The organism is Xanthomonas protegens, from assembly GCF_038442435.1.
Lineage (GTDB): Bacteria > Pseudomonadota > Gammaproteobacteria > Xanthomonadales > Xanthomonadaceae > Xanthomonas_A > Xanthomonas_A sontii.
The window spans coordinates 54928-167936 of record NZ_JAQJCQ010000011.1; the positions used below are offsets into that span (position 1 = coordinate 54928).

General features: G+C 67.9%; 108 protein-coding genes and 5 tRNA genes (2 of these 113 only partly in view). 87 read left to right on the forward strand and 26 right to left on the reverse strand.

Annotated elements, in window-relative coordinates; all coding sequences use genetic code 11:
- Positions 1–438, reverse strand: partial view of a glutamyl-tRNA reductase gene (hemA, locus tag PIQ37_RS13460; protein ID WP_342073865.1) — the 5' portion only. It extends 846 nt beyond the left edge of the window; only the first 438 of its 1284 coding nucleotides appear in the window; it begins with the start codon at positions 436–438; the stop codon falls past the left edge of the window.
- Positions 439–504: 66 nt separating this feature from the next.
- Here hemA and PIQ37_RS13465 point away from each other — a divergent pair, with 66 nt between their 5' ends.
- The 53 genes from PIQ37_RS13465 to PIQ37_RS13725 all read left to right on the forward strand — a co-directional run bounded on the left by PIQ37_RS13465 (position 505) and on the right by PIQ37_RS13725 (position 42257).
- Complete coding sequence (locus tag PIQ37_RS13465) at positions 505–2175, forward strand: tetratricopeptide repeat protein (RefSeq protein ID WP_342073866.1); 1671 nt, start codon at positions 505–507, stop codon at positions 2173–2175.
- The gene (gene lolB, locus PIQ37_RS13470; RefSeq protein WP_342073867.1) at positions 2172–2825 is read left to right on the forward strand and encodes a lipoprotein insertase outer membrane protein LolB; all 654 of its coding nucleotides are present in this window, start codon (positions 2172–2174) and stop codon (positions 2823–2825) included. The genes PIQ37_RS13465 and lolB overlap by 4 nt, the downstream gene beginning before the upstream one ends.
- Positions 2822–3685 carry a 4-(cytidine 5'-diphospho)-2-C-methyl-D-erythritol kinase gene (gene ispE / locus PIQ37_RS13475; protein ID WP_342073868.1) on the forward strand — a complete coding sequence of 288 codons (864 nt, stop codon included), beginning with the start codon at positions 2822–2824 and terminating at the stop codon, positions 3683–3685. Before lolB ends, ispE begins: the two co-directional genes overlap by 4 nt.
- 13 nt (positions 3686–3698) lie before the next feature.
- A tRNA-Gln gene (locus tag PIQ37_RS13480) sits at positions 3699–3775 on the forward strand.
- A 140-nt stretch (positions 3776–3915) separates the two neighbouring features.
- Positions 3916–4875: a ribose-phosphate diphosphokinase gene (locus PIQ37_RS13485; protein WP_017911658.1), complete on the forward strand. Its 960-nt coding sequence runs from the start codon at positions 3916–3918 to the stop codon at positions 4873–4875.
- A gap of 167 nt (positions 4876–5042) precedes the next feature.
- On the forward strand, positions 5043–5690 hold the full coding sequence (locus PIQ37_RS13490; RefSeq protein ID WP_017907366.1) for a 50S ribosomal protein L25/general stress protein Ctc: 648 nt from the start codon (positions 5043–5045) through the stop codon (positions 5688–5690).
- A 54-nt stretch (positions 5691–5744) separates the two neighbouring features.
- Positions 5745–6329 (forward strand): aminoacyl-tRNA hydrolase, encoded by a 585-nt coding sequence (gene pth, locus PIQ37_RS13495; RefSeq protein WP_342073869.1) that lies wholly within the window; start codon positions 5745–5747, stop codon positions 6327–6329.
- Between the two features lie 75 nt (positions 6330–6404).
- Complete coding sequence (ychF, locus tag PIQ37_RS13500) at positions 6405–7496, forward strand: redox-regulated ATPase YchF (protein WP_010341267.1); 1092 nt, start codon at positions 6405–6407, stop codon at positions 7494–7496.
- Positions 7497–7655: 159 nt separating this feature from the next.
- A tRNA-Tyr gene (locus tag PIQ37_RS13505) sits at positions 7656–7741 on the forward strand.
- A gap of 32 nt (positions 7742–7773) precedes the next feature.
- Positions 7774–7847: transfer RNA gene (locus tag PIQ37_RS13510), tRNA-Gly, on the forward strand.
- A gap of 30 nt (positions 7848–7877) precedes the next feature.
- Positions 7878–7953 (forward strand) — tRNA-Thr (locus PIQ37_RS13515).
- A gap of 45 nt (positions 7954–7998) precedes the next feature.
- On the forward strand, positions 7999–9189 hold the full coding sequence (gene tuf, locus PIQ37_RS13520) for an elongation factor Tu (RefSeq protein WP_342073870.1): 1191 nt from the start codon (positions 7999–8001) through the stop codon (positions 9187–9189).
- A 165-nt stretch (positions 9190–9354) separates the two neighbouring features.
- Positions 9355–9430 (forward strand) — tRNA-Trp (locus PIQ37_RS13525).
- A 50-nt stretch (positions 9431–9480) separates the two neighbouring features.
- Positions 9481–9894, forward strand: a complete 414-nt coding sequence (gene secE, locus PIQ37_RS13530; protein ID WP_017908390.1) for a preprotein translocase subunit SecE — start codon at positions 9481–9483, stop codon at positions 9892–9894.
- A 13-nt stretch (positions 9895–9907) separates the two neighbouring features.
- Entirely contained in the window at positions 9908–10465 is a 558-nt protein-coding gene (gene nusG / locus PIQ37_RS13535) for a transcription termination/antitermination protein NusG (RefSeq protein ID WP_267095795.1), read from the forward strand.
- A gap of 200 nt (positions 10466–10665) precedes the next feature.
- Complete coding sequence (gene rplK / locus PIQ37_RS13540) at positions 10666–11094, forward strand: 50S ribosomal protein L11 (protein WP_010341342.1); 429 nt, start codon at positions 10666–10668, stop codon at positions 11092–11094.
- A gap of 3 nt (positions 11095–11097) precedes the next feature.
- Entirely contained in the window at positions 11098–11796 is a 699-nt protein-coding gene (rplA, locus tag PIQ37_RS13545; protein ID WP_048490044.1) for a 50S ribosomal protein L1, read from the forward strand.
- 484 nt (positions 11797–12280) lie between these two features.
- Positions 12281–12823 carry a 50S ribosomal protein L10 gene (rplJ, locus tag PIQ37_RS13550; protein WP_010341340.1) on the forward strand — a complete coding sequence of 181 codons (543 nt, stop codon included), beginning with the start codon at positions 12281–12283 and terminating at the stop codon, positions 12821–12823.
- A gap of 63 nt (positions 12824–12886) precedes the next feature.
- Positions 12887–13255 carry a 50S ribosomal protein L7/L12 gene (rplL, locus tag PIQ37_RS13555; RefSeq protein ID WP_010341338.1) on the forward strand — a complete coding sequence of 123 codons (369 nt, stop codon included), beginning with the start codon at positions 12887–12889 and terminating at the stop codon, positions 13253–13255.
- 296 nt (positions 13256–13551) lie between these two features.
- Entirely contained in the window at positions 13552–17703 is a 4152-nt protein-coding gene (rpoB, locus tag PIQ37_RS13560) for a DNA-directed RNA polymerase subunit beta (protein ID WP_017908393.1), read from the forward strand.
- A 154-nt stretch (positions 17704–17857) separates the two neighbouring features.
- Entirely contained in the window at positions 17858–22075 is a 4218-nt protein-coding gene (rpoC, locus tag PIQ37_RS13565) for a DNA-directed RNA polymerase subunit beta' (RefSeq protein WP_342073871.1), read from the forward strand.
- Between the two features lie 230 nt (positions 22076–22305).
- On the forward strand, positions 22306–22683 hold the full coding sequence (rpsL, locus tag PIQ37_RS13570; protein ID WP_160967003.1) for a 30S ribosomal protein S12: 378 nt from the start codon (positions 22306–22308) through the stop codon (positions 22681–22683).
- A gap of 11 nt (positions 22684–22694) precedes the next feature.
- Entirely contained in the window at positions 22695–23162 is a 468-nt protein-coding gene (gene rpsG, locus PIQ37_RS13575) for a 30S ribosomal protein S7 (protein ID WP_048490049.1), read from the forward strand.
- A 140-nt stretch (positions 23163–23302) separates the two neighbouring features.
- A complete protein-coding gene (gene fusA, locus PIQ37_RS13580; protein ID WP_209249504.1) occupies positions 23303–25393 on the forward strand; it encodes an elongation factor G in 2091 nt (696 codons plus the stop codon).
- 90 nt (positions 25394–25483) lie between these two features.
- Positions 25484–26674: an elongation factor Tu gene (tuf, locus tag PIQ37_RS13585; protein WP_342073872.1), complete on the forward strand. Its 1191-nt coding sequence runs from the start codon at positions 25484–25486 to the stop codon at positions 26672–26674.
- A 475-nt stretch (positions 26675–27149) separates the two neighbouring features.
- Entirely contained in the window at positions 27150–27461 is a 312-nt protein-coding gene (rpsJ, locus tag PIQ37_RS13590; protein WP_010341589.1) for a 30S ribosomal protein S10, read from the forward strand.
- An 11-nt stretch (positions 27462–27472) separates the two neighbouring features.
- Positions 27473–28123 carry a 50S ribosomal protein L3 gene (rplC, locus tag PIQ37_RS13595; protein ID WP_010341590.1) on the forward strand — a complete coding sequence of 217 codons (651 nt, stop codon included), beginning with the start codon at positions 27473–27475 and terminating at the stop codon, positions 28121–28123.
- 12 nt (positions 28124–28135) lie between these two features.
- Positions 28136–28741, forward strand: a complete 606-nt coding sequence (rplD, locus tag PIQ37_RS13600) for a 50S ribosomal protein L4 (RefSeq protein ID WP_010341591.1) — start codon at positions 28136–28138, stop codon at positions 28739–28741.
- Positions 28738–29037, forward strand: coding sequence for a 50S ribosomal protein L23 (gene rplW, locus PIQ37_RS13605; RefSeq protein ID WP_010341592.1), 300 nt, complete (start codon positions 28738–28740; stop codon positions 29035–29037). Before rplD ends, rplW begins: the two co-directional genes overlap by 4 nt.
- 10 nt (positions 29038–29047) lie before the next feature.
- A complete protein-coding gene (gene rplB, locus PIQ37_RS13610) occupies positions 29048–29875 on the forward strand; it encodes a 50S ribosomal protein L2 (protein WP_010341593.1) in 828 nt (275 codons plus the stop codon).
- Between the two features lie 6 nt (positions 29876–29881).
- The gene (rpsS, locus tag PIQ37_RS13615) at positions 29882–30151 is read left to right on the forward strand and encodes a 30S ribosomal protein S19 (protein ID WP_010341594.1); all 270 of its coding nucleotides are present in this window, start codon (positions 29882–29884) and stop codon (positions 30149–30151) included.
- 12 nt (positions 30152–30163) lie between these two features.
- Positions 30164–30499, forward strand: coding sequence for a 50S ribosomal protein L22 (rplV, locus tag PIQ37_RS13620; protein ID WP_003470663.1), 336 nt, complete (start codon positions 30164–30166; stop codon positions 30497–30499).
- 17 nt (positions 30500–30516) lie between these two features.
- Complete coding sequence (gene rpsC / locus PIQ37_RS13625) at positions 30517–31251, forward strand: 30S ribosomal protein S3 (protein ID WP_010341595.1); 735 nt, start codon at positions 30517–30519, stop codon at positions 31249–31251.
- A 5-nt stretch (positions 31252–31256) separates the two neighbouring features.
- The gene (gene rplP, locus PIQ37_RS13630) at positions 31257–31670 is read left to right on the forward strand and encodes a 50S ribosomal protein L16 (RefSeq protein WP_003470657.1); all 414 of its coding nucleotides are present in this window, start codon (positions 31257–31259) and stop codon (positions 31668–31670) included.
- Positions 31670–31855 carry a 50S ribosomal protein L29 gene (gene rpmC / locus PIQ37_RS13635; protein WP_010341597.1) on the forward strand — a complete coding sequence of 62 codons (186 nt, stop codon included), beginning with the start codon at positions 31670–31672 and terminating at the stop codon, positions 31853–31855. The genes rplP and rpmC overlap by 1 nt, the downstream gene beginning before the upstream one ends.
- An 11-nt stretch (positions 31856–31866) precedes the next feature.
- Entirely contained in the window at positions 31867–32136 is a 270-nt protein-coding gene (gene rpsQ, locus PIQ37_RS13640; RefSeq protein ID WP_010341599.1) for a 30S ribosomal protein S17, read from the forward strand.
- 14 nt (positions 32137–32150) lie between these two features.
- Positions 32151–32519 (forward strand): 50S ribosomal protein L14, encoded by a 369-nt coding sequence (gene rplN, locus PIQ37_RS13645; protein WP_003486699.1) that lies wholly within the window; start codon positions 32151–32153, stop codon positions 32517–32519.
- Positions 32520–32534: 15 nt separating this feature from the next.
- On the forward strand, positions 32535–32852 hold the full coding sequence (gene rplX, locus PIQ37_RS13650; protein ID WP_043093029.1) for a 50S ribosomal protein L24: 318 nt from the start codon (positions 32535–32537) through the stop codon (positions 32850–32852).
- 11 nt (positions 32853–32863) lie between these two features.
- Positions 32864–33406 (forward strand): 50S ribosomal protein L5, encoded by a 543-nt coding sequence (gene rplE, locus PIQ37_RS13655; protein WP_010341606.1) that lies wholly within the window; start codon positions 32864–32866, stop codon positions 33404–33406.
- Positions 33407–33517: 111 nt separating this feature from the next.
- On the forward strand, positions 33518–33823 hold the full coding sequence (gene rpsN / locus PIQ37_RS13660) for a 30S ribosomal protein S14 (protein ID WP_010341607.1): 306 nt from the start codon (positions 33518–33520) through the stop codon (positions 33821–33823).
- A 252-nt stretch (positions 33824–34075) separates the two neighbouring features.
- Positions 34076–34474 (forward strand): 30S ribosomal protein S8, encoded by a 399-nt coding sequence (rpsH, locus tag PIQ37_RS13665; RefSeq protein ID WP_010340446.1) that lies wholly within the window; start codon positions 34076–34078, stop codon positions 34472–34474.
- 16 nt (positions 34475–34490) lie between these two features.
- On the forward strand, positions 34491–35018 hold the full coding sequence (gene rplF / locus PIQ37_RS13670; RefSeq protein WP_295935123.1) for a 50S ribosomal protein L6: 528 nt from the start codon (positions 34491–34493) through the stop codon (positions 35016–35018).
- An 88-nt stretch (positions 35019–35106) separates the two neighbouring features.
- Positions 35107–35466, forward strand: a complete 360-nt coding sequence (gene rplR, locus PIQ37_RS13675) for a 50S ribosomal protein L18 (protein ID WP_160967017.1) — start codon at positions 35107–35109, stop codon at positions 35464–35466.
- 155 nt (positions 35467–35621) lie between these two features.
- A complete protein-coding gene (gene rpsE / locus PIQ37_RS13680; protein WP_010340449.1) occupies positions 35622–36167 on the forward strand; it encodes a 30S ribosomal protein S5 in 546 nt (181 codons plus the stop codon).
- Entirely contained in the window at positions 36160–36351 is a 192-nt protein-coding gene (rpmD, locus tag PIQ37_RS13685; RefSeq protein WP_010340450.1) for a 50S ribosomal protein L30, read from the forward strand. Before rpsE ends, rpmD begins: the two co-directional genes overlap by 8 nt.
- Positions 36352–36357: 6 nt before the next feature.
- Entirely contained in the window at positions 36358–36801 is a 444-nt protein-coding gene (gene rplO, locus PIQ37_RS13690) for a 50S ribosomal protein L15 (protein WP_010340451.1), read from the forward strand.
- A gap of 7 nt (positions 36802–36808) precedes the next feature.
- Positions 36809–38179, forward strand: a complete 1371-nt coding sequence (gene secY / locus PIQ37_RS13695) for a preprotein translocase subunit SecY (protein WP_295935124.1) — start codon at positions 36809–36811, stop codon at positions 38177–38179.
- A gap of 340 nt (positions 38180–38519) precedes the next feature.
- Positions 38520–38876, forward strand: a complete 357-nt coding sequence (rpsM, locus tag PIQ37_RS13700; protein WP_010340453.1) for a 30S ribosomal protein S13 — start codon at positions 38520–38522, stop codon at positions 38874–38876.
- Between the two features lie 9 nt (positions 38877–38885).
- On the forward strand, positions 38886–39278 hold the full coding sequence (rpsK, locus tag PIQ37_RS13705) for a 30S ribosomal protein S11 (RefSeq protein ID WP_003470632.1): 393 nt from the start codon (positions 38886–38888) through the stop codon (positions 39276–39278).
- Positions 39279–39292: 14 nt separating this feature from the next.
- On the forward strand, positions 39293–39922 hold the full coding sequence (gene rpsD, locus PIQ37_RS13710) for a 30S ribosomal protein S4 (protein ID WP_010340454.1): 630 nt from the start codon (positions 39293–39295) through the stop codon (positions 39920–39922).
- Between the two features lie 51 nt (positions 39923–39973).
- Positions 39974–40972, forward strand: a complete 999-nt coding sequence (locus tag PIQ37_RS13715; RefSeq protein WP_010340455.1) for a DNA-directed RNA polymerase subunit alpha — start codon at positions 39974–39976, stop codon at positions 40970–40972.
- A 200-nt stretch (positions 40973–41172) separates the two neighbouring features.
- Positions 41173–41556, forward strand: a complete 384-nt coding sequence (rplQ, locus tag PIQ37_RS13720) for a 50S ribosomal protein L17 (protein WP_010340456.1) — start codon at positions 41173–41175, stop codon at positions 41554–41556.
- 188 nt (positions 41557–41744) lie between these two features.
- Positions 41745–42257, forward strand: coding sequence for a disulfide bond formation protein B (locus PIQ37_RS13725; RefSeq protein ID WP_342073873.1), 513 nt, complete (start codon positions 41745–41747; stop codon positions 42255–42257).
- A 192-nt stretch (positions 42258–42449) separates the two neighbouring features.
- Here PIQ37_RS13725 and PIQ37_RS13730 read toward each other — a convergent pair whose 3' ends face one another.
- Together PIQ37_RS13730 and PIQ37_RS13735 are read right to left on the reverse strand one after the other, a co-directional pair.
- Entirely contained in the window at positions 42450–43340 is an 891-nt protein-coding gene (locus PIQ37_RS13730; protein ID WP_342073874.1) for an alpha/beta hydrolase family protein, read from the reverse strand.
- Positions 43341–43568: 228 nt separating this feature from the next.
- The gene (locus PIQ37_RS13735; RefSeq protein WP_342073875.1) at positions 43569–45710 is read right to left on the reverse strand and encodes a TonB-dependent receptor; all 2142 of its coding nucleotides are present in this window, start codon (positions 45708–45710) and stop codon (positions 43569–43571) included.
- A 200-nt stretch (positions 45711–45910) separates the two neighbouring features.
- On the opposite strand from PIQ37_RS13735, the gene PIQ37_RS13740 reads away from it, so the two are divergent.
- Both PIQ37_RS13740 and PIQ37_RS13745 read left to right on the forward strand, forming a co-directional pair.
- Complete coding sequence (locus PIQ37_RS13740; RefSeq protein ID WP_342073876.1) at positions 45911–47305, forward strand: class II 3-deoxy-7-phosphoheptulonate synthase; 1395 nt, start codon at positions 45911–45913, stop codon at positions 47303–47305.
- A gap of 271 nt (positions 47306–47576) precedes the next feature.
- A complete protein-coding gene (locus PIQ37_RS13745; protein ID WP_342073877.1) occupies positions 47577–48734 on the forward strand; it encodes a mechanosensitive ion channel family protein in 1158 nt (385 codons plus the stop codon).
- A gap of 78 nt (positions 48735–48812) precedes the next feature.
- Here PIQ37_RS13745 and PIQ37_RS13750 read toward each other — a convergent pair whose 3' ends face one another.
- The 3 genes from PIQ37_RS13750 to typA form a co-directional block, all read right to left on the reverse strand.
- On the reverse strand, positions 48813–51008 hold the full coding sequence (locus tag PIQ37_RS13750) for a ricin-type beta-trefoil lectin domain protein (protein ID WP_342073878.1): 2196 nt from the start codon (positions 51006–51008) through the stop codon (positions 48813–48815).
- 309 nt (positions 51009–51317) lie between these two features.
- A complete protein-coding gene (locus tag PIQ37_RS13755) occupies positions 51318–51800 on the reverse strand; it encodes a DUF2127 domain-containing protein (protein ID WP_295935130.1) in 483 nt (160 codons plus the stop codon).
- 16 nt (positions 51801–51816) lie between these two features.
- Positions 51817–53646: a translational GTPase TypA gene (gene typA, locus PIQ37_RS13760; protein ID WP_160959243.1), complete on the reverse strand. Its 1830-nt coding sequence runs from the start codon at positions 53644–53646 to the stop codon at positions 51817–51819.
- Between the two features lie 199 nt (positions 53647–53845).
- Between typA and PIQ37_RS13765 the strand changes: the two genes are divergently transcribed.
- The 10 genes from PIQ37_RS13765 to prpE all read left to right on the forward strand — a co-directional run bounded on the left by PIQ37_RS13765 (position 53846) and on the right by prpE (position 63635).
- Positions 53846–54340: a peptidylprolyl isomerase gene (locus tag PIQ37_RS13765; protein WP_048490063.1), complete on the forward strand. Its 495-nt coding sequence runs from the start codon at positions 53846–53848 to the stop codon at positions 54338–54340.
- A gap of 91 nt (positions 54341–54431) precedes the next feature.
- The gene (locus PIQ37_RS13770; RefSeq protein WP_342073879.1) at positions 54432–54809 is read left to right on the forward strand and encodes a glutaredoxin family protein; all 378 of its coding nucleotides are present in this window, start codon (positions 54432–54434) and stop codon (positions 54807–54809) included.
- Positions 54810–54845: 36 nt separating this feature from the next.
- The gene (locus tag PIQ37_RS13775; protein ID WP_152182218.1) at positions 54846–55832 is read left to right on the forward strand and encodes a malate dehydrogenase; all 987 of its coding nucleotides are present in this window, start codon (positions 54846–54848) and stop codon (positions 55830–55832) included.
- Between the two features lie 70 nt (positions 55833–55902).
- Complete coding sequence (locus tag PIQ37_RS13780; RefSeq protein ID WP_342073880.1) at positions 55903–56781, forward strand: LysR family transcriptional regulator; 879 nt, start codon at positions 55903–55905, stop codon at positions 56779–56781.
- Positions 56782–56860: 79 nt separating this feature from the next.
- Positions 56861–57481, forward strand: coding sequence for a glutathione transferase GstA (gstA, locus tag PIQ37_RS13785; protein ID WP_342073881.1), 621 nt, complete (start codon positions 56861–56863; stop codon positions 57479–57481).
- A gap of 98 nt (positions 57482–57579) precedes the next feature.
- On the forward strand, positions 57580–60090 hold the full coding sequence (locus PIQ37_RS13790) for a S9 family peptidase (protein WP_342073882.1): 2511 nt from the start codon (positions 57580–57582) through the stop codon (positions 60088–60090).
- Between the two features lie 21 nt (positions 60091–60111).
- Positions 60112–60420, forward strand: coding sequence for a hypothetical protein (locus PIQ37_RS13795; protein WP_342073883.1), 309 nt, complete (start codon positions 60112–60114; stop codon positions 60418–60420).
- A 366-nt stretch (positions 60421–60786) separates the two neighbouring features.
- Entirely contained in the window at positions 60787–61320 is a 534-nt protein-coding gene (locus PIQ37_RS13800; protein ID WP_342073884.1) for a hypothetical protein, read from the forward strand.
- A gap of 49 nt (positions 61321–61369) precedes the next feature.
- The gene (locus PIQ37_RS13805; protein ID WP_152182212.1) at positions 61370–61636 is read left to right on the forward strand and encodes a hypothetical protein; all 267 of its coding nucleotides are present in this window, start codon (positions 61370–61372) and stop codon (positions 61634–61636) included.
- 127 nt (positions 61637–61763) lie between these two features.
- Positions 61764–63635 carry a propionate--CoA ligase gene (prpE, locus tag PIQ37_RS13810; RefSeq protein ID WP_342073885.1) on the forward strand — a complete coding sequence of 624 codons (1872 nt, stop codon included), beginning with the start codon at positions 61764–61766 and terminating at the stop codon, positions 63633–63635.
- 49 nt (positions 63636–63684) lie between these two features.
- Here prpE and PIQ37_RS13815 read toward each other — a convergent pair whose 3' ends face one another.
- From PIQ37_RS13815 to PIQ37_RS13840, 6 genes are all read right to left on the reverse strand, one after another.
- Positions 63685–64293 carry a glutathione S-transferase N-terminal domain-containing protein gene (locus PIQ37_RS13815; protein WP_342073886.1) on the reverse strand — a complete coding sequence of 203 codons (609 nt, stop codon included), beginning with the start codon at positions 64291–64293 and terminating at the stop codon, positions 63685–63687.
- A gap of 125 nt (positions 64294–64418) precedes the next feature.
- Positions 64419–64880: a cell wall hydrolase gene (locus PIQ37_RS13820; protein ID WP_019797714.1), complete on the reverse strand. Its 462-nt coding sequence runs from the start codon at positions 64878–64880 to the stop codon at positions 64419–64421.
- Between the two features lie 298 nt (positions 64881–65178).
- A complete protein-coding gene (locus PIQ37_RS13825) occupies positions 65179–66669 on the reverse strand; it encodes a hypothetical protein (RefSeq protein WP_342073887.1) in 1491 nt (496 codons plus the stop codon).
- Between the two features lie 90 nt (positions 66670–66759).
- Positions 66760–67914, reverse strand: a complete 1155-nt coding sequence (locus PIQ37_RS13830) for a glycerophosphodiester phosphodiesterase family protein (protein WP_342073888.1) — start codon at positions 67912–67914, stop codon at positions 66760–66762.
- Positions 67915–68123: 209 nt separating this feature from the next.
- Positions 68124–69020 carry a glycerophosphodiester phosphodiesterase family protein gene (locus PIQ37_RS13835; RefSeq protein WP_342073889.1) on the reverse strand — a complete coding sequence of 299 codons (897 nt, stop codon included), beginning with the start codon at positions 69018–69020 and terminating at the stop codon, positions 68124–68126.
- 23 nt (positions 69021–69043) lie between these two features.
- Positions 69044–71542 carry a TonB-dependent receptor gene (locus tag PIQ37_RS13840; RefSeq protein WP_342073890.1) on the reverse strand — a complete coding sequence of 833 codons (2499 nt, stop codon included), beginning with the start codon at positions 71540–71542 and terminating at the stop codon, positions 69044–69046.
- A 113-nt stretch (positions 71543–71655) separates the two neighbouring features.
- Between PIQ37_RS13840 and PIQ37_RS13845 the strand changes: the two genes are divergently transcribed.
- Positions 71656–72777, forward strand: coding sequence for an ROK family protein (locus PIQ37_RS13845; protein WP_342073891.1), 1122 nt, complete (start codon positions 71656–71658; stop codon positions 72775–72777).
- A gap of 104 nt (positions 72778–72881) precedes the next feature.
- On the opposite strand, the gene PIQ37_RS13850 is transcribed toward PIQ37_RS13845, so the two are convergent.
- Complete coding sequence (locus PIQ37_RS13850; protein ID WP_342073892.1) at positions 72882–74213, reverse strand: MFS transporter; 1332 nt, start codon at positions 74211–74213, stop codon at positions 72882–72884.
- 98 nt (positions 74214–74311) lie between these two features.
- Here PIQ37_RS13850 and PIQ37_RS13855 point away from each other — a divergent pair, with 98 nt between their 5' ends.
- Positions 74312–74722: a Rap1a/Tai family immunity protein gene (locus PIQ37_RS13855; RefSeq protein WP_342073893.1), complete on the forward strand. Its 411-nt coding sequence runs from the start codon at positions 74312–74314 to the stop codon at positions 74720–74722.
- Between the two features lie 169 nt (positions 74723–74891).
- Here the strand turns inward: PIQ37_RS13855 and PIQ37_RS13860 are convergent, their stop codons facing one another.
- The 5 genes from PIQ37_RS13860 to PIQ37_RS13880 all read right to left on the reverse strand — a co-directional run bounded on the left by PIQ37_RS13860 (position 74892) and on the right by PIQ37_RS13880 (position 82149).
- Positions 74892–76940, reverse strand: a complete 2049-nt coding sequence (locus PIQ37_RS13860) for an NADPH-dependent 2,4-dienoyl-CoA reductase (protein WP_342073894.1) — start codon at positions 76938–76940, stop codon at positions 74892–74894.
- A 520-nt stretch (positions 76941–77460) separates the two neighbouring features.
- On the reverse strand, positions 77461–78483 hold the full coding sequence (locus PIQ37_RS13865; protein ID WP_342073895.1) for a zinc-binding alcohol dehydrogenase family protein: 1023 nt from the start codon (positions 78481–78483) through the stop codon (positions 77461–77463).
- Positions 78484–78525: 42 nt separating this feature from the next.
- Positions 78526–79560: an aldo/keto reductase gene (locus tag PIQ37_RS13870; protein ID WP_342073896.1), complete on the reverse strand. Its 1035-nt coding sequence runs from the start codon at positions 79558–79560 to the stop codon at positions 78526–78528.
- 37 nt (positions 79561–79597) lie between these two features.
- Positions 79598–80902: an SGNH/GDSL hydrolase family protein gene (locus tag PIQ37_RS13875; protein ID WP_342073897.1), complete on the reverse strand. Its 1305-nt coding sequence runs from the start codon at positions 80900–80902 to the stop codon at positions 79598–79600.
- Positions 80899–82149, reverse strand: coding sequence for an MFS transporter (locus PIQ37_RS13880; protein WP_342073898.1), 1251 nt, complete (start codon positions 82147–82149; stop codon positions 80899–80901). The genes PIQ37_RS13875 and PIQ37_RS13880 overlap by 4 nt, the downstream gene beginning before the upstream one ends.
- A gap of 99 nt (positions 82150–82248) precedes the next feature.
- Between PIQ37_RS13880 and PIQ37_RS13885 the strand changes: the two genes are divergently transcribed.
- The 4 genes from PIQ37_RS13885 to PIQ37_RS13900 all read left to right on the forward strand — a co-directional run bounded on the left by PIQ37_RS13885 (position 82249) and on the right by PIQ37_RS13900 (position 86381).
- Positions 82249–83160 (forward strand): LysR family transcriptional regulator, encoded by a 912-nt coding sequence (locus tag PIQ37_RS13885; protein ID WP_152240253.1) that lies wholly within the window; start codon positions 82249–82251, stop codon positions 83158–83160.
- Positions 83161–83437: 277 nt separating this feature from the next.
- Positions 83438–84535, forward strand: coding sequence for an OmpA family protein (locus PIQ37_RS13890; RefSeq protein ID WP_160966123.1), 1098 nt, complete (start codon positions 83438–83440; stop codon positions 84533–84535).
- Between the two features lie 468 nt (positions 84536–85003).
- Positions 85004–85498, forward strand: a complete 495-nt coding sequence (locus tag PIQ37_RS13895; RefSeq protein ID WP_342073899.1) for a hypothetical protein — start codon at positions 85004–85006, stop codon at positions 85496–85498.
- Positions 85499–85541: 43 nt separating this feature from the next.
- Positions 85542–86381, forward strand: coding sequence for a pseudouridine synthase (locus PIQ37_RS13900; RefSeq protein ID WP_407136699.1), 840 nt, complete (start codon positions 85542–85544; stop codon positions 86379–86381).
- Here the strand turns inward: PIQ37_RS13900 and PIQ37_RS13905 are convergent.
- Complete coding sequence (locus PIQ37_RS13905) at positions 86332–86724, reverse strand: HNH endonuclease (protein ID WP_342073901.1); 393 nt, start codon at positions 86722–86724, stop codon at positions 86332–86334. The genes PIQ37_RS13900 and PIQ37_RS13905 overlap by 50 nt on opposite strands.
- 1 nt (position 86725) lies before the next feature.
- Positions 86726–87928 (reverse strand): glycine C-acetyltransferase, encoded by a 1203-nt coding sequence (gene kbl, locus PIQ37_RS13910; RefSeq protein WP_342073902.1) that lies wholly within the window; start codon positions 87926–87928, stop codon positions 86726–86728.
- A gap of 193 nt (positions 87929–88121) precedes the next feature.
- Between kbl and PIQ37_RS13915 the strand changes: the two genes are divergently transcribed.
- From PIQ37_RS13915 to PIQ37_RS13935, 5 genes are all read left to right on the forward strand, one after another.
- Positions 88122–89144 carry a sulfate ABC transporter substrate-binding protein gene (locus PIQ37_RS13915; protein ID WP_017917609.1) on the forward strand — a complete coding sequence of 341 codons (1023 nt, stop codon included), beginning with the start codon at positions 88122–88124 and terminating at the stop codon, positions 89142–89144.
- 4 nt (positions 89145–89148) lie between these two features.
- Complete coding sequence (locus tag PIQ37_RS13920) at positions 89149–90249, forward strand: ABC transporter permease subunit (RefSeq protein WP_342073903.1); 1101 nt, start codon at positions 89149–89151, stop codon at positions 90247–90249.
- On the forward strand, positions 90249–91205 hold the full coding sequence (gene cysW, locus PIQ37_RS13925; RefSeq protein ID WP_342073904.1) for a sulfate ABC transporter permease subunit CysW: 957 nt from the start codon (positions 90249–90251) through the stop codon (positions 91203–91205). Before PIQ37_RS13920 ends, cysW begins: the two co-directional genes overlap by 1 nt.
- Before the next feature lie 7 nt (positions 91206–91212).
- Positions 91213–92253 carry a sulfate/molybdate ABC transporter ATP-binding protein gene (locus tag PIQ37_RS13930; protein WP_342073905.1) on the forward strand — a complete coding sequence of 347 codons (1041 nt, stop codon included), beginning with the start codon at positions 91213–91215 and terminating at the stop codon, positions 92251–92253.
- A 305-nt stretch (positions 92254–92558) separates the two neighbouring features.
- A complete protein-coding gene (locus tag PIQ37_RS13935) occupies positions 92559–93257 on the forward strand; it encodes a TorF family putative porin (RefSeq protein WP_184502530.1) in 699 nt (232 codons plus the stop codon).
- An 84-nt stretch (positions 93258–93341) separates the two neighbouring features.
- On the opposite strand, the gene tdh is transcribed toward PIQ37_RS13935, so the two are convergent.
- Positions 93342–94373, reverse strand: coding sequence for an L-threonine 3-dehydrogenase (gene tdh, locus PIQ37_RS13940; RefSeq protein WP_026144006.1), 1032 nt, complete (start codon positions 94371–94373; stop codon positions 93342–93344).
- A gap of 151 nt (positions 94374–94524) precedes the next feature.
- Between tdh and PIQ37_RS13945 the strand changes: the two genes are divergently transcribed.
- The 11 genes from PIQ37_RS13945 to PIQ37_RS13995 all read left to right on the forward strand — a co-directional run bounded on the left by PIQ37_RS13945 (position 94525) and on the right by PIQ37_RS13995 (position 106235).
- On the forward strand, positions 94525–96684 hold the full coding sequence (locus PIQ37_RS13945) for a S46 family peptidase (protein WP_342073906.1): 2160 nt from the start codon (positions 94525–94527) through the stop codon (positions 96682–96684).
- A gap of 194 nt (positions 96685–96878) precedes the next feature.
- Positions 96879–97523 carry a histidine phosphatase family protein gene (locus PIQ37_RS13950; RefSeq protein WP_342073907.1) on the forward strand — a complete coding sequence of 215 codons (645 nt, stop codon included), beginning with the start codon at positions 96879–96881 and terminating at the stop codon, positions 97521–97523.
- Positions 97524–97556: 33 nt separating this feature from the next.
- Complete coding sequence (locus PIQ37_RS13955) at positions 97557–97967, forward strand: hypothetical protein (RefSeq protein ID WP_342073908.1); 411 nt, start codon at positions 97557–97559, stop codon at positions 97965–97967.
- Positions 97964–99223 (forward strand): bifunctional tetrahydrofolate synthase/dihydrofolate synthase, encoded by a 1260-nt coding sequence (gene folC, locus PIQ37_RS13960; RefSeq protein WP_407136705.1) that lies wholly within the window; start codon positions 97964–97966, stop codon positions 99221–99223. Before PIQ37_RS13955 ends, folC begins: the two co-directional genes overlap by 4 nt.
- A gap of 69 nt (positions 99224–99292) precedes the next feature.
- Positions 99293–100390: an SPOR domain-containing protein gene (locus tag PIQ37_RS13965; protein ID WP_342073909.1), complete on the forward strand. Its 1098-nt coding sequence runs from the start codon at positions 99293–99295 to the stop codon at positions 100388–100390.
- Positions 100391–100485: 95 nt separating this feature from the next.
- Entirely contained in the window at positions 100486–101247 is a 762-nt protein-coding gene (locus PIQ37_RS13970) for a CvpA family protein (protein ID WP_017915234.1), read from the forward strand.
- 28 nt (positions 101248–101275) lie between these two features.
- Entirely contained in the window at positions 101276–102742 is a 1467-nt protein-coding gene (gene purF, locus PIQ37_RS13975) for an amidophosphoribosyltransferase (protein WP_017913998.1), read from the forward strand.
- A gap of 28 nt (positions 102743–102770) precedes the next feature.
- Positions 102771–103319: a hypothetical protein gene (locus PIQ37_RS13980; RefSeq protein WP_342073910.1), complete on the forward strand. Its 549-nt coding sequence runs from the start codon at positions 102771–102773 to the stop codon at positions 103317–103319.
- Positions 103316–104122 (forward strand): ferritin-like domain-containing protein, encoded by an 807-nt coding sequence (locus PIQ37_RS13985; RefSeq protein WP_407136708.1) that lies wholly within the window; start codon positions 103316–103318, stop codon positions 104120–104122. The genes PIQ37_RS13980 and PIQ37_RS13985 overlap by 4 nt, the downstream gene beginning before the upstream one ends.
- Positions 104123–104351: 229 nt before the next feature.
- A complete protein-coding gene (locus tag PIQ37_RS13990) occupies positions 104352–105596 on the forward strand; it encodes a zinc-dependent metalloprotease (RefSeq protein WP_342073911.1) in 1245 nt (414 codons plus the stop codon).
- Positions 105597–105710: 114 nt separating this feature from the next.
- Positions 105711–106235, forward strand: coding sequence for a hypothetical protein (locus tag PIQ37_RS13995; protein WP_407136710.1), 525 nt, complete (start codon positions 105711–105713; stop codon positions 106233–106235).
- 311 nt (positions 106236–106546) lie between these two features.
- Here the strand turns inward: PIQ37_RS13995 and lpxH are convergent, their stop codons facing one another.
- The 5 genes from lpxH to ppk1 form a co-directional block, all read right to left on the reverse strand.
- Positions 106547–107284 (reverse strand): UDP-2,3-diacylglucosamine diphosphatase, encoded by a 738-nt coding sequence (gene lpxH / locus PIQ37_RS14000; protein WP_342073912.1) that lies wholly within the window; start codon positions 107282–107284, stop codon positions 106547–106549.
- Positions 107285–107500: 216 nt separating this feature from the next.
- Positions 107501–108025: a phosphatase PAP2 family protein gene (locus PIQ37_RS14005; RefSeq protein ID WP_342073913.1), complete on the reverse strand. Its 525-nt coding sequence runs from the start codon at positions 108023–108025 to the stop codon at positions 107501–107503.
- Positions 108009–109142 (reverse strand): glycosyltransferase family 4 protein, encoded by a 1134-nt coding sequence (locus PIQ37_RS14010; protein ID WP_342073914.1) that lies wholly within the window; start codon positions 109140–109142, stop codon positions 108009–108011. The genes PIQ37_RS14005 and PIQ37_RS14010 overlap by 17 nt, the downstream gene beginning before the upstream one ends.
- A gap of 393 nt (positions 109143–109535) precedes the next feature.
- Complete coding sequence (ppx, locus tag PIQ37_RS14015; protein WP_342073915.1) at positions 109536–111062, reverse strand: exopolyphosphatase; 1527 nt, start codon at positions 111060–111062, stop codon at positions 109536–109538.
- 55 nt (positions 111063–111117) lie between these two features.
- Positions 111118–113009, reverse strand: partial view of a polyphosphate kinase 1 gene (ppk1, locus tag PIQ37_RS14020; protein WP_342073916.1) — the 3' portion only. It continues 208 nt past the right edge of the window; the window shows 1892 of its 2100 coding nt (coding positions 209–2100); its start codon lies beyond the right edge, outside the window — the gene reads right to left on this strand; its stop codon occupies positions 111118–111120.

Sequence of the window (113009 nt, forward strand, 5' to 3'; positions counted from 1 at the left end):
GGTGCGCGCGCGCTTGGCGACCGAGAAGGTCTGCTGGAACAGCCGGTCCAGACGGCTGCCCATCGCCCCATGCTCGCGCGCCAGCGACCAGGCGTCCTTCACCTGGCCGAGGATCTGCGGTTCGCCCAGCACCATCGAGTCCAGCCCGGTGGCGACCCGGAACAGGTGCCGCACCGCGTCGGCGTCCTGGTGCTGGTACAGATAGCCGTGCAGGCCGGCGGCATGCGAGTCCAGCCAGTCGGCCAGGTGCTGCGCATCGCCGGCGATGGCGTACAGCTCGGTGCGGTTGCAGGTGGACAGCAGCGCCGCCTCGGCGACGTCGGGCAGCCCGCGCAGCGATTGCAGCGCGCGCGGCAATGCGTCGCCGGCGAATGCCACCCGTTCGCGCAGGTCGACCGGCGCGGTCTGGTGGTTCAATCCGAGCACCCACAACGTCATCTGTTCAGTTGCTTGCGATAAGCTGCTGGCCATTCAGGGCCCCATTTTACGGCCCGGCCGCTTCCGATGCCCGCATTGATTCGCATCCGTACCATTCTGCTGCTGTCCGCAATCGCCGCCGTGGCCGCACCGGCCGCGGCCAAGGCGCCGAGTCCCGCCCAGGACGTGATGACCCCGGTGCTGGCCGGCGAGTTCGCGTTGCAGGCCGGGCAACTGGCCGACGCCTCGCGCTGGTACCTGCAGGCCGCCAACGACAGCCCTGGCGATGCCGGCCTGGCCGAGCGCGCCACCCGCATCGCGATGCTGGCCAACGACACCGCGGCCGCCGCCCAGGCGCTGGCGCTGTGGCGGCAGCGCGCGCCCGAGTCGTTGGCCATGCGCAGCGCCGAGGCCTCGCTGGCCCTGCGCAACGGCAACCTGCGCCAGGCGCGCAGCCTGCTGGTAGCCTTGCTGCGCGACAAGGACCCGCGCGGCTGGCGCTTCGCCCTGATCGCCCTGGTCAGCGGCAACCGCGATCCGGAGGTCGCCGCCAAGGCCCTCGACCAGTTGCTCGACGCCAATGCCATCCCCGACCAGCTCGAGGCCTGGCAGGAATTCGGGCGCCTGGCGCTGCGCCTGGACCAGCCCAAGCTGGCCGAGCGTATCGTCGACCAGTTGGTCAGGCGCTTCCCGCAGGAGCCGCGCGTGGCGCTGCTGCATGCCACGCAGTTGCAGCAGGCGGGCAAGACCGAACAGGCGCGCGCGTTGCTGCAGGGCGTGGAGCCCAAGGTGTCCGGCGACCCGGAACTGCGCACCGCGCTGGCCTATGCCTACGACGCCATCGGCGACACCGCCGCCGCGGCGCGGGTGCTGGCGCTGGGGCCGCAGACCACGCAGAACTACGGCCTGCGCGCCTCGATGCTGGCCAAGCTGCAGGACAATGCGGCGTTGACTGCGCTGTACGACGAGCTGCGCAAGGGCGCCGACCGGCCGGATCCGGAGCGGCGCCTGCTGCTCGGCAAGATCGCAGAGTTCCTCAAGCGCAATCAGGAAGCAGTGGACTGGTACCGCGGCGTGCCGGGCGGCCCGCTGCGTAGCGAGGCGCGGCTGCGCGCCGCCGGCGCGCTGTACGCGCTCGGCCAGAAGGACGCGGCCTTCGCCGAGGCGCGCGCGCTGCAGGACGATGCCGAGGCCGACGATGCCGCGCGCCGCGACGCCTACGTGCTGGAGGCGGAACTGCGCCAGCGCAGCGGCGACGACGCCGGCGAGCTGCAGGTGTTCGAACGCGGCCTGGCTGCGTATCCGGACGACAACGCGCTGCTGTACGCGCGCGGGCTGTCCTGGGAGCGTCGCGACCGCATCGACCGCGCCGAGGCCGACCTGCGCAAGATCCTGGTCACCGACCCGGAGAACGTGGCGGCGCTGAACGCGCTCGGCTACACCCTGGCCGACCGCACCAAGCGCTATCGCGAGGCGCTGCAACTGATCGACCGCGCCCGCACCGCCGATCCCGACAATGCCGCGATCATTGACAGCTACGGCTGGGTGCTGTACCGGCTCGGCAAGACCCAGGAGGCGCTGGTGCAACTGCGCCGTGCCTGGAGTCTGGTGAAGGATCCGGAGATCGCCGCGCACATCGGCCAGGTGCTGTGGGAGCAGGGCAAGCACGAGGAGGCAAACAAGTACTTCGACGAGGCGCGCAAGCTCGATCCGGACAATCGCGCGCTGCGCCGCGCCCTGGACAAGGTGGCGCCGTGACGGCCGGCCTGCGCACCGCCTGGGCGCTGGCTGCCGGGCTGTTGCTGGCCGGTTGCAGCGCGCTGCCGACCCGCGCCCCATCGCCGGTCGCCGTTGCCGCCCCCGACGCCGCTGCGCAGCAGGCCGAGGCCGCGCGTGCGCAGTGGCTTCAAGCGCATCCGGACTGGTCGTTCCAGGGCCGGGTGGCGATCACCAAGGGGCGCAACGGCGGCAGCGGCCGCATCGACTGGGCGCAACGGCAGCGCCAGTACGAGGTGCAGCTCAGCGCGCCGGTGACCCGGCAGAGCTGGCGCCTGACCGGCGACAGCCACTCCGAGGCCGGGCGCCTGGAGGGGCTGGAGGGCGGTCCGCGCGATGGCGAGAACGCCGAACAGCTGCTGCTGGAGGCGACCGGCTGGGAGATCCCGGTCAACCTGCTGCCCGACTGGGTGCGCGGGCTGGTGGCGACCGACGCGCAGGCGCCGGAGCGGGTCGACTACGACGCGCAGGGCCGGCCGCATACGTTGCGGCAGATGGGCTGGGACATCGAATTCCAGGACTGGTATCCGCCCAGCGACGGCCGTCCGGCGCTGCCGCGGCGCATCGAGGCGCGCAACGGCGACGCCAAGGTGCGCCTGCTGGTCGACGCCTGGACCGTGCCTGCGCCATGAGCGGGGGCACCGACGGGGGCTGGTCGTCCTGGCCGGCCCCGGCGAAGCTGAACCTGTTTCTGCAGATCACCGGCCGCCGGCCGGACGGCTACCACCAGTTGCAGACCGTGTTCCGCCTGCTGGACTGGGGCGACACGGTGCACCTGCGGCCGCGTGCGGACGGGGTGGTGGCGCGGATCGGTCCGTCCGTGGCCGGCGTCGCCGAGGCCGACGACCTGCTGGTGCGTGCCGCGCGCCTGCTGCAAAAAGTCGCGAATGTCGCCCATGGTGTGGATATCCGCGTTGAAAAACGCATTCCGGCGGGCGGCGGCTTCGGTGGCGGTTCGTCCGATGCGGCGACCGCGCTAGTGGCGCTGAACGCCCTGTGGGGCGCCGGGCTGGACGAAGACGCCCTGGCCGGCCTCGGCCTGTCGCTGGGCGCGGACGTGCCGGTGTTCGTGCGCGGGCGCGACGCCTGGGCCGAGGGAGTGGGCGAGCAACTGACCCCGATCACCCTGCCGCCGGCCTGGTATGTGCTGGCCGACCCGGGGGTGCACGTGCCCACCGCGGCCCTGTTCCAGTCCCCGGATTTGACGCGGGATGCTGCGCCCGCGAAAATAGCGGACTTCGTTTCAGGTTTCCTGCTCGGCAACGCGTTCGAGCCGATCCTGCTTCGCCGCGAACCGGCCGTCCAGGCCACGTTCCAGGCGCTGGCTCGGATCGGCACGCCACGCCTGACCGGGTCGGGGAGTGGTTGTTTCGTCGAGTTCGCCGATCGCGCTGCCGCCGTGCGCGCGCTGGCGGACTTGCCGGACGGGATGCGCGCCTGGGTGGCAGGTGGTGTTCCGCGTTCGCCGCTGCTCGACGCGCTGGAGGCTTGACACAGGTTTACGCAGGGGCGTCGCCAAGAGGCCCAAGGCACCAGGTTTTGATCCTGGCATTCGTAGGTTCGAATCCTACCGCCCCTGCCATTTAGGTATGCAGATCCCTCTGCAAGAGCCCGCACCTCCATGTGCGGGGATTCAACGGGAAAGGCATCGCTTCTCCTCGCGTTCCGATTCACCCTCTTTTCGTCGCCACACGCTCTTTGCAGCCACCCGAGAGACCCCTCATGCAAGACCAACGCAACCTGCTGGTGTTCTCCGGCAACGCCAACAAGCCCCTGGCCAAAAGCATCTGCCGCGAGTTGGGCGTGCGCCCCGGCAAGGCGATGGTCTCCAGCTTCTCCGACGGCGAAGTGCAGGTGGAGATCGAGGAGAACGTGCGCCGGCAGGAAGTGTTCGTGATCCAGCCGACCTGCGCGCCCAGCGCAGAGAACCTGATGGAGCTGCTTGTGATCATCGACGCGCTCAAGCGCGCCAGCGCCGCCAGCGTCACCGCGGTGGTGCCGTACTTCGGCTACTCGCGGCAGGACCGGCGCATGCGCTCCTCGCGCGTGCCGATCACCGCCAAGGTCGCGGCGAAGATGTTCAGCGCGGTCAACGCCGACCGCGTGCTGACCGTCGACCTGCACGCCGACCAGATCCAGGGCTTCTTCGACATCCCGGTCGACAACGTCTACGCCTCGCCGCTGCTGCTGGCCGACATCTGGCGCGCCTACGGCACCGACAATCTGATCGTGGTGTCGCCGGACGTGGGCGGTGTGGTCCGCGCTCGCGCGGTGGCCAAGCGCCTGGACGATGCGGACCTGGCGATCATCGACAAGCGCCGTCCGCGCGCCAACGTGTCCACGGTGATGAACATCATCGGCGACGTCGAGGGCAAGACCTGCGTGCTGGTCGACGACATCGTCGACACCGCCGGCACCCTGTGCGCCGCCGCAGCCGCGCTGAAGGAGCGGGGCGCCCTGAAGGTCGCCGCGTACTGCACGCATCCGGTGCTGTCCGGCCCGGCGGTGAGCAACATCAGCAATTCGCAGCTGGACGAACTGGTGGTCACCGACACGATTCCGCTGTCGGAGGCTGCCCGCGCCTGCGGCAAGATCCGCCAGCTCAGCGTCGCCGAGCTGCTGGCCGAAACCATCCGCCGCATCGCCTTCGGCGAGTCGGTGAGCTCGTTGTACGTCGACTGATTCAGGGCAGGGATTGGGGATTCGAAATTCGGGATTCGCAACAGCGCCGCTTCGGCCAATCCCCAATCCCGAATCTCCAATCCCTGCTCCACACAGACTCTTCTGGTCGCGGAAGAGTCATCAAAACCGCCGCGAGGCGGTTCATTCAACCAAGGTAGTAAACGCAAATGGCAACCACGCATGAAATCAAGGTTCAGCGCCGCGAAGTCGAGGGCAAGGGTGCGAGCCGCCGCCTCCGTCGCGACGGCCTGATCCCGGCGATCGTCTACGGTGGCGATCTGAAGCCGGTCAACATCCAGCTCGACCACAACGAAGTCTGGCTGGCCAGCCAGAACGACTGGTTCTATTCGTCCATCCTCAGCCTGAGCCTGAACGGCGACGTGCAGAAGGTGCTGCTGCGCGATATGCAGCGTCACCCGTTCAAGCAGCTGATCATGCACATCGACTTCCAGCGCGTGAACGACAACGAGGCGCTGCACGCCTCGGTGCCGCTGCACTTCATCAACGAGGACGTGTCCCCGGCCGGCAAGTCGGCCGAAGTGGTCGTCACCCACGAGCTGAACGAAATCCAGGTCGTGTGCCTGCCGAAGGACCTGCCGGAGTTCGTCGAAGTCGACCTGGCCGCGCTGTCGGTCGGCGACGTGATCCACCTGTCCGACCTGAAGCTGCCGGCCGGCGTCGAGCTGCCGGAACTGAAGCTGGGCAAGGAGCACGACGTGGCGGTGGTCATCGCCAAGCACGGCCGTGTCGAGGAAGAGCCGGAAGCCACCGACGCGGCGGCTGCCGCCGAGCCGGCCAAGAAGGACGGCAAGTAATCGCCTGCGCGGCGTCCGGGCCATCGGTCCGGACGTCGCGGCGATGCATTGCGCATGACTGGTCTGCGTCTGATCGTCGGCCTGGGCAATCCCGGCGCCGAACACGCGAACACCCGGCACAACGCCGGGTTTCGTTTTGTCGACGCGTTGGCCGAGCGGGCCGGGGCGCGCTGGAGCGTGGACGCCAAGCTGTTCGGCGAGACCGCCAAGGTCGAGGTCGCGGGGCAGTCGGTGTGGCTGCTGAAGCCGGCCACCTTCATGAATCTCAGCGGCAAGTCGGTCACGGCCGCCTTGCGTTTCTGGAAGATCGAACCGGCGCAGGCGCTGCTGGCGCATGACGAGTTGGACCTGGCGCCGGGCACGGCGCGGCTCAAGTTCGACGGCGGCCACGGCGGCCAGAACGGACTGCGCGATACCATCCGCCTGCTCGGGCATGCCGGCTTCCACCGCCTGCGCATCGGCATCGGCCATCCCGGCCACAAGGACAAGGTGGTGCCGTGGGTGCTGGGACGCGCCGGCAAGGACGACCAGTTGCTCATCGATCGCGCCATCGACGACGCCATCGATGTGCTGCCGCTGGCCGTGCAGGGCGATTTCAACGAGGCGATGAAGCGGTTGCATACGAGCAGGGGTGCGTGATTGGGGATTGGGGATTCGCGGCCGCGCGGCTGGGCGAATCTCCAATCCCGAATCCCAAATCCCGGAATCTGAAACATGGGCATCAAATGCGGCATCGTCGGCCTGCCCAACGTCGGCAAGTCGACCCTGTTCAATGCGCTGACCAAGGCGGGCATCGCCGCGGCCAACTTTCCGTTCTGTACCATCGAGCCGAATGTGGGCGTGGTGCCGGTGCCGGATCCGCGCCTGAACGCGCTGGCGGCGATCATCAATCCGCAGAAGGTCGTGCCGACCGCGGTCGAGTTCGTCGACATCGCCGGCCTGGTCGCCGGTGCGGCCAGCGGTGAGGGCCTGGGCAACAAGTTCCTGGCGCATATCCGCGAGGTCGATGCGATCACCCACGTGGTGCGCTGCTTCGAGCATGGCGACATCATCCACGTGAACAACAAGGTTGACCCGGTTTCCGACATCGAGACCATCGACACCGAGCTGGCCCTGGCCGACCTGGACAGCGTCGAGAAGGCGCTCAACCGCGCCGAGCGTTCGGCCAAGGGTGGCGACAAGGACGCGGCGGCGCGCAAGCCGGTGCTGGCCAAGCTGCAGGCCGCGCTGGCCGAGGGCAAGGCCGGGCGCAACGCCGGGCTGGACGAGGAAGAGAAGGCGCTGGTGCGCGACCTGTTCCTGCTCACCCTCAAGCCGGTGATGTACATCGCCAACGTGCTGGAAGACGGCTTCGAGAACAATCCGCACCTGGATGCGGTGCGCGCGCATGCCGCCGCCGAGGGCGCCGAGGTGGTGCCGGTGTCGGCGGCGATCGAGGAAGAACTGTCGCAACTGGACGACGCCGACCGCGATGCGTTCCTGGCCGATCTGGGCCTGAGCGAGCCGGGCCTGAACCGGGTGATCCGCGCCGGTTACACCCTGCTGGGGCTGCAGACCTACTTCACCGCCGGCGTGAAGGAAGTGCGCGCCTGGACGGTCAAGGCCGGGTCGACCGCGCCGCAGGCCGCGGCGGTGATCCACACCGACTTCGAGAAGGGCTTCATCCGCGCCGAAACCATCGCCTACGACGACTTCATCAAGTACAAGGGCGAGGCCGGTGCCAAGGAGGCCGGGCGCCTGCGTCTGGAAGGCAAGGAGTACCGCGTGCAGGAAGGCGATATCCTGCATTTCCGCTTCAACGTCTGATGCGTGCGCGTGTCCTGGCCGGGCGCGCGCAAGCAACGACGATTTCCTGCGACATCGCGTCAAAATACTGTTGACAAGGCGGGGATGTCAGGGAAGAATAGCGGGCTGTTTCACCCCTCTCTGATTTCGGCTTCGCAGCCGGGTTCGAGTGGGTAAGTTGGAGGGATACCCAAGCGGCCAACGGGGGCAGACTGTAAATCTGCTGGCTTACGCCTTCGGTGGTTCGAATCCACCTCCCTCCACCAGTTATTTTGTTGTGGCAGTGCGGCATCCCGTAGCGGGAGTAGTTCAACGGTAGAACCTCAGCCTTCCAAGCTGATGGTGCGGGTTCGATTCCCGTCTCCCGCTCCATTGAACGCGCTTGTGTCACAATAGAACAACGCTCACGTAGCTCAGTCGGTAGAGCACCTCCTTGGTAAGGAGGAGGTCGAAGGTTCGATTCCTTTCGTGAGCACCATATTCAGTCGTCAAATCTTTCTACGATCACCGAGAAGAAGCAGCCATGGCCAAGGGTAAGTTCGAGCGCACCAAGCCGCACGTCAACGTCGGCACCATCGGTCACGTCGACCACGGCAAGACCACGCTGACCGCGGCGCTGACCAAGATCGGCGCAGAGCGCTTCGGCGGCGAGTTCAAGGCGTACGACGCGATCGACGCGGCGCCGGAAGAGAAGGCGCGCGGCATCACGATCTCGACCGCCCACGTGGAATACGAATCCCCGACGCGCCACTACGCGCACGTGGATTGCCCGGGTCACGCGGACTACGTCAAGAACATGATCACCGGTGCGGCGCAGATGGACGGCGCGATCCTGGTGTGCTCGGCCGCTGACGGCCCGATGCCGCAGACCCGCGAGCACATCCTGCTGTCGCGTCAGGTCGGCGTGCCGCACATCGTGGTGTTCCTGAACAAGGCCGACATGGTCGACGACGCCGAGCTGCTCGAGCTGGTCGAGATGGAAGTGCGCGAGCTGCTGAGCAAGTACGACTTCCCGGGCGATGACACCCCGATCATCCACGGTTCGGCCCGTCTGGCGCTGGAAGGCGACCAGAGCGACATCGGCGTGCCGGCGATCCTGAAGCTGGTGGACGCGCTGGACTCGTTCATCCCGGAGCCGCAGCGCGACGTGGACAAGCCGTTCCTGATGCCGGTGGAAGACGTGTTCTCGATCTCGGGCCGCGGCACCGTGGTGACCGGTCGTATCGAGCGCGGCATCATCAAGGTGGGCGACGAAATCGAAATCGTCGGCATCCGTGCGACGCAGAAGACCACCGTGACCGGCGTGGAAATGTTCCGCAAGCTGCTGGACCAGGGCCAGGCGGGCGACAACGCGGGCCTGCTGCTGCGCGGCACCAAGCGTGACGACGTGGAGCGCGGCCAGGTGCTGTGTAAGCCGGGTTCGATCAAGCCGCACACCGAGTTCGAAGCCGAAGTGTACGTGCTGTCGAAGGACGAGGGCGGCCGTCACACCCCGTTCTTCAAGGGCTACCGTCCGCAGTTCTACTTCCGCACCACCGACATCACCGGTGCGGTGCAGCTGCCGGAAGGCGTGGAAATGGTGATGCCGGGCGACAACGTCAAGATGGTGGTGACGCTGATCAACCCGGTGGCGATGGACGAAGGCCTGCGCTTCGCGATCCGCGAAGGCGGCCGTACCGTCGGCGCCGGCGTGGTGGCCAAGATCATCAAGTAATGCCCTCCGGCGGCGAAGGCCGCCGGGCTCGACGGCAGGATGGCGGTCTCGGCCGCCGGAATCCGACGAGGTGCAGGCGGCTATAGCCGTCGGGTTCAGCGAAGGGCGGGCCGGAACCTTCGGTCCGCCTTCGCCGTCTCAGGGAAGTGCAGTCGTTCTTACTACACGCCAGTAGCTCAATTGGCAGAGCAGCGGTCTCCAAAACCGCAGGTTGGGGGTTCGAGTCCCTCCTGGCGTGCCAATCTGCCGCTCCCTATCCAGTGACCTCGGTCGCATAGCAGCAAGAGTCGGATGAACAGCAAGATCGAGCATTCCAAAGGCCCCGCCGCCTCTGTCGGTGGCGATATCGTCAAGTACGTCATCGCTGCGTTGCTGGTGGTCGCCGGCCTGTTTGTCTGGTTCTGGTTCGGCGATGCGAGCCGTGCTGCACAGCTGGGGAGTTGGTCCGGTCCGCTGCGCGGACTGGCGGTGGTGGCCGGCCTGGTCGCCGGTGCCGCGGTGTTCCTGCTGACGGCCAAGGGTCGCGAGGGCCGCGAGTTCCTGTCCGAATCCCGTTTCGAACTGCGCAAGGTGGTGTGGCCGACCCGCCAGGAAGCCATCCGCACCACCTGGGTGGTGATCGTGGTGGTGATCATTCTGAGTCTGTTGCTGGGCGGGTTCGATTTCCTGATCCAGAAGCTGATGCAGTGGTTCGTGAGCCGTTGAGGAGAGTGCAGCAGTGAAGCGTTGGTATGTCGTTCACGCCTATTCAGGCTTCGAGAAGTCCGTGGCCCAAGCGCTGCGCGACCGTATTGCGCGTGACGAGATGCAGGAGCGCTTCGGTGACGTGCTGGTGCCCACCGAGGAAGTGATCGAGATGCGCTCCGGCCAGAAGCGCCGTTCCGAGCGCAAGTTCTTCCCGGGTTACGTGCTGGTCCAGATCGAGACCCACGAGGAAGGCGGCATTCCGCGCATCGACAACGAAAGCTGGCACCTGGTCAAAGAGACGCCGAAGGTGATGGGCTTCATTGGCGGTACCGCCGATCGTCCGCTGCCGATCCGCGACGAAGAGGCCGATGCGATCCTGCAGCGCGTTCAGGATGGCGTGGAGAAGCCGCGTCCGAAGGTGCTGTTCGAGCCGGGCCAGATGGTCCGCGTCACCGACGGTCCGTTCAACGACTTCAACGGCGTGGTCGAGGAAGTCAACTACGAGAAGAGCCGCCTGCGCGTGGCGGTGCTGATCTTCGGCCGTTCCACCCCGGTGGAGCTGGAATTCGGCCAGGTCGAGAAGGCCTGAGCCCGCCCCGGCGCGGCTGCGCCGGGCGCCAAAATCTCTGCTATACTGCGCGGCTCCCTGTCCAGGCAAGCCGCCGGGCAGAACGGAAGCCGCCGCGAGGCGGCTTTCTGCGCACTTCAAAAACGTGATGGCGGGACACGTGATTTTCCCGTCGCGATGGGGAGCCTGCGGTTTAGGCGCTAGCACCCGGAGACACTAAAATGGCAAAGAAAGTCGTCGGTTACATCAAGCTGCAGGTGAAGGCCGGTCAGGCCAACCCCTCGCCGCCGGTCGGTCCTGCGCTGGGTCAGCGTGGCCTGAACATCATGGAATTCTGCAAGGCGTTTAATGCCGCCACGCAGAAGCTGGAGCCGGGCCTGCCGACTCCGGTCATCATCACGGCCTATTCGGACCGTACCTTCACCTTCGTCACCAAGAGCACCCCGGCCAGCGTGCTGCTGAAGAAGGCCGCGGGCGTCAGCTCCGGCTCCAAGCGTCCGAACACCGAGAAGGTGGGCAAGGTGACCCGCAAGCAGCTCGAAGAGATCGCCAAGGCGAAGGAAGCCGACCTGACGGCGGCGGAGCTGGAAGCGGCGGTACGCACGATTGCGGGTTCCGCCCGCAGCATGGGCCTGACGGTGGAGGGTTAAGCAATGGCACAGACCAAGCGACAGAAAGCGATCCGTGCTGCCGTGCAGCCGGGCAAGGCGTATTCGATCGACGAAGCGCTGAAGATCGTCAAGACCACCAGCAAGGCCAAGTTCGTCGAAGCCGTCGACGTGGCCGTGCGCCTGGGCGTGGACGCGAAGAAGTCCGACCAGCAGGTGCGCGGTTCCACCGTGCTGCCGGCCGGTACCGGCAAGAGCGTGCGCGTGGCGGTGTTCGCCCCCGCCGGCGCCAAGGCCGATGAGGCGCTGGCCGCCGGTGCCGAAGCCGTCGGTATGGACGACCTGGCCGAGAAGATGCAGGGCGGCGACCTGAACTACGACGTGGTCATCGCCACCCCGGACGCGATGCGCGTCGTCGGCAAGCTGGGCACCCTGCTGGGCCCGCGCGGCCTGATGCCGAACCCCAAGGTCGGCACCGTGTCCGCCAACCCGGCCGAAGCGGTCAAGAACGCCAAGTCGGGCCAGGTGCGCTACCGCACCGACAAGGCCGGCATCATCCACTGCACCATCGGCAAGGCCAGCTTCGAAGACGACGCGCTGAAGAGCAACCTGCAGGCGCTGCTGCTGGACCTGGTCAAGGCCAAGCCGGCGACCTCGAAGGGCACCTACCTGCAGAAGATCTCGGTGAGCTCGACCATGGGTCCGGGCGTCACCATCGATCAGGCGTCGCTGTCCTTGAAGTAATCGCAACACGGCGCCGCCCGCGAGGTGCGGCGCCGGTTCCACCCTTTTGAAGGCGTCGCCCGGGGCAACCCGACGCGAAGCCGTCAAAGACCGCAGGCGCGGTCTGCGCACACCGACGACGGGCACGGAAGCTCGACACGGCAAGGAGTCGCCGTCGGTACAGCGGGATCGCTTAATCCAGTCCCCTCGGGGACGCGCCGGCGTAGATGGTGCCGCCTTTCTGGAGTTTTTCTGGTGCAGGCCAGCCCGGTGTTCCGGGCGCGCTCACTCCAGGTCTGGAACGGCCACCAACTGGGATGCCATGCGGCATCCCCGGCATCCAGGATGGAGGCCGCCCAGGACCGCAAGCGGCAGGAGCCGCGAGCGGAGTAAGTTTGAAGCAGGGATTCGGGATTCGGGATTGGGGATTGGCAAGAGCGGCGGTATCGCTCCTGACGCATCCCAGGTCGCGCATTTCAACTCCCGGCTTTAACGGAGGAGTGCAATGGCTCTCAATCTGTCCCAGAAGCAAGAAGTCGTCGCCGAACTGGCCGACGTCGCCGCGAAGGCCCACTCCTTGGTTGCTGCCGAGTACGCCGGCATCACGGTCTCGCAAATGACCGCGATGCGCAAGAAGGCGCGCGAAACCGGTGTGTACTTGCGTGTTGTCAAGAACACCCTGGCCGCGCGTGCCGTTGCCGGTACCGAATACGAGTGCGTCCAGGACGCGCTGGTCGGTCCGCTGCTGTATGCGTTCTCGACGGAAGAACCCGGCGCTGCCGGTCGTCTGATCAAGGAATTCGCCAAGGGTAACGACAAGCTGCAGGCCAAGGTCGTGTCGCTGGGTGGTCAGCTGTATCCGGCCGCTCATCTCGAGGTGTTGGCGTCGCTGCCGACCCGCGAGCAGGCGCTGGCCATGCTGGCGCGCGTCCTGGCCGAGCCGGCGAGCATGTTCGCCCGTGCGGTCAAGGCTGTGGGCGACAAGCAGGGTGGCGGCGACGCCGCACCTGCCGACGCCGAAGCGGAAGCCCCGGCCGAAACGGCTTAAGTTCGCGACACCTGAAACGGTTCACTAGAACCTCATCCAGAAAAAATTCCAAAGGTAATCACAATGTCCCTGTCTAACGAGCAGATCGTCGACGCAATCGCCGAAAAGACCCTCATGGAAGTGATGGAGCTGGTCAAGGCCATCGAAGACAAGTTCGGCGTCTCCGCCGCCGCCCCGGTCGCCGCTGCCGGTCCGGCCGTGGCCGCCGCGCCGGTCGAAGAGCAGACCGAGTTCAACGTCATCCTGATCGACGCCGGCGCCAAGAAGGTCGACGTCATCAAGGCCGTCCGCGCCATCACCGGCCTGGGCCTGAAGGAAGCCAAGGACCTCACCGAGGCCGGCGGCGTCCTGAAGGAAGCCGTGTCGAAGGAAGACGCCGACAAGTTCAAGAAGGACCTGGAAGCCGCTGGCGCGAAGGTCGAAGTCAAGTAAGCAGTCCCTTGCATCGCCAGCCGTTCAAGGCGATGCACTGAAGGCTGGGGGCGAAAGCCCCCGGCCTTTGGCCGTTGTTGCAATGCCGGGATTGGATATTCGGCATCGGAGATTCGAGAGGCGGTCGTCGACCCATCCCGAATCCCCTCATCCCCAATCTCGTTCTCATCGAGTTGGTAGTTGGAAGTAGCGGGAGAAGGCGTGCTGGTGCCGGCAATACCAGCGACTTCCAACTGACAATTTATGTTCACTCAGGGCCGCGGACGCGTGGCCCGCATCAGCCAAGGTGATACCTCATGACGTCTTATTCGTTCACCGAAAAGAAGCGTATCCGCAAGGACTTCGGCAAGCAGCGCTCGATTCTCGAAGTGCCGTTCCTGCTTGCCATCCAGGTGGATTCCTACCGCGAGTTCCTGCAGGAGAACACCGACCCGAACAAGCGTTCGGACCACGGCCTGCATGCGGCCCTGAAATCGGTGTTCCCGATCTCCAGCTACAGCGGCAACGCGGCGCTGGAGTACGTCGGCTACAAGCTCGGCGAACCGGTGTTCGACGAGCGTGAATGCCGCCAGCGCGGCATGAGCTACGGCGCGCCGCTGCGCGTGACCGTGCGCCTGGTGATCTACGATCGCGAGTCCTCGACCAAGGCGATCAAGTACGTCAAGGAGCAGGAGGTCTACCTCGGCGAAATCCCGCTGATGACCGACAACGGCACCTTCATCGTCAACGGCACCGAGCGCGTCATCGTCTCGCAGCTGCACCGCTCGCCGGGCGTGTTCTTCGACCACGACCGCGGCAAGACCCACAGCTCGGGCAAGCTGCTGTACAGCGCCCGCATCATCCCGTACCGCGGCTCCTGGCTGGACTTCGAGTTCGACCCGAAGGACGCGCTGTTCACCCGTATCGACCGCCGCCGAAAGCTGCCGGTGTCGATCCTGCTGCGCGCGCTCGGCTACTCGAACGAGGAGATGCTGTCCGAGTTCTTCGAGATCAACACCTTCCACATCGACCCGAAGGAAGGCGTGCAGCTGGAGCTGGTGCCCGAGCGCCTGCGCGGCGAGACCCTGAACTTCGACCTGGCCGACGGCGACAAGGTCATCGTCGAAGCCGGCAAGCGCATCACCGCGCGCCACGTCAAGCAGCTCGAGGCCTCCGGCATCGCCGCGCTGGCCGTGCCCGACGAGTACTTGGTCGGCCGCATCCTGTCGCATGACGTGGTCGATGCCTCGACCGGCGAACTGCTGGCCAGCGCCAATGACGAAATCAGCGAAGATCAGCTGACCGCGTTCCGCAAGGCCGGCGTCGATGCCGTGGGCACGCTGTGGGTCAACGACCTGGATCGCGGTCCGTACCTGTCCAACACCCTGCGCATCGATCCGACCAAGACCCAGCTCGAGGCGCTGGTCGAGATCTACCGCATGATGCGTCCGGGCGAGCCGCCGACCAAGGACGCCGCGCAGAACCTGTTCCACAACCTGTTCTTCACCTTCGAGCGCTACGACCTGTCGACGGTCGGCCGCATGAAGTTCAACCGCCGTGTCGGCCGCAAGGAAGTCACCGGCGAGTCGGTGCTGTACGACAAGAAGTACTTCGGCGAGCGCAACGACGAAGAGTCCAAGCGCCTGGTCGCCGAGCACGCCGACAGCTCCGACATCCTGGACGTGATCAAGGTCCTGACCGAGATCCGCAACGGCCGCGGCGTGGTCGACGACATCGACCACCTGGGCAACCGTCGCGTGCGTTCGGTCGGCGAAATGGCCGAGAACGTGTTCCGCGTGGGCCTGGTCCGCGTCGAGCGCGCGGTCAAGGAGCGTCTGTCGATGGCCGAGTCCGAAGGCCTGACCCCGCAGGAACTGATCAACGCCAAGCCGGTGGCCGCCGCGATCAAGGAGTTCTTCGGCTCCTCGCAGCTGTCGCAGTTCATGGACCAGAACAACCCGCTGTCGGAAGTGACGCACAAGCGTCGCGTCTCCGCGCTGGGTCCGGGCGGTCTGACCCGCGAGCGCGCCGGCTTCGAAGTGCGCGACGTGCATCCGACCCACTACGGCCGCGTCTGCACCATCGAAACCCCGGAAGGCCCGAACATCGGCCTGATCAACTCGCTGGCGGTGTATGCCCGCACCAACCAGTACGGCTTCCTCGAGACGCCGTACCGTAAGGTCGTGGACGGCCAGATCACCGACGAAGTCGAATACCTGTCGGCGATCGAAGAGAACGAGTACGTCATCGCCCAGGCCAACGCGCTGCACGACGCCAAGAGCCGCCTGACCGAGCAGTTCGTGCCGTGCCGCTACCAGGGCGAGTCGCTGCTGAAGCCGCCGGCGGAAGTGCACTTCATGGACGTGTCGCCGATGCAGACCGTGTCGATCGCGGCCGCGCTGGTGCCGTTCCTGGAGCACGACGACGCCAACCGCGCACTGATGGGCGCGAACATGCAGCGCCAGGCCGTGCCGACGCTGCGTGCGCAGAAGCCGCTGGTCGGTACCGGCATCGAGCGCGCCGTGGCGCGCGACTCGGGCGTGACCGTGAACGCCCGCCGTGGCGGCGTGATCGAGCAGATCGACGCCGGCCGCATCGTGGTCAAGGTCAACGAGGCCGAGATCGGCGGCGGCACCGACGCCGGCGTCGACATCTACAACCTGATCAAGTACACCCGCTCCAACCAGAACACCTGCATCAACCAGCGTCCGCTGGTGAACGTGGGCGACGTGATCGCGCGCGGCGACGTGCTGGCCGACGGTCCCTCGACCGATATCGGCGAGCTGGCCCTGGGCCAGAACATGCTGATCGCGTTCATGCCGTGGAACGGCTACAACTTCGAAGACTCCATCCTGCTCTCCGAGCGCGTGGTGGAAGAGGATCGCTACACCACGATCCACATCGAAGAACTGACCTGCGTGGCGCGCGACACCAAGCTGGGACCGGAGGAAATCTCCGCCGACATCCCCAACGTGTCCGAGCAGGCGCTGAACCGTCTGGACGAGAGCGGCGTGGTGTATATCGGTGCGGAAGTGCGCGCCGGCGACATCATGGTCGGCAAGGTCACGCCGAAGGGCGAGAGCCAGCTGACCCCGGAAGAGAAGCTGCTGCGCGCGATCTTCGGCGAGAAGGCCTCGGACGTGAAGGACAGCTCGCTGCGCGTGCCGCCGGGCATGGACGGCACCGTCATCGACGTGCAGGTGTTCACCCGCGACGGCATCGAGAAGGACAAGCGCGCCCGCCAGATCGAGGAAAACGAGATCAAGCGGGTCAAGAAGGACTTCGACGACCAGTTCCGCATCCTGGAAAGCGCGATCTACGCGCGTCTGCGTGGCCAGCTGATCGGCAAGGTCGCCAATGGCGGTCCGAACCTGAAGAAGGGCGACACCATCAGCGACGCCTACCTGGACGGCCTGAAGAAGTCCGACTGGTTCGCGCTGCGCATGAAGGACGAGGACGCCTCCGAGGCGATCGAGCGCGCGCAGAAGCAGATCCAGGCGCACGAGAAGGAGTTCGAGCGTCGCTTCGCCGACAAGCGCGGCAAGATCACCGCCGGCGACGACCTCGCCCCGGGCGTGCTGAAGATGGTCAAGGTGTTCCTGGCGGTGAAGCGCCGTATCCAGCCCGGCGACAAGATGGCCGGTCGCCACGGCAACAAGGGTGTCGTGTCGATGATCCAGCCGATCGAGGACATGCCGTACATGGCCAACGGCGAGACCGTGGACATCGTGCTGAACCCGCTGGGCGTGCCGTCGCGTATGAACATCGGTCAGGTGCTGGAAGTGCACCTGGGCTGGGCCGCCAAGGGCCTGGGTCGCAAGATCCAGAACATGCTCGAGGCCCAGGCCAAGGTGGCCGACCTGCGCAAGTTCCTGGCGCAGATCTACAACCACGACCAGAAGCTGGGCGAGGACCGCGTGGACCTGGACCAGTTCAGCGACGCGGAGCTGCTGGCGTTGTCGAAGAACCTGACCGACGGCGTGCCGATGGCCACCCCGGTGTTCGACGGTGCCACCGAGGCCGAGATCAAGCACATGCTCGAGCTCGCCGACCTGCCGATCAGCGGCCAGACCCAGCTGTACGACGGCCGCACCGGCGAGGCGTTCGATCGCCACACCACGGTCGGCTACATGCACATGCTGAAGCTGAACCACCTGGTCGACGACAAGATGCACGCGCGCTCCACCGGCCCGTACTCGCTGGTCACCCAGCAGCCGCTGGGCGGCAAGGCGCAGTTCGGCGGCCAGCGCTTCGGCGAAATGGAAGTCTGGGCGCTGGAAGCCTACGGCGCGGCCTACACCCTGCAGGAAATGCTGACGGTGAAGTCCGACGACGTGCAGGGCCGCAACCAGATGTACAAGAACATCGTCGACGGCGAGCACGAGATGGTCGCCGGCATGCCGGAGTCCTTCAACGTGCTGGTGAAGGAAATCCGCTCGCTGGCGATCAACATGGAACTGGAAGACTGAAAGGCCGGGACTCGGGACCCGGGACCCGGGACTCGGAAAAGCCAGGAGCGCGATCGCTCTGCTTTTCCGGGTCCCGGACCCCGGGTCCCGGGTCCCGAAAGATCCTTTCCGCCCCCGTCCTCGATACGAAATTCCTCCGACCCGGAGATACCCAATGAAAGACCTGCTCAACCTCTTCAACCAGCAGCGCCAGACGCTGGACTTCGACGCGATCAAGATCGCGCTGGCCTCGCCGGACCTGATCCGTTCGTGGTCCTTCGGCGAAGTGAAGAAGCCGGAAACCATCAACTACCGTACCTTCAAGCCCGAGCGCGACGGCCTGTTCTGCGCCGCCATCTTCGGCCCGATCAAGGACTACGAGTGCCTGTGCGGCAAGTACAAGCGCATGAAGCACCGCGGCGTGGTCTGCGAGAAGTGCGGCACCGAAGTGACCCTGGCCAAGGTGCGTCGCGAGCGCATGGGCCACATCGACCTGGCCTCGCCGGTCGCGCACATCTGGTTCCTGAAGTCGCTGCCGTCGCGCATCGGCCTGATGCTGGACATGACTTTGCGCGACATCGAGCGCGTGCTGTACTTCGAAGCCTACGTGGTGACCGAGCCGGGCCTGACCGCGCTTGAGCGCCGCCAGCTGCTGACCGAAGAGCAGTACCTGACCGCGCGTCAGGAGCACGGCGATGACTTCGACGCCGCCATGGGCGCCGAGGCCGTGTACGAACTGCTGCGCACCATTGACCTGCAGTCGGAAATGACCCGCCTGCGCGAAGAGATCGCCAGCACCGGTTCGGAAACCAAGCTCAAGCGTCTGACCAAGCGCATCAAGCTGATCGAGGCCTTCATCGAGTCCGGCAACCGTCCGGAGTGGATGGTGATGACCGTGCTGCCGGTGCTGCCGCCGGATCTGCGTCCGCTGGTGCCGCTGGACGGCGGCCGCTTCGCGACCTCGGATCTGAACGACCTGTACCGCCGCGTCATCAACCGCAACAACCGCCTGCGCCGCCTGCTCGAGCTGAACGCGCCGGACATCATCGTGCGCAACGAAAAGCGCATGCTGCAGGAATCGGTCGATGCGCTGCTGGACAACGGCCGCCGCGGCCGTGCCATCACCGGCACCAACAAGCGCCCGCTGAAGTCGCTGGCCGACATGATCAAGGGCAAGCAGGGCCGGTTCCGTCAGAACCTGCTCGGCAAGCGCGTGGACTACTCCGGCCGTTCGGTGATCGTGGTCGGCCCGACCCTGCGTCTGCACGAGTGCGGCCTGCCGAAGAAGATGGCGCTGGAGCTGTTCAAGCCGTTCGTGTTCGCCAAGCTGCAGCGTCGCGGCCTGGCCACCACCATCAAGGCCGCCAAGAAGCTGGTCGAGCGCGAAGAAGCCGAAGTCTGGGACATCCTGGAAGAGGTGATCCGCGAGCACCCGGTGCTGCTGAACCGTGCGCCGACCCTGCACCGTCTGGGTATCCAGGCGTTCGAGCCGGTGCTGATCGAAGGCAAGGCGATCCAGCTGCACCCGCTGGTCTGCACCGCGTTCAACGCCGACTTCGACGGTGACCAGATGGCCGTGCACGTGCCGCTGTCGCTGGAAGCGCAGCTGGAAGCGCGCGCGCTGATGATGTCCACCAATAACATCCTGTCGCCGGCCAACGGCGAGCCGATCATCGTGCCGTCGCAGGACGTGGTGCTGGGCCTGTACTACATGAGCCGCGCCCTGGAGAACAAGAAGGGCGAGGGCATGGTGTTCGCCAACATCGCCGAAGTGAAGCGCGCCTACGACAACCGTGCGGTCGAACTGCACGCCAAGGTCAAGGTCCGCATCACCGAGACGGTGATCGACGAAGAAGGCAACCGCAGCAAGAAGACCTCGATCGTGGACACCACGATCGGGCGCGCGCTGCTGGCCGAGATCCTGCCGGAAGGCCTGCCGTTCGCGCTGGCCAACACCGAGCTGACCAAGAAGAACATCAGCCGCCTGATCAACTCCAGCTACCGCCAGCTGGGTCTGAAGGACAGCGTCGTGTTCGCCGACAAGCTGATGTACACCGGCTTCGCCTACGCGACCCGCGCCGGCGTGTCGATCGGCATCGACGACATGCTGATCCCGTCGGAGAAGAAGGGCATCCTCGGCGAAGCCGAGCAGGAAGTGCTGGAAATCCAGGAGCAGTACCAGTCCGGTCTGGTTACCGCCGGCGAGCGCTACAACAAGGTCGTGGACATCTGGTCGCGCACCAACGAGCGCATCGCCAAGGCGATGATGGACACCATCGGCACCGAGAAGGTGGTCAACGCCAAGGGCGAGACCATCGACCAGAAGTCGATGAACTCGCTGTACATCATGGCCGACTCCGGCGCGCGTGGTTCGCAGGCGCAGATCCGTCAGCTGGCCGGCATGCGCGGCCTGATGGCCCGCCCGGACGGCTCGATCATCGAGACGCCGATCAAGGCGAACTTCCGCGAAGGCCTGAACGTGCAGGAGTACTTCAACTCCACCCACGGTGCCCGTAAGGGTCTGGCCGATACCGCGCTGAAGACCGCCAACTCCGGTTACCTGACCCGTCGCCTGGTCGACGTGGCGCAGGACGTGGTGATCACCGAGCCGGATTGCGGCACCACCGACGGCCTGACCATGACCCCGATCGTGGAAGGCGGCGACGTGGTCGAGCCCTTGCGCGACCGCGTGCTCGGCCGCGTGGTGGCCGAGGACGTGTTCCTGCCGGGCAACGACGAGGATCCGATCGTCACCCGCAACACCCTGCTCGACGAGCAGTGGGTGGCCAAGCTGGAAGAGGCCGGCGTGCAGTCGGTCAAGGTCCGCTCGACCATCACCTGCGAATCGGCGTTCGGCGTGTGCGCGCGTTGCTACGGCCGCGACCTGGCCCGTGGCCACCTGGTCAACATCGGCGAAGCGGTCGGCGTCATCGCCGCGCAGTCGATCGGCGAGCCGGGTACCCAGCTGACCATGCGTACCTTCCACATCGGCGGCGCGGCTTCGCGTGCGGCGGCGGTGGACAACATCACGGTCAAGACCACCGGTTCGATCAAGTTCAACAACCTCAAGTCGGTCGAGCACGCCAACGGTTCGCTGGTGGCGGTGTCGCGTTCGGGCGAACTGTCGGTGCTCGACGGCCACGGCCGCGAGCGCGAGCGCTACAAGCTGCCGTACGGCGCCACCATCACCGCCAAGGACGGCGACGCCGTCAAGGCCGGCCAGTCGGTGGCGAACTGGGATCCGCACAACCACCCGATCGTGTCGGAAGTGGCCGGTTTCATCCGCTTCATCGACTTCATCGACGGCGTCACCGTCATCGAGAAGACCGACGAACTGACCGGCCTGGCCTCGCGCGAGATCACCGATCCGAAGCGCCGCGGCACCCAGGCCAAGGACCTGCGCCCGATCGTGCGCATCGTCGACGGCAAGGGCAACGACCTGACCATCCCGGGCACCGATCTGCCGGCGCAGTACCTGCTGCCGCCGCGCTCGATCGTCAACCTGCAGGACGGCGCGCCGGTCGGCGTGGGCGACGTGGTCGCCAAGATCCCGCAGGAAGCCTCCAAGACCCGCGACATCACCGGCGGTCTGCCGCGCGTGGCCGACCTGTTCGAGGCGCGCAAGCCGAAGGATCCGGCGATCCTGGCCGAGCGTTCGGGCATCATCAGCTTCGGCAAGGACACCAAGGGCAAGCAGCGCCTGATCATCAAGGACACCGACGGGTCGGAGCACGAAGAGCTGATCCCGAAGTACCGCCAGATCATCGTGTTCGAAGGCGAGCACGTGGCCAAGGGCGAAACCGTGGTGGACGGCGAGCCGAGCCCGCAGGACATCCTGCGTCTGCTGGGCGTCGAGCCGCTGGCCGCGTACCTGGTCAAGGAAATCCAGGACGTGTACCGCCTGCAGGGCGTGAAGATCAACGACAAGCACATCGAGGTCATCACCCGGCAGATGCTGCGCAAGGTCGAGATCACCGACCAGGGCAACAGCAAGTTCCTCAACGGCGAGCAGGCCGAGCGCCAGCGCGTCATCGAGGAGAATGCCCGCCTGGTGACCCGCAACGAACTGCCGGCCAAGTACGAGCCGGTGCTGCTGGGCATCACCAAGGCCTCGCTGGCGACCGAGTCGTTCATCTCGGCCGCGTCGTTCCAGGAGACCACCCGCGTCCTCACCGAGGCGGCGGTCCGCGGCACCAGCGACACGCTGCGCGGCCTGAAGGAAAACGTGATCGTGGGTCGCCTGATCCCGGCCGGTACCGGCCTGGCGTACCACAACACGCGCCGCCGCAACGCCAGCGGCCTGACCGAGTCGGAGATGCAGACCCTGTCCGGCGGCAGCGCCGAGCCGGCGGTCGAGACCTCCGCCCCGGCGGCTGCCGGTAGCGAAGAGTAAAAACAGCAAGCCGGACCGGTCCCGCTCGCGGGGCCGATCTACCAAGCGAAAGGGGGCGCAGCGGAAGCGCCCCGTATTCCGGCCCCGGATGGGCCAGCAAGTAAAAATTCCGTTGTGTTGACGGCGCTTTGACTTGCCCGCTATACTTTCCTGTCTCGGCAGGCCGTCCTTCGGCCTGCCTTCGTTTTCACGCATCCAGGCCCGACGGCCTCAATCAGAAGAATCCACTGATGGCGACGATCAACCAGCTGGTCCGCAAGCCGCGGCAGGCGACCACCTACAAGAGCGCCTCTCCGGCGCTGGACAAGTGCCCGCAGCGCCGTGGCGTCTGCACGCGCGTGTACACCACCACCCCGAAGAAGCCGAACTCGGCCCTGCGTAAGGTCGCCAAGGTGCGCCTGACCAACCAGGAAGAGGTCATCAGCTACATCGGTGGCGAAGGCCACAACCTGCAGGAGCACTCCGTGGTCCTGATCCGCGGCGGTCGCGTCAAGGATCTGCCGGGCGTGCGCTACCACACCGTGCGCGGTTCGCTCGATGCCGCCGGCGTCGCCAAGCGTCGCCAGGGTCGTTCCAAGTACGGCGCCAAGCGTCCGAAGAAGAGCTAAGGGAAGCACACATGTCACGTAAAGGTAATACGCCGCAGCGCGCCGTTCTCCCGGATCCCAAGCACGGGAGCGAGACCATCGCCCGCTTCATCAACATGGTGATGCTGAGCGGCAAGAAGTCGGTTGCCGAAAAGATCGTCTACGGCGCGATGGACGTCATCGGCGAGAAGAACCCCAACGCGGTCGAGCTGGTGCAGAAGGCGCTGGACAACGTCGCTCCGGCGGTCGAAGTCAAGTCGCGCCGTGTCGGCGGTGCCACCTACCAGGTGCCGGTCGAGGTGCGTTCCTCCCGTCGCATGGCGCTGGCGATGCGCTGGCTGATCGACTCGGCGCGCAAGCGCGGCGAGAACTCGATGCCGCGCAAGCTGGCGGCCGAGCTGGTCGACGCCTCGGAAAACCGTGGTGGCGCCATCAAGAAGCGCGAAGAGACTCACCGCATGGCGGAAGCGAACAAGGCATTCGCGCACTACCGCTGGTGACCTTCCGGGCCTTGGAAACGGGGCCCGTCAGCACTATCTAGAAGTGCTGCTAGCTGCGCCGTCGCGCGCGGCACAAATCCGAAGGCCGCCGCAAGGCGGCGTTCGGCCATCCGAAATCCAAGAAATTTGAGAGGCTCCCTGTGGCCCGTACCACTCCCATCGAGCGTTACCGCAACTTCGGCATCATGGCCCACATCGATGCCGGCAAGACCACCACCTCCGAACGCATCCTGTTCTACACCGGCGTCAGCCACAAGATCGGCGAGGTGCATGACGGTGCCGCGACGATGGACTGGATGGAGCAGGAGCAGGAGCGCGGCATCACCATCACCTCCGCGGCCACCACGGCGTTCTGGAGCGGCATGGACAAGTCGCTGCCGCAGCACCGCTTCAACATCATCGATACCCCCGGGCACGTCGACTTCACCATCGAAGTCGAGCGTTCGCTGCGCGTGCTCGACGGCGCGGTGTTCGTGCTGTGCGCGGTCGGTGGCGTGCAGCCGCAGTCCGAGACCGTGTGGCGTCAGGCCAACAAGTACGCGGTGCCGCGCCTTGCCTTCGTCAACAAGATGGACCGCACCGGCGCCAACTTCGACAAGGTCGTCGAGCAGCTGAAGTCGCGCCTGGGTGCCTACCCGGTGCCGATGCAGGTGCCGATCGGCGCCGAAGACGGCTTCGAGGGCGTGGTCGACCTGATCAAGATGAAGGCGGTCCATTGGGATACCGCCTCGCAGGGCACCGTGTTCGAGTACCGCGAGATTCCCGCGCACCTGGCCGACAAGGCCACCGAAGCGCGTGCGTTCATGGTCGAGGCCGCCGCCGAAGCCAACGAAGACCTGATGGACAAGTACCTCAACGAGGGCGACTTGTCCGAGGCCGAGATCATCAACGGCCTGCGCGAGCGCACCCTGAAGGTGGAAGTGGTGCCGGTGTACTGCGGTACCGCGTTCAAGAACAAGGGTGTGCAGGCGATGCTCGACGGCGTGATCCAGCTGCTGCCGTCGCCCAGCGACCGTCCGCCGGTCAAGGGCATCGACGAGGACGACAAGGAAGACAGCCGTCCGGCCACCGACACCGCGCCGTTCTCGGCGCTGGCGTTCAAGATCATGACCGATCCGTTCGTGGGCTCGCTGACCTTCTTCCGCGTCTACTCCGGCACGCTGAACTCCGGCGACCAGGTGTACAACCCGGTCAAGTCGAAGAAGGAGCGCGTGGGTCGCATCCTGCAGATGCACTCCAACAACCGCGAAGAGATCAAGGAAGTGCGCGCGGGCGACATCGCCGCGGCGGTGGGTCTGAAGGACGTCACCACCGGCGACACGCTGTGCGCGCAGGACAACATCATCATCCTGGAGCGCATGGTGTTCCCGGAGCCGGTGATCTCGATGGCGGTCGAGCCGAAGACCAAGTCGGACCAGGAAAAGATGGGCATCGCGCTGAGCCGTCTGGCGCAGGAAGATCCCTCGTTCCGCGTCAACACCGACGAGGAATCCGGCCAGACCATCATCCGCGGCATGGGCGAGTTGCACCTGGAAATCATGGTCGACCGCATGAAGCGCGAGTTCAACGTCGAAGCCAACGTGGGCAAGCCGCAGGTGGCCTACCGCGAGACCATCCGCAAGGCGGTCAAGCAGGAAGGCAAGTTCGTGCGTCAGTCCGGCGGTAAGGGTCAGTACGGTCATGTCGTGCTCGAGATCGAGCCGCAGGAACGTGGCCTGGGCTACACCTTCGAGAACGCGATCGTCGGCGGCGTGGTGCCGAAGGAATACATCCCGGCGGTGGACAAGGGCATCCAGGAAGCGGTGGCCAACGGCGTGATGGCCGGCTACCCGATCGTGGACGTCAAGGTGCGCCTGATCGACGGTTCGTACCACGACGTCGACTCCTCGGAAATGGCGTTCAAGATCGCCGGCTCGATGGGCTTCAAGGAAGGCTTCAACAAGGCCAACCCGGTGCTGCTGGAGCCGATCATGAAGGTCGAGGTGGTGACGCCGGAAGACTACCTGGGCGATGTGATGGGCGACGTCAGCCGTCGTCGCGGCATCCTGCAGGGCCAGGACGACAGTCCGTCGGGCAAGGTGATCAACGCGATGGTGCCGCTGGGCGAAATGTTCGGCTACGCCACCACGCTGCGCTCGATGTCGCAGGGTCGCGCCACCTTCTCGATGGAGTTCGATCACTACGCCGAAGCGCCGGCCAACATCGCCGAAGCGGTCATCAAGAAGAGCTGAGACTAGAGCGGCGGGATGCGTGCGGCGGACCAGGTCCGCGCCGCATCCCGCTCTCTGTTCCCCCAATACGAATCACGAGGTAGAGAAGACATGGCAAAGGGTAAGTTCGAGCGCACCAAGCCGCACGTCAACGTCGGCACCATCGGTCACGTCGACCACGGCAAGACCACGCTGACCGCGGCGCTGACCAAGATCGGCGCAGAGCGCTTCGGCGGCGAGTTCAAGGCGTACGACGCGATCGACGCGGCGCCGGAAGAGAAGGCGCGCGGCATCACGATCTCGACCGCCCACGTGGAATACGAATCCCCGACGCGCCACTACGCGCACGTGGATTGCCCGGGTCACGCGGACTACGTCAAGAACATGATCACCGGTGCGGCGCAGATGGACGGCGCGATCCTGGTGTGCTCGGCCGCTGACGGCCCGATGCCGCAGACTCGCGAGCACATCCTGCTGTCGCGTCAGGTCGGCGTGCCGCACATCGTGGTGTTCCTGAACAAGGCCGACATGGTCGACGACGCCGAGCTGCTCGAGCTGGTCGAGATGGAAGTGCGCGAGCTGCTGAGCAAGTACGACTTCCCGGGCGACGACACCCCGATCATCCACGGTTCGGCCCGTCTGGCGCTGGAAGGCGACCAGAGCGACATCGGCGTGCCGGCGATCCTGAAGCTGGTGGACGCGCTGGACTCGTTCATCCCGGAGCCGCAGCGCGACGTGGACAAGCCGTTCCTGATGCCGGTGGAAGACGTGTTCTCGATCTCGGGCCGCGGCACCGTGGTGACCGGTCGTATCGAGCGCGGCATCATCAAGGTGGGCGACGAAATCGAAATCGTCGGCATCCGTGCGACGCAGAAGACCACCGTGACCGGCGTGGAAATGTTCCGCAAGCTGCTGGACCAGGGCCAGGCGGGCGACAACGCGGGCCTGCTGCTGCGCGGCACCAAGCGTGACGACGTGGAGCGCGGCCAGGTGCTGTGCAAGCCGGGTTCGATCAAGCCGCACACCGACTTCGAAGCCGAGGTGTACGTGCTGTCGAAGGACGAGGGCGGCCGTCACACCCCGTTCTTCAAGGGCTACCGTCCGCAGTTCTACTTCCGCACCACCGACATCACCGGTGCGGTGCAGCTGCCGGAAGGCGTGGAGATGGTGATGCCGGGCGACAACGTCAAGATGGTGGTGACGCTGATCAACCCGGTGGCGATGGACGAAGGCCTGCGCTTCGCGATCCGCGAAGGCGGCCGTACCGTCGGCGCCGGCGTGGTGGCCAAGATCATCAAGTAATGCTCTCCGGCGGCGAATGCCGCCGGCTGGAATCGCCAGCGACCTCGGTCGCCGGCATCGCGAAGGGTCGGCGCACGCCGGCCCTTCGTCGTTTCCGGGCAGGCGAACGTGCTGGCGATTTGTCGTCGCGAGGTGTTGCGGAGGCGTGAACTCGTCGCTATAATGCGCGGCTCGGCGTTCCTGGGTAGGGCGCCGGTAAGACAGCGAAAAGAGAGGCAGGACGCCGCTCGTGTTCGCAGGACCGGGAAGGTCGCGTCGCATGGAGCACTCAACAACCCTGGGTTGTTGACGCTGCTCTAGCTGCGCATTATACTTTTCCGTCTGGGCAGGCCGGGTCGACTGGTCTGCCCCAGTTTTTGGGGCGGAGGAATGCCCCCGCCGAGCCGGATGCTCTGCGGTACGACATCAGGAAACAACCGGGGCAGGTATCCCAGAGGCCTTGCCCGTCGCTCTTTTAACGAAGGAACCCACCGTCATGGCGGACCAAAAGATCCGGATTCGGCTGAAGGCGTTCGATCATCGTTTGATCGACCGTTCGGCCAGCGAGATCGTCGAGACGGCCAAGCGGACCGGCGCGCAAGTGCGTGGCCCGATCCCGCTGCCGACCAAGATCGAACGCTACACCATCCTCGTTTCCCCGCACGTCGACAAGGACGCGCGTGACCAGTACGAGACCCGCACGCACAAGCGCGTGCTCGACATCGTCGACCCCAACGACAAGACCGTGGACGCGCTGATGAAGCTCGAGCTCGCGGCTGGCGTCGATGTCCAGATCAAGTTGACCTGAGGACTACGACCATGACGAAGAAGTATTCGTTGGGCTTCGTGGGCCGCAAGGCCGGCATGAGCCGCGTCTTCACCGAAGACGGCCGCTCCATCCCGGTCACCCTGATCGAAGCGACCCCGAACCGCATCACCCAGCTCAAGACCGTCGAAGCCGACGGCTACAGCGCCGTGCAGATCACCGTGGGCGCCCGTCGCGCCGCGCTGGTCAACAAGCCGGCGTCCGGCCATTTCGCCAAGGCGAAGGTCGAAGCGGGTCGCGGCCTGTGGGAGTTCCGCGTCGAGGACGCGCAGCTGGGCGAGTTCGCCGTCGGCGGCGAAATCAAGGCGGACATCTTCGCCGTCGGCCAGAAGGTCGATGTCCAGGGCGTCACCAAGGGCAAGGGCTTCCAGGGCACCATCAAGCGGCACAACTTCCGCATGGGCGATGCCACCCACGGTAACTCGCTGTCGCATCGCGCGCCGGGTTCGCTGGGTCAGCGCCAGACCCCGGGTCGCGTTTTCCCGGGCAAGAAGATGTCCGGCCACATGGGCGCGGTGCAGCAGAGCACGCAGAATCTGGAAGTGGTCAAGGTCGACGTCGAGCGTGGCCTGATCGCCATTCGCGGCGCTGTGCCTGGCGCTGCCGGTGGCGACGTGATCGTGCGTCCGGCTAGCAAGGCATAAGGAGAGATGACGATGGAACTCGTTATCACGGGTAGCAACAACAAGGTCTCGGTCTCCGACGCCGTGTTCGGCCGCGATTTCAGCGAGGATCTGGTTCACCAGGTCGTCGTCGCCTATCGCAACGCCGGCCGCGCCGGCACCAAGGCGCAGAAGACGCGTTCGGAAGTCAACGGCACCACCAAGAAGTCGAAGAAGCAGAAGGGCGGTGGCGCTCGCCACGGCGCGCTGACCGCTCCGATCTTCGTCGGCGGTGGCGTGACCTTCGCGGCCAAGCCGCGCAGCTTCGAGCAGAAGGTCAACCGCAAGATGTACCGCGCGGCCATCTGCGCGATCCTCTCGGAACTGAACCGCCAGGGCCGCCTGATGGTCGTCGACGCGTTCGACGTCGAGGCCAGCAAGACCAAGGGCCTCGTCGAGAAGCTGAAGGGTCTGGAAGTGGGCAAGCGCCCGCTGATCGTGACCGAAGAAGCGTCCGAGCATCTGTACCTGTCCGCCCGCAACCTTCCCTACGTGGAAGTGCGCGACGTGCAGGGCCTGGATCCGGTGTCGCTGGTCGGGGCCGACACGGTCGTGATCACCGCCGATGCGGTCAAGAAGGTCGAGGAGTGGCTGGCATGAGCAGCAACGAAAAAATCTTCAGCGTGCTGCGCGCTCCGCGTGTCTCCGAAAAGACCGCGCGCCTGCAGGAACTCTCCAATCAGTACGTCTTCGAGATTTCGAACGAAGCCACCAAGGCCGATGTCAAGGCCGCGGTCGAGCAGCTGTTCGACGTCAAGGTCGAGTCGGTCAACGTGTTGAACGTCAAGGGCAAGAACAAGTCCTTCCGTTCGCGCAGCGGTCGTCGCGGCGATTGGCGCAAGGCGTACGTGCGTCTGGCCGAAGGCCAGTCCATCGACGTAACGGCCAAGGCCTGAGGTACATCCCATGCCATTGATGAAATTCAAGCCCACCTCCGCAGGCCGTCGTTCGGCCGTGCGCGTGGTCACGCCCGATCTGCACAAGGGCGCCCCGCACGCTGCACTGGTGGAAAAGCAGAGCAAGTCCGGTGGTCGTAACCACCACGGCCGCATCACCACCCGCCACGTCGGCGGTGGCCACAAGCAGCACTACCGCGTCATCGACTTCAAGCGCAACAAGGAAGGTATCCCGGCGCGCGTGGAGCGGATCGAATACGATCCCAACCGCACCGCCCATATCGCCCTGCTGTGCTACGCCGACGGCGAGCGCCGCTACATCATCGCGCCGAAGGGCCTGAAGGCCGGCGATCAGGTGATCGCGGGTTCGGATGCGCCGATCAAGACCGGCAACACCCTGCCGCTGCGCAATATCCCGGTCGGTACCACCGTCCACGGGATCGAGCTGAAGCCGGGCAAGGGCGCGCAGATCGCGCGTGCTGCCGGCGCCGCGGTGCAGCTGGTCGCGCGTGAAGGCATCTACGCCACCCTGCGTCTGCGCTCCGGCGAAATGCGCAAGGTGCCGTCCGAGTGCCGCGCCACCATCGGCGAAGTCGGCAACGACGAGCACAACCTCGAGAAGCTGGGCAAGGCGGGCGCGAAGCGCTGGCGCGGCGTGCGTCCGACCGTTCGCGGTGCGGCCATGAACCCGGTCGACCACCCGCACGGTGGTGGTGAGGCGAAGGCCGGTCAGGGTAATCCGCATCCGGTCACCCCGTGGGGTGTCCCGACCAAGGGTTACAAGACGCGCCATAACAAGCGCACCGAACAATTCATCGTCCGCGATCGTAGGGGCTAATCGACCATGGCACGTTCACTCAAGAAGGGCCCGTTCGTCGATCACCACCTCGTCAAGAAGGTGGAGGCCGCGGCCGGCAGCAAGCGTCCGATCAAGACCTGGTCGCGACGTTCGATGATCCTGCCGGAGATGGTGGGTTTCACCATCGCCGTGCATAACGGCAAGAACCACGTTCCGGTGCTGGTCAACGAGAACATGGTCGGCCACAAGCTCGGCGAATTTGCCGTCACCCGGACCTTCAAGGGTCACGGTGGCGACAAGAAGTCGGGCCGGTAAGGAGAGATGACGATGGAAGCGAAAGCAATCCTGCGCACCGCGCGCATCTCCCCGCAGAAGGCCCGCCTGGTCGCTGACCAGGTGCGCGGTCTTTCCGCCGAGCGGGCGGTCAACCTGCTGAAGTTCTCGGACAAGAAGGCTGCCCACCTGATCAAGAAGGTGGTGGAGTCGGCGATCGCCAATGCCGAGAACAATCAAGGCGCGGATGTCGACGAGCTGAAGGTCAAGACCATCATGGTTGATGAAGGTCCGACCCTGAAGCGTTTCATGGCGCGGGCGAAAGGCCGCGGTACCCGCATCCTCAAGCGCACCAGCCACATCACTGTGGTTGTGGGCGCCGCCAAGTAAGCGGAAAGGAAAAGACGATGGGTCATAAAGTTCATCCGATCGGAATCCGCCTGGGTATCGCCAAGGACTGGAATTCCAAGTGGTACGCCAACAAGGCCGAGTTTGCCGGTTACCTGGCAGCCGACCTCAAGGTCCGCGAAATGCTGCGCAAGAAGCTGGCGCAGGCGGGCATCAGCAAAATCCTTATCGAGCGTCCGGCCAAGACCGCGCGCGTGACGATCCACACCGCCCGTCCGGGCGTGGTAATCGGCAAGCGTGGTGAGGACATCGAGAAGCTGCGCAAGGAAGTGAGCGAGATGATGGGCGTCCCCGCCCACATCAACGTCACCGAAGTGCGCAAGCCGGAGCTGGATGCGCAGCTGGTCGCCGAGTCGATCGCGCAGCAGCTGGAGCGTCGCATCATGTTCCGCCGCGCGATGAAGCGCTCGGTCGGCAACGCGATGCGCCTGGGTGCCCTGGGCATCAAGGTCAACGTCGCCGGCCGTCTGAACGGTGCGGAAATCGCCCGTTCCGAGTGGTACCGCGAGGGCCGCGTGCCGCTGCACACGCTGCGTGCCGACATCGACTACGGCTTCGCTGAAGCCAAGACGACCTACGGCATCATCGGCATCAAGGTCTGGATCTACAAGGGCGAGATCTTCGATTTCTCCCAGGTTGGCCAGGAAAAGCAGGACGATTCCCCGCGCAACGATCGTAACGATCGCGGCGACCGTGGCGACCGTCCGTCGCGTCCGGCCCGTGAAGCGAGGTAACGGCAATGTTGCAACCCAAGCGAACCAAATACCGCAAGATGCACAAGGGTCGTAACGACGGCCTGGCGTGGAGCGGAAACGCCGTCAGCTTCGGCGAGTACGGGCTGAAGGCCACGGCGCACGGTCAGCTGACCGCGCGCCAGATCGAAGCGGCGCGCCGCTCGATCAGCCGCTACGTCAAGCGCGGCGGCAAGATGTGGATCCGCGTGTTCCCGGACAAGCCGATCACCAAGAAGCCGATCGAAGTGCGAATGGGCTCCGGTAAGGGTAACGTCGAGTACTGGGTCGCGCAGATCCAGCCCGGTCGCATGATCTATGAAATCGAAGGTGTCGGCGAAGATGTCGCGCGCGAGGCGTTCCGCCTGGCCGCTGCCAAGCTTTCGGTGACCACCACCTTCGTGACCCGGACGGTACGCTGATGGACATCAAACAACTCCGCGAGAAGTCGGCCGACGATCTGAAGGCCCACCTGACCGATCTGCGCAAGGAGCAGTTCGCCCTGCGCATGCAGCAGGTCACCGGGCAGCTGCCGAAGACTCACGAAACCCGCCGGGTGCGCCGCGAGATCGCTCGCGTCAAGCACCTGCTCGGCAGCACGAAGTAAGGATGGCCGCGATGAGCGACAATAACGAAAGCAAGACGCTGCGCACGGTCGAAGGCCGTGTGGTCAGCAACAAGATGGACAAGACCGTCACCGTGCTGGTGGAGCGTCAGGTCAAGCATGCGCTGTACGGCAAGTACATCAAGCGCTCGACCAAGCTCCACGCCCACGACGCCGACAACGCCTGCAACGAAGGCGATGTCGTGCGCGTGACCGAGATTGCGCCGATGTCCAAGACCAAGAACTGGCGGGTGGTGGAAATCGTCACCCGCGCGGCCGAATAAGGGAGATCTGAATCATGATCCAGATGCAGAGCTACCTCGACGTCGCCGACAATTCCGGTGCCAAGGAAGTGATGTGCATCAAGGTGCTCGGCGGCTCCAAGCGCCGCTACGCGCACATTGGCGACATCATCAAGGTCACCGTCAAGGACGCGATCCCGCGCGGCAAGGTCAAGAAGGGCGAAGTCTACGACGCCGTCGTCGTGCGTACCCGCAAGGGTGTGCGTCGTCCGGACGGTTCGTTGATCCGCTTCGACGGCAACGCCGCGGTGTTGCTCAACAACAAGCAGGAGCCGATCGGCACGCGCATCTTCGGGCCTGTGACCCGCGAGCTGCGGTCCGAGAAGTTCATGAAGATCGTCTCGCTCGCTCCCGAAGTGCTGTGAGCGGAGGACATACACATGGCTAACCGTATCAAGAAGGGCGACCAGGTCGTCGTCACCACCGGCAAGGACAAGGGCAAGCAGGGCGAAGTCGTCCGCGTCGACGGCGACCGCGTGGTCGTCTCCAACGCGAACATCGTCAAGCGCCACACCAAGCCGAACCCGCAGGCGGGCGTCGCCGGCGGCGTGGTCGAGCGCGAAGCGTCGATCCATATTTCCAACGTGGCGATCGTCAACCCGGCAACGGGCAAGGGCGACCGCGTTGGCTTCAAGGTGCTGGAGGATGGACGCAAACTGCGTGTGTTCCGCTCCAGCGGTGAGGCGCTCGACGCCTGAGGAATGACACAATGACTTCCCGTCTCGAAAAGATCTACAAGGAAGAAGTGGTACCGGCTCTGATGAAGAAGTTCGGTTACACCAATCCGATGGAAGTGCCGAAGCTGGTCAAGGTCACGCTGAACATGGGCGTGGGCGAGGCGGCGACGAACAAGAAGATCCTGGAAAACGCCGTTGCCGACATGGCCAAGGTCTCCGGCCAGAAGCCGGTGGTGACCAAGTCGCGCATCTCGGTGGCGTCGTTCAAGATCCGTGATGGTTGGCCGATCGGCTGCAAGACCACGCTGCGTCGCGCCAAGATGTACGAGTTCCTGGACCGCCTGATCAACATCTCGCTGCCGCGCGTGCGCGACTTCCGTGGTGTCTCGGGGCGTTCGTTCGACGGCCGCGGCAACTTCAACATGGGCGTGAAGGAGCAGATCATCTTCCCGGAAATCGACTTCGACGCCGTCGACGCGATCCGCGGTATGGATATCGCCATCACCACCACCGCCAAGACCGACGCCGAAGCCAAGGCGCTGCTCGAAGCGTTCAAGTTCCCGTTCCGTAACTGATTGACAGCCGGGATTCGGGATTCGGGATCCGGGATGGAAGGGCGTTGCGCCCGTCACATCCCGGGTTCTGGAAATCTCCAATCCCCACTCTCGAATCCCGAGGATTTACAGATGGCAAAGACCTCCATGGTCAACCGCGACATCAAGCGCAAGAAGCTGGCGAAGAAGTTCGCCGACAAGCGTGATGCGCTGAAGAAGATCATCGCCTCCGGCACCGCCTCGTACGACGAGAAGGCCGAGGCCGTGACCAAGCTGCAGAAGCTGCCGCGCGATTCGTCGCCGAGCCGCCAGCGGACCCGTTGCGAACTGTCCGGCCGCCCGCGTGGCGTGTACGGCAAGTTCGGCCTGGGCCGCAACATGCTGCGCAAGGCGACCATGAACGGCGACGTTCCGGGCCTGCGCAAGGCCAGCTGGTAATGCCAGCGGCGCCGGTCCCGCTCGCGGGGCCGGGCAGGGCGGTCTAGCCGCCCGCTTGTCGTTCAAACAACGAGTCCGACGCAAGTCGGACTTTTTGTCGTATACTCCCGCTCCTTGCCTCGCGGCAGGGACGGGTATGGCAGCCGCCGCGGATTCCTCCGGCGATTGCGCTGCACCCCCTGCGTCATTCCACCGCTCCACCACACAAGATTTTCGCGAAAGCGGATATCGGTGCACTCAAAGGTAGACACCATGAGCATGACTGATCCCATCGCCGACCTGCTGGTCCGCATCAAGAATGCGGCCGCGGTTGGCAAGCCGACGGTGAAGATGCCGTCCTCCAAGATCAAGGTTGCGATCGCCGAAGTGCTGAAGGCCGAAGGCTACATCAGCGATCTGCGCGTCAACGCGATCGAGAACAACAAGTCCGAACTGGAAATCGTGCTGAAGTATTTCGAGGGCCGTCCGGTCATCGATACGCTCAAGCGCGTGTCGCGTTCGGGTCTGCGCCAGTATCGCGGCAAGACCGAGCTGCCGAAGGTTCTCGGCGGTCTGGGCGTTGCCATCATTTCCACGTCCAAGGGCATCATGACCGATGCGCAGGCCCGTCAGGCCGGCGTCGGTGGCGAAGTCCTGTGCTTCGTGGCCTAAGGGAAGGAGCACTCACATGTCCCGCGTAGCCAAGAAGCCGATCACCCTCCCGAAGGGCGTCGAACTCACCGTCCAGGCCGATCAGTTCAGCGTCAAGGGCCCGAAGGGCACCCTGTCGCTGGCCAAGCCGGCCGGCGTCGAAATCAAGCAGGAAAACGGTGTCGCCACGCTGTCGGCGAACGATCCGTCGCACATCGCCATCACCGGCACCGTCCGCGCCATCCTGGCGAACATGGTGCAGGGCGTGTCCGCGGGCTTCGAGCGCAAGCTCGAGCTGGTGGGCGTCGGTTACCGCGCCACGATGCAGGGCAAGGACCTGAGCCTGGCGCTCGGTTTCTCGCACCCGATCGTGTTCGTCGCGCCGGAGGGCATCACCCTCACCGCGCCGACGCAGACCGAGATCCTGGTGCAGGGTGCCGACAAGCAGCGCGTCGGCGAAGTCGCCGCCAAGATCCGCGGTTTCCGTCCGCCGGAGCCCTACAAGGGCAAGGGTGTGAAGTACGCCGGTGAAGCCATCATTCGCAAGGAAGCCAAGAAGGCCTAAGCCCGGCGCTTCCATCAGGATTCCGGCCCTGCGGGGCCGGATTTCCGAACGAACGCCTCGCTTCCTTCAGCTTCCGTAGGACACAGACATGACCATCAACAAGAACATCGCCCGCCTGCGTCGCGCCAAGTCGACCCGCGCCCACATCCGCGAGCTCGGCGTCGCCCGCCTGTCGGTGCTGCGCACCGGCCAGCACCTGTACGCGCAGGTCTTCACCGCCGACGGCTCCAAGGTGCTCGCCGCGGCGAACACCCTGCAGGCCGACGTCAAGGACGGCCTGAAGAACGGCAAGAACAGCGACGCCGCCGCCAAGGTGGGCAAGCTGATCGCCGAGCGCGCCAAGGCCGCGGGCGTCGAGAAGGTCGCGTTCGACCGCTCGGGCTACCGCTACCACGGCCGCATCAAGGCGCTGGCCGACGCCGCCCGCGAAGGCGGCCTGCAGTTCTGATCCTTGCGGGTGCGGCGATGCCGCGCCCGTCCCGCCGATGCGGGCTGCATCGGACCTTGGCGCGCCTTCTGCGCGCGTCCGGGGAACACGGCTCCAGACCACAACCACAAGCGGCAACGAAGCCGTAAATCTTTTCCTCTATCAAGGACATCACAATGGCTGAAGAACAGCGTGCACCGCGGGGTCGTGATCGCGACCGTAACCGCGAAGAGAAAGTCGACGACGGCATGATCGAGAAGCTGGTCGCGGTCAACCGCGTCAGCAAGACGGTCAAGGGCGGTCGCCAGTTCACCTTCACCGCGCTGACCGTGGTCGGCGACGGCAACGGCAAGATCGGCTTCGGTTACGGCAAGGCGCGCGAAGTGCCGGTCGCGATCCAGAAGTCGATGGAGTATGCGCGCAAGGGCATGCTCAACATCGATCTGAACAACGGCACCCTGTGGCACCCGGTGAAGTCCGGCCACGGCGCGGCGCGCGTGTTCATGATGCCGGCCTCGGAAGGTACCGGCGTGATCGCCGGCGGTGCCATGCGCGCCGTGCTGGAAGCGGTGGGCGTGAAGAACGTGCTGGCCAAGGCCGTCGGTTCGCGCAACCCGATCAACCTGGTGCGCGCCACCCTGCGCGGCCTGGAAGACATGCAGTCGCCGGCCCGCATCGCGGCCAAGCGCGGCAAGAAGGTGGAGGATCTGACCCATGGCTAATGAATCCACCAAGACCGTCAAGGTGCGCCTGGTGCGCGGCCTGCGTGGTACCCAGTCGCGTCACCGCCTGTCGGTGCGTGCCCTGGGCCTGAACAAGCTCAACGATGTGCGCGAACTGAAGGACAGCCCGCAAGTGCGCGGCCTGATCAACAAGGTTCAGTACCTCGTCCAGGTTGAGGAGTAATCGACCATGACTTTGCATCTGAATGATCTGAAGCCCGCGCCGGGCGCGCGTACCGAGCGCACCCGCGTCGGTCGCGGCATCGGTTCCGGCCTCGGCAAGACCGCCGGCCGCGGCCATAAGGGTTCGTTCGCGCGCAAGGGCGGCGGCAAGATCAAGGCTGGCTTCGAAGGCGGCCAGACCCCCATGCAGCGCCGTCTGCCGAAGATCGGCTTCCGTTCGAAGATGGCCAAGGACACCGCCGAAGTGCTGTCCTACCAGCTCGACAACCTGCCGGCCGGCGAGATCGATTTCGCTGCGCTGCGCGCCGCGAAGCTGGTCCCGAGCACCGCGAAGAAGGCCAAGGTGGTCCTGAAGGGCGAACTGACTAAGAAGTTCGTGCTGAAGGGCGTTGCGGCGACCGCCGGTGCCAAGGCGGCAATCGAAGCTGCCGGCGGCAGCGTGCAGGAGTAACACGCAGATGGCGCAGGCTGGCATGGGTAACCTCGGCGGCGGGCTCGGCAAGTTCACGGAACTTCGCCAGCGCCTGTTGTTCGTTCTCGGCGCATTGATCGTCTATCGCATCGGCTGCTACGTGCCGGTGCCGGGCGTCAATCCCGAAGCCATGCTTGCGCTGATGCAGGCGCAGGGCGGCGGCATCGTGGACATGTTCAACATGTTCTCGGGCGGCGCCCTGCACCGTTTCAGCATCTTCGCGTTGAACGTGATGCCGTACATCTCGGCATCGATCGTGATCCAGCTGGCCACGCACATCTTTCCGTCGCTGAAGGCGATGCAGAAGGAAGGCGAGTCGGGCCGGCGCAAGATCACCCAGTATTCGCGCATCGGCGCGGTGCTGCTGGCGGTGGTGCAGGGCGGCAGTATCGCTCTGGCGCTGCAGAACCAGACCGCACCGGGCGGCGCGCCGGTGGTGTACGCCCCCGGCATGGGCTTCGTGCTCACCGCGGTGATCGCGTTGACCGCCGGCACCATCTTCCTGATGTGGGTCGGCGAGCAGGTGACCGAGCGCGGCATCGGCAACGGCGTCTCGCTGATCATCTTCGCCGGCATCGTCGCCGGCCTGCCGGCGGCGGCGATCCAGACCGTGGAAGCCTACCGCGACGGCAACATGAGCTTCATCTCGCTGCTGCTGATCATCCTGACGATCCTCGCCTTCACCCTGTTCGTGGTGTTCGTCGAGCGCGGGCAGCGACGGATCACGGTGAACTACGCGCGCCGCCAGGGCGGCCGCAACGCGTACATGAACCAGACCTCGTTCCTGCCGCTGAAGCTCAACATGGCCGGCGTGATTCCGCCGATCTTCGCCTCGAGCATCCTCGCCTTCCCGGCGACGCTGTCGATGTGGTCGGGCCAGGCCGCTTCCAACAGCACTTTCGGTATGTGGCTGCAGCGCATCGCCAACGCGCTGGGCCCGGGCGAGCCGGTGCACATGATCGTGTTCGCCGCGCTGATCATCGGCTTCGCGTTCTTCTATACCGCGCTGGTGTTCAACTCGCAGGAAACCGCGGACAACCTGAAGAAGTCCGGCGCGCTGATTCCGGGCATCCGGCCGGGCAAGGCCACCGCCGACTATGTCGACGGCGTGCTGACCCGCCTGACCGCGGCCGGCTCCGTATACCTGGTGATCGTGTGCCTGCTGCCGGAAGTGATGCGTGCCCAGCTCGGCACCTCGTTCCACTTCGGCGGCACCTCGCTGCTGATCGCGGTCGTGGTGGTGATGGACTTCATCGCGCAGATCCAGGCGCACCTGATGTCGCACCAGTACGAAAGCCTGTTGAAGAAGGCCAACCTCAAGGGTGGCTCGCGCGGCGGCGGTTTTGCCCGCGGTTGATTGCTATACTGTTTGAATCCTTCCGCGAAGACGCCCCCGGATCCCGGGCGCAGTCTTCCGACTTGAAGGGCGGCCCGTGCAGCGGTCTCGTGCGCGGGTGAGACGTGGTGGTCCTGCGCTGGAGTAGCGCGGGCGGCAAGGTGGACACATCGCCTCGCCAACGACGTCCGGCGCCGGAGCATGGGCACACTCCCCATGCCGGGCTTGCGGAACCTTGCGGTTCCGCGGGCTTCCATGTAACCCGAGACCTTGCTAGACTTACAAGTTCACTTTTTGATCCATCCTGCCGGATGGCGCCGTGGTGCGCCGTCGGGCCATCACTCAGTTGGAGAACCGCGTCATGGCGCGTATTGCAGGCGTCAACCTGCCAGCCCAGAAGCACGTCTGGGTCGGGTTGCAAAGCATCTACGGCATCGGCCGTACCCGTTCGAAGAAGGTCTGCGAAGCCGCAGGCGTGACCTCGACCACCAAGATCCGCGACCTGTCCGAGCCGGAAATCGAGCGCCTGCGTCTCGAAGTCGGCAAGTACATCGTCGAAGGCGACCTGCGTCGCGAAATCGGCATCGCCATCAAGCGACTGATGGACCTGGGCTGCTACCGCGGCCTGCGTCACCGTCGTGGCCTGCCCCTGCGCGGTCAGCGCACCCGTACCAACGCCCGCACCCGCAAGGGTCCGCGCAAGGCGATCAAGAAGTAAGGGACCGACATGGCTAAGCCCGCAGCAGCAAAGACCAAGAAGAAGATCAAGCGCGTCGTCACCGACGGTGTCGCCCACGTCCACGCTTCGTTCAACAACACCATCGTGACCATCACCGACCGTCAGGGCAATGCGTTGTCCTGGGCGACCTCCGGTGGCGCCGGTTTCCGCGGTTCGCGCAAGTCCACGCCGTTCGCGGCGCAGGTGGCCGCCGAGAAGGCCGGGCGCGCTGCGCTCGACTACGGCGTGAAGTCGCTGGAAGTGCGCATCAAGGGCCCGGGTCCGGGTCGCGAGTCCGCCGTCCGTTCGTTGAACAACGTCGGATACAAGATCACCAACATCATCGACGTGACGCCGATCCCGCACAACGGGTGCCGTCCGCCGAAGAAGCGTCGCGTCTAAAGGAGCGATAACAAATGGCTCGTTATATCGGTCCTACCTGTAAGCTCGCGCGCCGCGAAGGCGCCGATCTTTCCCTCAAGAGCCCGGCGCGTGCGCTGGACTCCAAGTGCAAGCTGGAGCAGAAGCCCGGCCAGCACGGCGCGACCGCCCGCAAGGGCAAGCTGTCCGACTACGCCACCCAGCTGCGCGAGAAGCAGAAGGTCAAGCGTATCTACGGTCTGCTGGAGCGTCAGTTCCGCAACTACTACAAGAAGGCCTCGACCAAGAAGGGCAACACCGGCGAGAACCTGCTGCAGCTGCTGGAAACCCGCCTGGACAACGTCGTCTACCGCATGGGCTTTGCCGTCACCCGTCCGGCCGCGCGCCAGCTGGTGTCGCACCGTGGCGTGCTGGTGAACGGCAAGTCGGTGAACCTGGCCTCGTACCAGGTCAAGGCCGGCGACGCGATCGCCCTGTCGGAAAAGGCGCAGAAGCAGCTTCGCGTGCAGGAAGCGCTGACCGTTGCCGAAACGCACGACCTGAACCCGTCGTGGGTCGAGGTCGATTCGAAGAAGTTCAGCGGCATCTTCAAGGCCGTGCCGGACCGTGCGGACCTGCCTGCCGACATCAACGAAGCGCTGATCGTCGAGTTGTATTCGAAGTAATCACATCGGAGAGCCTCCGGTCCACGGAGGCTCGTCAGGAGAACCCGCAACATGACGGTTACCGCCAACCAGGTTCTGCGCCCGCGTGGGCCGCAGATCGAACGCCTTACCGACAACCGCGCCAAGGTCGTGATCGAGCCCTTGGAGCGCGGGTATGGGCATACGCTGGGCAACGCCCTGCGTCGCGTGCTGCTGTCCTCGATTCCCGGCTTCGCGATCACCGAAGTCGAGATCGACGGCGTGCTGCACGAGTACACCACGGTCGAAGGGCTGCAGGAGGACGTGCTGGAAGTCCTGCTGAACCTCAAGGACGTGGCCATCCGCATGCATACCGGTGACAGCGCCACGCTGTCGCTGTCCAAGCAGGGTCCGGGCACGGTCACTGCCGCCGACATCAAGACCGACCACAACGTCGAGATCCTCAACAACGACCACGTGATCTGCCACCTGACCAAGGACACGGCGATCAACATGCGTCTGAAGATCGAGCGTGGCTTCGGCTATCAGCCGGCCGCCGCGCGCCGCCGTCCGGACGAAGAGACCCGCACCATTGGTCGCCTGGTCCTGGACGCCTCGTTCTCGCCGGTGCGCCGCGTCGCCTACGCGGTCGAATCGGCCCGCGTCGAGCAGCGCACCGACCTGGACAAGCTGGTCCTGGACATCGAAACCAACGGCACGATCGATGCCGAGGAAGCCGTGCGCACCGCCGCCGACATCCTCAGCGACCAGCTGTCGGTGTTCGGCGACTTCACCCATCGCGACCGTGGTGCGGCCAAGCCGGCCAGCAACGGCGTGGATCCGGTGCTGCTGCGTCCGATCGACGATCTGGAACTGACCGTGCGTTCGGCCAACTGCCTGAAGGCCGAGAGCATCTACTACATCGGCGATCTGATCCAGAAGACCGAAGTCGAGCTGCTCAAGACCCCGAACCTGGGCAAGAAGTCGCTCACCGAGATCAAGGAAGTGCTGGCCCAGCGTGGCCTGTCGCTCGGCATGAAGCTGGAGAACTGGCCGCCGGCCGGCGTCGCCCAGCACGGCATGCTCGGCTGAGTATTGCGCATCCGGCCGGTGCCGCAAGGCATCGGCCGCGTGTCGTTCGCTTCATCCGCATCACCACGTCGACGGGTCGCCAAGCCCGCGGCGTCGCCCGGTCAGGGACGGCCGGCACGGACCATCCGCAGTCCACATTCAACGCCACGACGGCGACAGCGATCTCCAACAGTCACACTCTTCCATAGGAATCCCAACCCATGCGTCACCAGAAATCCGGCCGCAAGTTCAGCCGCACCAGCGCCCACCGCGAAGCGATGTTCAAGAACATGGCGGCGTCGCTGATCAAGCACGAGCTGATCAAGACCACCCTGCCGAAGGCCAAGGAACTGCGCCGCGTCGCCGAGCCGCTGATCACCCTGGCCAAGGTTGACAACGTCGCCAACCGCCGCCTGGCGTTCGCCCGCCTGCGCGACAAGGAAGCGGTCGGCACCCTGTTCACCACGCTGGGCCCGCGCTACCAGGCGCGCCCGGGTGGCTACCTGCGCATCCTCAAGTGCGGCTTCCGCGCCGGCGACAACGCGCCGATGGCGTACGTCGAGCTGGTCGATCGCCCGGCCGTGGCCGAGGAAGTGGCCGAGTAATCGGTTCGCACCTGCAGCAGCAAAAAGCCCGGCATGTCCGGGCTTTTTGTTTTTGGGGCGGGGATTGGGGAGTCGGGATTGGGGATGGGTAGAGCGCGGGCTGGGGGCGGACGACAGCGCCATGACACATGGTGATGGAGCGCACGATCGCGGATAATGCGCGAATCGTCGATGCGAGTTCGAGTCCGATGAATCCGTTACGTTGGGGTTTCCGTGCGCAGTTCCTGCTCGGCTTTCTGATCTGTGCCGGCCTGCTGGGCTATGCGATCTTCGTGCAGCTGCAGCTGGGCATCGAGCCGTGCCCGCTGTGCATCTTCCAGCGCATCGCGTTCGCGGCGCTGGGCGTGCTGTTCCTGCTCGGCGCCCTGCACGGGCCGCGCAGCGTCGGCGGGCGCAAGATCTATGGCGTCCTGGCATTCCTTGCCGCGCTCGTGGGCGCCGGCATCTCCAGCAAGCACGTCTCGGTGCAGTTGTTTCCGGACCCGATGGCGTCCTGCGGCCCGCCGCTGAGCTTCCTGCGCGAGACCATGGGGCCGTTCGAGGTGCTGCGTCGGGTGCTGACCGGCACCGGCGACTGCGGCAACATCGACTGGCGCTTCCTCGGCCTGTCGATGCCGATGTGGTGCCTGATCTGCTTCCTGTTGCTGGCGATGTTCGCGCTGTATGCTGGCTTCAAGAGTCGTCGGCGCACGCTGATCTGACCGTTCCACTGCTGCGTGCCGAGCGCCCGCTTTGAGGGTGCTGGGCAGCGCCGCTGGGCGCTGAGGTGGGCTGAGGTGGCTGCAAAGGGGACGCGTGGCGCATGTCGTCATCGCGCACTGACGTTGCCCATTCGATCCGTGCAGCGGCCGGTTGGCCGCTCGCCGCTGGCGATCCGTAATTCCCCCTGTGCCTCAGTGCGCCGCGCTGGCCTGTGGCAGCGCCGTCGTGCTTGTAGCCTGCGGGAGCACCTGCGCGAGGAACGCGGCCACCGGCCCGGCCCAGACCGACGGGTCGGCCTGGGCGAAGGTCTTGTGGCCATCGTCGCCGAACGGCGGCAGGTCGACGAAGGTCACCGGCGGCGTCGAGCCGGCGCGGTAGGCGGCGTACATGCGGTGCGCCAGGTCGCGCCGGAAGAAGTGATCGTTCTCGGCGTACAGCCACAGCTGCGGCAGCATATTCGCCGCGCCCAGCGTCTTCTCCGCCTCGACCAGGCGGTCCTCGCCGGCGCAGATGACCTCCTTGCCGTTGCTGCCGCGCCCGCCGGCGAAGCTGATGACGCCACGCACGCCGGGTGGCGGCGCATCGGCCAGCGCCACCGCACCGAGGCCGCCGGCGGACTGGCCGACCACGACGATGCGCTGCGGGTCCGCGCCGGGCAGGCGTGCGGCGGCGTCGACGATCGCCGCCTCGGCCATGGCGATCTTGCGCCCGGCGACGACGAAATCGACGTCGTGACAGTTGCCGGCGCCTTCCAGGTAGGTGCCGCTGGAACTGCCGTAGCCAGGCCGTAAGGCCAGCACCACCATGTAGCCGCGGGCGGCGAACCAGCGCGCGGCGTGGGCGAAACCAAGCCGGGTGTCGGCGAGCTTGCGCTTGTCCGCCGGTGTGCCGTGATGGATGACGATCAGCGGGAACGGGCCGGGGCCTGTCGGTCGATACACGCGGGCGGCGAGATCGTAGTCGACGCCTTGCACGACCACCGGCATTCGGAAGTCGGTGACGCGTTCGGCGTGCGCCGGCGGCGGTGCGGCCAGGGAGAGGAGGGCGGCCGCAAGGGCGGCGGCGAACAGATGTCGACGCATGCGTGGGACCTGCCTGGACGAATACGTGGCAACGCGTCGTGGCGGTCCGGGCGCGGGGATGCGGCTGCGGGGCGCCTCCCTCGGGCGGGGCGACGCCATGGCCACGACGCGGCGCGCGGCTTCGCTGTGGTGCCGGACGGGCCGCGGCAACGCCGGGCTCGTCACGTCCTGCTGAGCGGGCCTGCGGCGCGCCGGATGGCACGCCGCAGGCGGGTCGAGCGTGCTTGCTTAGAAATCCTGCTGCAGGCTCAGGTAGACGCCGCGACGCGGCGCCCACTGCGGTGCGAACACGCCGATACCGCCGCCGTCGCGCAACTGGTAGTGGCGGTCGAGCACGTTGAGCACCGCCAGCTGCGCGTGCAGCGGGTGGCTGCTGGCCAGGGCGAAGTCGTGGCCGGCGCTGAGGTTGAGCTGGAAGTACGCCGGCAGCTCGCCACCGTTGGGCACGCCGTCGGCGTCGGTGCGCAGACCGCTGCCGAACAGGTAGTCGGCGCCGATGCGGCTGTCGTCGGCCAGGGCGTAGTTGATGCCGCCGGAGGAGGTCAGCTTCTGGTCGTGGTCCAGGTGGATCCAGTGGTCGTAGGCGTAGGCCAGTGCGTCCGGGTCGAAGTTGTACAGGCTGGTCATCACCCGCTTGCCCATGGCCTTGCTGTAGGCCGCGTTGAAGTAGGCGTTGATCGGGCCGTTGCTGTAGTCGGCGCTGAACTCGGCGCCGCGGATGCGGCCGTAGCGGTAGTTGAAGGTGGAATAGACGTAGGCGGCGCCGAACTGGCCTTCGTCCTGCAGGCGATCGGCCTTGCGGTAGTAGGTGTCCAGGCCCAGGGTCAGGTGGTCGCCGACCATCTGCGAGATGCCCAGGTCGTAGTAGTCGCTGCGCTCGCTCAGCGGCTTGGTCGGGCCGCCCGCCGCCGACTGCTGGTTGGTGGTGCCGTCGTACAGGGCGATGTCGCTGGTGGAGATCAGCTCGGTGGCCGGCGGGGTGAAGTAGCGCGCATAGCCGGCGTGCAGGGTGGTGCTGTCGCTGGCGTGCCAGACCACGCCCAGGCGCGGGCTGAGCTGGCCCTCGGTGCTGCCGAACGCTTTGTAGCGGTCGCCGCGCACGCCGTAGTTGATGGTCCAGGCGTCGCTCGGCTGCCACTCGTCCTGTAGGTAAACCGCGTAGGTGCTGGCGTGGAAGCGGCTGGCGTCGGGGATGAACAGCGGCACGTCGCTGCTCTGGCTGCCGTCGTCGTTGGCCGGGAACACGTAGGCGTTGTTGCTGGCGTTGGCGTGCTCGAAGTTGCCGTACACGCCATAGCGCAAGGTGTGGGTGCTGCCCCACGGCGTGGAGAAGTCGGCCTGCAGGGTGCTGGCGCGGTTGGCGCGCTCCACCTGCGAGGCGATGCCGTTGAAGATCAGGTCGCCGGCGATGTCCGGGGAGAACGCGACGCTGCTGTAGCGCTGGCCGGCCGACAGCTGGTAGCTGGTGTCGCCGAGCGCGCCTTGCAGCACCAGGGTGCCGAAGCGGGTGTTCTCGCGCTGGTTCTCGTCGAGCTGAGAGGAATCGAAGGTGCTGGTGCCCTGGTAGGTGAACGCCGGCGTCTGTCCCGGGTTGTTGGGGATCTGGAAGCGGTTGTTGGCGTAGCCGACCAGCAGGCTGAGCCGGGTGTTCTCGTTCAGCAGGTAGCTGAGGTCGGCGAAGCCCTTGCCCTGGTGGGTCTTGTCGTGGATCGGGTTGTCGCTGTCGGTCGGGTTCTCCATGCCGATGCGGTTCTGCAGGTAGTTGCCGCTGGCGAACCAGCTGAAGCGGCCGTCGCTGCCCCACCACGAGGCGTTGGGATTGAGCGTGCCGTAGGAGCCGCCGGTGATGCCGACGCTGCCGCCGTTGCCCAGTTCCACGCCGTTCTTGGTGGTGATGTCGACCACCGCCGCGGTGCGGTCGCCGAACTGCGCCGGCAGCGCGCCGTCGAGCAGGCGGATGTTCTTGATCGTGCGCGGATCCAGGGTCTGGCCGAAGCCGGAGATGGATTCGGGGATCATCACGCCGTTGATGCGGTACTGCAGGTTGGCGTGGTCGCCGCGCACATGGATGCCGCCATAGGAATCCTGGACCACGCCCGGCGCCTGCAGCAGCACCTGGTTGAGCGGGGTGGAGGCTCCCAGCGGCAGGCGCGCGATGTCCTCGGCGCTGATCGCGTACTGGCTGCTGCCGATGTCCGGCGACAGTGCGTTGCGCGCGGCTTCCAGCTTGGCGGTGACGGTGACCGGATCGAGATCGACGGTCGGCTCGGCGGCAGCGGTGCTGTCGGCGGCCGCATCCGCAGCGAGGGCGAGGCCGGGGGCGACCAGGAGGATCAGGGCGATGGCGGAGGAGAGGGGGCGAGGTGTCATGGCGAGGTGGACCGAATGGAAAGGAATTGTTACTTAATAACAGTGTGCTTTCGCAAAAACGCCGGCGTAGGCCGGAAGTCATGGTGGCATCGCGATGTTGCTTGCCGTTCATGTCCTGGCGCTGCCAGCGTGACCGGCGTGCGGCGCTATGCGGCGCGCCCAGGCTCTGCGAACATCGCACACTGCCAAGGAGTCCTTTCATGAATCTGTCCGCCGCCGCCGTGTCCGCATCCGCCTCGTCGTCCTGGTCACCTGCCAGTTGGCGTGACAGGCCGGCGCTGCAGATGCCGGTGTATCCGGACCTGCAGGCGCTGGAGACCGCGCTGACGGAACTGCGGCAGTTGCCGCCGCTGGTGACCTCCTGGGAGATCTTCGCGCTGAAGAAGCAGCTGGCCGAGGCGCAGGAAGGCAAGCGCTTCTTGCTGCAGGGCGGCGATTGCGCGGAGAACTTCAGCGATTGCGAATCCGGCACCATCTCCAACCGGCTCAAGGTGCTGCTGCAGATGAGCCTGGTGCTGGTGCACGGCCTGCGCCTGCCGGTGGTGCGGGTCGGCCGTTATGCCGGGCAGTACGCCAAGCCGCGCTCGGCCGATACCGAGACCCGCGACGGCGTGACCCTGCCCAGCTACCGCGGCGACGTGGTCAACGGCCCGGAGTTCACCGCGCAGGCGCGGGTGCCGGACCCGCGGCGCATGATCACCGCGCACTCGCGTTCGGCGATGACCATGAACTTCGTACGCGCGCTGATCGACGGCGGCTTCGCCGACCTGCACCATCCCGAGTACTGGAACCTGAGCTGGGTCGGCTGCTCGCCGCTGGCCGAGGACTACCAGAAGATGGTGTCCTCGATCGGCGATGCGGTGCGCTTCATGGAGACCCTGTCCGGCGCGCAGCTGTACAACCTCAACCGCGTCGATTTCTACACCTCGCACGAGGCCTTGCTGCTGCCCTATGAGGAAGCGCTGACCCGCGAGGTGCCGCGGCAGTGGGGCTGGTTCAACCTCAGCACGCACTATCCGTGGATCGGCATGCGCACCGCGGCGCTGGACGGCGCGCATGTGGAGTACTTCCGCGGCATCCGCAATCCGATCGCGATCAAGGTCGGGCCGTCGGCGCAGCCGGACCAGTTGCTGCGCCTGATCGACGTGCTCAATCCGGAAGACGAGCCCGGCCGGCTGACCTTCATCCACCGCATGGGCGCGGCGCAGATCGCCGAGAAGCTGCCGCCGCTGCTGGACGCGGTGAAGCGCGACGGCCGCCGCGTGCTGTGGGTGTGCGATGCGATGCACGGAAACACCGAGAGCACCAGCAACGGCTACAAGACCCGGCGCTACCAGAACGTCCTGGGCGAGGTGGAGCAGTCGTTCGACATCCACGCCGCAGCCGGCACCCGCCTGGGCGGTGTGCATCTGGAGCTGACCGGCGAGGACGTCACCGAGTGCACCGGCGGCGCGCGCGAACTGACCGAGCGCGACCTGGAGCGGGCCTACCGTTCCAGCGTCGACCCGCGCCTGAACTACGAGCAGTCGCTGGAGATCGCGATGGCGATCGTGCGCAAGCAGAACGGACGCAACGTCGCCACGCCGCTGGCGTAGTCGCTTGGTGTTGCCGGCGGCGCGTGCCGCCGTCGCAGGTGGGGCGCCTCGTCGTGCAGTGGCCTTAGGACTGCGGCATTGGCCTGCGTGCGATACCTCGCGCCGGCTTTGCGTCGCCAGCGGCATGCGCCACTTTTCGGACGCGCTTGCACGCGCGCCTGTATGCCAAGCGGCCGCCGTAGCCTGGCGCCGCAGCGCGCGTGCTCGACATCGCGCTAATCCCTGCACTGCCAGACTGTTGCGACTCCTCCCCCCGACAAAGGAGCGCAACGTGACCCTCGATCTTCACTGGGTGCCCTGGCGTGCCTATACGGTGCCGATCGGCGCCGCGCTGATTCTGGGTTTCCTGGCCTGGTGGCTGTTGCTGCGCATCGCCCAGCGCATGCGCGGCCGCGACTACCGGCGTGCGCGCATCGTGCGCGTGATCAGCGTGCCGGTCGCCTTCCTGCTGCCGATGCTGATGCTCAGCTTCGCGCTCGAATCCACGCCGCTGGACGAGAAGGCGCTGACCGATCTGCAGCACCTGCTGCACATCGGCATGATCGGCTGCGTGACCTGGCTGCTGGTGCGCGGCGTGGCGGCGCTGGAAACGGCGATCCTGCGCAGCCATCCGATCGAGGTGGCGGACAACCTCACCGCACGCCGCGTGCAGACGCAGACCCGGGTGCTGGCGCGGGTGGCGATGGGTACGATCATCCTGGTGGGCACCTCGATCGTGCTGCTGACCTTCCCGGCGGTGCGGCAGATCGGCACCACCTTGCTGGCCTCGGCGGGCATCATCGGCCTGGTCGCCGGTATCGCCGCCAAGCCGGTGTTCGGCAACCTGATCGCCGGCCTGCAGATCGCGCTGACCCAGCCGATCCGGCTCGACGACGTGGTCATCGTCGAAGGCGAGTGGGGTCGCATCGAGGAGATCGGCAGTTCCTACGTGGTGGTGCGGATCTGGGACGAGCGGCGCATGGTGGTGCCGCTGACCTGGTTCATCGAGAACCCGTTCCAGAACTGGACGCGCAACAGCGCAGACCTGCTCGGCACCGCGTTCCTGTGGCTGGACTACCGCACGCCGATCGCGCAGGTGCGCGCCGAGCTGGAGCGGATCTGCAAGAGCGAGCCGCTGTGGGACGGCCGGGTCTGCGTGACCCAGGTGACCGATACCAGCGAACGCACGATCCAGGTGCGCCTGCTGGTCAGCGCCCGCAACTCCGGCGATGCCTTCGACCTGCGCTGCATCGTGCGCGAACGCATGCTGGATTTCCTGGTGCGCGAGCATTCCTACGCCTTGCCGCTGCTGCGCGCTGAAGTGGCGCCGGAGCCGGTGCGGCTATCGCACCCGCCGGTGCGCGCCAGCGATTCGGAGGCGATGCGTTCGCCGGGTGCCGAGGATGGGGCGCCGGCCGCGCCTGCTCCGGCGCAGCGCGATCCCGCGTGAACCGCTGCGCCGGGCGCTAGGACGGGAGCGGTCGCGGCCGGCGCTGAGCATGCCGGCAGCGACGACTGGGCAAGCGCGTCAGTTGGACTGCACTTCCCAGAGCTGGTTGACGTTGCCGAGGCATTCCCACATCTGCACTCCCGCGCCGTTGCGGGTACCGCCGGCAGAATCGTCCAGGCACTTGCCGTGCAGTTCGCTGCGGATCTGGCCGCGGATCCGCCATGCCTGCGCGGGCATCCCCGTGCATGCAGCCATGCGGATGCCGGTGCCATTCTGGGCGGCATTCGCTGCCTCCAGGCAGTTGCCGCCATATCCCACGATCGCGCCGTTCTTGCCGAGTTGCCACGCCTGGTTCTTGGTGCCGTTGCAATCCCAGATCTGCACCGGTGTTCCCGGGGTGGTGCTGAATCCCGGCACATCCAGGCAGCGTCCAGTGGAAACCCGGATTTCGCCGCTTGTGGGATTGAACGACCAGCGCTGGTTGGTGCCGCTGAGGTTGTCCCACAGTTGCAGTGGGGCGCCGTTGTCCGATCTGGCCGATACCACGTCCAGCACCTTGCCGCCGGTCGCGATGAGCGAGGCGTTGGTGAAGTACCAGCCCTGGTTCGAGGTGTTCAGCGATTGGTAGAGCTGGATCGGCGCACCATTGCTCTGGCTGACGCCGGTGATGTCGAGGACTTTGTCGGTGCCGTAACTCCGCAGGCTGCGAGTGCCCCCCTGGAGTCCCCATTTCTGCTGGCGCAGCCCGTTGCAACTCCAGACCTGGATGGCGGAAGTATTGGCGGTCGCGCCATCGCGGACATCCAGACATTTCCCGGACGGGCCCATGATCTGTCCGGGCGAACTGGAATCATCCAGCGGCACCACGGTCTGCCGGTACTGGACGACGTTGGGGACCGTGGTGAGGAAGGCGCGGGCGTTGTCGGCCTGGTCCGGCACGCCGCAGGGCTGTCCGTTGCAGGTGCTGATCGCCGGCGACGAGTACACCAGGATCTCGCTCTGCCCATTGACCGCGTAGGCCATCGTGGTGTGGAAGCTGCCGGTGTCGCTGCGGTGGCCGAAATTGAAACCGGGCTCCTGGCCGGTTTCGTGCTGGTGGCCGGAGCCGAGCAGATGGCCGAACTCGTGGGCGAGGGTGCCGCGGGTGCAGTAGTAGCCGCCGTCCACGCCGTCGGAGATCACCGCGTATCCCCAGCGCGAATCGGTGCCGCCGGATTGCCAGGCGACGCCGCAGCTCTGCTGCGAATTGTTGAAGCGCCGCACCAGGCCGACCATGTCGGCGCCGAGGCGGTCGCGCGCATCATGCAGCGGCACCAGCGCTGCGGCGGTGGCCTGGCTGACGCCCGTGAGTTCGTCGAGGGTATTGTCGTTCAACGTGTTGTCGGGGTAACTGACCTGTACGGTCCCGACCAGGCGATAGCGCACATTGATGTTGGCGTTGGCGAAGGACTGGTTCGCCGTTTCCACCATGTTGGTGAGCACGGTATCGATTGCCGTGATGCCGCCGCGGTAGTCCCGATAGCCGGGCGTATAGCCGAGCAGCACGTCGATCGTATTGGTCGAGGTGCTGCCCGCCTGCGCGTTGACCTGCGCCAGGCTGCTGTACCCGGCGATATAGCCCTGGGCGGTGTCGCCGGCGCGGAGCTGGATGACAGAATCGGCCAGGCGCCGCCCGTCCGCGTGGCTTCCGGCGGAATGCAGGTCGGCGCTGGCGGCCGCCATGATGTAAGGCTTCCCCTCGATGGTGGTGAGCTGGTAGGTCATGCCATCGATGGTGCCCAGCGATCCGAAGACCGCGTCCTTGCCGAAACTGATGACCGTCTCGTTGCCGACCGGTTGGCCATCCACCCGGCCGATCCAGGTCCAGATGCCGCGCTTGGCATCGCGTCGGCTCTGATAGGTGATCTGCAGGTTCTTGCCATCCGGCGTCGGTATCGTCATCGTGCCGTCGACGCTGGCCTTGACGGCATGCGCCTCGCTGACGGTGATGGGATACAGGGCGAACGCGCCGTCGTGTCCGGTCGGGGTGTGGCTGGTATACTGGATCAGTGCGCCGCTGTCCTGCGCGTCGAACAGGGACGCGCGCTGAGCGGCGGCCATTGGCGGCGCGGTGGTGGCCGCCGTGGACGCGTGCTTGCCGGCCGAGGTGGCGCTGTACTTGTGATCGATGGCGCCGCCGCAGGCGCTCAGGCCAGTGCAAAGCAACGCCGCCACACTCCAACCCATCGCTTTCGCGATTCGCATTGTCGATTCCCCTGTGTTGATCTCCGCCATCGGTCTTGGGGATGGCGCGCGTTCCGGGGTGTCCGGAACTAGTCAGTGGTCAGAATCGACCAGGTTGGACAATTCTGTAGACAATTTCGCGGAATGATCGCGTTGCGGGGATTGCGCCCAGAAGTCCCGTGGATGACATCACAAATCCATCCGGCGCGCCTCTGTCGGCTGACCTGTCCTGTCGATCAAGATGGGAAGGTTTCGAAACGGCATGTCCGCCGACCTCGTGGTGTGCGAGGCCGGTCATCAGGACGATGTACGTTGGGCGAGGGCGCGGTGATGGCCGCCGTCACAGGGATGCGGCGCGGATCAGGCAGGAGGATGCCGCCGGCGCCGCACCAGGTCGCGGGCGAGGATGCCGACCACGGCAAGATTGATCGCCAGCACCGCCCACGACGCCCAGCCGGGGTGGCGCACGATCGCGTAGACGTCGAACGGCAGGTAGATCGCCGCGGAGATGCAGCCCAGCAGCGAGGCCCAGGCCTTGGCGCGCCACAGCCCCCAGGCCTCGATGATGTGCAGCACGCCGTAGGCGAGCATGCCGGCGGCGGCCAGGTGCACCGCGCCGGGGCTGATCATGGTCAGCAGCGAGGGCAGGGCGCCGTGGTCCGGGTCCAGGCTGAAGCGCACGATCAGCTTGTCCACCCCCGCGCGCAGCGGGGCCGGACCCATCAATTCCAGCCCCGTGGCCGCCAGCACCGCGAGCAGGCCCTTGCCGGCCTCCAGCAGTGCGATCAGGTGCAGACCCGGATGCGCGTGCGGATCCGGGTTGTACGCCTTGTCGGCGGCCATGGGCGTGCGCTATCCCTTAGCCCGCGCGACCGGCGCGCTTGCGCTCGTTTTCGGTCAGGTGCTTCTTGCGCAAGCGGATCTCCTTCGGGGTGACTTCGACCAGTTCGTCGTCCTCGATGAAGTCCAGCGCCTGCTCCAGCGTGTACTTGATCGCCGGGGTCAGCTTGATCGCATCGTCCTTGCCCGAGGCGCGCATGTTGGTCAGCGGCTTGGTCTTGATCGCGTTGACGGTCAGGTCGTTGTCCTTGGAGTGGATGCCGACCAGCTGCCCTTCATACACGTTGTCGCCTTCGGCGGCAAACAGGCGGCCACGCTCTTCCAGCGGGCCCAGCGCGTAGGCGGGGGTGGCGCCCGGCGCGTTGGCGATCATCACGCCGTTCTGGCGCTTGGCGATGGCGCCCTGTTCCTTCGGGCCGTAGTGGTCGAACACGTGGAACAGCAGGCCCGAGCCCTGGGTCAGGGTGCGGAACTCGTTCTGGAAGCCGATCAGGCCACGCGCCGGGATCATGTAGTCCAGGCGCACGCGGCCCTTGCCGTCCGGTTCCATGTTCTTCAGCTGGCCCTTGCGGGTGCCCAGCTTTTCCATCACGCCGCCCTGGTGCTGCTCCTCGATGTCCACCACCAGCTGCTCGACCGGCTCCATCAGCTTGCCGTCGATCTCCTTGATGATGACTTCCGGGCGCGACACGGCCAGCTCGAAGCCCTCGCGGCGCATGTTCTCGATCAGCACCGACAGGTGCAGTTCGCCGCGGCCGGAGACCAGGAACTTGTCGGCGTCTTCCAGCTGCTGCACCTTCAGCGCCACGTTGTGCACGGTCTCGCGCTCCAGCCGGTCCTTGAGCTGGCGGCTGGTCAGGAACTTGCCGCCGGACAGGTCCTTGTTGCCGGCGAACGGCGAGTTGTTGACCTGGAAGGTCATCGAGATGGTCGGCTCGTCCACGGTCAGCGGCGGCAGCGCCTCGGGGGCTTCCAGCGCGCACACGGTGTCGGAGATGGTCAGTTCCTGGATGCCGGAGATGGCGACGATGTCGCCGGCCTGCGCGCTGTCCTGCTCGATGCGCTCCAGGCCCAGGAAGCCCAGCACCTGCAGCACCTTGCCCTGGCGCTTCTTGCCTTCGCGGTCGATCACCGCCACCGGCATGTTCTTCTTCAGCACGCCGCGCTGGATGCGGCCGATGCCGATCACGCCGACGAAGTTGTTGTAGTCCAGCTGGCTGATGCGCATCTGGAACGGACCGTCCGGGTCCACGTCCGGCTTCGGCGCGTGCTGCATGATCGCTTCGTACAGCGGGGTCATGTCGCCGTCGCGCACGCTGTCGTCCAGCGAGGCGTAGCCGTTCAGCGCCGAGGTGTAGACGATCGGGAAGTCGAGCTGCTCGTTGGTGGCGCCGAGCTTGTCGAACAGGTCGAACACCTGGTCGATCACCCAGTCCGGGCGCGCGCCGGGGCGGTCGATCTTGTTGACCACCACGATCGGCTTGAAGCCCATCGCGAACGCCTTCTGGGTCACGAAGCGGGTCTGCGGCATCGGGCCGTCCATCGCGTCGACCAGGATCAGCACCGTGTCCACCATCGACAGCACGCGCTCCACCTCGCCGCCGAAGTCGGCGTGTCCAGGGGTGTCGACGATGTTGATGCGGTTGCCCTGCCAGGTGATGGCGGTGTTCTTGGCCAGGATGGTGATGCCGCGTTCCTTTTCCTGGTCGTTGCTGTCCATCACGCGCTCGGCCAGCACCGTGCGCTCGGACAGGGTGCCGGACTGCTTCAGCAGGCAGTCGACGAGGGTGGTCTTGCCGTGGTCGACGTGGGCGACGATGGCGATATTGCGAAGATTTTCGATGGACATGCGAAAGGGGGCCAGCCGGCGCCAGAAGGAAGGAAAGGAAGCCACCTAGTATACCCGGATCCCGTGACGCCTGCCGGCGGCCGGCGGCGGTGGGCCGGGCGGGGGCATTCAGGCGCCGGCGGCGGGCGCGGGCAAAGCCTGAACAAGGCGACGTGTATCCTATGCGCCCCTCATGACGCCCCCGTTTCCAAGGAATCCCATGTCCCTGATCGCCCATTTCGACACCGCCCGCGGCCCGATCAAGATCGAGCTGTATCCCGACAAGGCCCCGCTGACCGTGGCCAACTTCGTGAACCTGGCCAAGCGCGGCTTCTACGACGGGCTGAACTTCCACCGCGTGATCGCCGACTTCATGATCCAGGGCGGTTGCCCGGAAGGCTCCGGCCGCGGCGGCCCGGGCTATCGCTTCGAAGACGAGACCAACAACGGCGTGCGCCACGACCGCGGCGTGCTGTCCATGGCCAACGCCGGCCCCAGCACCAACGGCAGCCAGTTCTTCATCACCCACACCGCCACCCCGTGGCTGGATGGCAAGCACACCGTGTTCGGCAAGGTGCTCGAGGGCCTGGACGTGGTCGACAGCGTCGCCCAGGGCGACGTGATCAACAAGATCACCATCGAAGGCGACGCCGACGCGGTGCTGGCGGCCAAGGCCGACCGCGTCGCCGAGTGGAACCGCACCCTCGACGCCTGATCCGGCGCTGTCCGCGCGACCGGTCCTGCGGCCGGGCGCGCGGAGCCTGCGTGCTACCATTTTCCCGATTGATTGCCGCACCCGACCGCCGATGACGATGCGCCCCCTTGTGTTGTGCCTGCTGCTGCTCGCCATCGGCGGCGGCGTGCATGCCTGGTGGCGCAGCGCGGCCACGGCGCCGTCGGCGGCACTGGCCGCCGGCGACCCGCGCCATCTGACCGGCGAGGCCGGCATCGTCATGCTTGCCGCCGACTGGTGCGGCTACTGCCGCCGGCAACAGGCCGATTTCGCCCGCGCCCAGGTCCGCTACACGGTCCTGGACGTGGAGCAGGAGCCCGGCCGTCAGGCCGCCGCCGCGCTGGGCCTGGAAGGCGTGCCGATCACCGTGATCGGCCAGCACGTGGTCGAAGGCTACGACACCGCCGCCCTGGACCTGCACCTGCAGCCGCTGGGCTATCGCGTCTACTGATCCACCCCACCCACTTTCTTAGCAGAGGAATCCCCCATGAAAGCACCCGTTCGTGTTGCCGTGACCGGCGCCGCCGGCCAGATCGGTTATGCCCTGCTGTTCCGCATCGCCTCCGGCGAAATGCTGGGCAAGGACCAGCCGGTGATCCTGCAGTTGCTGGAACTGCCGATGGAGAAGGCCCAGGCCGCGCTGAAGGGCGTGATGATGGAGCTGGAAGACTGCGCGTTCCCGCTGCTGGCCGGCATGGTCGGCACCGACGACGCCGAAGTGGCGTTCAAGGACGCCGACATCGCCCTGCTGGTCGGCGCGCGTCCGCGCGGCCCGGGTATGGAGCGCAAGGACCTGCTGCTGGAGAACGCGAAGATCTTCACCGCGCAGGGCGCGGCGCTGAACAAGGTGGCCAAGCGCGACGTCAAGGTGCTGGTGGTGGGCAACCCGGCCAATACCAATGCCTACATCGCCATGAAGTCGGCGCCGGACCTGAACCCGAAGAACTTCACCGCCATGCTGCGCCTGGACCACAACCGCGCGCTGAGCCAGCTGTCGCTCAAGCTCGGCAAGCCGGTCGGCGGCATCGAGAAGCTGGTGGTGTGGGGCAACCACAGCCCGACCATGTACCCGGACTACCGCTTCGCCACCGCCGACGGCGCCTCCATCGCCGACGCGATCAACGACCAGGAATGGAATGCCGGCACCTTCATCCCGACCGTGGGCAAGCGCGGTGCGGCGATCATCGAAGCGCGCGGCCTGTCCTCGGCCGCCTCGGCCGCCAATGCCGCCATCGACCACGTGCGCGACTGGGTGCTGGGCAGCAACGGCAAGTGGGTGACGATGGGCGTGCCGTCCGACGGCTCCTACGGCATCCCGGAAGGCGTGATCTTCGGTTTCCCGGTCACCACCGAGAACGGCGCCTACACCATCGTCAAGGATCTGCCGATCGACGACTTCAGCAAGAAGTACGTCGACAAGACCCTGGCCGAGCTGGAAGAAGAGCGCAGCGGCGTGGCCCACCTGCTGGGCTGATCGCCAACGCGATCGCGTCGTCACGGAACGCCGGGCCCCGCCCGGCGTTTCGCGTTGTGGGGAACCCAACATGATGAATCTGATCCACTGGCGGCTGTACGTCGCCGTCGTCGAGTGCGGCAGCATCAGCGCCGGCGCCGCGCGCTGCGGCATCACCCAGTCCGGCGCCAGCCAGGCCATCGCGCAGATGGAGCACGTGCTGGGCGCGGCGCTGCTGCTGCGCGAGCGCGGGCGGATCCGGCCGACCCCATTCGGGACGCGTGCGCTGGAACATGCGCGGGCGATGCTGGCCGAGCTGGGGCAGATCCAGGCCCTGGCCAAGGCGGAGCGTGCAGCGGGTGCGGCCTCGCTGCGGGTCGCCGGCTTCGCCTCGTCGCGGCCATGGCTGGCGCCACGCCTGCGCGCGTTCGAGCGGGCGCATCCGGACACCGGCGTGGTCTGGCTGGAAGGCAGCGACGAGGAGGTCGAGGCCTGGCTGGCGGCCGGGACGGTCGACCTGGGCGTGGTGCTGGATCCGGCGCCGGAGCGCGACGCCATGGTGTTCGGCACGGACGACTGGCTGGCGGTGCTGCCGCCGGCGCTGGCGCGTCCGCAGGCGCGCGACATCGCCCTGGCGGAGCTGCTGACGCTGCCGTTCGTGCTGGCCACCGGCGGCTGCTGGCTGCATGCGCAGCGCCTGGCCGAACGCGCCGGGCTGGCGATCGCCGACCTGCGCCTGCAGGTGCGCGACTGGTCCAGCGCCTGGGCCCTGGTGCGCGACGGCGCGGGCGCCAGCCTGCTGCCGGCGTCGGTGCTGCCGGCCGAGCGCGACGGCGTGCAGGTGCTGCCGTTGCAGCCGCGGCTGCAGCGCCGCTTCGCGCTGGTCGCTGCTGCACACGCGGCGCCGGCCGCGCTGCAACTGCGCCGGTTCCTGGACGAGGCCATTAGCGGCGCTACTGACCCGTCCTGACATTCTTGTTTCTCCGCAGGTCGCCGTGCCGCGCACACTGCGCGCGCCGACTGTCCGGCGCCTCTGCGAGACCATCCCGATGCATCTCTATGCCGCTCCTGGCGCCTGTTCCCTGGCGCCGCACATCGTGCTGCGCGAACTGCAGTTGCCGTTCCGTCTGGTGCACGTGGACAACCGCAGCAAGCGCACCGCCGATGGCGAGGACTTCCGCGCGCTCAATCCCAAGGGCTACGTGGCCGCGCTGCAGCTGGACGACGGCCAGGTGTTGACCGAAGGGCCGGCGATCCTGCTGTACCTGGCCGACCGCTGCCCGCAGGCAGCACTGGCGCCGCCCGCGGACGCAGACGCCTTGCCGCGCTATCGCCTGTACGAGTGGCTGGCCTTCATCAACAGCGAACTGCATGCCGGCAGCGTGCCGCTGTTCGATGCCGGGCTGGCGCCGGCGCGGCGCACCGCGGTCGCCGCCCGCCTGCTGCAGCGCTATGCCCATGCCGAGGCCACGCTGCGTGCGCAGCCGTACCTGCTCGGCGAGCGCTTCGGCGTGGCCGATGCCTATCTGTTCACTGTGCTCGGCTGGCTGCCGCGGTTCGGCCTGTCGCTGGCCGCGCATCCGGCGTTGGCGGCGTATGCGGCGCGCATCGCGCAGCGTCCCGGCGTGGCGGCGGCGCTGGCCGCCGAGCAGGCGCTGCGTCCGGCCTGAGCGCGGCGCGCTGGCGGTCAGGGCATGACCTTCGGCGCTCGGCCGCGGAGCGGCCGCCGTGCTAGGTTGCCGGGGTCATTCGAAAGGGGATTTCGACCATGCTCATGCCGTTCCGCTGGATCGGCGCGCTGGCGCTCGCCGGTGCGTTGCCTGTCGCCGCCCACGCCGCCACCGCCGACAGCGGTTATCGGCAACCGCCCGAGCCGCTGCTGGGCGTGATGCGCGCCCCGCTCAATCCGACGCCGCGGCTGGACCCGACCGGGCGCACCCTGCTGCTGGTCGAGCGCCAGGCCTACCCGCCAATCGCGCGCGTCGCCGAGCCGTACCTGAAGCTGGCCGGGGTGCGCGTGGAACCGCGTACCCACGCCCGCCACGACATGTCCAACGGCTACGGCATCCGCGCCTGCCTGGACGGCTTCAGCCTGGTCGACGTGGCCAGCGGCAAGCAGACCGCGGTGACCCTGCCGGCCGGCGCCTGCCCGGCGCAGCCGGTGTGGTCGCCGGACGGGCGCCGCTTCGCCTTCAACAACACCGCGGCCGACCGCGTCGAACTGTGGCTGGGCGACGTCGCCACCGGCGCGGTGCGTCGCATCGACGGCGTGCAGCTCAACCCGGTACTGGGCGGCGAGATCCAGTGGCTGGGCGGCAGCGACACGCTGCTGGTGCGCGCGGTGCCGCAGGACCTCGGCCCGGCGCCGGTGAAGGCGGCGGTGCCACCGGGACCGGAGGTCAAGGAAGCGATCCGCGGCAAGGGCGAGAGCAGCACCTACGAGGCCCGCGACACCCTGTCCAGCCCGGAGGACGAGGCGCAGTTCACCTATTACGCCACGGCGCAGTTGGTCACCGTGGATGCCGCCAGCGGCAAGCTGCGCACGGTCGGCAAGCCGGCGGTGTACTCGGTGGTCGACGGTGCGCCGGACGGCCGCCACGTGCGCGTGGAGCGCCTGCAGCGTCCGTACTCCTATGTCACCACCTACGGCCGCTTCGCTCACGACGTGGCGGTGCTGGACCTGGCCGACGGCAGCGAGCGCGTGCTGGCGAACCTGCCGGTGGCCGACCGCGTGCCGGTACACGGCGTGCCCACCGGGCCGCGCGCCTACGGCTGGCGCGCCAACCAGCCGGCCACCCTGGTCTGGGCCGAGGCGCTGGACGGCGGCGACTGGAAAACGAGCGTTCCTGCGCGCGACAAGCTGCTGACCCTGTCGGCGCCGTTCACCGGCAAGCCGCGCGAACTGGCCAAGGTGACCCAGCGCTACGCCGGCCTGAGCTGGTTCGCGCAGGGCGGGCAGGCGCTGCTGGACGAGTACGACGAGAACCGCCACTGGCGCCGCACCACGCTGCTGGATGCGGACCGCCCCGGCAGCGCCGGGCGGGTGCTGTTCGACCTGTCCACCGACGACCTGTACGCCGATCCCGGCACGCCCGAGCTGCGTCGCCTGGCCAACGGCGAATACGTGCTGCGCGAGGACAACGGCGCACTGTTCCTGAGCGGGCAGGGCGCGACCCCGGCCGGCGACCGGCCGTTCCTGGACCGCTACGACCTGGCCAGCGGCAAGACCCAGCGTCTGTTCCGCAGCGGCGCCGATGTCGACGAGGCCTTCGCCGGGTTTGCCGGCGAGGACACCACCCGCTTGCTGACCTGGCGGCAGTCGCCGAGCGACCCGCCCAACGTCTACCTGCGCACGCTGGGCCAGGCGCAGCCGGCCGTGGCGGCGGGCGAGGCGGTGGTCGCCTCCACCCTGGCGCCGGTGACCCGCTTCCCCGATCTGACCCCGGTGGTGCGGCAGATCCAGAAGCGCCTGGTGACCTATAAGCGCAAGGACGGCGTGGAGCTGTCCTTCACCCTGTACACGCCGCCCGGCTACAAGGAAGGCACGCGCGTGCCGGCGATCCTCTACGCCTATCCGCTGGACTACGCCGATGCCTCCAAGGCCGGTCAGGTCAGTGGCGCCAACGACCGCGACTTCACCCGCCTGCATTCCTACCAACTGTTGCTGCTGGCCGGCTACGCGATCATCGACGATGCCGCGTTCCCGATCGTCGGCGATCCCAAGACCGCCTACGACACTTACCTGCAGCAGCTGGTGGAGAACGCGCAGGCGGCGGTGGACAAGGCGGTGGCGCTGGGCGTGGTCGACCGCGACCGCATCGGCGTCACCGGCCACAGCCACGGCGCGCTGATGGCGGCCAACCTGCTGGCGCACACCGACCTGTTCCGCGCCGGCGTGGCCACCAGCGGCAGCTACAACAAGACCCTGACCCCGTTCGGCTTCCAGAACGAGCGGCGTTCGTTCTGGGCCGCGCCGGAGGTGTACGCGCAGGCCTCGGCGTTCTTCCACGCCGACAAGATCAACGAGCCGCTGCTGCTGGTGCACGGCATGGACGATGCCAACCCCGGCACCGAGACCACCCAGGCCCCGCGCATGTTCCAGGCCATCCGCGGCCTCGGCGGCACCGCGCGGCTGGTACTGCTGCCGTTCGAACCGCACTGGTACACCGCGCGCGAATCCAACGAGGACGTGGTGGCGGAAATGCTGGAGTGGTTCGATCGCTACGTGAAGCAGGCGCCGCCGCGTGCGGCGTCGGCGGACAAGGCGAAGACGCAGTAGTCGGCCGACCTGGCGCGCACGATGACATGGCGTTTGCTCTGCGTGCCGGTGTTGCTGGCGCTCACTGCATGCGGTGCGGTCGACACGGTGAAGAATGCGTACGCGCATTCGCGGGAGGTGGCTGCCGACCTGGAGAAATCGGTCGGCAGCAAGCCAGCGGTCGGCTTCAACTGGGCCAACGGCTCGCTGGTCCAGGTGACGGTCAATTTCCAGGGCGTGCCGCGCACGCCGCTGGAGCAGATTGTGCAGCTCAGCAAGAGTTCGGTGGCTACGCGCTTTCAGCAGGCGCCGGCGAATGTGGTGGTGATGTTTACGGTGCCGGGGAAGTAGCTAGTAATTGATGCTCATGGTCGCGGAAGCACTGTGCGCATCTCAGTCAGCCGTCTAGGAAGACGTATCCATGGATCCTCTGTCCTTCAATTTGCCGGCCGTCATTTGGTCCGGAATTGTCGCTGCATTTATCTCTCTGAGTGGCGTGGTCCTTTCCAATCGTGCCAGCATGAGCCGGCTTAAGGAGCAGTTGCGGCATGACGCGAAAGAGAAGCATCAGGATCGTCTCGCAAGTCTGAGGCGAGATGTGTACTTACCGCTTATTGCTGAGACAAATAGAGCGAATGGGTATCTTGGCTCTCTCTCTCTGCTCAAGATCCAACGGAGGGAAATTTCGGAGAGCCTCTGCAAGGTGTGGTCGCAATATTGGCGAAAGTCCAGCTTGTTGGTTCCCGAGACGCGACCGCAGCCGCGGCCGAGTTGACTGCGCTGTATGGGGAGGCGCTTCTAAGGCTTATCGGCTTTGCAAAGCCAATGCATGAGGCAAAGATCGACATTAGGATTTCGGATGAACTGTATCAACAGAGTGCTGCTCAGGTGCAGCGAGTGCTTTCCGAGATTGCAGCGGAAAATGAATCAGGGGTGCCAAATCAGGTCCGGCTGGCTTCGCTGTTTAACTCATTGAGCAACTATCGTGAGCAGTCTTCAATTCATTCAGGTGCGCGCAATGCTGCCTGGGATGTCTACAACTCTAATCAGCAAGGCTTCGCAAGAGTGGTCCTTGAGGAAATAAAAAGGCTTGGCCCCGCGCAGATCAGGCTAATGTGCGCAATTCGAAGTGAATCAGGTTTGGATGGTGATGCTTCTGAGCTGAGGGCTCGGCTAGAGGAGAATAGCAAGAGGGGAGGTCAGGCAATTGATGAGTTGCTGAGTAAGCTGAATTCATCTGTTGATGGCTGAAAATTGCTGGGCTCAGTGCGTTTGCCGGCGGATCTTTGGGGTCAATACGATGAAGAATGAATTTGAAGACGATCTCATCATTGTGCCAGTGCCTCCGCTAGTTGCAGTTTTGCTTAATCTGGAAAAAAAGAAGGGATCTTCTCTCACAGAAGGCGAAGTCCTGGAGGCGAGAGACAATGCTGTTTGCATCGCATTGCCAAAGGGCGTATGCGATGCTATCGCGGAATCTCGCGGATACAACGACATCGATCCTGAGCGGGCCTGGGAAGAGTGGGTTGAGATTCGCTCCTCACTTCAAGCAGGGTCTGACAGTTAGCTCAGCCCAAACTCGCCGCTAGGGATTGCGAGGAGAACGTTTATGTTCTTCGACCAAGGTCGGAACGACGCCCTCCCCGCCGAAGGACTATGCTCGGAGCCGGTGCACCGGCCTTGGGAGGGGCGGCATGGACTACGCGACGCTGTACCGGCGTTCGATCGAGCGGCCGGAAGAGTTCTGGGCCGAGCAGGCCAGGGCGATCCACTGGGAGCGACCGCCGCAGGCGATCCTGGAGTACGACACGCCACCGTTCCGGCGCTGGTTCGTCGGCGGGCTGACCAACCTGTGCCACAACGCGGTGGACCGGCATCTGCCCGAACGCGCCACGCAACTGGCGCTGGTCGCGGTGTCCAGCGAAACCGGGCAGACCCAGGAGATCACGTATGCGCAGCTGCACCGCGAGGTCAACGCCTTCGCCGCGGTGCTGCAGCGGCTGGACGTGCAGCGCGGCGACCGCGTGGTCATCTACATGCCGAACATGGCCGAGGCGGTGTATGCGATGCTGGCCTGCGCTCGCATCGGCGCGGTGCACTCGGTGGTGTTCGGCGGCTTCGCCGCGCACAACCTGGCGCTACGCATCGACGATGCGCGGCCCAAGCTGCTGATCGCCGCCGATGCCGGCAGCCGCGGCGGCAAGCGCATCCCCTACAAGCCGCTGGTCGATGCCGCCTGCGCGGAGGCCAGTGCGCCGCCGCCGACGGTGCTGATCGTCTCGCGTGGGCTGGATCCGGCGCAGCCGCGCGTGCCCGGGCGCGACGTCGACTATGCCGAGCTGCGCGCCGAGGTCGGCGATGCGCAGGTGCCGGTGGTGTGGCTGGAATCCAACGAACCCAGCTACCTGCTGTACACCTCCGGCACCACCGGCAAGCCCAAAGGCGTGCAGCGCGATGTCGGCGGGCACGCGGTGGCGCTGGCGCTGTCGATGCGCACGGTGTTCGACTGCGGCCCGGGGCAGACCATGTTCTCCACCTCCGACGTGGGTTGGGCGGTGGGGCATTCGTACAACGTGTATGGCCCACTGATCGTCGGTGCGACCTCGCTGCTGTACGAAGGCCTGCCGGTGCAGCCGGATCCGGGCGTGTGGTGGGCGCTGTGCGAGAAGTACCGGGTGCGCACCATGTTCTCTTCGCCGACCGCGATCCGCGTGCTGAAGAAGCATCCGGCGCGCTACCTGCGCGAGCGCGACCTGAGTGCGCTGCGCTATCTGTTCCTGGCCGGCGAGCCGCTGGACGAGCCGACTGCGTTGTGGATCGGCGAAGCGCTGGGCAAGCCGGTGATCGACAACTACTGGCAGACCGAAACCGGGTGGCCGGTGCTGACCCTGTTGCCGGGCGTCGAGTTGCGGCCGGTGAAACCGGGCTCGCCCGGCTTTCCCAATCTTGGCTACCGCACGCGCATCGTCGACGAGCATGGCGTCGAGGTGCCGGCCGGGCGCAAGGGCGTGCTGGTGATCGAGCCGCCGTTGCCGCCTGGCTGCATGACCACGGTATGGAACGACGACGCGCGCTTCCTGCGCAGCTACTTCAGCCACTTCGACACGCTGCTGTACAGCTCGCTGGACTGGGCGATCCGCGACGAGGACGGCTACACCTTCATCCTCGGTCGCACCGACGATGTGATCAACGTGGCCGGACATCGCCTGGGCACGCGCGAGATCGAGGAAGCCATCGCCGGCCATGCCGACGTGGCCGAGGTCGCGGTGATCGGCATGCACGACGAACTGAAGGGGCAGGTGCCGGTGGTATTCGCGACGCTGAAGCAGGTCGCGCCGGATGCCGCGGCGGTGGTCGAGGAACTGCGCCAGTGCGTGGTGCAGCGGCTCGGCGCGGTGGCGCGGCCAGCGCAGGTGTATCTGGTGCAGGCACTGCCGAAGACGCGTTCGGGCAAGCTGTTGCGGCGCTCGCTGCAGGCGCTGGCCGAGCAGCGCGACCCGGGCGATCTGTCGACGCTGGACGATCCCGGCGCGCTGGAGGAGATCCGCCGCGCATTGCGCGGTTGACGTGCGACCGGCGACGCCGGCGCAGCCGCGCCGGCGTTCGCATCATCGCTTAGCTCAGGCCTTCGGCCTGCAGCGCCGCCTGCACCTGCGGATCGGCGGACATGCGCTCGAAATGCAGCTGCAGATTGGGGCCGAGCGCGATCTGCTGCGCGCGCGCCCAGCGCAGGGTGACGAACAGGTAGGCGTCGGCGATGGAGCGGCGTGCACCGCCCAGCCAGGTCTGCTGTTCCAGCGCGACTTCCACGCGCGCGTACAGCGTGCGCACGCGTTCGCGTGCGTGCTCCTGGGTGCGCGCGATCACCGCGGCGTCGTCGAGATAGCGGGTGCTGCCGAACAGCGGATGAAATGCCGGGTGCAGATCGGCGTTGAGGAAGGCCAGCCAGCGCTGCACTTCGGCACGGCTGCGCGGGCTGCCGTCGCCGGCCAGGTGCGCGTCGGGCGCGAGATCGGCGATGTAGTTGAGGATCGCCGAGTTCTGGGTCAGCACCCAGTCGTCCATCTGCAGCGCAGGCACCGCACCGGCCGGATTGATCGCCAAGTACGCCGGCGCCTTCATCGCCGCGGCATCGAGCAGCTTCAGTTCGAACGGCAATCCGGCCCAGCGCAGCGCGATGTGATCGGCCAGCGAACAGGCGCCGGGCTTGGAATAGAGTTTCATGGCAGGCGGCTCCGCATCGGTCAGGACGGCAGAGGGTACCTGCTGCGCGGGGCGCTTGGCGATGAAGACGCGCCATGCGTGGCGCGCGCGCCTGCGTCAGGACATGCCTGTGTGGCGAAGAACGATCAGGACGCGTTGCGCGGACGCAGCTTCTGCACGCGATAGAACGTGTGGTCGCCGATCGTCGCGACCTGATAGGCATTGCGCCAACTCGGGCTGGCGATGGCATGCGCGGCGAAGTGGCTGGCGCCCGGCACGATCTCCTTGCGCTGGCCCTGCGGCAGCGCCCAGTTGCGCTCGGCGGCGAAGGCGACCTTGACCGCATCGGCCCAGGCGTCGTCGTTCTTCAATTCGGTGCCCGGCTTCACCAGGCCTGGCGCGAACTGCTTGCGTGCGGTGACCACCTGGCACATCGAATCGCCCCACAGGCCGCTGTCCAGGCGCCGCAGCGCCACTTCGGCGACGGCTTGCTGTCCGCGCAGCGTCTGGTCGCGCGCTTCCAGGTAGACGGTGGTGCTGAGGCAAAGCGAATCGGCAGCGGGTTGCGGCAACAATTGCGAGAGCCAGAGAATCCAGGCCAGTTTCATCGTACTCCTTGCTCCGTATGGGCCGTCGTCGAGGCGCTGCGCCGGGATGGCGCGGCAAGCGATGCGGCTTGGCGTCATGGGGAGGCGGCCTGTCACGGGCCGCCCGGGTGCCGGCAATCTGTAGTCCGGCGGATCCGCCAAGATGGGCGGATCGAGAAGAGGCGCGAACGATAGGGGCCGGTTCCCGAATCGCAACTGAATCCCGAGTATTGACAGGGTTCACATCTCGCTGTGTCGAGATGCTGTCGCGCTCGCCGCGCGACGGCATTGTGCAACGCCGCATCGCGGCGCATGAGGCTCAGGGAAACTGCTTGCGCTGCATCAGCATGGCGTACACCTTCACCACCGGATCAGCGTGTCCGCTCAGTTGCGCGAGGCGCTGTTCGCGATCGGGCCAGCGTTGCGCCTGATCGGCGAGCACGCGCAGATCGCCGAACCAGGTGTCGTGATCGCGTGCGTAATACGGGCCGCTCAGCAGCGTGGCGAGCAGGTTCATGCCGCGGTCGCGCGCCGCGCCCGCCGGCGCGTACTCGAGATAGCGCAGCAGTTCGCGCAGGCGCGCGCGCTGCACGCGGCCGCTGTCGTCGCTGGCCGCGGTCTGCTGCAGCACCCCATGGTCGAGCTGGTCGAGGAACTCCATCGATGCTTTTTCCGTGGCCGGATCGCCGGCACCAGCAGCCGCATCCAGCAACTGCGTGCGGATGTTGTAGCCGGCCTGGCGGATCAGCGAGATCGCATCGGCGTCGATCGACTGCGCGGGGAGCGGCGGTGCCGGCACGATGCGCTCGGCCGGCAGCTCGGCGACGAAGCGCTGCTCCAGCAGCCAGTGGTTGCCGAGCACGCTGGAAGGGCAGCGTGTCTGCGCAAGATGCGCGGCGACGTAGCCGCGGTAGGCGGCGTGCAGTCGCTCGCGCAGTGCGCTGTCGGACACTTGTTGCAGCAGCAGCGGCATGTCGCCGGCCACGCTGAGTTCGGTGGCGGTGAAACCGGCATCGTCGCCGCGGATGCGTTCGAACATGCGCGCCAGGCTGTCGGCGAGCTGTGCCTGTCCCGCGCTGTCCAGCGGCGCCGCGGCGAGCGCCATCTTCAGCGCCGGGGCGGTGTCGGTTTCGTGTTGCGCCGCGTCCACGCGTGCGGCGATTGCGCTGGCGCGCGCCGCCGGTGGTGCCGGCTGCAATGCGCTGGCCAACGCATAGGTCGGGCTGGGATCGTCGAGATAGTCCGCATCGCAACTTCCGGCGTGCGGCGTCGGTAGCGCGGCGAACAACGCCTGCGTCTGCGCCGTTGTGGTGCGTTGTGCGGCGCGTGTCTGCAGCGTCAGTTGATCCAGGCCGGCGGTCCGCGGCGTCCGCAACTCGTTGTCGCGCTCTTCGTCGATGCTGCCGACGCGGGCCAGGCCGGGCATGCGCCGTTGCGCGCGCTCGGCCAGTGCCACGGCCTGTTGGGTCAGCCGTTGCGCGGCAGCGGCCCGGTTGCCGTCGGCTGGAAGATCGGCGGATGCAGCTAGGCGCAGCAGCACATCGGCCTGGAAGTCGGCGGACAGCGCCTGCGCCGCGGCCAGCACCGCACTCGCAGGTGGCCCGGGTACGGCGCTACCGTTCATCGAAGCGGCACCGGTGGACGGCGGCGTCTGCGCACTGGCCGGGCCGGCATGCGGGTGTGTTGCGAGGGAAGCTGGCGCTGTGGGTTGCGCGCCGTGGGCGGTGGCCGCGCGTTGCAGCAGCGGCACGCACGCGCCGGCGACCAGCAGCGCGAGAAGCAGATGGCGGGGACGTGGGGCGGAACGCATGGGAACTCCTGAAGGCGGGCGACGGACTGCACGGCGCATGGGCGCCGTGCAGGGCCGGGGAGCGCACTCCCCGGCGCGACCATCCAGTGGTCAGTTGTAGCGCGCGGTGTTGCGCGGCACGTTGGCGCGAATCACGCCGAGCGGATCGTCGGTGATGATGCTGGTGAAGCCGGCGGTGACCTGCGCGCGGAAATCCGGACGGTCGTCGGCGGTCTCGTTGCCGAAGTACTTGGTACGGGTCAGATAATCGTCCAGCGACGCACAGCAGGTGCCGTTGCTGCGCACATAGTGCTGGCCGTCATGGCTGCTGAGGCGGTACTCGGGCACCGGCGAGAACGCACCGATCGCCTGCTTCTGCGCCTGGTTCGCGGCCAGCAGTTCGGCAGTCGGGTCGCCGCGGCGGGGCTGCTTGTTGCCGATTTCCAGCCAGGCGAAGCCGCTTTGCTTGCGCACTTCGGTGATCCAGGCGCTGACCCGGCACTGCGGCGTATTGGGCGCGGTGAAGCCGCACAGGCCGACATAGTTGTCGGCGATCCTGTCCATGTCGCCCGCATAGACGGTCGGGGCGAACGGCACGCCCTTGGTGAAGCGGGTGATGTCGCTGGGCGTTTTCGGCAGCAGCGAGGCGCTGAACTTCAGCACCACCTGGTTCTGCATCTTGAATGCATTGACCTGGTCTGCCGCGCGCGACACCGCGTCCAGCGACTTCAGGTCCAGCACCACCACCATGTGGTTGGCGTAGTGGCTCACCGCGTCCAGTGCGATGGCCAGCGAGGCCGGATGATCGTTGGTCTTGGCGAAGTTCTTGTCGCGCAGGTACATGTTGATCAGATCATGGCTGCTCAGGGTCCTGATGTCCGGATTCCAGCCCGACGGATTGGCGGCTGGCTGGAAGATGTTGAAGCCGGGGTTGTGATCGATGACGCGGCCGGCGTTCTGGTCGTGGAACAGCCAGAGGATGCCATCGGACGCCTGCTTGACGTCCAGTTCGATCGCTTCGATGTTCTCGTTGTAGGTATCGAGGATCGAGCAGGTGGAGTTCTCGGCGCAGCCGTTGCCGACCAGCCCGCGATGCGAGATCACCACGACGTCGGCGTGATTCCCCTGGTAGGGATTCTTCATCACGTTGAGGATATGTTGCGGGTTCCAGTTGCTGGCGGCCGACGCCATGCCGGACAGCGTGGCCAGCGACGCGCAGGCCAGCGCCAGGGCGAGAACCTTGGCGGGTTTCTTGGGCAGTTTCATGTGCTCTCTTCCGTTCGGGGTTGATGGAATGAAGTGAAGCAGCGCAGCGCGCGGCAACCGCCGCGCCCATGGGCGCGGTTGTCTGCAGCGCAATGCTCGAAGCGACGGGCATCGTCCTGGCGTTGCATGCCACCCGTCTGAAACTGGACTCCTGGCGACACCCCGCGTGGGCCACCGCGTGGTGTCGCCGGGATTTGGACCGAGGCCGGCTACCGTGGCGTGTCCGCGCCGTGCAGGTAGCGTTTCAATGCCAACGGCTCGTCGGTTTGGATCATGCTCACGCCGTGCTTGCGCAGCCCGCCCCAGACCGCGGCGGGATCGCGCAGCGCGCGCTGGTCGGTGTAGTGCGCCGACAGCCGCATCGGTCTGCCGCTGGCGATGTCGTTGGTCATGGTGTTGACGAACAGGCGCGCGTGCGGCGCCAGTTCGCGTTGCGCGATGTCCAGCACCACCGGGTCGTCGAACATCAGCTGCACCACCGCCGGCTGCAAGCTGGCGGCGCGGCGCAGGGCCTGCTCGGGCGGCAGCGTCGACTCGCGCTGCAGGTATAGCGCCTGCACCGCGATGTCGGCCTTGCGCGCGCGCTGCAACACCGCGTCGGGCACGTCCAGCGGCACGTTGAGCAGCACGTCGCGTTGCGCGCCGGCCGCTTCCACCGCGTCGATCACCTGGTCCAGCGCCGCGGCCTTGACGTCCAGGTTCACCAGCACCTTGCCGCGCGCCACGGCCAGCGCCTGCGCCAGCGTCGGCGGATGCCGCGCGGTGAGCGTGCTGTCGCGGCCGCCACCCTGGCTGCGCACGCGCAAGGCGGCGATCTGCGCCGCGTCCAGATCGGCCACCGCGCCGTGCCCGTCGGTGGTGCGGTCCACCGTCTCGTCGTGCATCAGCACCAGCGCGCCGTCGCGGGTGGTGCGCACGTCGATCTCGACCATGTCCACGCCGCGCGCGATGCAGGCGGCGATGCCGTCCAGGGTGTTCTCCGAGGCGAACGTCCAGCAGGCGCGGTGCGACACCACCAGCGCCGGCCCATGCGGGTCGCGCAGCCGGTCGGGCAGGCTCGGCGTCGCGGCCATGGCCAGGACCGGCATCGACAGCGCGGCGCTCATCAGCAGTCTCCGGCAGCGCATGCTCACCATCTCCAGGTCAACGACGCGTTGTAGTTGCGGCCGAAGATCGGCCGCGCGTAGATCGCGTCGGCGGTGCCCTGGCCGGACAGCGTGTCCACGCGTGCATTGCCCTCGGTCAGGCCGAGGGCGTTGCCGACGTTTGCCGCGTGCAATTGCAGTTCCAGGTGCGCGCTCAACCGCGCGAACAGGCCCAGGTCGTAGGTGGTGTAGGCGGGCAGGGCGGTGGCGTTGGTGTAGTCGACGTAGCGCTGGCCCATGCGATAGGCGGTGGCCGACAGTTCCAGCGGCCGGCCGTCGATGTCGACGTACAGGGTCGGGCTGATCGACGCCATGAACTTGGGGATGCGCGAGATCTGCTTGCCGTCCAGGTTGCCGTAACTGAGGCCGGTGGTCGCGTTGCTCAGACCGCGCGTCTGCGGATCCTGCAGCGTGGCCGAACCGGTGATGCCGAACAGCGGCAGCGGCCGCCAGGTGAACTCCGATTCCAGGCCCAGGGTGCGGGTCTTGCCGACCAGTGCCAGGCTCTGCACCGCGCCGCTGCCGTCGAGCACGATGGCGCTGATCGACAGATCGTTGAAGCGGCTCCAGAAGGCGACCGTGGAGAACGAGAAGCTGTCGCCGAAGCTGCCGCGCAGGCCGGCCTCGGCCTGGTCGATGTCGGTGACGTCCGCGTTCTGGGTCTGGTAGACGTTCTGCAGCCGCGGCAGGCGCTGCGACTGGGTGTAGCGGGCGAAGGTCTGCAGCTGCGGGGTCAGCGCGAACTCGGCACCGAGCGTCCACTGGGTGGCATGGCGATGATCGGTGCGCGGGCTGAACGCGCCGCTGAGGCCGCCGACGTTGTCGTCGGCCAGCGTGGTCGGATCGCCGAGATTGCGCGTGGTGGTGGCGTCGACGCCGCCGTTGGCGTTGTAGCGGGTGTAGCGCACGCCGGCATCCAGGCCGAGGCGGCCGAAGCGCACCGAATCCCACAGGTACGGCGAGAGGTAGGTGCCGTTGGCGAAGCCGCTGGTGACGCCATTGCCGTAGCGCACGAAGCCGTTCTGGGTGACCGAACCGACCACGTTGCCGGCGGCGTCGTAGGCCAGCACGTCCAGGCGCTGCGCGTTGTTCTGCAGCGTGGTCAGCACGGTGTTCTGCAGCCGGTCCTGGCGGTATTCGAAGTGCTGCACGTTGAGGCCGGCGGTCAGCGTGTGCTGGCCCAGCGCGGTGGCGTTGAACGCCTTGCTCAGGCGCAGGTCGTCGGACAGCGTGCGCAGATGGGTGCGCGCATTCCACAGGCCGCTCTCCAGCACCAGACCGTCGGCCGCGGCCGGATCGTAGACGGCGCCGTTGCGGCTGGCGACGTAGCCGACCCGCGCCACCCGCGCACCGAAGCCGCTGCGCGCGCGGCCGAGCTGGGTGTTGAGATAGGCGCTGGCGTCGTAGGGCGCGGCGCCGGAGAACAGCGCGGTGTAGTCCACTTCCGCGTCGACGAAGCGCATGCGGTTGTTGAGGGTCAGGCCGTCGCCCAGGTCCCACTCCAGGTGCGTGCCAAGTTGCTTGACCTTAGTGTGGATGCCGTCGGCCAGGTCGAGGTTGCGTGCCAGCGGGCCGTTGCCGTCGAAGCTCAGCGCGGTGGTGTGGCGCAGGTCGTTGGACAGCAGGGTGCCGTCCAGCGGGTCGATCAGCGCCGACAGCGATTGCGACGGGTTGCGCGGGTCGGCCAGCGGGATCGGGTTGTAGAAGGCGGTACGGTCGTTGAGGTATTTGGCGTCGACGTCGAGGATCGCATCGCCCATCAGGAAGGTCAGGTTGCCGCGCAGCTGGCCGCCCTGGTCGGCGGTGTAGCCGGTGCGACGCAGACCGTCGTCGCTGCGGTGGTAGCCGCCGATGCTGTACAGCACGTTCTCGCTGAGCGGGCCGGCGCTGTAGGCGTCCTCGCGGCGCAGGCCGTCGCTGCCGACGGTCATGCGTACCGCGCCCTCGGGGGTGGCCGTGCCGTGGCGGGTGATGGCATTGACCGTGCCGCCCGGCGCGTTGGTCGCGAACAGCGGCGAGGTGCCGCCGCGCACCACTTCCAGGCGCTCGGTCATCATGTCCAGCGCGAACAGGGTGTCGACGTTGAAGAAGCTTTCCTGCGGCTCGTCGAACAGGGTCAGGCCGTCTTCCTGGTACTGCACGTAGTACCAGCCGCCTGCCGGCAGGCCGCGCACGTAGAGATTCTGGCCGCCGCCCTGGCCGCCGGAGGGTTCGGCGGAGAACCCCGGGACCGCCCGCAACATGTCCACGCTGCTGCTCGGGGTGCTGCGCTCCAGGCGTTCCTTGGACACCACGCTGATCGCGAAGGGGGCGTCCTTCTGCGACTGGCCCTGCGGCGTGCCGGTGACCACGATCTGGTCCAGCGTAGTGGTGGCGTCGGCCGGGGGCGCTGGCGCGTCCGCGGCATGGACGGTCGCGGCGCTGCCGAGGATGGACGCGAGCGCCAGTGCCAGCAGGCTCGGGTGCGGATGAACGGTACGCATGAAGACCCCCAGTAAAAGAATGTGGGGTTAATACTATTTACCATGTATGAAACTTAGATGTCCACGTGCTAGGTTGTTGCGGTTCGTGCATCCATCACGCTTTGCGCCCGCCTATGCCGCATCCCGATTTCCCGCCGCGCGTCAGTGCCGGCGGCCGCCAATTGCTCGATCGTGTGTTCAAGACCGGGGTGCAGACCCAGGCGGCGCTGAGCCGTGACCTGGCTCTGTCGCAGCCCACCGTGGCGCGCCTGCTGCAGGGCTTCGTGCAGGACCGCATGGTCCAGCTCAGCGCCCGTGCCGCCGAGGGCCGCGGCAATCCCAGCGTCGACGTGCGGCTGGCGCCGGACTACGCCTACGCCTTCGGCATCGGCCTGATGGGCGACGTGGTGGCGCTGGCGCTGGTGGATTTCGCCGGCACCGTGCGCGGCCAGCGCCGCCTCGGCCTGGCCGACATGCGCCGCGCGTCGGTGCTGACGTTACTGCAGCGGTTCCGCGCCGAGTTGCTGGCCGAGACCGGTGTGGACCCGGCGCGGGTGGTCGGCATGGGCATGGCGATTTCGGCGTTCTTCACCGGGCAGGGCCGGCAGATGGCCGGGCCGCCGGCGCTGGAGGACTGGACCCAGGTGGACCTGGTGCCGATCCTGGAAGACGCCCTGGGCTGCGCGATCACCATCGAGAACGATGGCGCGGCGGCGGCGGTGGCCGAGAGTCTGTACGGGGTCGGCCGCGACTGCCGCGACTTCGTCTACCTGCACCTGACCAACGGCTTCGGCGGCGGCATCATCGCCGATGGCCGGCTGTTCCGCGGCCACCGCGGCAATGCCGGCGAGTTCGGCGGCATCTGGACCGTCGGCGGCATGGCCTATCCGAACCTGGACGCGCTGCTGTCGCTGGTGCGCGCCGCCGGCCAGGACTATGCCGGAGTCGAGCAGATGCTCGGCGCGATCGACGCGCACACCCCGGGCGTGGACGCCTGGCTGGACATGGCCGAGGCACCGTTCTCGCAGTTGTGCGCGTATCTGGCCTATGCGCTGGATCCGCAGGCGATCGTGATCGGCGGGCGCCTGCCGGCGGCGATCGGCGCGCGCCTGATCGAGCGCATCCGCATCCCGCGCGCACCCAATCGGCACGGCCTGGCGCCGCCGCTGCCGCAACTGTGCATCGCCCGCACCGTCGGCGACGCGGTGACCCTGGGCGCGGCGTTGATGCCGCTGCAGCAGGCGTTTTTCGCCTGAGGCATGCGCGTGCGCGGTGCGCCGCGTTCAAGCCAGCGACATGGCGCCATGTCGCGGAGGATTCGGGCCGGATGCTGGCCCGTGGCGTCGCAGCGCCCGATGTCTCAGCCGCTGCTGGCGTTGGCCGCCAGGCCGGCACCGATCGGGAGCGATCGGCGGCGTCCGGTGAGCAAGGCCAGCAGCAGGCACAGCGCCCCGCACAGCAGCGGGCCGGCCGCCATCGCCCAGCACAGCAGCAGGCAGTGCCCGTCGCGGTAGGCCAGCGCATCCAGCAGCACGCCGATCAGCACCACGCCGGCGGCCAGGGCGACCTGTGCGGCGGCGGTCAGCGCGGCGAAGCACAGCGCGTGCTCGGCGACCGCGCGGGTCGCGGTGCACTGCGCGTGCCAGGCCCATACCAGTTGTCCGGCGCTGCCACCGATCGCGCCGATGCAGGCCGCCGCGGCCAGGCTCAGCAGCGGCTGCGCCGGCAACGCCAGGGCGAACAGCGGCGCGCACAGCAACAGGGCGCTGCCGAGCCAGGCCAGCCGTTGCGTCGGCGTGCGCTGTCGGCCCCAGCGCGCAGCCAGCGGCTGCACCAGCACCGTGCCGAGCGCATAGGCGATCAGGACCGCGCTGCCCCAGCCGGGCGAAAGCAGGCCGTAGGCGGCCACGTACGGGGCGAGCTTGGTGAACGTGGGCAGGGTCAGCGAGACCGCCGCGATCAGTGCCAGCGGCTGCCAGGGAATCGCGCGCCACGAGGGTGCTCGGTCGATCGCGATCACGGCCGTGGCGTCGGCCGGTGCCGGGTGCGCATTGGCGGGATGGCGCAGCACCCGCTGCAACTGCCAGGCGCACAGCATCGCCACCGCCGCCAGCACCGCGCTGGCCTGCAGCGCCAGGCTTCCGCCATCGGTCCCGCGCGCCAGCACCGCACCGACCACGCTGCTGATCAGCAACGCCGCCGCGCCGCTGCCGGCCAGGCGCAGCGCGCTGGCGCCGTCGTGGCCGCGCCAGGGCCACTGCGCCAGGCTCAGCAAGGTGTTCTGGGCCACGTCGCAGGCAGCGTAGGCCAGCCGGAACAGCAGGCTCACCGCCAGCACATAGCCCAGCCGCCACGGCGGCGGCAGCAAGGGTGCGGCGAACACCAGCAGCAGCGCCAGCGCCGCGGCGGCCAGGCCGTGCCATTGCAGGCGCCCGGCGCTGCGCACGTCGCGCAGGCGTCGGCGCAGGCCCCAGCCGGCGCCGAGGCCGATCGCGGCGCTGAGCAGCAGGCCCAGCGCCAGCACCAGCCCGGCGGTGATCGCGCGCAGGCCGGCGTGTTCGGTCAGCGAGTAGATCAGCAGCAGTTCGCCGGCGTACCACAGCAGGCTCTTGCCGAAATGCGCGCCGGCATACGCCGCCAGCGCCGTTTGCGGCAGGCGGGGCAGGGCGGGCAGGGGCAAGGGACGCGGCATGCCCAGGCTTATAGCCGCGCGATGCGACAGCACCAAGTCCGCCGCGTCGGCTTGCTAGGATCGAAGGCGCTGGTCCCCGTCGTTCGAGGAGTTCGCCGATGTCGCTGCCATGGTCATTGCCCCGGCTGCTGTGCCTGTGTCTTGCCGCCTTCGCTGCGCCTGCCGTCGCGTCGGTGGCCGCGCGTCCGCAGGCGGTGTATCAGCTGTCCGCCGCCGATCTGCTGCGGTTGCTGCGCGGCGATGCGCAGGCCGCGGCGACGCCACTCGCGGGCAGTGTCGAACAGCGCCGCGCGCAGGCCGGCGCGCTGGCGCGGCTGTACATCGCCGGCGTCGCCGACGCCAGCGAAGGCAGGCAGTGGTGCGCTGGCGCGCAGGGCGTGCTGACGCACGAACTGGTCGATCGCGTATTCACCGCGCTCGCCGCGCTGCCGCCGGCGCAGTTGCGGCAGCGCGCGGCGGTTCCGGTGGAGCAGGCGCTGCACGACGCGTTCCCCTGCGCGGCGCGTTGAGAATTTCAGGCCTGTCGGTGACGGGCGCCGGGCCTGACTGCCGCGGGTGACCCGGGCCTGCGCATGCCGGGATCGAGGGCAATCGCCGACGTGCCCGACAGAGCGCCGCGTGCCTCGACGCGACCTTGCCCGCGATGGTCGCCGATGGCCGACCAGGTCAGCGCACGCCCTAGAGTTGCGCCGCGAGCCGGCTGCCCTGGGCGATGGCGCGCTTGGCGTCCAGTTCGGCGGCGACATCCGCGCCGCCGATCAGGTGCGCGTTGCGGCCGGCGGTCTGCAGCGCCGCCTGCAGGTCGCGCCGCGGTTCCTGGCCGGCGCAGACCACCACGGTGCCCACCGGCAACAGTTGCTCGGCGCCGTCCACGCGGATGCGCAGGCCGCTGTCGTCCACGCCCAGGTACTCGACGCCGCCGAGCATGGTCACGCCCTTGGCCTTGAGCGTGGCGCGATGGATCCAGCCGGTGGTCTTGCCCAGCCGCGCGCCGGGCCGGCCCGGGCTGCGCTGCAGCAGCCACACGCTGCGCGCCGGCGGCTCCGGGCGCGGCTTGCAAAGCGCGCCGCGGCCTTCGAACTGCGGGTCCACGCCCCACTCGGCCATCCACCGCGCCGGGTCCAGCGCGGTCGACTCACCGGCATGCACCAGGAACTCGCCGACATCGAAGCCGATACCGCCGGCGCCGATGATCGCGACCTTGTCCGCCGCCTGCACCCGGCCCTGCAGCACATCCAGATAGCTGACCACGCTGGGATGGTCGGCGCCCGGGAAGTCCACCGCGCGCGGCACGATGCCGGTGGCCAGCACCACCTCGTCGAAGTCGGCCAGCAGGGCCGCATCGGCGGTGGTCTGCAGGCGCAGTTCCACGCCGGTGGCGTCGAGCTGGTGGCGGAAGTAGCGCAGCGTCTCGTGGAATTCCTCCTTGCCGGGAATCCGCTTGGCCACGTTGAACTGGCCGCCGATCTCGCTGGCGCTGTCGAACAGGGTGACGCGGTGGCCGCGTTGTGCGGCCACGGTGGCGCAGGCCAGGCCGGCCGGGCCGGCGCCGACCACGGCGATGCGCTTGGGCGCGCGGGTCGGCAGGTAGTTCAGTTCGGTCTCGGCGGCCGCGCGCGGATTGACCAGGCAACTGGCGGTCTTGTTCTCGAACACATGGTCCAGGCAGGCCTGGTTGCAGGCGATGCAGGTGTTGATCGCCTGCGCCTGGCCGCGCTGCGCCTTGTTCGCCCATTCCGGGTCGGCCAGCAGCGGCCGCGCCAGCGACACCATGTCGGCGCCGCCGCCGGCGAGGATGCGCTCGGCCACGTCGGGCATGTTGATGCGGTTGGTGGCGATCAGCGGCAGCCGCACGTGCGGCTTGAGCTTGGCCGTCACAGCCGCGAACGCCGCGCGCGGCACCGAGGTGGCGATGGTCGGCACGCGTGCCTCGTGCCAGCCGATGCCGGAATTGATGAGGGTCGCGCCGGCCGCCTCGATCGCCTGCGCCTGCAGCACGATCTCCTGCCAGTCGCTGCCGTCCTCGACCAGGTCCACCAGCGACAGCCGGTAGACGATGATGAAGTCCGGTCCGCAGGCGGCGCGGATGCGGCGCACGATCTCCACCGCAAAGCGCATGCGCTTGGCCGCATCGCCGCCCCACGCGTCATTGCGGCGGTTGCTGCGCGGGGCGATGAACTCGTTGATCAGATAGCCTTCCGAGCCCATCACCTCGACGCCGTCGTAGCCGGCCTCGCGCGCCAGCCTGGCGGCGTGCGCGTAGGCGTCGATCTGGCGTTCGACGCCGCGCGCCGACAGTGCGCGCGGGGTGAACGGGTTGATCGGCGCCTTGAGCTTCGACGGTGCCACCGACAGGGGGTGGTAGGCGTAGCGCCCGGCATGCAGCAGCTGCAGGCAGATCTTGGCGCCGTGTGCGTGAACTGCGGCGGTCACTTGCCGATGCGGGCGCACTTCCCACGGCCAGGACAGCTTGCCGCCGAACGGCTTCAGCCAGCCGACCACGTTCGGTGCGAAGCCGCCGGTGACGATCAGGCCGACGCCGCCGGCGGCGCGCTCGGCGAAGTACGCGGCCAGCTTGGGGAAGTCGCGGGCGCGGTCCTCCAGGCCGGTGTGCATGGAGCCCATCAGGATGCGGTTGCGCAGCTGGGTGAAGCCCAGGTCCAGTGGGGCGAACAGGTGCGGGTAGGCGGTGGGGGTGGGGTCGGGCTGGCCGGGGGCGGGCGACATGGCGTGGATACGCAGGCGTACGGAAGGGCGCAGGGTGCCGTGAAACCTGGGCTAGGGCAAGAGGGGCGTTGCTTTGAGCCGCCTTTACATTGCTCTGGGATTTTGAAGCATGACGCTTAGAAGCAAGAGCAACAGCTTCCGCTGACGCGGGTCACTTTTCTTTGCTTGTGCAAAGAAAAGTAACCAAAAGAAACACACCCCGCAGCGCGCCCTCCGCGCTAGCGCGCTCCGGGTCCGCAGCCACGTCGGGCATTTTCCGACGGCACATCCCTGTGCCGGCGGAAAACGACGCGCATCCTGCGCGTCGCCCTTCGGGTATTCGCCCGCCGTGTCTGCCGCGCCGAGGGGGCCCGGTAGATCAAAAGCACAGCAAAAGCCGAGGCAAGAGCTGTAGCAACAGCAACAGCAAAGGCAACAGCAACCGCAACGGCAGAACTACCGGGTCACGGTCATGCAGAGCCGACGACCGCCTTACGCAACGCGGGACGGCCACACCAATGTCCGATCGCTGCGACGCCGTTCAGCCCCAGCCGACCAGCGCCAGTTTGCCGATGGTGCTGCCCGACTCCAGGCGCCGATGCGCCTCGCGCAGGGTGGTGGCGTTGATCGGGGTCAGGGTCTCGGTCAGGGTGGTGCGTAGTTCGCCGGCGTCCACCAGGCTGGCGGCGCGTGCCAGGATGCGGTGCTGTTCGATCATGTCCTCGGTGCGGAACCGGGCGCGCGCGAACATCATTTCCCAGTGGATGCCGATGCACTTGGCCTTGTACGGGTCGCCGATGTGCAGTGGACCGCTCGGCTCGACGATCAACCCGAGGTGGCCCTGCGGCGCCAGCAACTCGCCCAGCGCCTGCCAGTAGCGGTCGGTGTCGGCCAGGTTCAACGCCGCGTCCACCTGGTCGATGTCCAGTGCCTGCAGCTGCGGCGCCAGTTCCTGGCGATGGTCGATCACGTGGTGCGCGCCGAGTTGCATGCACCAGTCGCGGGTCTGCGGCCGCGAGGCGGTGGCGATCACCTCGAAGCCGGCATGCCGCGCCAGCTGGATCGCGATCGAGCCGACCCCGCCGGCGCCGCCGATCACCAGCAGGCGGCGGCCGCGGTTGTGTTCGTCGTCGAAGTCGAACGGCATGCGCTGGAACAGCAGCTCCCAGGCGGTCAGGGTGGTCAGCGGCAGCGCCGCGGCCTGGGCGAACTCCAGCGTGGCCGGCTTGCGCGCGACGATGCGCGCATCCACCAGTTGGTATTGCGCGTTGCTGCCGGCGCGGGTGATGTCGCCGGCGTAGTAGACCTCGTCGCCCGGCTCGAAGCCGTCGACCTCGGGCCCGACCGCCTCGATCACGCCGGCGGCGTCGTAGCCCAGTACCTTGGGCTGGCCGTCGCTCGCGCCCTTGGCGCGAACCTTGGTGTCCACCGGATTGACCGACACCGCCTCCACCCGCACCAGCAGGTCGTGGCCGGCGGGCGCAGGCGGCGTCGGCAGGTCGAGGTCGTGCAGCGACTGCGGATCGTCGATCGGCAGGGGATGGAGGGTGGCGACCGCTTTCATGGAAGCTCCTGGACATGAAGGAAAGGAGGGCACGGCCGCGGCTCAGACCGGCCGCGGGTTGCGCTCGGCGAAGCCGCGCTGGTGCCAGTACGGATACGCCGGTACCGCCGCGCTGGCCGCATCCAGCTGTTGCACGTGGGCGGGATCGAGGGTCCAGCCGACCGCCCCCAGATTCTGCCGCAACTGCTCTTCGGTCCGTGCGCCAATGATCACGCTGCTGACCGTCGGTCGCTGCAACAGCCAGTTCAGTGCGATCTGCGGCACGCTGCGGCCGGTTTCGGCGGCGATGGCTTCCAGGGCGTCGATCACCCGGTACAGGCGCTCTTCCTCCACCGGCGGCCCGGCCTCGGTGACCGCCTTGTCGTGCAGGCGGCTGCTCTCCGGCAATGGCTGGCCACGGCGCAGCTTGCCGGTCAGCCGGCCCCAGCCCAGCGGGCTCCACACCAGCGCGCCCACGCCCTGGTCCAGGCCCAGCGGCATCAGTTCCTCTTCATAGTCGCGCCCGATCAGCGAGTAATAGGCCTGGTGCGCGACATAGCGCGACCAGCCGTGACGGTCGGCCACCGCCAGCGACTTCATCAGCTGCCAGCCGGAGAAGTTGGACACGCCCAGGTAGCGGATCTTGCCCGCGCGCACCAAGTCGTCGAGCGTGGACAGGGTTTCCTCCACCGGCGTGTGCGCGTCGAAGCCGTGCAACTGGAACAGGTCGAGGTAGTCGGTGCCCAGGCGGGTCAGCGCCGCTTCCACCGCGCGCACCAGGTGGAAGCGCGAGGAACCGACACTGTTGGCTGCGGCGCGGTCGAAGCGAAAGCCGGCCTTGGTCGACAGCAGCACCTGGTCGCGGCGGCCCTTGATCGCCGCGCCCAGCACCGATTCGGCGGCGCCGCCGGAGTAGACGTCGGCGCTGTCGAACAGGGTGACGCCGGCCTCCAGGCAGATGTCGATCAGGCGCCGCGCCTGGTCCACGTCCGAGTTGCCCCAGGTGGCGAAGAAGGGATCGGTGCCGGCGAAGGTGCCGGTGCCGAAGCTGAGCACGGGGACCTTGAAGCCGGACGCGCCGAGATGACGGTATTCCATGGAACACTCCTGATGGTGGGGAAGGGGAGAGAAGGCGTCAGCGCGCCGCGGCGGCGGCGTCGACCGCGTCCGCCGTGGCGTGAGCAGGAGGGCGCGCGGTTGCGTCGGCGCCGAGCAACTGCGCGGCGGCCTCGGCCATGGCCGCGTAACCCGCATCGCCGGGATGCAGGTGATCGCCCGAGTCGAAATCCGCGCGCATCCGCGCCGGATGCGCGGGGTCGCGCAGCAGGGCATCGAAATCCAGGATCGCGTCGAAGCCGTTGCCCGCGCGCAGCCAGGCATTGACCTGCTGGCGCACGGCCTCTTTCTGCGGGCTGTAGTAACCGGGGATCGGCGAGTCCGGCAGCGCGCCCTCGAACGGGGTGAGGGTGGCGCCGATCACCCGCAGGCCGCGCGCCTGCGCGCGCTGCAGCACCTGCCGGTAGCCGGCGATCAGGTCCTCGGCCGACACCGGCGCATCGTCCGGTGCGAACGGCGTGGCGTACCAACTGATGTCGTTGATGCCCATCAACAGGATCAGGGTGTGCACGCCCGGCTGCGCCAGTACATCGCGATCCAGCCGCGCCAGCGCGTTGCGGCCCATGCGGTCGCGCAGCACGCGGCCGCCGGAGATGCCGGCGTTGAGCACCGCCACCCGCTGCGTCGCCAGCCGCGTCGCCAACTGGTCCGGCCAGCGCCGGTCCTGCCCGGGCGTCGAGGCGGCGCCGTCGGTGATGGAATCGCCCAGCGCCACCACTGCCCCGGCGGCGTCGGCACGGCGCACCTGGACGCCGCTGACGAACAGCCGCACCGGCAGCGCCGTGGCGTCGGCCAGCGTGGCGTCGGCGGTGCGGTCGCCCGCGGCCAGCCATGCGCTCTGCAGGCCTTCCCAGTGGAAAGTCGACGGCGCGGTCGGCTGCGGCAGGTACAGGCTGATGCTGAGCCGGGCCAGGTCAGGCACGCTCAGCGCCACCGGGTCGCTGAGCACCGGCGCGCCCGGCGGCACGGTCACCTCGCTCTTGCCGCCGAAGCGCAGCGGCCGCTGCGAGCCGGGCAGGGTCGCGGCGCCGTCGCCGGCCAGGGCCAGCGAGGCGGCGCCGATGTGCAGCGGCGTATCGCCATAGGCATTGCTCAGCTCCACCCGCACCTCGCTGCCACCCAGGCTGACCCGCGCCACCTGGCGCACGGTCTGCCGCCATAGGTGGAACGGCGTCTGTGTCGGGAACGGAAAGTCCGCGGCCCACAGCGGTTGCGGGCTGGCCTGCCAGGTCGCGACCCAGTCGCGCGGCGCCGCCTCGGCCGGCAGCGCGAGGGTGCCCAGCAGTGCCGTCGCCAGCGCGGCCGTCGCCATCGCCCGGCTCATGCCGCACCGCCCGCGGCGCAGCCCGCGCCGGTGCTGGCCGCAGGGCTGGCAGCGGCCGGCGACAGCCGCAGCGCACCCAGCGCCACCGCCAGCCCGGCCAGGGTCAGCAGCGCCGCCACCCACGGCAGTTGCGACAGGGTGCCGCCGTGGCCGAGCACCAGACCGCCGAGCCAGGCGCCCAGCGCATTGCCCAGGTTGAACGCGCCGATGTTCAGGCTCGAGGCCAGATGCCGGCCGGCCTCGCCGGCCTTGCCCAGCACCCACACCTGCAGTGGCGCCACCGTGGCGAACGCGGCCACGCCCAGCAGGCCGATGCCCAGCGTCATCGTCGGCACCGACGGCAAGGCCAGGGTCAGCGCCGCCAGCACCACCGCCAGCACGCCCAGGCTCAACGGCAGCGCCTGCCGCGGGCGGCGGTCGGCCAGGCGGCCGCCGAGCACATTGCCGACGATCATGCCCACGCCGAACACCAGCAGCAGCGGCGACACCGCACTGTCGGCCACGCCGGTGACCTGGGTCAGCAGCGGCTGCACGTAGGTGTACACGGCGAACACGCCCGCATAGCCCAGCACCGTCGTCGCCAGGCCCAGCAGCACCGGGCCGCGACCGACCGCGCGCAGTTCCTCGCGCAGCGGCGGCGCCGGCGTGGCATCGCGGTCGGCCGGCACCAGTGCGGCGATCACCACGGTGGCCAGGGCGCCGATCGCCGCCACCGCCCAGAACGTGGCGCGCCAGCCATGGTGCAGGCCCAGCCAGGCGCCAGCCGGCACCCCGAGCAGGGTGGCGACGGTGAGGCCTGTGAACATGGTCGAGATCGCCGAGGCCTTGCGCTGCGGCGGCACCAGGGTGGTGGCGACCACCGCGCCGACGCCGAAGAAGGTGCCGTGCGCCAGCGAGGTCACCACCCGCGCCGCCATCAGCGCCGCATAGGTCGGCGCCAGCGCGCAGGCCAGGTTGCCGGCGGTGAACACCAGCATCAGCGCCAGCAGCACCCGCTTGCGCGGCCAGCGCCGACTGGCCACGGTCAGCAGCGGCGCGCCGAGGAACACGCCCAGTGCATAGCCGGAGATCAGCAGCCCCGCGGCGGGGACGCTGACCCGCAGGTCGGCGGCGACCTGCAGCAGCAGGCCCATGATCACGAACTCGGTGGTGCCGATGCCGAAGGCGCCGGCGGTCAGCGCGTACAGCGCGAGCGGCGTGCGCCCTGCAGCGGGTTGCTGGGGAGGTGGAGCGAGCGAGGCGGCCATGCGGCGGCTCCAGAAGTGACGGGAGGACGGCAGCCTAGGCCTGCATGTCTTCAGTAAAAACAGTAAAAATATTGAACAACTTTCAATGGAATCCACACAATGGACCGGATCGGCGATATCGCCCTGTTCCTGCGCGTGCTCGACCTCGGCTCGATCAGCGCCGCCGCGCGCAGCCTGGACCTGTCGGTGGCGGTGGCCAGCCAGCGGCTGCAGCGGCTGGAGCGCGCGCTCGGCGTGCGCCTGCTGCACCGGACCACGCGACGTCTGCACCCGACCCCGGAAGGCCTGCAACTGGCCGAGCAGGGGCGGCCGCTGGTCGAGGACCTGGAATCGCTGGCCGGCGGCCTGCGCCAGGCGGGCGTCGTTGCCGCCGGCACCTTGCGGGTGACGATGTCGGCGGCGTTCGGCCGCCTGTATGTGTCGCCGCTGCTGCCGCGCTTCATGGCGCTGCATCCGCAGGTGCGGCTGAGCGTGCACCTGAGCGACAACGTCGTGGACCTGGTTAGCGAAGGCTTCGACCTGGCGATCCGCATCGGCACCCTGCGTGACTCCAGCCTGGTCGCGCGGCGCCTGGCCGGCAATCGGCGCATGCTCTGCGCCTCGCCCGACTACCTGCGCCGCCATGGCACCCCGGCCACGCCGGCCGACCTGGCTGCGCACGCCTGCCTGCTGCTCACCGGCAGCGACGGCCGCCAGGACACCTGGCGGCTGCAGGGACCCGATGGCGAAATCGCCGTCCGCGTGGCCGGGCCGCTGGAGACCAACTTCGGCGAGGTGCTGCGCGATGCCGCGGTCAACGGCCAGGGCATCGCCCTGCATTCGGAATGGCACGTTGCCGAGGACCTGCGCCAGGGGCGGTTGTGTCAGGTACTGGCCGACTACCCGCTGACCGAGACCGGCATCCACGCGGTGATGCCGCAGCGCCGGCTGGTGCCGCCGCGGGTGCGGGCCTTCGTCGAGTTCATGCAGGCCGAGTTGGCCGACCCGCCGCCGTGGGCGCGGCCGCGGTGAGACCTGGGTCGCCCTGCGGGCCGTTGTCTACGACCGCAAACGGTCATCTCCGCGCCGCATTGCGGGATTTCATCAACCTGTATAGGGTGTATCCACGGCCTACGAGGGGCTGGCGTTGACTTTCACATGTTACGTGCTCGTTAACGCCATCTTCACTATGCCGCGCATAATGTGCGCGGCGATGGCGTGCGGAAACGGCCGTCTGGATGTGACGAGACATCTGTACTGAACCATGCCTCTACCGGTTTCTATCTCCCCGAAACAAGGAGTTGTATTAATGAACAAGAAAATTCTCACCGCCGCGTTGCTGGGCGGTCTGGCCGTCGCCCAGGCAGCGTCCGCGCAGGAATTCGACGACCGCTGGTACCTGACCGGTTCGGCTGGTTTCAACTTCCAGGACAAGGACCGCACCACCAACGATGCGCCGTTCGTCACCCTGGGCCTGGGCAAGTTCATCAACCCGAACTGGTCGCTGGACGGTGAACTGAACTATCAGAACCCGAATTTCGACAAGAACCAGGACCTGAACTGGAGCCAGTACGGCATCTCGTTCGACCTGCGTCGCCACTTCATCCAGGAAGGCCGCGGCTGGAACCCGTACCTGCTGTTCGGCCTGGGCTACCAGCGCTCGGAAGAAGAGTTCGACACCGGCGGTCCGGTCTCCCCGGGCCAGCGCAAGGACGGCAACTTTGCCGCCAAGGCCGGCGTCGGTCTGCAGACCACCTTCGACAAGCGCGTTGCCGTGCGTGCCGAAGTGGCCTACCGCGCTGACTTCGACGATCAGAGCGTTGCCGCTCCGTCGCAGAACTGGTTCGGCGACGTGCTGGCTTCGGTCGGCGTCGTGATCCCGCTGGGCCCGCCGCCGGCTGCCCCGGTCGCCCCGCCGCCGCCGCCGGCCGCTGCGCCGAGCTGCGCCGACCTGGACGACGATGGTGACGGCGTCAACAACTGCGACGACAAGTGCCCGAACTCCCAGCCTGGCCAGACCATCGGTCCGGACGGCTGCCCGGTGCCGGTGTCGATTGACCTGAAGGGCGTCAACTTCGACTTCAACAAGGCGAACCTGCGTCCGGACGCCGTGGCGATCCTGGGCGAGGCCACCGAGATCCTGAAGCGCTACCCCGACCTGCGCGTCGAGGTTGCCGGTCACACCGACTCGAAGGGTACCGAAGCCTACAACCAGAAGCTGTCCGAGCGCCGCGCCCGCGTCGTGTACGACTACCTGACCAAGAACGGCGTGGACGCTTCGCGTCTGGTCGGTCCGATCGGCTACGGCGAGAGCCGTCCGATTGCCCCGAACACCAACCCGGATGGTTCGGACAATCCGGAAGGCCGTGCCAAGAACCGTCGTACCGAGCTGAACGTCCAGAACTAATCGGACGCTTCCAGTCTCAAGCAAAGCCCGGCCTCGTGCCGGGCTTTGTTTTTGTGGGGTGGGCATGCATTGCGCTCTCCTCGCCGTGATCTTGCAGGCGCGGCTTTAGGGCACCTCCAATAACGCGTGATCGCCGTGGCGTGGCGTGATGTCTTGTCTTGATTGTAGGAGCGGCTTCAGCCGCGACTGGCATTCCTGGTAAAGCCCGTCGCGGCTGAAGCCGCTCCTACAAATGGCCTTCTTCGTTGTTAGGGGTGCCCTTAGCCGCGATCTGCATTTCATGAAGGCCCATCGCGGCTGAAGCCGCTCCTACGCGGAGCCGATGCGCCGACCGTTGTCGAGGCTGCGTCCAAGCTGAATTTTTTCAGCAATCCCAATTATTTAGCGCGTGTAGTGCCGGTAACAGTTGAAAGCACGCCGGGGCCTGCCTACACTCGCTCGTCGACTCGCCTGAATGGAAAAAAACCGATGCTGCGTATCGTGACGGCCAGCCTGCTCGCGCTCGCCCTGATTCCTGCGGCCCACGCCGCACCGGATTGCTCCGGCGATCTGCTGCCCAAGCCGCTGGCGCTGCCGGCCACGGTCGCCGCGCCAGTGGCTTCGGAACTGTTCAGCCGCAACGTGCAGCTGGGCATGCCCAGCGGCGTGCTGACCCAGTCCTACAGCAGCGACCAGTCGCTGGACCGCGTGCTGCTGCGGCTGCGTGCCGAAGGCTGCCAGAGCCTGGCCAACGTCACCCCGGGCGCGGTGAAGCCGAACGATCCGGCCGCCTACAAGCCGGCCACCGCCTTCGACAACACGCCGTGGCGGTTCGACATGAGCCAGAACGGCAAGCGCATGACCGCCGAGGAGTTCGACGCCTGGATGAAGGCGCGTGGCGTGCGCGTGGTCAAGGCGCGTCCGGCCGCTGCACCTGCCGCTGCCGCCGCCGAGGCGCCGGCGCCGGCCGACGCCAACAAGTAGTAAGTCCGGCGCGCGGCCGTTTGCGGCCGCGCCCGTTCGCGCCGTGCGAGGGGCCAAGCCGCCGCGTTCCCGCCGTCCGGCGTCGTCCCCGGCGGCGCCCGCGCGTCCGCGCTCGCCCGCGCGCAGCGCCACGCCGGCCGTGCCGCGCCACGGCCTGGCCCGCACCCTGTCCAAGCTGGGCCTGTGCTCGCGCACCGAGGCCGCGCGCTGGATCGCCGCCGGCCGCGTCGCCGTCGACGGGCGCATCGTCACCGATCCCGAATTCCCGATCCTGCAGGGCCGCCACCGGCTGGCCGTGGACGGCACGCCGCTGGCCGACACCGCGCGCCGGTACCTGATGCTCAACAAGCCGCGCGGGCTGGTCACCAGTGCGCAGGACGAGCGCGGCCGCGACACCGTGTACCGCTGTTTCGACGGTGCCGGCCTGCCGTGGCTGGCGCCGGTCGGGCGCCTGGACAAGGCCAGCGAGGGCCTGCTGCTGTTCAGCAACGACCCGCAGTGGGCGGCGCGGGTGACCGATCCGGGCACCGGCCCGGACAAGACCTATCACGTGCAGGTGGACGCGGTGCCCGACGCGGCGCTGCTGGCGCGGATGTGTGCCGGCGTGGTCGACGACGGCGAACCGCTGCGGGCCAAGCAGGCGCGCCTGCTGCGCCAGGGCGAGCGCCATGCCTGGCTGGAAGTGGTGCTGGACGAAGGCCGCAACCGGCAGATCCGGCGGCTGCTGGCCGCGCTCGGCCTGGACGTGCTGCGGCTGGTGCGGGTGGCGATCGGCGACCTGGTGCTGGGCGACCTGGGCAAGGGCGCGTGGCGCGAGCTCAGCTCCGCCGAAGTCACGGCGTTGGCGCCGGCGGCGGACGCCAGCGCGCCAACCGCGCGCTGAGCAGGGCGGCGACCACCTCGCGGGCGCGCGCATCCTGCGGCCCGCGCGCATCGTGGTGGCGGCCCTTGGCGTGATTGCAGCCGGCGCAGGCTAGCGCCAGGTTCCGCGCATCGTTGGGGTCGTCGCCGACCTGGGCGCATAGCGCCGCGGCGGCACGGCGCCCGAACCAGGCCTGCGGCACCACGTGCTCGAGCGAGCAGTGACCCAGCGGCTCGCCGTCGCCGCGTACATCCAGCCGCCGCCGGCAGTGCAGGCAGCGGCTGCGCCAACCGCCTGCCACGGACTCCGCCTGGGCGTCGGTCTGCGCCGCCAGCAACAGCCGTTGGCGCAGCGCGGCGCGCATCTCAGGCGGTGATGACGCCCAGTTCGCGGCCGATGCGGGTGAACGCGTCGATCGCCCGGTCCAGGTGTTCGCGCGTGTGCGCGGCGCTGATCTGGGTGCGGATCCGCGCCTGGCCCTTGGGCACCACGGGGAAGAAGAAGCCGATGGCGTAGATGCCTTCCTCCAGTAGCCGTTCGGCGAAGCGCTGCGCCAGCGGCGCGTCGTACAGCATCACCGGGCAGATCGGATGGGTGCCGGGCTTGATGTCGAAACCGGCGGCGGCCATGCGCTCGCGGAAGTAGGCGGTGTTCTCGACCAGGCGCGCGCGCAGGTCGTCGGCCGCGTCGAGCATCGCGAAGGCCTTGATCCCGGCCGCGACCACGTGCGGCGGCAGCGAGTTGGAGAACAGGTAGGGCCGCGAGCGCTGGCGCAGCAGTTCGATCACCTCGCGGCGTCCGGTGGTGAAACCGCCCAGCGCGCCGCCCATGGCCTTGCCCAGGGTGCCGGTGACGATATCGATCCGGTCCAGCACGCCCTTGACCTCGGCCGAGCCGCGGCCGCTGGCGCCGAGGAAGCCGGTGGCATGGCATTCGTCGATGTGCACCAGCGCGTTGTACTTCTTCGCCAGCGCGGTGATCTCGTCCAGCGGAGCGATGAAGCCGTCCATCGAGAACACGCCGTCGCTGGTGATCAGCTTGGTCTTGCAGCCGGCGGCGTCGGCCGCCTGCAGCTGCGCTTCCAGGTCGGCCATGTCGCAGTTGGCGTAGCGGAAGCGCTTGGCCTTGCACAGGCGCACGCCGTCGATGATCGAGGCGTGGTTGAGCGCGTCGGAGATGATCGCGTCGTGCTCGCCGAGCAGCGGTTCGAACAGGCCGCCGTTGGCGTCGAAGCAGGCGGCGTAGAGGATGGTGTCCTCGGTGCCGAAGAACGCGGCGATCTGCGCTTCCAGTTGCTTGTGCAGGTCCTGGGTGCCGCAGATGAAGCGCACCGAGGCCATGCCGAAGCCGTGCGTGTCCAGCGCGTCCTTGGCGGCCTGGATCAGTGCCGGATGATCGGCCAGGCCCAGGTAGTTGTTGGCGCAGAAGTTCAGCACGCGGCGGCCGTCGGCGAGGACGATTTCCGCCGCCTGCGGGCCGACGATGATGCGCTCGGACTTGAACAGGCCCTGGGCGCGGATCGCGTCCAGTTCCTCGGCGTAGTGCTGGGTGAGGTGGGAGTCGGTCATGACGGGCACGCGCGGCGGAAAGAAGCGGCGATGTTACCGCGACGCCCGCGCCGGCCGCGGCCGTCATGCACAAATGGCATGAGCCGCTGCCGGGAAGTCATTTCACCCGCCGCCTGCCGCTGCGCAGCATGCGTCATGGTCCGCGGCGGGTATCGGCCGCGGCGTCGGCCTGTGTGTTTTCGGAGAACCGCCCATGTCCAGCCTTCCGCCGCGCCGCTGGCGCCCGCTGCTCGCGCTCGCCTTGTGCGTGTTCGCCGGGGCCGCGGCCGCCGCCGAGACGCAACTGCTCAACGTGTCCTACGATCCCACCCGCGAGCTGTACCGGGACTACAACGCCGCCTTCGCCAGGCATTGGGCGCAACTGCATCCCGGCGAGCAGGTCGCGGTGGAGACCTCGCACGGAGGCTCCGGCAAGCAGGCGCGCGCGGTGATCGACGGGGTCGAGGCGGACGTTGTGACGCTGGCATTGGCCTACGACGTCGATGCGATCGCCGCCAAGAGCAAGCTGATCGATGCGAACTGGGCCACGCGCCTGCCCGACAACAGCGCGCCGTACACCTCGACCATCGTGTTCCTGGTGCGCAAGGGCAATCCGAAGGGGATCAAGGACTGGCCCGACCTGCTGCGCAGCGGCGTGTCGGTGATCACGCCCAATCCCAAGACCTCCGGCGGCGCGCGCTGGAACTACCTGGCGGCCTGGGCCTACGCCGACCACATCTTCAAGGGCGACCGCGAGCGCATCCTCAACTACATGCGCGCGCTGTTCCGCAACGTGCCGGTGCTGGACACCGGCGCGCGCGGCGCCACCACCACCTTCGTCCAGCGCGGCATCGGCGACGTGCTGCTGGCCTGGGAGAACGAGGCGTTCCTGGCGCAGCAGGAGCTGGGCCAGGACAAGTTCGAGATCGTGGTGCCGAAGCTGTCGATCCTGGCCGAGCCCTCGGTGGCGCTGGTCGACAAGAACGTGGACAAGCACGGTACCCGCGCGGTGGCCGAGGAATACCTGAAGTACCTGTACTCGCCGGAAGGACAGAAGATCGCGGCCAGACACTATTACCGGCCGCGCCATCCCGAGTACGCCGATCGCGCCGATCTGGCGCGGCTGCCGAAGGTGCGCCTGGTCACCATCGATCAGGCGTTCGGCTCCTGGGCCAAGGCGCAGGCCACGCACTTCGACGACGGCGGCCTGTTCGACCAGATCCAGGCGAGCAAGTGACGCGATGGCCGTGACCGCCGCCGCCGTTGCCCGCGCACCGCGCCAGCGCCGGGTGATGCCGGGGTTGGGGCTGAGTCTGGGCATCACCCTGACCTGGCTGGGACTGGTGGTGCTGATCCCCTTGTTCGCGGTGCTGCTCAAGACCAGCGGGTTGGGCTGGGACGGCGTGTGGCGGGTGTGGAGCGAGCCGCGGGTGCTGGCGGCGTTGCGCCTGAGTTTCGGCACCGCCTTGGCCGCGGCCGCGTTCAATGCGGTGATGGGCACCTGGGTGGCGTGGGTGTTCGTGCGCTATCGCTTTCCCGGCAAGCGTCTGTTCGACGCGATGATCGATCTGCCGTTTGCCCTGCCGACCGCGGTGGCCGGCATCGCCCTGACCGCGTTGTACGGCAGCAACGGCTGGATCGGGCGCTGGCTGGAGCAGCCGACGCAGGCGCTGGCGGCCAGCCTGCCGACGCTGGCCTGGTGGTGGCCGCGGCTGGCGCTGCTGCTGGCGCTGGCAGCGACCGGCTACGCGCTGCTGCGGCGTAGCCAGGCGCTGCTGCCGGTACCGCTGCGTGTGCTGCAGCGCCTGCTCGGCGCGGTCGCCGCGCTGAGCCTGGCCGCACTGGGCGTCGGCGGCCTGCTGATCGGCTATGTCGGGCTGATGCAGGTCAGCGGGGCGAGCGGGGTCAAGGTCGCCTACACGCCACTGGGCATCGTCGTGGCGCTGGTGTTCGTGGGGCTGCCGTTCGTGGTGCGGATCGTGCAGCCGGTGCTGGCCGAGGCCGAGCGCGAACTGGAAGAGGCGGCGGCCACGCTCGGTGCCGGGCGCTGGCAGACGGTGCGCCGGGTACTGCTGCCGACCCTGTGGCCGGCGGTGCTGACCGGATTCGCGCTGGCCTTCGCGCGCGGCGTCGGCGAGTACGGCTCGGTGATCTTCATCGCCGGCAACCTGCCCAATGCCACCGAGATCGCGCCGTTGCTCATCACCATCCGCCTGGAAGAATTCGACTACGGCGGCGCCAGCGCGATCGCCGCGGCGATGCTGCTGTTGTCGCTGCTGTCGCTGCTGCTGGTGAATGGGGCGCAGGCCTGGTTCGCTCGGCGCGGCAGGGCGGTGGCGTGATGGCGTCGGTCGTGTCCGCACTGGCCGCGCACGTCCCCGGGCAGGCCGGCGCTGCCGCCGTCGCCACGCACGTGCAGGCTTCGGTGGTCGACGAGCCGCGCTGGGTGCGGCGGCTGCTGATCGGCGGCGCGCTCGCCTTCCTGCTGGCGTTCCTGCTGCTGCCCTTGCTGCTGGTGTTCACCGAGGCGCTGCGCAGCGGCGCCGGCGTGTTCTGGCGCGCGATCTCCGATCCGGACGCGCTGGCGGCGATCCGCCTGACCCTGCTGGTGGCGGCGATCGTGGTGCCGTTGAACCTGGTGTTCGGCGTGGCCGCGGCCTGGGCGGTCAGCAAGCACCGTTTCCCCGGCAAGCGCCTGCTGGTGAGTCTGATCGACCTGCCGTTCTCGGTGTCGCCGGTGGTCGCCGGCCTGTTGTTCATTCTGATCTTCGGCCGCAACGGCTGGGCCTGGCCGTTGATCGACGAAGGCGTGTGGCTGCACCTGCCGCCGCTGGGCGACGTATCGCTGCATCTGCCGCGCATCGTGTTCGCGCTGCCGGGCATCGTGCTGGCGACCACCTTCGTCACCTTCCCGTTCATCGCCCGCGAGCTGATGCCGCTGATGGAGCAGCAGGGCGACGACGAGGAACTGGCGGCGCTGAGCCTGGGCGCCAGCGGCTGGCAGACCTTCCGCCGGGTGACCCTGCCGAACATCCGCTGGGGCCTGCTGTATGGCGTGCTGCTGTGCAGTGCGCGGGCGATGGGCGAGTTCGGTGCGGTGTCGGTGGTGTCCGGACACATCCGCGGGCGCACCAACACGCTGCCGCTGCATGTGGAGATCCTCTACAACGAGTACGCCTACAGCGCGGCCTTCGCCTGCGCCAGCCTGCTGGCGCTGACCGCGCTGCTGACGCTCGCCGTCAAGTCCTGGCTGCACTGGCGCCACGGCGCGGCGCTGGCCGCCACTCACCGACACTGAGGTTGCGATGACCATTCGCGTACAGCATCTGGGCAAGCGCTTCGGCGATTTCGCCGCGCTCGACGACGTCAGCCTGGACATCCGCCAGGGCGAACTGCTGGCGCTGCTGGGGCCGTCCGGCTCCGGCAAGACCACGCTGCTGCGGGTGATCGCGGGGCTGGAACACGCCGACCGCGGACGCGTGCTGATCCACGGCGAGGACGCCACTGCGCTGTCGGTGCAGGCGCGCCGGGTCGGCTTCGTGTTCCAGCACTACGCCTTGTTCAAGCACATGAGCGTGTACGAGAACATCGCCTTCGGCCTGCGCGTGCGCCGCGAGACGCGCTGGAGCGAGTCGCGCATCCGCGCGCGGGTGCAGGAGCTGCTGGCGCTGGTGCAATTGCACGACCTGGAGCGGCGCTACCCGGCGCAACTGTCCGGCGGCCAGCGCCAGCGCGTGGCGCTGGCCCGCGCGCTGGCGATCGAGCCGCGCGTGCTGTTGCTCGACGAACCGTTCGGCGCGCTCGACGCGCAGGTCCGCCGCGACCTGCGGCGCTGGCTGCGCGAGCTGCACGAACGCACCGGCCTGACCACGGTGTTCGTCACCCACGACCAGGAAGAGGCGCTGGAACTGGCCGACCGCGTGGCGATCCTCAACCGCGGCCGGATCGAGCAGATCGGCAGCCCGGCGCAGGTCTACGAGCAACCGGCGTCGCCGTTCGTCTACGCCTTCGTCGGCGCGGTGAACCGGCTGCCCGCGCGTCTGCACGACGGTGCGGTGCAGGTCGGCGGCCTGGCCTTGCCGGCACCCTCGACGCCGCTGTCCAGCGGCCCGGTCGAGCTGTATGTGCGGCCGGAAGACCTGGCGCCCGGCAGCGACGGCTGGGCGGCGACGGTGCTGTCGATCCAGCGCAGCGGCCCGCGGCTGCGCCTGCGCGCGCAGTTGGCGCACGGCCATGACGAGGTGGAGGTGGAACTGCCGGCGGGCGAGGGGGGGGGCGACTACGCGCCCGGCCAGCCCTTGCACCTGCGCGCCCGCCGTTTCGGGGTGTTCGCCCGGCCCGACTGAGGCGCCATCGCGCTCTGCCGCCAATCGGCGACTGCCGGGCCTGCGCATGGGCGTGGCCAGCGGCTGCCTGCCCGGTCGCGGCCTGACCGCCAACTCCCGGACAGGGGCCTTCCCTAGCAGGCCGGCTCGCGCCGGCGGCGGCTCGCTGTGTCCGCGCTTGGCGCGAATCCGGGGTTTTGTGTCACGGCATGGCATGCGCCGCGTGAAAAGTTGTTGCACTGCACGATCAAAGCAGTTAAAAAACCGTAAAGGCGCACCCGCCTCGTCGCTGCACCCCTCCCTCGTCAACCCTAGGAGAATGACCGGTGAACAAGACCACTCTCGCCCTGGCCGTCGCACTGGCCGCTTCGCCGCTCACCGTCCTGGCCCAGGACGAGCCCACCTCGCCGGTCACCGGCTCCTATGGCGTGGTCAGCGACTACGTGTTCCGCGGCGTCTCCCAGACCGACAAGGGCCCGGCGTTCCAGGCCGGCCTCACCTACACCTCGCCGTTCGGCCTGTACGTGGGCACCTGGGGCTCCAACGTGGATTTCGGCGCGGGCGATCCGGATTGGGAAGTGGACGGCTTCGTCGGCTACAACGTCGATTTCTCGCCGGACTGGAACTTCGACGTGATGGTCAACCGCTACGGCTATCCGGGCGCCGGCAAGTCGAACTACAACGAACTGATCACCAAGACCAAGTTCCTCAAGACCTACACCCTGACCGTGGCCTACACCGACAACGTGTACAACCTGGACCGGGACAGCTTCTACTACGCGCTGGACGGGAACTGGTCGCTGCCGCAGGGCTTCAGCGTCGGCGCGCACGTCGGCCGCACCACCTACGAAAGCGCGTTGACCGCGTACCAGGACTACACCGACTACAACGTCAGCGTGGGCAAGATGGTCGGCCCGCTGGCGCTGAGCGTGGGCTACTACGACACCGACAACAAGGGCGCGGCGAACTTCACCGAGCGCCTGGCCGGTCACCGCGTGGTGGTCTCGGGCACGATCGCGTTCTGATCGCATCGTCTCGTGAAACGACGAAGGGCGCCGCGAGGCGCCCTTCGTGTTTTTCGGCATCGCCGCGTTGCCGCGGCGCGCGCATCACCAGCTCAGCACGACCTTGCCGGCCTTGCCTTCTTCCATCAGGTCGAAGCCCTTCTGGAATTCGTCGATGGTCAGCTGGTGGGTGAGCACCTTGCCCAGCGGGAAGCCGGACAGCACCAACTGGGTCATCTTGTACCAGGTCTCGTACATCTTGCGGCCGTAGATGCCCTGCACGGTCAGGCCCTTGAAGATGATCTTGTCCCAGTCGCAGCCGGCGCCGCGCGGCATGATGCCGAGCATGGCGATCTTGCCGCCGTGGTACATGCAGTCGAGCATGTCGTTGAAGGCGCGCGGATTGCCGCTCATCTCCAGGCCCACGTCGAAGCCTTCCATGTGCAGGTCGGCCATCACGTCCTTGAGCGAGGTGTTGGCGACGTTGACCACGCGGGTCGCGCCCATGTCCGCGGCCAGCTTCAGGCGGAAATCGTTGACGTCGGTGACCACCACGTTGCGTGCGCCGATGTGCTTGCAGATGCCCGCGGCGATGATGCCGATCGGGCCGGCGCCGGTGATCAGCACGTCCTCGCCGATCACGTCGAACTCCAGCGCGCAGTGCGCGGCATTGCCGTAAGGGTCGAAGAACGCGGCCAGCTCGGACGGGATCTGGTCGGGGATCGGCCACAGGTTGGAGGCCGGCATCACCATGTACTCGGCGAAGGCGCCGTTGACGTTGACGCCGATGCCGACCGTGTTCGGGCACAGGTGCGGACGCCCGCCGCGACAGTTGCGGCAGTGGCCGCAGACGATGTGGCCTTCGGCCGAGACGCGCTGGCCGACCTCGTAGCCGGTGACCGCCGAGCCGAGCTGGGCGATGCGGCCGACGAACTCGTGGCCGATGGTCAGGCCGGGCTTGATGGTGCGCTGGCTCCACTCGTCCCACAGATAGATGTGCAGGTCGGTGCCGCAGATCGCGGTCTTTTCCAGCTTGATCAGCACCTCGTTGGGGCCGGGCACCGGCACCGGCACCTGTTCCAGCCAGATGCCCTTGGCGGCCTCGCGCTTGACCAGCGCCTTCATTGTTTGCGCCATGTCGGTGCAGATTCGATGGGAAGAGGGCGCGCAGTATAAGCGCCCGGCCGACGCGGCCATGTTGCGGCGCGGTCAGGGTGCCATTGGTCACGGTCCGGCCGCTTGACGACAGCCGTTACACTCTAACGTCTGTCATCAAGGAAGCTATTCGATGCGTTCGAATTCGTTGGCTGTCGCCATCGCCGCCGTGGCCGCCCTGTCCGGCGCCTCCGCCGCCCGCGCTGGCGAGGGCATGTGGGTGCCGCAGCAGTTGCCGGACATCGCCGGGCCGCTGCAGCAGGCCGGCCTGAAACTGTCGCCGCAACAGCTGTCCGATCTCACCGGCGACCCGATGGGCGCGGTGGTCTCGCTCGGCGGCTGCACCGCCAGCTTCGTCTCGCCGCAGGGCCTGGTGGTGACCAACCACCACTGCGCCTACGGCGCGATCCAGCTCAACTCCACTCCGCAGAAGAACCTGATCCGCGACGGCTTCAGCGCCGCCAGCCAGGGCGCCGAACTGAGCGCCGGCCCGAACGCGCGCATCTACGTGCTCGACCGCATCATCGACGTCACCGCGCAGGCCAAGGCGGCGATGGCCGCCGCCGGCAACGATGCGCTCAAGCGCACGCAGGCGCTGGAGGATTTCGACAAGTCCCAGGTCGCCGCGTGCGAAGCCGATGCCGGCTATCGCTGCGAGCTGTACAGCTTCTCCGGCGGCAACACCTACCGCCTGTTCCGCACCCTGGAAATTCGCGACGTGCGCCTGGCCTACGCGCCGCCGTCGGGCATCGGCAAGTTCGGCGGCGACGTCGACAACTGGATGTGGCCGCGCCACACCGGCGACTTCTCGTTCTACCGCGCCTACGTCGGCAAGGACGGCAAGCCGGCCGCCTATGCCAAGGACAACGTGCCGTACCAGCCCAAGCACTTCCTGAAGTTCGCCGACCAGCCGCTGGGCGCCGGCGATTTCGTCATGGTCGCCGGCTACCCGGGCCGCACCAACCGCTATGCGCTGGCCTCCGAATTCGACGCCACCGCGAGCTGGGGCTATCCCACTGCCGCGCGCCAGTACCGCGACCTGATCGCGCTGGTCGAGCAGGCCGGCAAGCAGAACCCGGACATCCAGGTGAAGTACGCCGCGACCATGGCCAGCTGGAACAACGTCGCCAAGAACTACGAGGGCCAGCTGGAGGGCTTCAAGCGCATCGATGCGGCGGCCAAGAAGCACGCCGAGGAGGGCGAGGTGCTGGCCTGGCTCAAGCGCCAGGGCGGCGAGGGCAAGGCCGCGCTGCAGGCGCATGCGCAACTGCTGGCGCTGGGCGAGCAGGCCAAGGCCACCCGCGATCGCGACCTGGTGCTGCGGCAGATGCGCCGCACCGGCGTGCTCGGCAGTGCGGTGTCCCTGTATCGCCTGTCGATCGAACGCGCCAAGCCGGACGCCGAACGCGAGCCGGGCTACCAGGAGCGCGACCTGCCCGAGATCGAGGGCGCGATGAAGCAGATGGAGCGCCGCTATGTCGCGGCCATGGACAGCCAGTTGCAGCGCTACTGGTTCGACCAGTACCTGAAGCTGCCGAAGGCGCAGCGCCTGCCGGCGCTGGACCAGTGGCTGGCCGGTGCCGACGCGCAGGCCGCCGCCACGCGTCTGGCCGGCACCCAGCTGGGCAATACCGAGGCGCGCCTGAAGTGGCTGCATGCCGACCGCGCCGCGTTCGAGGCCAGCGACGACCCGGCGCTGCGCTATGCGGTGGCACTGATGCCGACCCTGCTGCAGATCGAGCAGGACGAGAAGCGTCGTGAGGGCGAGGAACTGCTGGCGCGTCCGCGCTACCTGCAGGCCGTGGCCGACTACAAGAAGAGCCAGGGCGAGTTCGTGTATCCGGACGCCAACTCCTCGCTGCGCATCACCTTCGGCAACGTCAAGGGCTACGTGCCGAAGGACGGCGTGGCCTACACCCCGTTCACCACGCTGGAAGGCGTGGTCGCCAAGGACACCGGCGTGGAGCCGTTCGACTCGCCCAAGGCGTTGCTGGAGGCGGCCAAGGCCAAGCGCTACGGTGGGCTGGAGGACAAGCGGCTGGGCACGGTGCCGGTGAACTTCCTGTCCGACCTGGACATCACCGGCGGCAATTCCGGTTCGCCGGTGATGGACGCACACGGCAAGCTGGTCGGCCTGGCCTTCGACGGCAACTGGGAGTCGGTGAGCTCGAACTGGGTGTTCGATCCGGCGATGACGCGCATGATCGCGGTCGATTCGCGCTACCTGCACTGGATCATGCAGGAAGTGATGCCGGCGCCGCGGCTGTTGAAGGAGTTGAACCTGGCCAAGTGAGCCAGGCCCGACGGGCGGCGGCGTTTGCCGCCGTCCGCGTGTCCGCCCCGGCACACGCCGGCATGCTCCGGCGGGGCGGGGCGGGGCGGGGCGGACAGGCGGGATGCAGCGCAGGGTTTCCGGCGACGGAGCGGGTATCATGCCGCTCCGTTTTCGTTTGCGAGACGGCCCCTTCCCCCCAAGGAATCCAGCGCATGCGCATTCTGCTCGCCCGCCATGGCGAAACCCCGTGGAACGCCGAAGGCCGCTACCAGGGCCAGATCGACATCCCGCTGTCGCCGGTCGGCGACGCCCAGGCGCAGGCGCTGGGCGCACGCCTGCGCGACGTGCCGCTGACCCGCGCCGTGGCCTCGCCGCTGGCGCGCGCGCAACGCACCGCGCGCTTCGCCCTGGGTCCTGAGCGCGAGGCGCTGCTGCAGACCGATCCGGATCTGCAGGAAATCGCCCATGGCGAGTGGGAAGGCCTGCTGGCCAGCGAGATCCACGAGAAGGATCCGGCGCGCCTGCGCGCCTGGCGCGAGGAGCCGGACACGGTGCTGATGCCGGGTGGCGAGTCGCTGCGGCAGGTGCTGGAGCGTTCCTGGCGCGGCCTGACCCGCGCCGCCGACGGCCTGGGCGAGCACGACACGCTGCTGGTGGTCGCCCACGACGCGGTCAACCGGGTGATCCTGTGCCGGGTGCTGGGCCTGCCGATCGCGCGGCTGTGGAGTTTCCGCCAGGCGCCGACCACGCTGAACCTGCTGGAAGGGCCGGACGTGGAGCATCTGGAAGTGGTGCGCTTGAACGATTGCGCACACCACACGCCGTTCTTCGGCGAGGCGAAGCATCGGGCGCTGTAGTTTTTTCGATCGTTGCTACGGTGTGCTGAGTCGATGCAAAAGCAGGATCAAGTGCTTTCGCGCTTGACGCGCGAGTCACTTTTCTTTGCTTGTGCAAAGAAAAGTAACCAAAAGAAAGCACACCCGGGCGGCACGCCCTCCGCGCTGCGCGCTCCGGGTGCGCAAGCAGGCCGGACATTTTTCGGCGGCACATCCATGTGCCGTCGAAAAACGGCGCGCATCCTGCGCGCCGCCCCTGCGGGGTTTTTATCCGGCCTGCTTGCCGTGCCTCACGGGATCCGGAACAGCCAAAGCCAAAGCGACAGCCAGAGCAACAGCCAGAGCAACAGCAACAGCCAAAGCAGCAGCAACAGCCAAAACCAAAACCAACACAGCAGCAAAATGCGTCGCCGCTGCGAGTGCGCGTGCTGGCGCCGTATCAATCGAGTTCAATCGCCTCCATGAACACCCTCCCCGAATGGCTCGCCTACATCGAGCGCCAGCACCCCCAGGACATCGCCATGGGCCTGGAACGGGTGCGCGCGGTCGCCGCACGCATGCGCCTGACCAAGCCAGCCAAGCACGTCATCACCGTCGGCGGCACCAACGGCAAGGGCTCGACCGTCGCCTTCGTCGAGGCCATCGCGCGTACCGCCGGCTGGCGCGTGGGCAGCTACACCTCGCCGCACCTGCTGCGCTACAACGAGCGTGTGCGCATCGACGGCGAAGAGGCCAGCGATGCCGACCTGGTGACCGCCTTCGCGGCAGTGGAGGCCGCGCGCGGCGACACCGCGCTGACCTATTTCGAATACGGCACGCTGGCGGCGCTGTGGCTGTTCCAGCAGGCCAAGCTGGAGCTGGCGGTGCTGGAAGTGGGCCTCGGCGGCCGCCTGGATGCGGTGAACCTGGTCGATGCCGACGTGGCGGTCATCACCACCGTGGACATCGACCACACCGACTGGCTCGGCAACGACCGCGAGGCGATCGGCGCGGAGAAGGCCGGCATCGCGCGGCCGTGGAAACCGCTGGTGCTGGGCGAGATCGATCCGCCGTCCAGCGTGCTGCGCCGCGCCTACGCGATCGGCGCCAATGCGCTGCGCGCCGGCAGCGACTTCTTCCACGAGCCGATCGACGCCGACCGCTGGCGCTGGCGTGACGTCGGCACCGAACTGCAGTTGCCGTTGCCGCAACTGCGCGCGCCGGTGCAGCGCGCCAACGCCGCCACCGCCATCGCCGCCCTGCGCGCGCTGCGCCGCTCGCTGCCACGCAGCGCCTACGCCGAGGGCATCGCCGCCGCGCGCCTGCGCGGGCGCCTGCAGCCCTGCGTGCGCGACGGCGTGGAGGTGCTGGTCGACGTCGGCCACAACCCGCAGGCGGCTCGCGAACTGGCCACCGCGTTGCAGGCGCAGCCGGTCGCCGGCCGCACCTGCGCGGTGTTTGCGGCACTGGCCGACAAGGACGCCGCCGGGGTGGTGGAGGCACTGGCAGCGCAGGTCGATGCCTGGCACCTGGCCGGCTTGAGCGGCAGCCGCGGCCAGAGCGCTGCGCAGTTGCGCACGCGGCTGGCGGGGACCGCCGCCGCCGAGGCCGGACTCGCCGAGGGCGTGGTGCAGGCACTGCAATCGGCATTGGCGCAGGCGCAGCCGGGCGACCGGGTGCTAGTGTTCGGTTCGTTTCATACGGCCGCCGAAGCCTTGCACTGGCTGCATTCAGCCGGCTGATCCCGCCTCCGCGCGGGCCCACCTTATAATCGGCACGGCACTCCGCCACGCCGCCCCCTCAGCCTTTCCGTGGATACCGTCCTGAAACAGCGATTGATTGGCGCCCTTGTCCTGGTAGCGCTCGCCGTGATCTTCCTGCCGATGCTGGTGAAGGGGCCTGCGCCCGACAGCGGCGTGGCCAACGTCCCGCTGAAGGCGCCCGAGGCGCCGGCCGACGGCCAGTTCGAGACCCGCGAGCTGCCGCTGGTGACCCCGGGCGACGCACCCAGTGGCGGGGCGGTGGGCATGGCCAAGGCGCCGGGCGCCGCCGCTGCGCCAGCCGCCGCGCCGGCGCCGGTCAAGGACAACCCCGATGCCGCCGACCTGGCCGATCCGGCCGCCGGCAGCGCCGCGCAACCGTTGCCGCCGAGCACCGCCGCCGGCAACTACGCGGTGAATTTCGGCGCCTATGCCACCGCCGCCGATGCCGATGCGGTGATCGCGCGGCTCAAGCAGGCGCAGCTGCCGGGCTTCCGCGAGCAGGCCACGATCGGCGGGCGCCAGGCCTGGCGGGTGCGGATCGGACCGTATGCCGATCGCGCCCAGGCCGAATCCGTGCGCCTGCAGGCGGTCAAGGTCCGCAACGACGTCAACGCCCAGGTGGTGACCCTGGATGCGGCGCCGAGCAACGCCACTCCGGTGAGCGCCGCGCCTGCCGCCGGCAGCAATGTCGCCACCGCCGCGCCCGCCGCCCCGGCCAGGACCGAGGCGCTGCCGCCGGAGCCGGCCAAGCCGGTCGCCACCGCCAAGCCGGCGACGCCGCCGGCGACCAAGCCCGAACCGGCCAAGCCGGCGGCGACCAAGCCCGAACCCGCCAAGCCCGTGGCGACCCCGACCACCACCGCGGCCGCCAAGCCGGCGCCGAGCGTGCCGGCTGCGCCTGCCGCTTCCGGTACCGGCTTCGCCGTGCAGCTGGGCGCGTTCGGCAAGGCTGAGGACGCCAATGCCCTGCGCGACAAGGTGCGCGCGGCCGGCTTCAGCGCCTTCGTCGAGCAGGTGCGCACCGACAAGGGCGCGCTGAACCGGGTGCGGGTCGGCCCGGTCGCCAACCGCGCCGATGCCGAGCAGTTGCGCGCCCAGGTGGCAGCCAAGGTCGGCATCAGCGGTATGGTACGTCCACATCCTTGATTGGGCCGCGGCCCATGGAGTAGCACGATGGTCCAGGGAAGGCAGGCGCGACGCGCGATCGGCGCGATGCAGCGGCTCGGCCGCGGGAGGCGCGCATGATCGACATGGTGCTGTTGACGGTGATCCTGGTCTCGGCCCTGCTCGGGGCCCTGCGCGGGTTCGTCGGCATCGTGGTCGGCACGCTGTCCTGGTTCCTGGCCGGCTGGGCCACGTTCCAGTTCGGCGGCAATGCCGGGCAGTGGCTGGCCAACGGGTCCCGGCCGAGCATGAGCTACTACCTGGGCGGCTACGCGCTGACCTTCGTCACGGTGATGGCGGTGGTCGGCATCACCGGCATGGTGATCCGCACCGCGGTGCGCTCGACCGCGCTATCGGGCACCGACCGCGCGCTCGGCTTCGGCCTGGGTGCGGCGCGGGGCGGCTTCTTCGCCGCGGTGCTGGCGTTCCTGATGAGCTTCACCCCGCTGACCCGCGAGCCGGACTGGCAGCATTCCATGGTGCTGCCGGTGCTCAACCCGGGCGTGGGCTGGATGCGCGCGCAGATACCGGACTGGCACATGCCGCAGATGCCGCAGATGAACCTGTCGCAGATGCCGCAACTGAACGTGTCGCAGATGAATTTGGGCAACTTGCCCGCGGCAGGCGATAATGCCGCGCTGGGCAACGCCCTGCAGGCCAGTGGGCTGCAGGAGATGATGTCCAAGGCCCTGGGACGTCCCGGGGTGCGGTCCGCGCAGCCCGGGGGCGATCCGTCGCAACTGATGCCCGCGAACATCGATCCGGCGCAGGCGCGTCCGGCGCAATTCGACCCGGCACGGGTCGAACCCAACGGCCAGGCACGGCCACCTTCCCAATAGCGGCATCCCCGCCGCGGAGAGCGTTGACATGTGTGGCATCGTCGGAATCGTCGGCAACCAGAACGTGGCCGGGCAACTCTATGACGGCCTGGCCGTGCTGCAGCACCGCGGCCAGGACGCGGCGGGCATCGCCACCGCCGACGGTACGCGTCTGCGCGTGCAGAAGGCCAACGGGCTGGTCCGCGACGTCTTCGACGAGAAGCGCATGGCGGTGCTGGAAGGCCGCGTCGGCATCGCCCATTGCCGCTATCCGACCGCCGGCTCGGAAGGCATGGACGAGGCGCAGCCGTTCTACGTGAATTCGCCGTACGGCATCGCGCTGGCCCACAACGGCAACCTGGTCAATACCGAGGCCCTGCGCCAGCAGGTGTTCGAGGCCGACCGCCGCAACATCAACACCGATTCGGACAGCGAAGTGCTGCTGAACGTGTTCGCCTACGAACTGGACGCGCAGCGCATGCTCACCCCGGAGGCGGCGATCCGCGCCGTGGCCGGCGTGCACCGCCGCTGCAAGGGCGGCTATGCGGTGGTCAGCGTGGTGCTGGGCCTGGGCCTGGTCGCGTTCCGCGATCCGCACGGCATCCGTCCGCTGGTGCTGGGCAAGCGCGAGAGCGTGGAGGGCGACGAGTACATCGTCGCCTCCGAGTCCTCGGCGCTGGACATCCTCGGCTTCACCCGCGTGCGCGACGTGCGCCCCGGCGAAGCGCTGGTGATCACCGGCCGCGGCGAGCTGTTCTCCGAGGTCTGCGCCTCGCCCACCGACCACACCCCGTGCATCTTCGAGTACGTGTACTTCGCGCGGCCGGACTCGATGATCGACAACGTCTCGGTGCACAAGGCGCGCATGCGCATGGGCATGAAGCTGGGCGAGAAGATTCTGCGCCTGCGCCCGGACCACGACATCGACACCATCATCCCGATCCCGGACACCTCGCGCGACGCCGCGCTGGAGATCTCCAACGTGCTCGGGGTGAAGTACCGCGAGGGCTTCGTCAAGAACCGCTACATCGGCCGCACCTTCATCATGCCGGGGCAGGGCGAGCGGGTGAAGTCGGTGCGCCGCAAGCTCAACCCGATCCACCTGGAATTCCGCAACCGCGTGGTGCTGCTGGTCGACGATTCGATCGTGCGCGGCACCACCAGCCGGCAGATCGTGCAGATGGCGCGCGACGCCGGCGCGCGCAAGGTGTACCTGGCCAGCGCCGCGCCGCCGGTGCGCTATCCCAACATCTACGGCATCGACATGCCGGCCGCCGACGAACTGGTCGCGCATGGCCGCAGCGAGCAGGAGATCCAGGAATTCCTCGGCTGCGACTGGCTGATCTACCAGGACCTGGAAGACCTGGAGACCGCGGTGCGCGAGGGCAACCCGGAACTGAAGGCGTTCGACTCCTCGTGCTTCAACGGCCAGTACACCACCGGCATCGAACCCGGCTATTTCGAGCGGATCATGCAGCTGCGCTCGGACGAGGCCAAGCGCAAGCGCCGTGCCTGAGTCCCGCCGCCGCGCCCGGGCGCGGCGCATGCTCGCGCTGGCGGGCCTGGCCGCGCTGTGCGGCGGCTGCACTGCTGACGACGCCACGCGGCCGGTGCAGGCGCTGGACGACCCGCGCCTGCGCGACGGCAGCGTGCCGAGTGCGCAGTTGACCATGCTGCAGCTGTACATGGCCCCGGACCAGTTGGCGGTGCTGCAGCCGGGCTACCGCGCACCGCTGGCGATCGCCGGCGCGCAGCGCATCGGCGAGGACCTGCTGCTCCTGCGCCTGCGTGCGCAGCGCTCCTCCGACGACGTGCGCGCCGATGCGCCGCAGTGGGGGTATGCCGTGGATTGCCGCGACGGCACGGCGCGCCTGCTCGCCGCCGGCATCGGCGTCGACGCCGGCTGGCCGTCGAGCGCACCGCTGGCCAACATCCCCGAACCGCCTGCGGCCGACCGCCGCAGTGCCTTCGCCCTGGCCTGCGCGCATCGCGTGGACTGTGTGTTCAAGGTGCCCGGCAACCGCTGCGAGCAGGCCCAGCGCACCTGGCTGCAACGGCGGCAGGCGGCAGCGCATCCGTCGGTGGTGCCGTGAACGGCGACCTGTACCAGGCCGCGCGCGCCTGCCTGGACGCCGCCGACCCCGACGAGAAGGTCGCGCTGACCCAGCGCCATGCCGCGGCCTGGCGCGACGGCGCGCTCGCGGTGCCGGCCGCGGCGCCGGCGCCCGAGCCGATCCGCATGCCGGGGCGGCCGCCGCGGCCGCTGCTGGTGCATCCGCGCGAGTTGCCACGGCGCGGCCTCGGCAGCGCCGAGGGCCGTGCGGCGTTCATCCACGCCATCGCCCACATCGAGCTCAACGCCATCGACCTGGCCTGGGACGCGGTCTACCGCTTCCGCGGCCTGCCGCCGGCGTTCTACGCCGATTGGGTGGCGGTGGCGGACGACGAATCGCGCCATTTCGTGCTGCTGCACGACCGCCTGCGCGCGCTGGGCCATGCCTACGGCGATTTCGCCGCGCACAACGGCCTGTGGGAGATGTGCGAGAAGACCGCGCACGACGGCCTGGCGCGGATGGCGCTGGTGCCGCGCGTGCTGGAGGCGCGCGGCCTGGACGTGACCCCGGGCATGATCGCCAAGCTGCGCGCGCTCGGCGACGACGCCACCGCCGACATCCTGGACATCATCCTGCGCGAGGAAGTGGCGCACGTGGCCGCCGGCTCGCGCTGGTACCGCTGGTACTGCGCGCAGGCGGGGATCGAGCCGCGCGCCCGCTTCGCCGCCTTGCTGCGCGAGTACGCCGGCGGCTACCTGCACGGCCCGTTCAACCTGCAGGCGCGCCTGCTGGCCGGGTTCGACGAGGACGAATTGCTGGCGCTGCAGCAGCAGGCCGGCTGAGGCAGCGTTCCCCGCGGCGCGGCGCGCGTGTCGCGTCAACGCGCAGGCGGCTGCATGAACGGCGGCGCGCGCGTTCTGTGACGCCTATCTCCGAGCGGAGACCCCGCTGCATTTGTTGCTTGCGCTGAACGGTGGCTGAGCGGCTAATCGAACTCCCCCGCGCGGCCTCCCCCGTTTCCGGCCGCGCGCGGGGCGACGTTCGTCCCTACTCACCACCCAGGAGTCCGACATGAAGTCGATGTGCAGCCTTACCGCGATGCTTGCCCTGTGTGTCGCCGGTTCCGCCTCCGCGGCCGGAACGCCCCTGTTCCAGAGCAGCCAGTACGTCTCCAAGTCCATTGCCGGCGAGCCGGCGCTGAGTCGCCTGCTGGCCAATCCCGCCACCGGCGCGGTGCAGCGGGTCGGCGTGAACGCCGCCGCGGTCACCGCCGGACAGAAGCAACTCGAGCTGGACCTGCTGGGCCAGCGCATCACCGCCACGCAGTTGAAGACCGAGCAATTGGAAGGCGGCAACAGCATCTGGTACGGCAATCTCGGCAATGCCGCGGCGGCACGGACCCGTGCGCTGTCCGGCCTGGATCCGCTGAACTCGGCGATCCTGGTGCGCAGCGGCGACACCATCACCGGCAGCATCCGCAGCAACGGCACGCTGTTCCACCTGCGTCCGATCGTCGGCGGCGGCCATGTGCTGGTGGAAGTCGACGAACGGCGCATGCCGGCCGAGCATCCGGCCGACTACGCGCTGCTGCCGACCGTGCAGATGCCGCAGTCGGTGATCGACGAACGCGTGACCGCCGCCGGCGCCTCGTCGGGCTCGCCCGCGACCATCCGCGTGCTGGTGGTGGCGACCAACAAGGCGGTGACCAGCTACGGCGGCAACATGCAGTCGCTGGTGCAGCTGGCGGTGGCCGAGTCCAACCAGGGCTACACCAACAGCAACGTCGGCATCACCATGCAGCTGGCCGGCTACGAGACCACCAACTACACCGAGTCCGGCGACTTCAACACCGACCTGACCCGCTTCCGCGGCACCAGCGACGGCTACATGGACAGCATCCATACCTCGCGCAACAGCACCGCGGCCGACGTCGGCGTGCTGATCATCGACAACTCCGCCTATTGCGGCCTCGCCTCGGGCATCGGTTCCACCGCCGCCACCGCGTTCGCGGCGGTGTACTGGGATTGCGCCACCGGCTACTACAGCTTCGCCCACGAGATCGGCCACCTGCAGAGCGCGCGCCACGACGTGGCCACCGACTCCAGCACCTCGCCGTACGCCTATGGCCACGGCTATCGCTACGGCAACAGCTGGCGCACGATCATGGCCTACAACTGCACCAGCAGCTGCCCGCGGCTGAACTACTGGTCCAACCCGAACGTGTCCTACAACGGCGTGCCGATGGGCAATGCCAGCACCGCCGACAACCAGCGCGTGCTGGTCAACACCAAGGCGACGGTGGCCGGGTTCCGTTGAGCCGGCCCGCGCGTGGCGCAGGCCGCACGCCTGCGCCACGTGCAGCGAAGACGGCCGGAGCGGGCGCGGCGGCGTCCGCTTCGGCTATGCTGGGAAGCGGCGCCGGCGCGGCCGGTGCCGACCGACTTCCTGGGATCGACGATGTTCAAGCGCATGCGACTGCCGGCCGCGCTGCTGCTGGCGATGCTGAGCGCGGGCTGCGGCCCCGCTCCCGACCGGCAGACCGATACCCCGTCGCCGACCGCCAAGACCGACGCGCCGCGGGCGACCCTGCCGGCCGCACCGGCCGACACCTTCGACGGGAACCGCGCGATGGACGTGTTGCAGGCGCGCCTGTCCGCCGATCATGCCTATCCCGACCTGCAGTGCCTGGGCTATGCCGTCGAGGACGACGAGGACGCCGCCTCCGCTGCAGCGTCTGCAGCGGCCGCACCCGAGGCCGCCGCGCCGGCGGCGATCGAGATCGCCGTACGCGAGAAGCACGGCGACGGCTGCCCGGGCGACCCGCAGACCGAGCCGGTCCGCGACCGCTTCCGCGTCGAGCGCTCCGGCGCGATCCAGTGGTACGACGTGGTCGACGGCGACTTCGTCGAATACGCGCAGTGGCGACAGCAGCAAGCCGGTGGCGGCTCGCCCTGAGCGGCGGATTTTCGCAACGCGTCACGCGTGTGGTCGCGGCGGTGCGCGGCCAGGAAATGCCGGTGAAGGGAGATGGCCCGGATGTGAGTGGTGTCGGCGTCGCGCGGGTTGCAGGGCCGATAGCCGCATTCCATGAGGTGGGCAAAGACGGCCAGATGCGCTTGGACGCCGTCATCAGCGGCCCTGCGGAATCCGGGGCCGAAGCGCTATTCGGCGCCGTCCTGCAGCCGCGCCGCGGTCGCAGGGAAATGCGTTGCCGCGAAGTGCCGGGTGCATCGCCGGGCTGCGCGCGGGCGCGCCGGACGCTGGCGCTAGAGCTGTTGCAGCTGGCAGCCCTGCGCGTTCACGCGCAGCACCGAACCCTGTTGGTACCAGTCGCCGAGCACGATGCGAGTGCAGGCGCGGCCCTCCACGTCCAGCGTGTGCACCGCCGGCCGGTGGGTGTGGCCATGGATCATCCGCGCCACGCCGTAGCGGGCGAAGGTGGCGGCGACCTCGGCCGGCGCCACGTCGGTGACGGTCTCGAACTGCGCGCGGTCGCCCTGCTTCAGGTCGGCCTGGCGGGCCTGGCTGGCGGCGCGTGCCTGCTGCGCGTAGGCGATGCGCGCGGCCAGCGGCTGCGCCAGGAACTGCTGCTGGAAGGCCGGGTCGCGGGTCTGCGCGCGGAACGTCTGGTAGGCGGTGTCGTCGGTGCACAGCAGATCGCCGTGCAGCAGCAGGGTCGGCTCGCCGTACAGATCGATCACGCAGGGATCGGGCAGCAGGCGCAGGCCGGCGCGCTGCGCGTAGTCGGCGCCGAGCAGGAAGTCGCGGTTGCCGTGCATGAAGAACAGCGGCACCCCTGCCTCATGCAGCGCGTGCAGTTCCACCGCCACCGCATCGGCCGCCTCGGACGGCGTGTCGTCGCCGATCCAGGCCTCGAACAGGTCGCCGAGGATGTACAACGCCTCGGCCTGCCGCGCCTCGCCGCGCAGGAAGTCGAGAAACAGCGCGGTGATCGCCGGCCGTGCCGGGTCCAGATGCAGGTCGGAGATGAACAGCGTGGTCATTCGGCCATTGTAGTACGGCCGGGATTGGGGATTCGGGATTTGGGATTGGATAACGGATGCGGGCGCAGGCGTCGCGGTGCTTTGCGTAGGAGCGGCTTCAGCCGCGACCCGTTGGCCTTGCATGCGTCGCGGCTGAAGCCGCTCCTACGCTGACTGCCGGGATGGCCGGACGCCATCCCGAATCCCCAATCCCCAATCCCCAATCCCGGCTCCTCATCAAACCAACCACAACGACACGCCCGCCAACACCGCGCCGATGCCGGTGGCGGCGAGCACGTCGCTGGGGTAGTGCAGGCCCAGCACCACCCGCGACAGCGCCACGCAGGCGATGAAGGGCACTAGCAGCGGCGCCAGCCAGGGGTAGTAGGCGAGGGCGACGATGCCGAAGGACACCGCGTGCAGGGTGTGGCCGGAGGGGAAGCTGAACTCGTCCAGCGGCGCCACCCAGGCGCGGATGCGCATATCGGCGGCGTACGGACGCGGGCGGCGGGTCCAGCGCTTCAGACCCTTGTACAGGCTCAGCGCGACCACGCCGGTGGCGGCCATGTGCGCGGAGGCGAACACGCCGTCCATGCCGTCGCACAGCACCAGCAGGGTCATCAGCGCGTACCAGAACACGCCGTCGCCGAGGCGGCTGATCACCGCGAAGAAGCGCCGCACCGAGCGCCGCCGGCACCAGTGGTTGGCGCGCCGGCACCAGCGGGTCTCGTGCCCGCGCAGGATCTCAAGCCGCGTCGACATGCGTCCTCCGGGTGTCCGCCAGTTGGTTGAGCAGGGCATCGAAATCGGCCACCACGCGCTCCGGGCGCAGTTGCTGCATCGACGCGCAGGCCGCCTCGCCCAGGTGCCGGCGCAGCGCGTCGTCGCTGCCCAGGCGCAGCGCGGAGGCGATGAAGGCCTCGTCGTCGGCCACCGCCGCACCATTGATGCCGTCGCGCAGGTATTCGCGCGCCGCGCCGTAGTCGAAGGCGACGGTGGCGACGCCGCTGGCCATCGCTTCCAGGGTCACGTTGCCGAAGGTCTCGCTGCGGCTGGGGAACAGGAACAGGTCGCCGCTGGCGAAATGTCGCGCCAGCGCGTCGCCGCGCTGGATGCCGCAGAAGATGAAGTCGGGATTCTCCTGCGCCAGGCGCTCGCGCAGCGGGCCGTCGCCGACCCAGACGAAGCGCGCCCGCGGACGCTGCTGCTGCAACTGGCGGAATGCGCGTACCGCCAGCGGCAGATTCTTCTCCGAGGCGATGCGGCCCACGTAGAGCACTGCGCAGTCGTCGTCCTGCATGCCCCACTGCGCGCGCAACTGCGCATCGCGGCGCTGCGGCTCGAACTGCTTGCTGTCCACCGCGCGCGCCAGCAGGCGCACCCGCTCGAATCCCTGGGTGGCGAGGAAGTCGCGCAGTTCGCGGGTCGGCACCAGGGTCGCCTGGGCCTGGTTGTGGAAGCGCCGCATCCAGCGCAGCGCCGTCGACTGCAGCCAGGCCACGCCGTACTGCGGCAGGTACTCGTCGAAGCGGGTGTGGAAGCCGGTGGCGATCGGAATGCCCAGGCGCCGCGCGCTGCGCAGCGCCGACCAGCCCAGCGGGCCTTCGGTGGCGATGTACACCGCATCCGGCGGCGCCGCCTGCCACAGCTTGGTCAGGCGCCGCGGCGCGGGCAGGCCGAACTTCAGTCCGGGATAGCGCGGCAGCGCCGCACCGCGCACCAGCCGCAGATCCGCCGGGTCGGCGTCGCCGGGCTGGCGCGGACGCACCACGTCGACGGTATGGCCGCGTGCGCGCAGCCCCAGTTCCAGCCCCTGCACGGTCAGCGCGACGCCGTTGACCTCAGGGGGATACGTCTCGGTGACGATCGCGTAGCGCATGCGGGGGCTCCGGTTTGACAAATCCTCGCGCAATGCAGTGAAGCGAACATGTCCAGCGCATGTAGGAACGATGACGCCAAAAGCGGGGATTGGGGATTCGGGATTGGGGATTCGGGGTTTTCGCAAGTGCGTCGCCGTGCCGCTTTTCTGTGGGAGGGGCTTCAGCCCCGACGCGGTATCGGTAAGGCGTCGGGGCTGAAGCCCCTCCCACAAAAAAGCCGCGGTGTCGCGGCTTCGCGAGGAGCGGCTTTTCTTTCCAAAAACGGCACTTTTTTCATCAAATCGCTTGACCACGATTTGACCGCGGACAGCATGCTGCCGTCCCGAATCCCGAATCCCGAATCCCGAATCCCGAATCCCGAATCCCGAATCCCGAATCCCGAATCCCAGCCCTCAAGCCACAAACGGCCGGAAGTTGATCCCCAACCCGGCCATGCCCTCGACCTCGCCGATCAGGTCGGCACGCTGCAACGGCCGCGACTCGATCCACGGCTGCGACAGGATCAGGTGCAGGTTGGCGCCATCGGCTTTCAGTTCCAGCGCCGGGATCGGGTCGGCCTCGTGCGCGCGGTGCAGCAGCACCGCCAGGCGCAGCAGCGCGGCCTTGCGTTTGGCGCTGAGCAGCAGGCGGTCGGGCAGTGCGTCGAACGCGGTCTTGGACACGTTGCGGCGGTGCGTGCGCACCAGCGTGGCCAGCACCTGCTGCTCCTGCCGCGAGAAGCCGGCGATGTCCGAGTGCTCCAGCACGTAGGCGCCGTGCACGTGGTACTGGCTGTGCGCGATGGCCTGGCCGAGCTCGTGCAGGCGCGCGGCCCAGCCGAGCATGCGCGCGTCGTCGGCATCCAGCGCCCAATCGCCGGCGACCTGCTCGAACAGCGCCATCGCGGTGTGCTCCACGCGCGCGGCCTGCGCCTCGTCGATGCCGTAGCGCTGGGTCAGCGCGGCGATCGCGGTTTCGCGCGGATCGTTCTCGCCGCCGCGGCCGAGCATGTCGTAGAGGATGCCTTCGCGCATGGCCGCCTTGCTCACCATCAGCCGTTGCAGGCCCAGGGCCTGGAACGCCGCCTCCAGCACCAGCACGCCGCCGGCGATGATCGGCCGGCGGTCGGTGGACAGGCCGGGCAGGTCGATGTCCTCGATGCGCTTGGCCAGCAGCAGGCGGTCGCGCAGTTGCGGCAGCGCTTCGGCGGTGATCGCGCCCTTGGTCAGCTTCATCGCCGCGCAGATCTCGCCGATCGCCTTGTGCGTGCCCGACGAGCCGAGCGCCTCGTGCCAGCCCAGCGCACGGTACTGCCCGGCGAACTGCTGGAACTCCGCGCCGATCTCGGTCAGCGCGTCCTTCCACTTCTTCTTGGACAGCTTGCCGCCCGGGAAGAAGCGCCGCGTGCTGGCGATGCAGCCGGCCTGCAGGCTCTCGCGTTCCAGGGTCTGGAAGCCGCTGCCGATGATGAACTCGGTGGAGCCGCCGCCGATGTCGATCACCAGGCGGCGCTCGTCCGGCTTGGGCGGCTGCGCGTGGGCCACGCCGAGGTAGATCAGGCGCGCTTCCTCGCGGCCGCTGACCACTTCGATCGGATGGCCGAGCGCGGTTTCGCCGGGAATCAGGAAGGTCTGTGGCGAGCGCAGCTGGCGCACGGTGTTGGTCGCCAGCGCGCGTACCCGCAGCGAGGGCAGGTCGCGGATACGCTGGCCGAAGCGCGCCAGGCATTCCAGCGCGCGCTGTCGCGCCTCGGCGGACAGCCCGCCCTTGTTGTCCAGGCCGTCGGCCATGCGCACGGTCTCGCGCAGGCGGTCCACCACCCGCAACTGCCCGAGCTGATAGCGGGCGATGACCATGTGGAAGCTGTTGGAACCCAGGTCGATGGCGGCCAGCAGGTCGCCGTCGCGCAGCGGCGGATGAGTGGGGGAGGTGGCAGGCATGGCGGAATGGTAGCCGATGCGCGGCGCGCGCCGTTGGCGCTGCGCCGCGGTGTGCTCAGAGCCCGTCGAGCAGGGCCAGTTGCGCCGAATGCGGCGGCTGGTCCTGGCCGGGGGCCAGCTTGCGGTAGTTGCCGTCGGCGTCCAGTTCCCAGGCGTTGAGATTGTCGGCCAGGTAGTTCTGCAGCACCTCGCGGTGGATGCGCTTGACCAGGTCCGGATCCAGGATCGGGAAGCCGGTCTCCACGCGCCGCAGCAGGTTGCGTTCCAGCCAGTCGGCGCTGGCGCAGAACAGTTCCGGCGCACCGTCGTTGCCGAACCAGTAGACCCGGCTGTGCTCGAGGAAGCGGCCGACGATCGAGCGCACCCGGATGTTGTCGGAGACGCCCGGCACGCCGGGGCGCAGGGTGCAGGCGCCGCGCACGATCAGGTCGATCTTGACCCCGGCCTGCGAGGCGGCGTACAGCGCGCGGATCACCTGCGGCTCGTTGAGCGCGTTCATCTTGGCGATGATGCGGCCCGGGCGGCCGGCATGCGCCAGCTTGGTCTCGCGTTCGATCCGGTGCAGCACGCCCGGGTGCAGGGTGAAGGGCGATTGCAGCAGGCGCTTGAGGCGGATCTTCGGCGCCAGCCCGGACAACTGCTGGAACAGCAGGTGCACGTCGTTGCCGATGTCGACATCGGCGGTGATCAGGCTCAGGTCGGTGTAGGCGCGCGCGGTACCGCTGTGGTAGTTGCCGGTGCCCAGGTGCACGTAGCGGCGCAGCTTGCGGCCCTCGCGACGCACGATCAGCAGCATCTTGGCGTGGGTCTTGTAGCCGACCACGCCGTACACCACCTGCACGCCGGCTTCCTGCAGACGGTCGGCCAGGCCCAGGTTGGCCTCTTCGTCAAAGCGCGCGCGCAGTTCCACCACCACGGTGACGTCCTTGCCGTTGCGCGCGGCCAGCACCAGCGCATCGACGATCGCCGAGTCCTTGCCGGTGCGGTACAGGGTCTGCTTGATCGCCAGCACGTTGGGGTCGATCGCGGCCTGCTTGATCAGGTCCAGCACCGCGGTGAAGGCGTCGAACGGGTGGTGCAGCAGCACGTCGCCGGCGGCGGCGATCTCGAAGATGCCTTCGCTGTCGCGCAGGGTGCGCGGATTCATCGCCGGATACTTCAGGTCCGGGCGCTGCACCAGGTCGTAGACCTGGTTGACCCGGCTCAGGTTGACCGGGCCGTTGATCCGGTAGACCGCGTTTTCCGGCAGTTCGAAGTTCTGCAGCAGGGTGCGCACGATCGATTTCGGGCAGTCCTCGGCGATTTCCAGCCGCACCGCCGGCCGGTAGCCGCGATTGACCAGTTCGTCGCGCAGCGCCAGCGCAAGGTTCTCCACTTCCTCCTCGTCCACCACCAGTTCCGAGTTGCGGGTGACACGGAACTGGTAGGAACCCATCACCTCCATGCCCGGGAACAGTTCGTCGACGAAGGTGGACAGCACCGAGGACAGGAACACGAAGCTCTGGCCGCCCTCGGCCAGGCTTTCGGGCAACTGGATGATGCGCGGCAGCGAGCGCGGCGCGCGCACGATCGCCAGGTGGCCGACGCGGCCGAACGCGTCGGTGCCCTTGAGCACCACCACGATGTTCAGCGACTTGTTGAGGATCTTCGGGAACGGGTGCGCCGGGTCCAGCCCCAGCGGCGACAGCACCGGCATGATCTCGTTGCGGAAGTAGGCGCGCAGCCAGCGCTTCTGCCGCGCGTTCCAGGAATGCCGGCCGAGCACGCCGATGCCGGCGTCCTTCAGCGCCGGGCGCAGCACCTCGTTCCAGCAGCGGTACTGCAGGTCGACCAGTTGCGCGGCGCGGTCGTGGATCGAGGTGAGGATGGCGTTGGGGCTCATCCCGTCCGGCGCCGGCGGCAGCCCGAATTCCTGCGCGTGGCGCACGGTGGCGGCGCGGATCTCGA

Bases quoted from the DNA above. Each gene is read 5' to 3' on its own strand.
- PIQ37_RS13465 (WP_342073866.1), top strand. From the start codon at position 505: ATGCCCGCATTGATTCGCATCCGTACCATTCTGCTGCTGTCCGCAATC.
- ispE (WP_342073868.1), top strand. From the start codon at position 2,822: ATGAGCGGGGGCACCGACGGGGGCTGGTCGTCCTGGCCGGCCCCGGCG.
- PIQ37_RS13485 (WP_017911658.1), top strand. From the start codon at position 3,916: ATGCAAGACCAACGCAACCTGCTGGTGTTCTCCGGCAACGCCAACAAG.
- PIQ37_RS13490 (WP_017907366.1), top strand. From the start codon at position 5,043: ATGGCAACCACGCATGAAATCAAGGTTCAGCGCCGCGAAGTCGAGGGC.
- pth (WP_342073869.1), top strand. From the start codon at position 5,745: ATGACTGGTCTGCGTCTGATCGTCGGCCTGGGCAATCCCGGCGCCGAA.
- ychF (WP_010341267.1), top strand. From the start codon at position 6,405: ATGGGCATCAAATGCGGCATCGTCGGCCTGCCCAACGTCGGCAAGTCG.
- tuf (WP_342073870.1), top strand. From the start codon at position 7,999: ATGGCCAAGGGTAAGTTCGAGCGCACCAAGCCGCACGTCAACGTCGGC.
- secE (WP_017908390.1), top strand. From the start codon at position 9,481: ATGAACAGCAAGATCGAGCATTCCAAAGGCCCCGCCGCCTCTGTCGGT.
- rplK (WP_010341342.1), top strand. From the start codon at position 10,666: ATGGCAAAGAAAGTCGTCGGTTACATCAAGCTGCAGGTGAAGGCCGGT.
- rplA (WP_048490044.1), top strand. From the start codon at position 11,098: ATGGCACAGACCAAGCGACAGAAAGCGATCCGTGCTGCCGTGCAGCCG.
- rplJ (WP_010341340.1), top strand. From the start codon at position 12,281: ATGGCTCTCAATCTGTCCCAGAAGCAAGAAGTCGTCGCCGAACTGGCC.
- rplL (WP_010341338.1), top strand. From the start codon at position 12,887: ATGTCCCTGTCTAACGAGCAGATCGTCGACGCAATCGCCGAAAAGACC.
- rpoB (WP_017908393.1), top strand. From the start codon at position 13,552: ATGACGTCTTATTCGTTCACCGAAAAGAAGCGTATCCGCAAGGACTTC.
- rpoC (WP_342073871.1), top strand. From the start codon at position 17,858: ATGAAAGACCTGCTCAACCTCTTCAACCAGCAGCGCCAGACGCTGGAC.
- rpsL (WP_160967003.1), top strand. From the start codon at position 22,306: ATGGCGACGATCAACCAGCTGGTCCGCAAGCCGCGGCAGGCGACCACC.
- rpsG (WP_048490049.1), top strand. From the start codon at position 22,695: ATGTCACGTAAAGGTAATACGCCGCAGCGCGCCGTTCTCCCGGATCCC.
- tuf (WP_342073872.1), top strand. From the start codon at position 25,484: ATGGCAAAGGGTAAGTTCGAGCGCACCAAGCCGCACGTCAACGTCGGC.
- rpsJ (WP_010341589.1), top strand. From the start codon at position 27,150: ATGGCGGACCAAAAGATCCGGATTCGGCTGAAGGCGTTCGATCATCGT.
- rplC (WP_010341590.1), top strand. From the start codon at position 27,473: ATGACGAAGAAGTATTCGTTGGGCTTCGTGGGCCGCAAGGCCGGCATG.
- rplD (WP_010341591.1), top strand. From the start codon at position 28,136: ATGGAACTCGTTATCACGGGTAGCAACAACAAGGTCTCGGTCTCCGAC.
- rplW (WP_010341592.1), top strand. From the start codon at position 28,738: ATGAGCAGCAACGAAAAAATCTTCAGCGTGCTGCGCGCTCCGCGTGTC.
- rplB (WP_010341593.1), top strand. From the start codon at position 29,048: ATGCCATTGATGAAATTCAAGCCCACCTCCGCAGGCCGTCGTTCGGCC.
- rpsS (WP_010341594.1), top strand. From the start codon at position 29,882: ATGGCACGTTCACTCAAGAAGGGCCCGTTCGTCGATCACCACCTCGTC.
- rplV (WP_003470663.1), top strand. From the start codon at position 30,164: ATGGAAGCGAAAGCAATCCTGCGCACCGCGCGCATCTCCCCGCAGAAG.
- rpsC (WP_010341595.1), top strand. From the start codon at position 30,517: ATGGGTCATAAAGTTCATCCGATCGGAATCCGCCTGGGTATCGCCAAG.
- rplP (WP_003470657.1), top strand. From the start codon at position 31,257: ATGTTGCAACCCAAGCGAACCAAATACCGCAAGATGCACAAGGGTCGT.
- rpmC (WP_010341597.1), top strand. From the start codon at position 31,670: ATGGACATCAAACAACTCCGCGAGAAGTCGGCCGACGATCTGAAGGCC.
- rpsQ (WP_010341599.1), top strand. From the start codon at position 31,867: ATGAGCGACAATAACGAAAGCAAGACGCTGCGCACGGTCGAAGGCCGT.
- rplN (WP_003486699.1), top strand. From the start codon at position 32,151: ATGATCCAGATGCAGAGCTACCTCGACGTCGCCGACAATTCCGGTGCC.
- rplX (WP_043093029.1), top strand. From the start codon at position 32,535: ATGGCTAACCGTATCAAGAAGGGCGACCAGGTCGTCGTCACCACCGGC.
- rplE (WP_010341606.1), top strand. From the start codon at position 32,864: ATGACTTCCCGTCTCGAAAAGATCTACAAGGAAGAAGTGGTACCGGCT.
- rpsN (WP_010341607.1), top strand. From the start codon at position 33,518: ATGGCAAAGACCTCCATGGTCAACCGCGACATCAAGCGCAAGAAGCTG.
- rpsH (WP_010340446.1), top strand. From the start codon at position 34,076: ATGAGCATGACTGATCCCATCGCCGACCTGCTGGTCCGCATCAAGAAT.
- rplF (WP_295935123.1), top strand. From the start codon at position 34,491: ATGTCCCGCGTAGCCAAGAAGCCGATCACCCTCCCGAAGGGCGTCGAA.
- rplR (WP_160967017.1), top strand. From the start codon at position 35,107: ATGACCATCAACAAGAACATCGCCCGCCTGCGTCGCGCCAAGTCGACC.
- rpsE (WP_010340449.1), top strand. From the start codon at position 35,622: ATGGCTGAAGAACAGCGTGCACCGCGGGGTCGTGATCGCGACCGTAAC.
- rpmD (WP_010340450.1), top strand. From the start codon at position 36,160: ATGGCTAATGAATCCACCAAGACCGTCAAGGTGCGCCTGGTGCGCGGC.
- rplO (WP_010340451.1), top strand. From the start codon at position 36,358: ATGACTTTGCATCTGAATGATCTGAAGCCCGCGCCGGGCGCGCGTACC.
- secY (WP_295935124.1), top strand. From the start codon at position 36,809: ATGGCGCAGGCTGGCATGGGTAACCTCGGCGGCGGGCTCGGCAAGTTC.
- rpsM (WP_010340453.1), top strand. From the start codon at position 38,520: ATGGCGCGTATTGCAGGCGTCAACCTGCCAGCCCAGAAGCACGTCTGG.
- rpsK (WP_003470632.1), top strand. From the start codon at position 38,886: ATGGCTAAGCCCGCAGCAGCAAAGACCAAGAAGAAGATCAAGCGCGTC.
- rpsD (WP_010340454.1), top strand. From the start codon at position 39,293: ATGGCTCGTTATATCGGTCCTACCTGTAAGCTCGCGCGCCGCGAAGGC.
- PIQ37_RS13715 (WP_010340455.1), top strand. From the start codon at position 39,974: ATGACGGTTACCGCCAACCAGGTTCTGCGCCCGCGTGGGCCGCAGATC.
- rplQ (WP_010340456.1), top strand. From the start codon at position 41,173: ATGCGTCACCAGAAATCCGGCCGCAAGTTCAGCCGCACCAGCGCCCAC.
- PIQ37_RS13725 (WP_342073873.1), top strand. From the start codon at position 41,745: ATGAATCCGTTACGTTGGGGTTTCCGTGCGCAGTTCCTGCTCGGCTTT.
- PIQ37_RS13730 (WP_342073874.1), bottom strand. From the start codon at position 43,340: ATGCGTCGACATCTGTTCGCCGCCGCCCTTGCGGCCGCCCTCCTCTCC.
- PIQ37_RS13735 (WP_342073875.1), bottom strand. From the start codon at position 45,710: ATGACACCTCGCCCCCTCTCCTCCGCCATCGCCCTGATCCTCCTGGTC.
- PIQ37_RS13740 (WP_342073876.1), top strand. From the start codon at position 45,911: ATGAATCTGTCCGCCGCCGCCGTGTCCGCATCCGCCTCGTCGTCCTGG.
- PIQ37_RS13750 (WP_342073878.1), bottom strand. From the start codon at position 51,008: ATGGCGGAGATCAACACAGGGGAATCGACAATGCGAATCGCGAAAGCG.
- PIQ37_RS13755 (WP_295935130.1), bottom strand. From the start codon at position 51,800: ATGGCCGCCGACAAGGCGTACAACCCGGATCCGCACGCGCATCCGGGT.
- typA (WP_160959243.1), bottom strand. From the start codon at position 53,646: ATGTCCATCGAAAATCTTCGCAATATCGCCATCGTCGCCCACGTCGAC.
- PIQ37_RS13765 (WP_048490063.1), top strand. From the start codon at position 53,846: ATGTCCCTGATCGCCCATTTCGACACCGCCCGCGGCCCGATCAAGATC.
- PIQ37_RS13770 (WP_342073879.1), top strand. From the start codon at position 54,432: ATGACGATGCGCCCCCTTGTGTTGTGCCTGCTGCTGCTCGCCATCGGC.
- PIQ37_RS13775 (WP_152182218.1), top strand. From the start codon at position 54,846: ATGAAAGCACCCGTTCGTGTTGCCGTGACCGGCGCCGCCGGCCAGATC.
- PIQ37_RS13780 (WP_342073880.1), top strand. From the start codon at position 55,903: ATGATGAATCTGATCCACTGGCGGCTGTACGTCGCCGTCGTCGAGTGC.
- gstA (WP_342073881.1), top strand. From the start codon at position 56,861: ATGCATCTCTATGCCGCTCCTGGCGCCTGTTCCCTGGCGCCGCACATC.
- PIQ37_RS13790 (WP_342073882.1), top strand. From the start codon at position 57,580: ATGCTCATGCCGTTCCGCTGGATCGGCGCGCTGGCGCTCGCCGGTGCG.
- PIQ37_RS13795 (WP_342073883.1), top strand. From the start codon at position 60,112: ATGACATGGCGTTTGCTCTGCGTGCCGGTGTTGCTGGCGCTCACTGCA.
- PIQ37_RS13805 (WP_152182212.1), top strand. From the start codon at position 61,370: ATGAAGAATGAATTTGAAGACGATCTCATCATTGTGCCAGTGCCTCCG.
- prpE (WP_342073885.1), top strand. From the start codon at position 61,764: ATGGACTACGCGACGCTGTACCGGCGTTCGATCGAGCGGCCGGAAGAG.
- PIQ37_RS13815 (WP_342073886.1), bottom strand. From the start codon at position 64,293: ATGAAACTCTATTCCAAGCCCGGCGCCTGTTCGCTGGCCGATCACATC.
- PIQ37_RS13820 (WP_019797714.1), bottom strand. From the start codon at position 64,880: ATGAAACTGGCCTGGATTCTCTGGCTCTCGCAATTGTTGCCGCAACCC.
- PIQ37_RS13825 (WP_342073887.1), bottom strand. From the start codon at position 66,669: ATGCGTTCCGCCCCACGTCCCCGCCATCTGCTTCTCGCGCTGCTGGTC.
- PIQ37_RS13830 (WP_342073888.1), bottom strand. From the start codon at position 67,914: ATGAAACTGCCCAAGAAACCCGCCAAGGTTCTCGCCCTGGCGCTGGCC.
- PIQ37_RS13835 (WP_342073889.1), bottom strand. From the start codon at position 69,020: ATGAGCGCCGCGCTGTCGATGCCGGTCCTGGCCATGGCCGCGACGCCG.
- PIQ37_RS13840 (WP_342073890.1), bottom strand. From the start codon at position 71,542: ATGCGTACCGTTCATCCGCACCCGAGCCTGCTGGCACTGGCGCTCGCG.
- PIQ37_RS13845 (WP_342073891.1), top strand. From the start codon at position 71,656: ATGCCGCATCCCGATTTCCCGCCGCGCGTCAGTGCCGGCGGCCGCCAA.
- PIQ37_RS13850 (WP_342073892.1), bottom strand. From the start codon at position 74,213: ATGCCGCGTCCCTTGCCCCTGCCCGCCCTGCCCCGCCTGCCGCAAACG.
- PIQ37_RS13855 (WP_342073893.1), top strand. From the start codon at position 74,312: ATGTCGCTGCCATGGTCATTGCCCCGGCTGCTGTGCCTGTGTCTTGCC.
- PIQ37_RS13860 (WP_342073894.1), bottom strand. From the start codon at position 76,940: ATGTCGCCCGCCCCCGGCCAGCCCGACCCCACCCCCACCGCCTACCCG.
- PIQ37_RS13865 (WP_342073895.1), bottom strand. From the start codon at position 78,483: ATGAAAGCGGTCGCCACCCTCCATCCCCTGCCGATCGACGATCCGCAG.
- PIQ37_RS13870 (WP_342073896.1), bottom strand. From the start codon at position 79,560: ATGGAATACCGTCATCTCGGCGCGTCCGGCTTCAAGGTCCCCGTGCTC.
- PIQ37_RS13875 (WP_342073897.1), bottom strand. From the start codon at position 80,902: ATGAGCCGGGCGATGGCGACGGCCGCGCTGGCGACGGCACTGCTGGGC.
- PIQ37_RS13880 (WP_342073898.1), bottom strand. From the start codon at position 82,149: ATGGCCGCCTCGCTCGCTCCACCTCCCCAGCAACCCGCTGCAGGGCGC.
- PIQ37_RS13885 (WP_152240253.1), top strand. From the start codon at position 82,249: ATGGACCGGATCGGCGATATCGCCCTGTTCCTGCGCGTGCTCGACCTC.
- PIQ37_RS13890 (WP_160966123.1), top strand. From the start codon at position 83,438: ATGAACAAGAAAATTCTCACCGCCGCGTTGCTGGGCGGTCTGGCCGTC.
- PIQ37_RS13895 (WP_342073899.1), top strand. From the start codon at position 85,004: ATGCTGCGTATCGTGACGGCCAGCCTGCTCGCGCTCGCCCTGATTCCT.
- PIQ37_RS13905 (WP_342073901.1), bottom strand. From the start codon at position 86,724: ATGCGCGCCGCGCTGCGCCAACGGCTGTTGCTGGCGGCGCAGACCGAC.
- kbl (WP_342073902.1), bottom strand. From the start codon at position 87,928: ATGACCGACTCCCACCTCACCCAGCACTACGCCGAGGAACTGGACGCG.
- PIQ37_RS13915 (WP_017917609.1), top strand. From the start codon at position 88,122: ATGTCCAGCCTTCCGCCGCGCCGCTGGCGCCCGCTGCTCGCGCTCGCC.
- PIQ37_RS13920 (WP_342073903.1), top strand. From the start codon at position 89,149: ATGGCCGTGACCGCCGCCGCCGTTGCCCGCGCACCGCGCCAGCGCCGG.
- cysW (WP_342073904.1), top strand. From the start codon at position 90,249: ATGGCGTCGGTCGTGTCCGCACTGGCCGCGCACGTCCCCGGGCAGGCC.
- PIQ37_RS13930 (WP_342073905.1), top strand. From the start codon at position 91,213: ATGACCATTCGCGTACAGCATCTGGGCAAGCGCTTCGGCGATTTCGCC.
- tdh (WP_026144006.1), bottom strand. From the start codon at position 94,373: ATGGCGCAAACAATGAAGGCGCTGGTCAAGCGCGAGGCCGCCAAGGGC.
- PIQ37_RS13945 (WP_342073906.1), top strand. From the start codon at position 94,525: ATGCGTTCGAATTCGTTGGCTGTCGCCATCGCCGCCGTGGCCGCCCTG.
- PIQ37_RS13950 (WP_342073907.1), top strand. From the start codon at position 96,879: ATGCGCATTCTGCTCGCCCGCCATGGCGAAACCCCGTGGAACGCCGAA.
- PIQ37_RS13955 (WP_342073908.1), top strand. From the start codon at position 97,557: ATGCAAAAGCAGGATCAAGTGCTTTCGCGCTTGACGCGCGAGTCACTT.
- folC (WP_407136705.1), top strand. From the start codon at position 97,964: ATGAACACCCTCCCCGAATGGCTCGCCTACATCGAGCGCCAGCACCCC.
- PIQ37_RS13970 (WP_017915234.1), top strand. From the start codon at position 100,486: ATGATCGACATGGTGCTGTTGACGGTGATCCTGGTCTCGGCCCTGCTC.
- purF (WP_017913998.1), top strand. From the start codon at position 101,276: ATGTGTGGCATCGTCGGAATCGTCGGCAACCAGAACGTGGCCGGGCAA.
- PIQ37_RS13980 (WP_342073910.1), top strand. From the start codon at position 102,771: ATGCTCGCGCTGGCGGGCCTGGCCGCGCTGTGCGGCGGCTGCACTGCT.
- PIQ37_RS13990 (WP_342073911.1), top strand. From the start codon at position 104,352: ATGAAGTCGATGTGCAGCCTTACCGCGATGCTTGCCCTGTGTGTCGCC.
- lpxH (WP_342073912.1), bottom strand. From the start codon at position 107,284: ATGACCACGCTGTTCATCTCCGACCTGCATCTGGACCCGGCACGGCCG.
- PIQ37_RS14005 (WP_342073913.1), bottom strand. From the start codon at position 108,025: ATGTCGACGCGGCTTGAGATCCTGCGCGGGCACGAGACCCGCTGGTGC.
- PIQ37_RS14010 (WP_342073914.1), bottom strand. From the start codon at position 109,142: ATGCGCTACGCGATCGTCACCGAGACGTATCCCCCTGAGGTCAACGGC.
- ppx (WP_342073915.1), bottom strand. From the start codon at position 111,062: ATGCCTGCCACCTCCCCCACTCATCCGCCGCTGCGCGACGGCGACCTG.